Here is a 114946-nt window from a genome sequence, read left to right as displayed (position 1 = left end):
CATGGGAGGCCCGTTCTGGGTGCGGCGGGACGCGGGGGCGTGGACCATCCCGAAGGGCGAGTACGGCGACGACGAGGAACCCGAGGCCGCGGCGTACCGGGAGTTCGCCGAAGAGCTCGGCATCGCGGTGCCGGACGGCGTGCCGATGCCGCTCGGCGACGTGCGCCAGTCCGCAGGCAAGGTCGTCACCGTATGGGCGGTGGAGGGTGATCTGGATCCGGCACGTGTCACGGCCGGTACGTTCGAGCTGGAGTGGCCGCGCGGATCCGGGCGCACACAGGAGTTTCCGGAACTCGACCGCGTCGAGTGGTGCACGGTCGACGCCGCGCGCGGGCGGCTCGTCGCGGCGCAGCGAGTGTTCCTGGACCGGCTCGTCGGCGAACTCGCAGGCTGACATCGGCGTGGTGTTCGGTGGTCCGGTCCAGTCCGGTTCGGACATCCTGGACGCCACGGCGTGATGGTTTCGCCGTCGCCTGTTCGGGTAAGCCGAGAGCATGACGATGGCGCCGGAAGCGAGTGAGGCGGCCGACGGTGTGTTCGGGCCGGTGCGGCTGGTGAGTGAGGCCGCGGCGCGCGCGCTCTACGGGCGGGGACGGCGAGTTCGGGTGCTTTCGTCCTATTCGGTGCCGGTGGGGCAGGGGAGCGCCGAGCTGCACAGTCTGGCCGACGTCGTGGAGTTCGTCTGCGCGCAGTGTCTGGAATGGTGTCAGGCGACGCTCGTGGCGATTCGGCGGCGGCATCTGGTGTGCCCGGGCTGTTTCGGGGCGCAGCCGCGTGCCGTCGTCCCGGAGCCCGTGTCGGAGTCTGCCGTGCCGTCACCGGCCGCCTCGGAATCCGTACCGTCGGAGCACGTCACGTCGGAGTCTGTCGCAGCGGAGTCCGTTGCCTCGGAGCCTGTCGTGCCGGAGCCTGTCGTGCCGGAACCGGTCGCGTCGGGCTCGTCCGGTCCCGAGCCGGTCGCCTCCCAGCGCGCTGCGGCGCCGACGGCGCTGAGCGGTCCGCGCCGTGCGCCGTGGAGCGTGCATGCCGCTCGTTCCTGCCGGCGCGAACGCGCGGGGTGAACGCCGGGTGTAGCGGACCCGGTCAGCCGGTCAGGTTGAGGCCGACGACCCCGGCGACGATCGCGGCGATGCTGAGCAGTCGCGCGCGGGACGCGGGTTCGTCCAATCGGAGCATTCCGGTCACGGCGACGCCGATGGCTCCGATGCCCACCCATGCGGCGTAGGCCGTGCCGACCGGCAGCTCCCGGAGCGCATAGGAGAGCATGCCCAGGCTGATCGCGGCGAGCGCGACCCCGAGAACCAGCCAGCCGGGACGGTCGAGTCCGCCCGCGTTCCTGAGTGCCAGTGACCACGCGATCTCCAGCAGACCGGCCGCCACGAGTACGGCCCATGCGGCGGTCACGGCGGTCCTTCCGGGCCCGGTGCCGCGGCCACGGGCCCGGAAGAACCGGAGGCGCCGGGGCCTGGCGCGGGTTCGGCTCGGTTGAGGCCGATCACGCCCGCGACGATCAGGCCGAGGCACATCAACCGCTGCCAGGAGGCGGGGTCGCCGAGCCAGAGCATTCCGGTCACGGCGACGCCGACGGCGCCGATGCCCACCCATGCGGCGTAGGCCGTGCCGACCGGCAGCTCTCGAAGTGCACAGGAGAGCATGCCCAGGCTGATCATCGCGAGTGCGATGCCGGCGACGGCCCACCATGGGCGGGTCAGCCCGTCGGCCGCCGCCAAGGCCAGCGACCACGCGATCTCCAGCAGACCGGCCACGGTGAGCGTCGTCCACGCGATCGTGAGCGTGCGGCCCGTCCCGCGTGCCGGGCGGGAGCGGGAGCGTCGACGGCCGTTCACGCGTTCACGCCGCCGTCGACCGTGATCTCCGCCCCGGTGACGTAGGCGCCGCCCGGGCCCGCGAGATACGCCACCGCAGCCGCGACGTCGGCGGGTGTGCCGTAGCGGTTCAGTGCGGTGAGCGCGCGCTCCTCGTCGGCGCCCTCGCCGTCGGCAGGGTTCATCTCGGTGTCGGTCGAACCGGGGTGCACGACGTTGGCTGTGATTCCCCGAGGGCCAAGATCGCGCGAGATGCCTTTGGTGAGGCCGACGAGGGCGGATTCGCTCATCGAGTAGAGGCTCAGACCCGGCGCGGGAACGCGGCCGACGAGACTGCTGCCGATGCTGATGATCCGTCCACCCGTGCGCAGATGCGCCGCGGCGGTCTGCACGGCGACGAACGCCGCGCGGACGTGGACAGCCATGGTGTCGTCGTAGTCGGCGAGGGTGACGTCGCCGATCGTCCCGTAGGGGAAGACGCCGGCGTTGTTGACCAGGATGTCGAGCGCGCCGAGGTCAGTGGCCGTCCGGTCGACGGCCGTCGCGATGGCGGAGCTGTCGGCCGCATCTGCGGCGAGCGCGAGGGCTTTCCCGCCCGCTTCTTCGATGTGCCGGACCACGTCGGCGGCGCGGTCGCGTGCGGTCCGGTACGTGAGGGCGACCGCCGCCCCGTCGGCGGCCAGGCGGGTGGCGGTGGCTGCGCCGATCCCTCTGCTGCCTCCGGTGACCAACGCGACCTTGCCCTGGAGTGGCCCCATCACACTCTCCCTCGGTTCGTGTCCCACGACTATTTATGTAATGCGTATTGCATAATTGCTAGCATCGGGATCGTACGGCAGTCAACCGAGTCGAACGGCCGAGGGGTGATGGCGTGGCGGGACGTGGCCGCCCGAGGCGCTTCGACAGGGAAGTCGCCCTGCGGACGGCGATGGTGCTGTTCTGGGAGCACGGCTACGAGGGCACGTCGATGAGCATGCTCACCTCGGCCATGGGCATCACGGCCACCAGTCTCTACGCGGCTTTCGGGTCCAAGGACGATCTCTTCCGTGAGGCCGTGGAGCTGTACAACTCCGCCGATCATTCGCCCACCGCCGCCGCGCTCGAGGAATCAACCGCTCGCGAGGTGGTGGAGGCGATGCTGCGGCGGAACGCCGACGCCTACGTCGACCCCGCCACGCCGCAGGGCTGCATGGTGGTGCTCGCCGGGTTGAACGTGACCGCCGGGAACGAGCACATCGGCCGATATCTCACGGAATGCCGGCGCAGGGATCACGAGAAGGTGCTCGAACGTCTCACCCGCGCGGTGGCCGAGGGTGACCTACCCGCGAGTGCGGACCCCGCGACGTTGGCGTCGTACGGCGCCACGGTGCTGCACGGCTTGTCCATCCAGGCGCGCGACGGGTGCACCCGGGAGCAGGCGCATGCGGTGATCGACGGCGCGATGCTCGGGTGGGACGAGCTCGTGCGGCGTGGCGAGCGGGCCTCCACGAACGAGAGTGGCGTATAACGACCTATACGCGGTGGCTTTCGGGTTCGACGGCCGCCGGCCTCACCCCACCGGCGAGCGCTCACCCGCCACGCACGGAGGCGCCGAAAATCGCTGGGCACCGCGCACTGCCGGCTGTCAGGGTCGGCACATGCCTGCACCCACTCTCGTCGTCGTTCCCGGTTCGAACAGCAACTCCTTCTCGGTGGCGCCGTTGCTGCGGGAGCTGGCGCTGCTGGGTGTGCGTGCCCTCGCCGTCGACCTTCCCGGCCACGGTTTCGGTGGCACCTGGCCCGCCGCGTACCAGGCTCCGCAGGACAGCGCGGCGCTCGGCACCGTCCCGTCGCGAACGGCAGGGGTGACGGTGGCCGATGCGGCCGACCACCTCGGGGCCGTCGTCCGCAGGGCGCGGGAGCACGGGCCCGTCGTCGTGGCGGCACACAGCCGCGGTGGACTGCCGCTCACCGCCTTGGTGAGCGCCGAGCCGGAGCTGGTCGACCGGGCCGTGTACCTCTCGGCGTGGTGTCCGGTTGCGGCCACGGTCGCCGAGTACCTGGCCACGCCCGAGTACGCGGCCAGTGCCCTGAACAGCCTGCCGAACCTGTTCGCCGCCGACCCCTCGCAACTCGGCGCGCTCCGGATGAACTGGCGCACGGCCGATCCCGACGTGCTCACGGCCCTCAAGCACGCGATGCTCGCCGACGCCACCGACGACGAGTTCTTCGCCTACCTCGCCCTGCTCGACCCCGACGAGATCCTCGATCCGGGTGAGCGTGCCGACCTCGCCCGGTGGGGCAGCGTGCCGCACACCTACGTCCGACTGGCCGGGGACACGTCGATGCCGCCCGCGATGCAGGACCGGCTGATCGGCGACGCGGACGCACTCACGCCACACAATCGGTTCGACGTGCACACATTGGAGAGCAGTCACGCCGGGTTCCTCGTGCGCCCCGCCGCGACGGTCGAGGCGGCACGCCTGTTGGCGCGGCTCATGGAATCGGGCTCGTGAGCAGGCCTGCCGCCGGCCGCCCGGCGATCCACAGTGGACTCCGCCGGGATGCTGGGTGTCGGCGTCAGCCCGGGGGCCACTCCATGCCGCGTCCGCCGAGTACGTGGCAGTGGGCGTGGAGGACGGTCTGCTGGCCGTCCTTGCCGGTGTTGAACACGAGCCGGTATCCGGCGGCGTCGATCCCGTCGGCCGCGGCGACCGTTCCCGCGATGTCGAGCACCTCGCCCGCCAGTGCCGGGTCGCTGGCCGCCATCGACGCGGCGTCAGCGTGGTGTGCCTTCGGGATGACCAGTACGTGGGTGGGCGCCTGCGGGTTGATGTCGCGGAACGCCAGTACGGAACCGGTCTCGTGGACGATCGTGGCGGGCACGGACCGCTCCACGATGTTGCAGAACAAGCAGTCGGAACTCACGCGACCGCACTGTAGGTCGAGTGCGGTGGGGTGCGCCAGCGCCGGCGGGTGCGCCCGGTCAGCCGGTGACCGGGTGGTCGAGCGGGTCACCGGGGTGGATCGTGCCGCCGGTGACGACCTCGGCGTACACGCCCATCTCGTTGTGTCCGAACTCCTGGTGCAGGCGCCGCGGCAGGTCGATGTCGCGTTCGGCGGTGTCCGGGTTGACCTGCGTCGCGGCGCAGCGCTTCGTGGCGAGCACTCCCCGCAGCCGGAGGCCGCCGACGGTGATCTCCTCGCCGACGAGGTCGCGTTCGCTGAAGGCCGGCAGCCCGTCGTAGTAGATGTTCGCGCGGAACCTCCGGGGATCGAGCCGCGTGCCGAGGCGGTCGCCGAGCGCCCGCACGGAGGCGAGGTTCACCAGCGAGACGGCGTTCATCATGGAGTCCGAGATCACCGAGACGTCGGTGAACCGTCTGCCGTCGCCGCGGGCGAGCACGGGCGGAGTGGACAGGCCGAGCGCCTCGGCGAAGAATGTGGTCACGGCCGCGGCGCCGTCGTCGGTGGCGAGGGTCGCCTCCAGTTCGGTGCGACCGTCGCGGTCGGCCCGCAGGACGCCGGTCTCCGGGTCGAAGTGGGTGCGGTAGCCGGCGAGCGACGCGTCGCGGGCGAGCATGAAGAACTGCGTCTTCGGCAGCGGCTCGGTCGAGCCGGGGGTGAAGTCGCCGTCGGGCCGGGCGAGTGCGAACGCCCGGTCGTACGGCACGCCGCGACCGGGTTCGAGGGTGACGGACGACAGTGTCTGCGGGCTCAGTCCCTTCACGGGGTAGACGTACAGTCCGCGGATCTCGCCGGTCATGTCACGTGCCCTTCTCGCGGCGGGTTCGGAATGTGCAGGGGCAATCTAACCGTTCCTCGGAGTGCGGTTCGCGCGCGGGAAGCGCACACCCCGTCCGGGTGCGGCGAAAGGGGAAGCAGTGGCAGTGTCGTCGGCTCCGGCCATCGAGACATCCGGCTTGGTCAAGGTCTTCGGCGCGACCCGAGCGGTCGACGGGATCGACCTGACGGTGCCGGAGGCGGCCGTGTACGGCATTCTCGGGCCGAACGGTGCAGGCAAGACGACGTTCGTGCGCATGCTCGCGACCCTGCTGCGTCCGGACGGCGGCCACGGCACCGTGTTCGGACGGGACATCGTCGGTGACGCGGCGCTCGTGCGCAGGCAGGTCAGTCTCACCGGGCAGTACGCGTCGATCGACGAGGATCTGACGGGCACGGAGAACCTGGTACTGCTGGGCAGGCTGCTGGGGCACGGCAAGACGGCGGCGCGGCGGCGGGCGGGTGAACTGCTCGACGCGTTCGGGCTGACCGCCGCCGCGGACCGGCAGGTCAAGCATTATTCCGGCGGCATGCGGCGGCGGATCGACATCGCCGCGAGCATCATCTCCACGCCGCGGCTGTTGTTCCTCGACGAACCCACGACCGGCCTGGATCCGCGCAGCCGCAACCAGGTGTGGGACATCGTGCGTGTCATCGTCGCGCAGGGTACGACCGTGCTGCTGACCACGCAGTACCTCGACGAGGCGGATCATCTCGCGGGCCGGATCGCCGTGATCGACCACGGCACGGTGATCGCGGAGGGCACGCCCGGCGAGCTGAAATCGTCCGTCGGCGCGGGATCGGTGCGGGTGCGGCTGCGCAGGGCGGAGCAACGGGCCCAGGCGGAACGCGTACTGGCCGCCGAGCTGGGCACGGAGGTGCATTTCGACGCCGACCCCGTGGCGCTGACGGCGCGCATCGCGGGCGGCGAGTCCGGAAGGGGAGCCGCCGAGCACGCCTCGCGCGCCCTTGCACGGCTGGCACAGGACGGCATCACCGTCGACGACTTCTCACTCGGCCAGCCGAGCCTCGACGAGGTGTTCCTGGCCCTGACGGACCGGAAGGAGAACCGGGCATGACGAGCACGTCGAACGCGTCGAGCGCCGAGCGCGCGGACGCCGACGGTGACACGCCCGTCGCGGACAACCTGGGCGCAGTACTGGCCACCGGCGAACCACCGAACGCCCCCAGCGCGTGGTCGGCGTCGGTGACGTTCGCATGGCGCGCCATGCTCAAGATCAAACACGTGCCCGAGCAGTTGTTCGACGTCACCGCGTTCCCGGTGATCATGACACTCATGTTCACCTACCTGTTCGGTGGCGCACTGGCGGGCTCGCCCGAGGAGTACCTGCAGTACCTGTTGCCCGGCGTGCTGGTGATGAGCGTCGCGATGATCACGATGTACACCGGGGTCGGGCTCAACGCCGACATCCAGAAGGGCGTGTTCGACCGGTTTCGCACCCTGCCGATCTGGCGGCCGTCCGCGCTGGTGGGCGCCGTCATCGGCGACGTCTGCCGGTATTCGCTGGCCTCCGTGGTGATCATCGTGCTCGGGCTGGCCCTCGGCTACCGGCCGGGTGGTGGCGTGCTCGGCGTGCTGGCGGGCGTCGGGCTACTGCTGGTGTTCTCCTTCGCGTTCTCGTGGATCTGGACCCTGCTCGGCCTGCTGCTGCGGTCGGAACGCTCGGTGATGGGTGTCAGCGCCATGGTGCTGTTCCCGTTGTCGTTCCTGAGCAACGTGTTCGTCGATCCGCGGACGATGCCGTCGTGGCTGCAGGGCTTCGTCGACGTCAACCCGATCGCACACCTGGTCGCGGCGGTGCGCGGTGCGTTGAGCGGGCAGTGGGATGGCTCGGCGACGCTGTGGATGTTCGTCTCGGCCGGGATCATCCTGGCGATCTTCGGCCCGCTGACGATGCGCAGGTACAACCGCAAGTGACGCCGGAACCGGCAGTGGGAACGGGCCGCGTGGTGCGCGCGAGGGCGTGACGGGTGGGCACCGGCAGGCAGTGCGGGTGTGCCGTGGCCGGTCAAGAAGCGGAATCATGCGGATGCTCTTGTCTGGACCACCCGCGATGATTATGGTCACACCATTGGCGCGGAGCGAGCGATACAGAGGTGTATTCATGACGTTCCCCGGTGGCGGCAGCGCGAGACGAACCCTCCCGAGACTTCCGCGGCCGCGCTCGCGCACCCGGCCGTTACCGCGCACCCGGTCGGCACGACGACCCCGATCCGCGCAACAACGAAGCGCACCACCCACCTGATATCCCCGGCGATCGAAAGCCTGCCCTGACCTGCCCGCAGGCGGGAGTTCGCGGGCCATCCGGGGCGCCGAACGCTCGTACCCGACCCACGGCTCCGACACGGGGTCCTGGGACACAACGGTGTGTCGAAGGGTGTGTTCCCCATGGATAACTTGGCCGTGCTGAGTCTTGTCGCGTTGGCACCGCTGGCCGTCGTCGGGATTCTCCTGGTCGGGTTCCGATGGCCCGCGAAGTACGCGATGCCCGTCGGCTTCGTGACCGTCGTGGTGGCCGCGGCACTGGTGTGGGAGGTGGAGGCCACCGTCATCGCCGCGGCCAGTGTCGAAGGCCTGATCATCGCGGTCGGGATCCTGGCCATCGTGTTCGGTGCGCTGCTCCTGCTGGGCACGCTGAGCAAGAGCGGCGGACTGGCCACGATCAGATCGACGTTCACCGACATCAGCCCGGACCGTCGCGTCCAGGCGATCATCATCGGCTGGCTGTTCGGGTCGTTCATCGAGGGCGCGTCCGGGTTCGGCACGCCCGCCGCCGTCGTCGCGCCGTTGCTGTTGGCACTCGGGTTCCCCGCGATGGCCGCGGTGATGGTCGGACTGGTCATCCAGTCGACGCCCGTGACGTTCGGTGCCGCCGGTACTCCGGTGATCACCGGTATCGGCGACGGCCTCGGCGGCAGCGCTGCGGTCGACGAACGACTGCGGTTCCTCGGGGTCGAGATGCCGGAGTACGCCGCGCGCATCGGCGTCGACGCGGCCCTCATGCACGCCATCATCGGCACGCTGATCCCGCTGTTCCTGGCATGCATGGTGACGGGATTCTTCGGGGAACGCCGCCGGTTCGGCGACGGTCTCGGCGTCTGGAAGTTCGCGTTGTTCTCGGCGTTCGCCATGACCGTGCCGTACGTCGTGTTCGCCATCGTGCTGGGCCCGGAGTTCCCGGCTCTGCTGGGCGGGCTCACCGGCCTGGCGATCGTGGTGACCGCGGCCCGGCGCGGGGTGTTCATGCCGGAGCAGGCGTGGGAGTTCCCCGACCGCGAGCGGTGGAACCCGCGCTGGATGGGCACGTTGGAGCCGGAGACCGACGTGGCGGCCCGGCGGATCCACCCGTTGTTGGCGTGGACGCCCTATGTGCTGCTGGCCGGACTGCTGGTGGTGACCCGCACGGTGACTCCCGTCCAGGAGCTGCTGACGGGGGTGTCGATGGACTTCGAGAACATCTTCGGCACGGAGATCAGCGAGAGTATCGAGCCGCTGTACCTGCCCGGTTTCCTGCTCATCGTCGTGTGTGTGGCGACCTACGGGCTGCACCGGATGCGTGCCGGCGAGATCGCCGGTTCGTGGCGCATCGCGGGCAAGCAGATCTTCGGCGTGGCCGTCGCGTTGCTGTTCGCGGTTCCGCTGGTGCGGGTGTTCATCAACTCCGAGATCAATCTGTCCGGCTACGACAGCATGCCGTTGACCATCGCCGAGGGCGTCGCCTCGATCACCGGAGGGAACTGGCCGCTGTTGGCACCGGCGATCGGCGCGCTGGGCGCGTTCGTCGCCGGCTCGAACACCATCAGCAACATGATGTTCTCGCTGTTCCAGTTCTCGACCGCCGAGCAGGTCGGCATCCCGCCGGAGAGCGTGGTCGCCTCGCAGGCGGTCGGCGGTGCAGCGGGCAACATGGTCACGGTGCACAACGTCGTCGCGGCGTCCGCCACGGTCGGCCTGTTGGGCAGGGAAGGCGACGTGATCAGGAAGAACCTGCTTCCGCTCGGCTACTACGTCGTCTTCGCGGGCGGACTGGGGTACGTGTTCGCCTACGGTCTCGGGTTCAACCCGGGCACGGTACTGATCGCGCTCCTGGTCGCCGGGCTTGCGGTGACCGCGTGGCTGCTGCGCAGGCAGCGCCAAGCGCAGAACACGCGGGTCTGAGCGCAGGACACGCGGCGGGTCAGGCGTTGCGGAAGAACCGGTCGAGCACGCGAGTGCCGAATTTGAGCGCGTCGACCGGAACCCGCTCGTCGACGCCGTGGAACAGCGCGGAGAAGTCCAGGTCGGCGGGCAGCTGCAGGGGAGCGAACCCGAAGTTGCGGATGCCGAGCCGCTGGAACGCCTTGGCGTCCGTGCCCGCGGAGAGCATGTACGGCAGGGTGCGCGCGCCCGGGTCCTCCGCGGTGACGGCGGCGCCCATGGCGTCGACGATCGCGCCGTCGAACGTCGTCTCCACCGGTGGCAGCTCCATCCACTCGCGTTCGACGTCGGGGCCGAGCAGGTCGTCGAGTTCGCGGTCGAAGGCGTCGACCCTGCCCGGCAGGATGCGGCAGTCGACCGAGGCCTCGGCCACCGAGGGGATGACGTTGGCCTTGTATCCGGCGGTCAGCATCGTCGGGTTGGCGGTGTCGCGCAGCGTCGCGCCGATCATGCGGGAGATGTTGCCGAGTTTGGCGACGCTGCCTTCGAGGTCGTCGTCGGGGAAGTCCCATCCGGTGATCTCGGTGACGCCGTCCAGGAACTCCCGCACCGAGTCGGACACGACGAGCGGGAAGCGGTGGTTGCCGAGTTTCGCGACGGCCTCGGACAGCTTCGTGACGGCGTTGTCGCGGTGGATCATCGACCCGTGGCCTGCCGTGCCGCGCACCCGCAGCGTCATCCAGCGGATGCCCCGCTGGGCCGTCTCGACCAGGTAGGCGCGCACGTCGTCCTTCAGCGTGATGGAGAACCCGCCGACCTCGCTGATCGCCTCGGTGGCGCCGTCGAAGAGTTCGGGCCGGTTCGACACGAGCCACTGCGCGCCGTACTTGCCGCCTGCTTCCTCGTCGGCGAGGAAGGCGAAGATCATGTCGCGGGGCGGGACGATGCCCTCGCGCTTGTAGTGCCGTGCCAGGGCGAGCGTCATGCCCACCATGTCCTTCATGTCGACCGCGCCGCGGCCCCAGACGTAGCCGTCCTGCACCGCGCCGGAGAACGGGTGCACGGACCACTCGGCGGGATCGGCGGGCACGACATCGAGGTGGCCGTGCACGAGCAGCGCGCCGCGCGTCGGGTCGGCGCCGGGGAGCCGCGCGACCACGTTGTGCCGGTTCGTCCCACCGGATTCGACGTAGCTGATCTCGTAGCCGACCTCGGTGAGCTTCTCGGCGACGTACTCGGCCGCCGCGCGTTCGCCGACGACCGTGTCGGGGTCGCCGGTGTTGGTCGTGTCGATGCGGATGAGCTCGCTGGTGAGAGTCACGGCCTCGTCGGCGGCCGCCTCGATGAGGTTCTCGGTCACGGGACCTTCCTATCACTGAGACCGTTGGTGCAGGTGAGACACGTGGGTTCACAACGGTGGACCCCCCTGTGCGCGGGGTCCGACGCGTCCGCTAATCTATTCGCCAGCAAGTCCGAGTGGCGGAATGGCAGACGCGCTAGCTTGAGGTGCTAGTGCCCGTAAAGGGCGTGGGGGTTCAAGTCCCCCCTCGGACACACAACGACTACCCATCCGATTTCGTCGGGTGGGTAGTTTTTTTGTGTCGCCGACGTGTACGTGGGAGTCGATCACGGGCGCGGGGCCTCGGTGTCGCCCGTCGTTCCCGACCGTCGGCCTCGGTGTCGCCGGCCTTGGTGCCGCCGGTGTCGCTACCGGACGCGCGCGCCGCGGACCGCCCGTCGCCCGTCGTTCCCGACCGTCACGCCCCGGCGCACCGGACGCGGCGACCCTGAGATCATCGGCGCGCAACGGGCCGGGTACTGTACCGGCCTCGTCGACACGGCGAGGATTTCCTGCGTGCCCCGGCGGGTAGTCGACGTTTTGTTCCCGGGAGTCACGCGGAATAGAATTTGCCCGATATGCGTGGACCACGCGCCACGGCTGATACCGAGGAGGACGGATGACCGACAGTGCCGGCTCGGGGCCGGGAACACAGGTCGACGAGACGCGGCGAGGCAGGTTCACCAGCCGCCGCGTGTTCATCCTCGCCGCCATCGGGTCAGCGGTCGGGCTCGGCAACATCTGGCGGTTCCCCTACGTCGCCTACGAGAACGGCGGGGGCGCGTTCATCCTGCCGTACCTCGTCGCGCTGCTGACGGCGGGAATCCCGTTCCTGCTGCTCGACTACGGGCTGGGGCACCGGTTCCGAGGGTCTGCACCGCTGTCGTTCGCCCGTGCTCGCAGGCGTATCGAGACCATCGGCTGGTGGCAGGTTCTGCTCTGCTTCTGCATCGGCGTCTACTACGCGGCCGTGCTCGCCTGGGCCGTGCGGTACACGTTCTTCTCGGTGAACAAGGCCTGGGGTGACGATCCGGAGACGTTCTTCTTCGACGATTTCCTGCACCTCGGTGACCCGGGCGTGGCCATGGAGTTCACGCCCGGTGTGCTGGTGCCGTTGCTCGTGGTGTGGGTGGCGTTGCTCGTGATCATGGCGCTGGGCGTGCAGCGCGGCATCGGCGCGGTCGCGATGATCTTCATCCCGATCCTGGTGATCGCGTTCATCGCGCTGGTCGTGCAGGCGCTCCTGCTGCCGGGGTCCGGCGGCGGGCTGAACGCGCTGTTCACCCCGGAATGGGCGGCTCTGGCCGAGCCCGGTGTCTGGGGAGCCGCCTTCGGGCAGATCTTCTTCTCGCTGTCGATCGGTTTCGGCGTCATGATCACCTACGCGTCCTATGTGAAGCGCAAGACCGACATGACCGGGTCGGCGATGGCGGTCGGCTTCGCCAACTCCGGCTTCGAGCTGCTCGCCGGTATCGGTGTGTTCGCCGCACTCGGGTTCATGGCCCAGGCCTCCGGGGTGGCGGTCGCCGACGTCGCCTCCGACGGCATCGGCCTCGCCTTCGTCGCGTTCCCGGCGATCATCAACGAGGCGCCGGCAGGGGCGCTGCTCGGCGTGCTGTTCTTCGGCTCGCTCGTGATCGCCGGGCTGACATCGTTGATCAGCGTGATCGAAGTCGTGATCTCCGGCGTGCGGGACAAGTTCGAGCTGTCACGCCTGACCGCGACGCTGTCCGTGGTGATCCCGACCGCGGTGATCAGCCTGGTGCTCTTCGCTACGACCAGCGGGTTGTACGTGCTCGATATCGTGGACCACTTCGTCAACCAGTTCGGCATCCTGCTGGTCGCGGTGGTGAGCATGCTCGTGCTCGCGTGGGGCGTCCGGCTGCTGCCGGAGCTGATCCGCCAGCTCAACCACCACGGTTCGATCCCGGTGGGCCGGGCCTGGCAGCTGCTCATCGGTGTGGTTGCTCCGCTGGCGCTGCTGTACGTGCTCGTCCGGCAGTTCATCACCGATATCGGCACGCCGTACGAGGACTATCCGGCGTGGATGCTGGCCACCTTCGGCTGGGGCGTCGTCGTCGGCGTGATCGTCCTGGCCGCGCTGGCGTCGCTGGCGCCGTGGAAGTCGCAGACGCGGCTGGATCTGACCGAGGAGGAGGTGCGCTGATGGGTGTCTCGGCCGTGGTGATGATGCTCGTTGCGATCCTGGTGATCTGGGGCGGTCTCGCGTTGGCGATCGCCAACCTGGTCCGGCGGAGCCCGGAGGGCCGCGAGGACTAGGCCGCGGTGAACCGGGGGTCACGGATTCGTGGCCCCCGGCCGCGATTCTTCGGCCCCGTCGTGTCCGGGCGATGCGGCGAACCAGGAGTCGGCGCGGGCCCGGAATCGTTCGGGATCGAGCGCGCCGGCACCCTCCGGAAGCGCGGCGACGATCGGTATCCCGGTGATCCGGGGCAGATCGGCCAGGTTGCACCGCTCGGCGAGCCCGGGGCGTTCCGGAACGGCGCCGAGCACGAGGCCCGCCGGTTCGATGCCCCGCCTGCGGAGCGCCTCGACCGTGAGTCCGGTGTGGTTCAGCGTGCCCAGGGCGATGCGCGTCACCACCAGCACCCGCACGTCGTGATCCCGCGCCAGATCCGTCGCGAGGTCCGCCAGCGTGCCCCCGCGGGTGTCGAGGTGGACGAGAAGCCCGCCGCTGCCCTCGACGATCACCGAAGTGTGCCGCGTTGCCAGGTCACGAATGCGCGCGGCGTGCGTGTGGACCGCCGGGATGTCGGCACCACGCAGCCGCGCCGCGGTGCCGGGCGCGAGCGGGTCGTCGAGCCGCACGAACTCCGTGGTGGGACAGGCCGAGAGGCGCCCCACCACGGAACAGTCCGGTTCGTCGGTGCCGGCTCCCGTCTGCGCGGGCTTGACGACGATCGTTCCGGGGCCGGAACAGACCGCGAGTGCCGAGGTGGCGACCGTCTTGCCGACGCCCGTGTCGGTCCCGGTGACGACGGTGATCACGTTCGGCACCGTTGGACCGCGGTGGTCAGGACGTCGAGGGCATGGGCCCAGCGCTCGTCGTCGAGTCCGATGTGGGTGGTGATCCGCAGTCGGGAGACGCCGTCCGGCACCGACGGCGGGCGGAAACAGCCCACGCGCACTCCGGCGTCGAGGGCGTGGGCCTGCGCCGCGAGGGCGGCCTGCGGGGACGGCATCGGAACCGACAGCACGGCACCGGCAGAGCACGGCACGCCGAGCCGTTCGGCCAGTTCGGCGCCGCGCCGGTGAATCCGCGCCGGTCCGATCCGCCGTTCGCGCAACAGCCGCAGAGCGGCCAGCGCCGCGGCCGTCGGCGCCGGGGCGAGACCGGTGTCGAAGATGAACGGGCGGGCGCGGTTGACGAGGTGGTCGACGAGCTCCGCGGAGCCGAGCACGGCGCCGCCCATGGCACCGAGCGATTTGGACAGCGTCGCGGTCACGACCACGTTCGGGTGGGCGGCCAGGCCGCCGGCACGGACCGCCCCGCATCCGTCCTCACCGACCACACCGAGCCCGTGCGCCTCGTCGACGACGAGGAGTGCACCTGCCGCCGTGCACACGTCGACCAGATCGGGCAGTGGTGCGGCATCGCCCAGTACCGAGAAGACCGACTCGGTCAGCACCACGGCTCGCCGTCCGCCCGCGTCCGCCAGCGCGTCGCGGACCGCGGCGATATCGTTGTGTGCAGTGACCGTGACCGCCGCCTTCGACAGACGTGCCGCGTCGATCAGTGACGCGTGGACGTGTTCGTCCGAGACGATCAGCGAGTTCCGGTCCGTCAACGCCGTCACCGCGGACAGGTTGGCGTGGTATCCCGTCGAACAGGCCAGTCCCGCTTCCTGTCCGATGAACGCGCTCAGCTCCCGTTCCAGGTCGGTGTGCAGGGTGGTCGTGCCGGTGACGAGGCGGGAGGCACCCGCGCCGGTCCCCCAGGTGAGGACGGCGTCGGTGGCGGCCCGGCACACGTCGGGGTGGTTGCTCAGCCCCAGGTAGTCGTTGCTGGCGAGGTCGATGGTCTCGTCGCCGGCCTGCCGGGGCCGCAAACCGCGTTGCAATCCCGCGGCCTCGCGCGCCGCCCGCTGCTCGGCCAGCCAGCCTGCCCACGCGGTCATGCCACCTCCGCCGCGGCCGCGATCCCGGCACAGATGGTCGCGATGTCGTCGTCGGTGCACACGTAGGGCGGCATCGTGTAGATCAGGTCGCGGAACGGACGCAGCCACACGCCCTGGGCGAGTGCCGCCTCGGTTGCGGCGGGTACGTCGACGTCGTGGTCGAGCTGGACCACACCGACCGCGCCGAGAACACGCACGTCGACGCAGTCGATCCCGTGCAGGGCCTGCAACCCGGCGTTGATCCGCCCCACATCGACGGTCCAGTCGCGTTCGGACAACAGGTCCAGGCTCGCGGAGGCGATCGCGCACGCCAGCGGATTGCCCATGAACGTGGGGCCGTGCATGAGCACCCCGGAATCGCTCGCGGAGAGGCCACGCGCGATGTCCGCCGTGCACAGCGTCGCCGCAAGGGACAGGTACCCGCCGGTGAGTGCTTTCCCGACGCACATCACGTCGGGGGCCACGCCGGCCGCGTCGGCCGCGAAGAACGTACCGGTGCGGCCGAAGCCGGTGGCGATCTCGTCGAAGACGAGCACCAGGCCGTGTTCGTCGGCCACGTCGCGAAAGACCGCCAGGCACTCGGCAGGATAGGGGTGCATGCCTCCGGCGCCCTGCAGGAGCGGTTCCACGATCAGGCCCGCGAGCTGGTCCCGATGCTGTGCCGCGAGTGCGCGGAACCCCTCGGCCCAGGCATCGACGTCGCCACCGAGCGGGGGAGGCCGCTCGCCGAACACCTGCTGCGGCAGCAGCCCCGACCACATCGAGTGCATGCCGCCGGTCGGGTCGCACACGCTCATACAGTCGAAGGTGTCGCCGTGGTAACCACCGCGGACGGTCAGGAAGCGGGAGCGCTGCGGCCTCCCTCGGCCGCGTTGGTACTGCAGCGCCATCTTCATGGCCACCTCGATGCTCACCGACCCGGAGTCGGCGAGGAACACCCGGTCGAGATCGCCGGGTGCACGGTCGACGAGGCGACGGGCGAGTTCGACCGCGGGCTCGTGGGTCAGTCCGCCGAACATCACGTGCGACACGTTGTCGAGCTGGCGGCGTGCGGCCTCGTCGAGCACGGGGTTCCGGTATCCGTGGATGGCCGACCACCAGGACGCCATCCCGTCGACCACGTCGCCGACGTCGTCGAGGGTGATCCGGCTGCCCTCCGCACCCGTCACCAGTCGCACGGGCGCCGGGTCGGTCATCGACGTGTACGGGTGCCACAGGTGCTCACGGTCGAAGGCGAGCACCTGCTCGGCCGGACCCGTCATGCGTTGGGGAGGACGTCGGTGCCCGCACCGCGGCGGCGGATCGCGGGGTCGGCCGGTTCCTGCTCCGCGTCCCGGCCGCGAAGGTCCTGTTCGGAGCCCAGGACGACGAACCCGTTGTCGCGGATCATGTCCAGGTCGGCCCGGGCGTCCTGGCCCTCGGAGGTCAGATAGTCGCCCAGGAACAGGGAGTTGGCGACGTGCAGTGCGATCGGCTGCAGCGACCGCAGATGCATCTCCCGCCCGCCGGCGATGCGCACCTCCTTGTCGGGGCAGACGAGGCGCGCGGCCGCGAGGATCTTCACGCAACGGGTGGGGGAGAGGTCCCAGGTGTTCTCGTGGGGTGTGCCCTCGAAGGGCATCAGGAAGTTCACCGGGATCGAGTCGGAGCCGAGGTCGCGGAGCGCGAACAGCGCCTCGACCAGCTGCTCGTCGGACTCTCCGAGTCCTGCGATCAGCCCGGAGCAGGGGGAGATCCCCGCGTTCTTCGCCTTCTGCACGGTGTCGACGCGGTCGTCGTAGGTGTGGGTCTGGACGATGTTGGCGTGGTTGCTCTCGGCGGTGTTGATGTTGTGGTTGTAGGCGTCGACTCCGGCGGCCTTGAGTTTCTCGGCCTGCCCGTCGCCGAGCAGCCCCAGGCACGCACAGACCTCGACGTCCGGATACTCCGTCTTCAGGGACTCGACCATGTCGGTGACCTTGTCCACGTCCCGTGTGGACGGTCCGCGGCCGGACGCGACCAGGCAGACCCGGCTCGCACCGCCGCGCAGTCCCGCATCCGCCTGGGCCAAGGTGTCTTCCTTGGACAACCACGAGTACGTCAGGATCGGAGCGCCGGACCCCAGCGCCTGCGAGCAGTAGTTGCAGTTCTCGGGGCACAGGCCGGACTTCAGGTTGACGAGGTAGTTCACCTTCACCGTGTTGCCGAAGTGGGCGCGGCGGAGCCGTCCCGCGGCGGCGACCAGGTGCATCAGCTCGGGGTCGTCGGCGCGCAATGCCCCCAGCGCGTCGTCTGGTGTGGCCGGCGTGCCGGCCAGGATCGCGTCGGCAAGCTGCTGGAACGTGTCGCTCATCGCGTCTCCGGTATCGACTGGCGGGTCACTGACCTGAACAGTGTTCAGCTGAACGCTGTTCAGGTTAAACCGGCCGCCGCCGGGTGGTCAACGGAGCGGTTCGCGCTGTCACTGGGGCGCGAACCGACGAGGCGGCCGGCGGCGAGGACGTCGATCACGCCTCGCCGCCGGCCGCCTCGAATCCCTCGGCCTGCGCCCTGGGCTACGTTGCCGGGGTGGGGGTGCTCTCCTGCTCTTCCTCGGCGGCCAGCGCCCGCACGGCCGGCTTCGTGATGACGACAGCCAGCCCGATGGCGAGCAGGCCGCCGACCAGCTTGCCGACGAGCAGCGGCAGGATGAGGTTCGGCTGGAAGTTCGCCGTGAACGCCAGGTGGTCGCCCACGAGGAACGCGGCGCAGACGGCGAACGCGATGCACAGCACCTTGTCCTTGGGCGGCATGTCCCGGATCAGGCGGAACAGGGCCAGCACGTTGGCCACGGCGGCGAGCAGTCCTGCCGTGCCCTCCGAACTCATTCCCACGCGACGGCCGAGCGCCCCCAGCGGCCGGGCGAGCCCCTTGCGCAGCACGTAGACCATCGGGAAGGCGCCCGCCAGCATGATGCCGATGTTGCCGGCCACTTCGAGGGCCCGGTACTGGTCCTCGGAGTCGGCGATGATCGGGTCGAAACCGAAGCTGCCGAACACGGCGGAGAACACGCCGGTGAAGTGTTCGACGATGCTCACCGCCAGTACGAGTTTCAGCGCAGCGTCGAGGATGCGCCCGAACCAGATGAACAGGCGGATCATGAACGTGGGTGCGAACCACAGCGCCGCGGCGAGTGCCACGACGAACACCGCGAGCGGCAGCAGGTTCAGCAGGATGGCCCCGGCGTCCAATCCGGTCAGTGCGGCGTCGGAGGCGCTGTCTGCCGACACCTCGCCGCGTACCGTGGTCGAGCTCGCGGCGAGAATCGCCGTGGTGACCAGTACGCCGATCGGAATCGCGAGGACGCCCGACATCACGCCGAGCGCCATGTACCGGTGATCCCGCTTGTGCAACATGGCCAGGCCGACGGGGATGGTGAAGATGATGGTGGCTCCGGCCATGTAGCCGACGACGGTCGCCATGATCCAGCCGCCGGTGCTGGTGGCGGTTTCCTGCGCCAGTTGGTAGCCGCCCATGTCCACGGCGATGAGGCTCGTCGCGGCGATCGCCGGGTCGGCGCCGATCGCGTCGAACAACGGCCCGGCGACGGACTCGACCAGGGCGGACAGGTACGGGATGGCGGCCATGATCCCGGCGACCGGGATGAAGATGGCGCCGATCGAGTGCAGGCCTTCCTTGAACTCCCTGCCGAGGCCGTGTTCGTCGTCGCGGATCGACGCCACGGCGCCGATGACGACGAACACCATCATGATGTAGATGATCAGGTTCCCGAAGGACTCCACGCGTCCTCCTCCTTCCGGTGGGGGACGGGTCAGCGCAGGAGCGGGCGCAGGTGGTCGTTCAGGAACACGCCGTCCGGGTCGAACTCCCTGCGCACGGCGACGAACGTGTCGAACTCGGGGAACAGTTGCTCCAGCCGGTCCCGCGTCATGAAGTGGATCTTGCCCCAGTGCGGACGGGCCTGGTACTGCTGCAATCGCCGGTCGACGGCGCGCAGGAACGGCCAGTAGTCCGTGCCGGGGGCGCCGGACACCGAGATCACCATGGTGTCGCGCCGGTAGTTCGGCGACAGGTACGCGTCGTCAGCAGCCGTCCAGCGGACCTCGATCGGATAGAGCTGGTCGGGGAACTCGTCGAGCATCAACCGCCGGATCTTGTTGAGCGCCTCCAAGCCGTGTTCGGCGGGCACCATGTACTCCATCTCGTGGAAGGGCTCGTCGTAGCCGCCCGGGTAGACCCGGTATGCACGGTCGGTGCGGTTGCCCACGTCGTCGGAGACGAGCCCGTCCGGTTCGGTGACCTCGACCTCGTCGTAGATCTTGACGTAGCAGTGGTTGTGCATCGGCTGGTCGGGAGGTGCCGGGAGTTGGTAGAGGTCCACCGAGTGGTCCGCGGGGCACCAGAAGAACGAGAAGTGCCGGTGGTTCGCGATCAACTCGTCCCAGGACTCCTCGATCTCCTGCCAGGGCCGGTAGCTGATCTCCTCGGCGATGTAGTACTTCGGGGAGACCGCGAGTTCCACCTCGAGCATCACGCCGAGCGTGCCGAGCGCGACCTGTGCCGCCCGCAGCTCCCGCATCCGGTCCTCACCGATCTCGACGACCTCGCCGTGCCCGTCGACCAGGCGCACGCGACGCAGGGCGGCCGACATGTTCGGCAGTTCGATGCCGGAGCCGTGCGTGGCCGTCGCCAGTGCACCGGCGATGACCTGTTTGTCGATGTCGCCCTGGTTGGACAGCGACAGCCCGGCGTCCCACAGCGGCTCGCCGAGCCTGCCCACCGTGGTGCCCGCCAGTGCCGAGGCTCGCAATCGCTGCGGGTCCGTCGACGTCACGCCGCTGAGCTGGGTCAGATCGAGCATGAGACCGCCGGTCGGCACGATCGGCGTGAACGAGTGACCGGTTCCCGCGACCCGCACGTTCATGCCCTGCCGGATCGCGTACCGGACGGCGTCGACGACCTCGGATTCGTCCCGGGGCCGGGCGTACATCGACGCTGTGACGGTGTGGTTGCCCGCCCAGTTGGTCCAGACCCGGTCGTAGCTGACAGGTGCGGACAGCGATGGCTCGGTCATGTGGATGCTCCGATCTTGTGCAGCGGATCTCGGTCAGCGCCCCGGCCCGCGTCTCCGCGTCGCCCGCGCGGACGGCGCAATACGGGTGGAGCGGTGCGGGCCGGCATCGGCCCCGGAGATCCAGGACCGATCAGGACGCGTTGACCACGGCATGCCGCGTCCGGGGACGGGGTGCCGGACGGTCGCCGTGGAGCCCTGTGGAGGCTCCGGGACCGGATGCCGGCCCGCGTGCGCCGGTGGCCCGACTGCGTCGTCATGGGACCTGCTCCCCGAAGGCTCGTCGACGGCACCGGCGGGCCGGGTTCGGCGGTGAACGCTGCCCGCGGTGCCCCGAGTGGACGGCGGCGCAGGAAACATAAAACACTTAAATTTAAATGACAAGTCGGTGTGAAGCCGGGTGACAGGGGGTCGCCGGATCGGTGCCGTACCGTGACAGGCGAGCGATTCGTTCCCATCCGCACGTCGAACCCGCCTGGACTAGCTTCGTGAGCAGAGGAAACACAACGGTGTCGAGTTTTGCTGCGTATCTGCGGTTGGACGCCACCGAAGGTCCGGGCCTCCCGCAGAACGTGGCCCGGCAACTGGAGACGGCCGTCGCCGTCGGGCTGCTCAGTCACGGAGACCGGTTGCCGCCGGAGTCCGAACTCGCGGCCGAGCTGGGAATCTCCACCGGAACACTCCGTCAGGCTTTGGAGACCCTGCGTCAGCGCGGCGTGATCGAAACCCGCCGTGGCCGGGGCGGCGGCAGCTTCGTGCGGAGTGCCACGCAACCGCCACCCGAGGCCGTGATGAACCGGTTGCGCGAGCGCAGCGCCGATTCGTTGCGTGATCTCGGTGACGCGTGCGCGGCCGTGGTCGGCGGTGCGGCACACCTGGCGGCGCAGCGTGCGGTCGGGGACGACGTGGACCACCTGCGGTCGCTGGCCGACCAGTTCCGCACCGCCGAGACCGCGGACGAGCGGCGCCGCGCGGACAGTCGTTTCCACATCGAGATCGGCGTGATCGCCCACTCGGCGCGGCTGACGCAGGCCATCGTCCATCTGCACGACGAGTTGGCGTCGCTGTTCTGGATGGTGGGCGGGGAGGCCGACCATCATCCGGTGACGGAGAGCGCGCACACCGCACTCATCTCCGCGGTCGACGGTGCCGACGCGGACACGGCGCGCGACGTGGTGATGCGCAACGTCGAAGGCCGGGTCCAGCACCTGCTCGATCTGCACCTGGACCTGGCGGTGCGCGGTGAACCAGGATGACGCCAACGCGCAGGCGAGAAGGTGAAGGATCGTGAACGAGGCAGACCTGGCGTCGCTGCGCCGTCCCGCGGACCGCATCAGGGAACGAATCGACCGCGTACTGGCCGACCTCGGCGCCACGGCCGGTGACCTGGTGCGGACGCTCGCGCCGGCGGAACGGCCGCTGCGCCGCGCCGACCTGGCGCCCGTACAGCCGGCGCTGCTGGCGGTGATCGACCGGCACCGGGACTTCGTGCAGGGCGTGGGGCTCGCCCTCGACGACGGGCATCTCGCCGACTCGCCACGTTGGATGGAGTGGTGGCGCAGTGAGGGCGGCGAACCGGCCGAGTTCGTCCGCCACAACCTCGACCCGGAGCACAACCACTTCTACGACTACGTGGGCAAGGAGTGGTTCGCGTTGCCGCGCGCGAACCGAAGGGCGACCGTCACGGGCCCGTTCGTGGACTTCGGCGGGACCAACGAACACACCATCACGCTGGCCGTGCCGGTGGCGCACGCCGACGGGTACGTCGACGTGCTGGGTGCCGACGTGGCGGTCGAGGGTGTCGAACGACTGCTGATCGAATCGTTGCGCTCGGCCCCGCAGGACACGGTCCTCGTCAACGAGCACGATCGGGTCGTGGCCTCGACCAGCGCCCGCTGGTGGAGCGGAACCCTGCTGCAGCGGGCCCCGGGGGACGGATGGTCGGACGCGGTCGACGTCGGCGGGCACGTGAGCTGGCGGCTTGTCGGAACTCCGCGGTGACGGCGTGATCCGAACCGGCGCCGCGTCGGGCAATAGTCGGCCCCGGGCAGTACGCGGCCCCGGGCGGTACGCGGCCCCGGGCAATGCGCCGCCCCGAGCAGTGCGCGGCCGGTCGGCGGCGCAACGTGCGCACTGCTCGGGGCGCCCGGGCGGGACGCCGGGGACGGCGGACCGTCTCGGACCGTCTCGGACCGTCGCCGTGTCAGGTGAACGGCGCACCAGCGGCGCCGCGGGAATCCCGCCGCCGTGGCCGGCTACTCGAGCAGGCCGCGCATCTCGGTGATCTCGGCTCGCTGGGTGTCGATGATCTCCCTGGCCAGTTCCGTCGCTTCCGGGCTGGTCCCGTTCGCGAGCTGGTCCCGGGCCATCCGGAGCGCTCCCTCGTGGTGGTCGATCATCATGTCCAGGAACAGGCGATCGAACGTGGTCCCGTCGGACCGTTCGAGCCGCCGGAGCTGCTCGTCGGTCATCATGCCGGACATGCCGCTGTGCTCGCCGGCACCGTGGTCCGTGGCGGATTCCGGCGCATCCCACGACGAGAGGAATCCGCGCAGGGTGGCGATCTCAGGGGCCTGTGCGCGTTCGATCCTCGCCGCGAGCCGGCGCAGCTCCGGGCTGCCCGCACGGTCGTCGGCCAGTTCCGACATCTCGATCGCCTGCCGGTGGTGCGGGATCATGCCCTGGGCGAAAGCGATGTCGGCGTCGTTGTGCTCGGCCGATGCCCGCATGCCCGGCTCCGACGTGGCCGGCTTCGGCGTGCCTGACTCCGATGTGGCCGGCTCCGATGTGGTCGAGACTGCCGGTGTGGAGGTCGGCGTGCCGCCGGAGGTGTCCTGACCGGCGCAGCCGGTCAGGACGAGGGCAGCGGTCAGTGCCGCGGCGGTGGCCGCCGCGTTGGTGCTCTTCATGGTGGTGTGGACTCCTGTGTGATGAGGTGCGATCGATCGGGCTCCGGCGCGTTGTGCGCCGTGGTGCCGATCAGGTCCGCATCACACAGAGCTGCGCGAGCCGCCGGGACGTCGGCGGCGGTCGCTGCACCGGCAGCCGGCCGCCCGGCTGCGGCGGTCGCCTCGCTGCCGTGGCCGGGCGTAGCCGGGTGAGCAACGGGGCGGCCAGTACGACGAGTCCGGCTGCGGCCAGTATCGCGAGGCACAGATGGAGCAGCTGGTGCAGGCCGTCGTGATCGGCGTGCGGCCCGGTGTCGCCCTGTGACGCGGCGCCGGCGTGCGGCTCCGTGCCTGGCTGGAGGCGAGCATCATGGGAAGACTCCGCCCGTGGCCCGTGCCCGGCGTGCAGCCTGACGCTGTGCAACGCGACGCTGTCGTCCGAAACGCTGCGGCCTGAAACGCTGTGGTCCGAACCGCGGTCGTCCGAGACGTCGTGGCCTGCGGTGGTGTTCGCGATCGCGGGGGTTGCTGCAGCCGGTGGAGCGGGCGTGGTCACGAGGGCGTGCATACCGACCACGCCGAACAGGACAGGCAGGGCGAGCAGCGTCAGTAGCCACCATCGTGCTCGCCCGCACTCCATGACGCCCACCTTACCCGGGAGGGGTATCGACGTGTGCACGGCGCTGGGTAGTGGCTCGGCAAGGAACCGTGGGACGGACTGCTCGGTGACTCGGGGCCCGACCGCGGTGTGGGTTCACGGTCGTGCCCGGGAAAGCTCGCGGATGCGGCCGTCGACGACCTCGTACACCGCGTCGACGCCGTCCAGATGTGAGCGGTCGTGGGTGACGAGCACGGTCGCGGTTTCCCTGCTGTGGGTGATCGCCGTGAGCAGGTCGATGACGGCGCCGCCGCGCTGCCGGTCGAGGGCGCTGGTGGGCTCGTCGACGAGCAGCACGCTCGGCTCGTTCATCAGCGCGCGTGCAATGTTCACCCGTTGCTGCTGCCCGCCGGACAACTGTCCGGGCAGGTTCCCCGCCTTGTCGACGAGGTCGACGGCGTCGAGCAGCTCGGCCGCGCGCGCAGTCGCGGCCCGAGGTGACGTGCCGTCGAGGTGCGCCATGACCTGCAGCTGTTCGGCAGCCGTGAGCGACGCCAGGAGATTGGGCTGTTGGAACACGATGCCGATGCTGCTCCGGCGCAGCGCAGTACGCGCGTGGCGGTCCAGACCGGACGTCTCGATACCGTCAATGACGAGTCGTCCGCTGTCCGGTGTGATCAGCATCGCGGCCACGGCCAGTAGGCTTGATTTGCCCGACCCCGACGGGCCGACGACAGCTGTGACGTGGCCGCTGGGTGCCTCCAGGCTGACGTCGTCCAGTGCGGTCAGGGAACCGTCCCCATCGGGGTAGGTCAGAGTGATGCCGGCGAGTTGCAGGCCCATGGTCGGCTCCTTCGAATCAGTGGTGGGACAGGGCGTTCAGCGGGTCGACCGCGGTAACGCGGCGGACGGCGAGCGCCGCGCCGGCGACACCGAGGAGGATCATCGCCAGCGGCGGCAACAGCACGGTCTTCGGGTCGAGCACGAACGGCACCGTGTCGGCGACGGCGGAGCCGACTCCGGCGGCAAGGCCTGCGCCGATCCCGGTGCCGGCGACAAGCAGCACCACCACCTGGCCGAGTGCGTCCCGCAACAGGTACGTCGTGGTGGCGCCGAGAGCCTTCAGTACGGCGATGTCGCGACTGCGCTGGATGGTCCACACGGTGAAGAACGCGCCGATGACGAGTGCCGCGATCGCGAAGAGGAAGCCGCGCATCAGCTGGAGTGAGCCGTTCTCGGCGGTGTAGGAACCGATGGCCGACAGTGCATCGCCGGTGGTGACGGTGGTGGTGCTCAGCTGCGCATCGGCCGGGCCGAGCTCGGAGGTAGCGGTCGTGCGCAGCGCCACGACCGTGGCGCGTGGGCCGGATCCCGGCGCGAGGCGCTGCCAGTCGGACAGGCTCAACCACACCACCGGAGTGTGGTTGAACGATGCGTCGCCGGCGACGGGACCGACGGTCAACCGGTGGCCCGCGAGCGTGAGGGAGTCGCCGGGCCGCGCGGACAGCTCCTCGGCGGCCGCGGTGGAGAGTATGGCGGTACCGGTGGAGACCGGGCCGGGGGCGAGAGCGGACCCAGGCTCGACGCCGAATGCGGACAGGGCCGCGGTGCCTCCGCGGGTGCCGGTGTCGCCCTCTACGGTGGCGACCCCGAGCGGGTGTGCGCCCGTGACACCCGGAGTGTCCGCGAGCCGCTGCCATTGCTTCGGGTGAACGACAGACCGCGTGAACGACGGATCTTCACCGTCCGCCGGCGCTGCGAAGGTGATGTGGTCCGCGTCCAGGCCGGTGACCGCCGAGGCGCTCTGCGCGCCGAGCCCCGCAGTCAAGCCGGTCAGCAGACTGACCAGTAACGTCATCAGGATGACGACGGACCCCATCAGGGTGAACCGCCCTTTCGCGAATCGCAGATCCCGCCACGCGACGAACACGTTCCTGCCGTCCTTTTCCTGTCGACGTCCGATACGTCATCCACTCTGATCCGCGGCGGGCCGTGCCTCATCGCACCGCGGTTCGGTTCTGTAGTGCCGAAGAAATGACGGCCGGGTCCAACTTTCGATTGATGCGGTACCTCGCGGCGGTGCCCACACTGGGCTGCGGAGGAGGTCAGCGCTCGTGAACCCGCACACTCTCGACCGCCCGCTTCGCGTGCTGCGGATTTGCCTGCATCTGCTGATGGCAGGCCTGCTCGTGCTCGCGGCCGTGCGTGCATTCCTCGGCGGTCTGGTGCACGCACCATCCGTGCTCGCCGTGACTGTCGCGTTGGGTGTGGTCTACGGGGCAGGACCGTTGCTGCCCGGGGTAGGGCGCTCGCCGCGCGGGGCGACGGTGTGGCTCGGCGTGCTCGCGGTCGTCTGGTTGGCGCTGCTGTGGCTGACAGCGGACGGGGTGTGGCTGGCGTTCCCGTTGTTCTTCCTCCAGTTGCACCTGTTGCCGACACGGTGGGGGCTGGCGAGTGTTGCCGGAACCACAGTTGTGGCGATTGCGGGATTCCTGTGGCACCAAGGCGAGTTCGCGGTGGGCACGGTCATCGGGCCTGCGCTCGGTGCGGCGGTGGCGGTCGCGACGGTGCTCGGCTACCAGGCGCTGTACCAGGAGAGCGAGCAACGGCGCCGGCTCATCGAGGAATTGCGGGACACGCGTAGCGACCTGGCGGCGGCGGAACACTCGGCAGGCGTGTTCGCCGAGCGTGAGCGGCTGGCCAGGGAGATACACGACACGGTCGCACAGGGCCTGTCCAGCATCCAGCTGCTGTTGCGGGCGGCGGAACGAGCGTTGCCCGAGCGGCCCGACGAAGCCTCCCCACACGTCGTCCGGGCACGCCGGGCGGCGCAGGACAACCTGGCTGAGGCGCGACGGGTGGTCCACGCGTTGGCGCCGGTGGAACTGGAAGGCCGCTCGTTACCGGCCGCGCTCCGACGACTGTGCACGAACACGCAGCAGCAAGGCGGCCTTTCAGTGCACTTCCACCTCAGCGGGGACCCGTACGAGGTTCCGACGCCGTACGAGGTCGCGTTGTTGCGTGTCGCCCAGTCGGCGTTGGACAACACGATTCAGCATTCCGGAGCCGGGCGCGCGGAGGTGACACTGAGCTACATGGACACCAGTCTCAGCTTGGACGTCGTCGACGACGGGGTGGGGTTCGATCCCGAGGCGGTCGCGTCTCGCGCCGGCATGCGGGACGGAGGTTTCGGCCTCGCCGCCATGCGTGCGCGCGCCCGTGCCCTCGGCGGCCACTGGACCGTGGAATCGACCCCCGGCCAGGGCACGGCCTTGGCGGTCCACTTTCCGCGGCAATCCGGTGACGGTGAAACCGGTGTCTCTGTGGCGGGCGACGGTGCGGCACCCGGGGCGGCGCAGGGAGAGGCGGGTCCCGATGAGTGACCGGATACGACTGATAGTCGCCGACGACCATCCCGTGGTGCGTACGGGTCTTCGTGCGGTACTCGACACCGAACCCGACTTCCGGGTCGTGGCGGAAGCGGCCTCGGCGGAGGAAGCGGTGCGGCTCGCCGCTGCGACTCCGGCCGATGTGGTGCTCATGGACCTGCAGTTCGGTGCCGGGATGCACGGATCGGAGGCGACGGCCGCGATCGTCGACCGGCCGGGGGCGCCGCGAGTGCTGGTGCTCACGACATACGACACCGACGCTGACATCCTCGCCGCCATAGAGTCGGGTGCGACCGGCTATCTGCTCAAGGACGCACCGCCCGAGGAACTGGCTCACGGGGTGCGGACGGCCGCCGAGGGACGGTCGGCGTTGGCACCCGCGATCGCTGACCGTCTCATGGCTCGGATGCGCGCTCCGGCGACGGCACTGTCCGGCCGGGAGATCGAAGTGCTCACACTGGTCGCCGACGGATTGTCCAACCACGAGATAAGCAAGCGGCTTTTCCTCAGCCAAGCCACCGTCAAATCGCATCTGGTCCACATCTACGACAAGCTCGGCGTCGAGTCTCGAACCTCCGCCGTCGCGGCAGCACAGCGCCGCGGCCTCTTTCGCCGTTGATGCGGTGTATGGGTTGTGGTGCGATCGGGTTTCCCTCTCGGGCGGCCGCTCACGGGCCGGGCACGGCTTACGCGGCGGTGTCGTCCGGGGCGAGGACGATGTCGAACCGCGCTCGCGTCCACGTGCGCCCGCCCAGGTCGCGGCCGTCGGGTGTGGGCGTGTCCGCGGTCTGCTCGTCGAAGCGTTTCACCAACGAGTCCTTCACCCCGAACACCGAATCGCCGAGGGCCAGCTGGGGGTCGCCGTCGACGAAGATGTGCGTGACGAGCGTGCGCAGGCCCTCGGCGGTCACCATGAAGTGCAGGTGGGCGGCGCGGACCGGGGACCGGCCGGCTGCCTCCAGCAGTCGTCCGACCGGGCCGTCGTGCGGAATCGGGTACGGCGTCGGCGTCAGGCACCAAAACCGGAAGCTCCCGTCCGACTCGGCGAACAGGTGCCCGCGGCCCGCGACGCGGTCGTCGCTGTACTGCACGTCGTAGAAGCCGTCCTCGTCGGCCTCCCACACCTCGATGCGCGCGCCGGGCACGGGCGATCCGTCGGTGTCGCGCACGGTTCCTTCGACCCAGCACGGCTGACCGGGTGCCCCGCCTGCGATGTCGCCGCCGTTGCTCACGTGCGGCGCGTCAGCCACGAAGAACGGGCCGAACACGGTGGCCTCGGTCGCGTCGCGGTAGGCCTCGTTGTTCACGGCGATCGTCTGCATCGACGCACCGAGCACATCGGACAGCAGGATGAACTCCTGGCGGTTGTCGTCGGTGATGTGGCCCGTGGCGGTGAGGAACTCGATCGCCCGGTTCCACTCGTCCTCGGTCAACCGGACGTCGCGGATGAACGCGTGCAGGTGCCGGGTCAACGACTCCAGCACCGCACGCAGCCGGGCGTCGCTCGCACCCGCGAAGGAGGCGACGACCTCCTCGGTCAGCCGCTCCTCGATGCTGCGCTGCGCCTCGGACACCGCGGGTTCGCCGGCTGCCGTGGACGAGTCGTCGGTGGTGGTCATGCGTCGGCTCCTTCTCGGGTTACGCGGAAGCGGATCGGGAGAGCGCGCGGCCCTGTCGGGTGGGTCACACCGTCGTCGAGTCGCCGGTGCGGTCGAGGATCCTGCGCAACACGCCGACCAGTTCGCGTTCAGGGTCCTCGACGAGACCGTGGCTGCGCCAGCCGACGTGTTTGTCCGGCCGCACGAGGACGGCCCCGTCCTCGGCGACGCCGCACAGCTCGGCCCAGTCGAAGTACAGGTCGGTCACCTCGCGGCCGGGACCGATCACGACCGGCCTGACCGGAACGCCGAGTTCCGCCGCGGCCTTCTGCGCCGCCGCGACCCACGGCTCACCCGTGATGCCGGTGAGCAACGTGAACGCGTCGTAGCCTGCCAGGTCGTGGGTCGATCGGCGGTGGTTGCTGTCGCCCACCCAGGCGTGCGGCAGTCGGGCTCCGGGACGGGTCGAGGGTTCGTAGTACAGCTCCGGGTCTCGTGCCGGTTCGGCGCGGGGAGTGCCGTCGCCGACGACGGCCGCCGACTCGGTCGCGTCGTAGTGCTGTCCCAGCTCCACGCCGTGTGCGTTGAACTCGTAGTTCTTCAGCTTCATGGCCTCGCGCACCGCGGCACGTTTCGCGGCGCCCGCGGCGGTGTCGTCCTTGCGTTCCTCCAGCTGCGCCCGTAACTGCTGCGCGTCGGCGGCGGTGTCGAGGCCCAGGGCGGAGAACAGCGCACCGAACTCGCGGGCGGACGTGTTGGCACGCACCACGATCTGCCGGGCCACGGGTGCGCGTTCCGCGGTGTAGCTCTCCAGCAGGCCCGCACCGGCGTGGCCCTGCAGCACCGCGGCGATCTTCCACGCGAGGTTGTAGGAGTCCTGGATGGACGTGTTGGAGCCGAGTCCGTTGCTGGGCGGGTGCTTGTGGACGGCGTCCCCGGCACAGAACACGCGGCCGTGCTGGAGGCCGGTCGCGTACTGCTCGTTGTTGCCCCACAGCGAGACGCCCGTGATCTCGACGTCCAGTTCCGGGTCGCCGACGAGATTGCGCACGATGGCCGCCGCGTCCTCGTCGGTCACCTCCGGCGGCCCCTGGTCGATGTCGAAGCCCCACACGACGAGCCACTCGTTCCACGGCCGCACCATCCGCACGAGCCCCGCGCCGATGCCGCCGATGTCGGCTCCGGGTTGGATCACCCAGTACAGCACCGACGGGCGGTGACCGCAGAGCGCGGACAGGTCGGCCTTGAACGTGATGTTCATCGACCCCGCGATGTCCATCCGCCCCTCGTACGGCAGTCCGACGTCCGCGGCGACCTGCGATCGGGCACCGTCGGCACCGATCAGGTATCGCGCGCGGATCGTGTACTCGGTGCCGGCGAACCGGTCGAGCACCCGGACGTTCACGCCGTCGCCGTCCTGGGTGTGCCCGAGGTACTCGGTGCTGAACCGGGTCTGGGTCCCGCGCACCGTGGCGGCGCGCACCAGGATCGGTTCGAGATACGTCTGCGGGATGTCGCACGGCAGCGACGGCGACGCCAGCTCGTAGTCGGCCCGGCGCGCCGGATGGTTGCCCCAGGTGAGGATGCGGCCGATCTCCTCACCGGCGATCGCCGTGCAGAACACGGTGTCGCCCATCAGCCGGTGGGGCGTGGCGTCGGCGAGCACGCGGTCCTCGACTCCCATGTCACGGAAGATCTCCATGGTCCGCTGGTTGGTGATGTGGGCCCGCGGCGTGTTCGCCGTCCAGCGGTACTTGGTGATCATCGTGTTGCGGACCCCGAGGGTGGAGAGGAAGAGCGCTGCGGAGGCGCCCGCGGGTCCCGAGCCGACGATCAGCACGTCCGTCTCGATCACGGCCGCGGTCGGCCGAGTGGTCTCGGCGAGCCCGTCGTCGAACGTCACCATGGCTGCTGGCCTCCGTCGTCGGTGCCCGGCCTCGTCGCCGGACCGTTTCGGACACCGTGCCAACGGCAGCGGCGGGATGGGCGGGCGGTCGCGTCGATGGCGGAAACGAGCAAGACCACCGGCGGCGGCTCAGTCGCGGATGGCCTCGCGACGGTCACGCAGCGGAGTGGTGCCGAAGCGCGCGCGGTAGCTACGGGAGAAGTGGGCCGGTGAGGCGAACCCGAGGCCCGCGGCGAGTTCGGCAAGGGAGCTGCCACGCGTGGCCGGGTCGGTGACAGCGGCGCGTGCCGCGTCGAGCCGGGCGGCCAGCACCGCTCGGGGCACGCTCTCTCCCGCCGCGGCGAACAGCCGGGACAGCTGCCGCGCCGACACGCCCACGGCGCGGGCGATCCGGCTCGCGGACAGGTCCGGGTCCGCCAGGTGCGTGGTGATGTACGCCCGTGCCGCGGCGAGGTGGCCGCCGTCGGCCGGCTCGGATCCCACGACCGCAGGCAGCAGGTCCACGACCCCCGCCTCGAGCGTGTCCCAGTCGCCGTCACCGCGCAGTCCGCTCGCCACGAGCGAGGCGAGCGCGCGGCAGTGCGGCGAGTCGGCGCCGATCGTGCGGGGCCGCGTGAGCCCCGAACGGCCGGTCGCGTCGCGCAGCACATCGCGCGGCACCGCGAGTACGAGCTCGGTCAGTCCGCGGGAGAAGCCGCGGCGGAACGGCTGGTCGGCGTCACACACCAGTGCCTGCCCCGGCGACAGCACGGCGCGGCCCTCCCGGTGGTGGAACGATCCCTCCCCGGCCAGCGCGAAGTACACGACGACGCCGTCGCCGGGGCACGTCGCGATCTGCCCGGGACCGCGCTCGACGACGTGCGGCGAGCCCGTGACCTTCGCGAACCGCAGGCTGGGGAGGGTGAGGTTGAGTTCGGTCCCGGTGAACGGCCGGTCGCCCAACGGCCGGGCGCGGAGCCCGACGAGGGAGCGCACGTTGTGCGCCTCCCACGCCGACAGCCTGCTGCCCTCGGGGACGTCGGCGGTGCGGAAGCGGGTCAGGCCGTGCACGGTCACGGGTGTCCTCCGATCACGGGTGCGGGTACGGACCGGGCGTTTCACCGGCCGGGGCGCGGTGGCGGTGAACGGGGCCGCTCATACCGCGCCGGACGGTTCGGCCAGCGCCTGTCTGCGGAACTGGGCCGGCGTGAGGCCGGTCTCGCGTTTGAAGACCTGCCCGAAGTGTGACGGGCCGGCGAAACCCCAGCGGGCACCGACGGACGACGCGGGCAGCCGTGCGAGTGCGGGGTCGGCCAGGTCGAGCCGGCAGCGTTCCACGCGCCGCCTGCGGATGTACCGCGCCACGGTGGTGCCGCTCTGTTCGAACAACGCGTGCAGCGAGCGCGGCGACAGGAAGTGGGCGGCCGCGATCCGGCCCGGATCGAGGTCGGCGTCGGACAGGTGGGCGTCGATGTAACCGAGGACACGTTCGAGCTGCTGCTCGTCGGGCCTGCTCGGGCGGGCGTTCCGGCCGAGTTCGCTGAGCAGCATCGTGCCGACGAGGGTCATCAGCGAGTGCACGGTCGTGTGCCCGTGGACCCCGAGCGATTCGAGGTTGCGGTTGACGCCCAGGATCGTGCTCCACACGGCGTCGTTGAGGCCGGGGGCGCAGGCCATCGGCCGCGCGGTGAGCTCGGCGAGACGATCGGCGTCGTGCGGTGCGATCGCCGTCTTGGGGAAGCGGATACACGTGGAGCGGTAGCCCTCACCGACGGTGAGCGCGGCGGGCCTGCTGGAGTCGTACAGCGCGAACAGGCCTGGTTCGAGGGCGGCGACCCGCTCGTCCTGCTCGATGCGGATGCGCCCGTCGAGCTGCAGGGTGAGCACGTAGAAACCGGTGTCGGCCTCGCTGATCATGGTGCGGTCGCGGTAGGCCGCGTGCGGACCCGAGGTCATGTCGATGAAGCTGACCCCGTGCAGGTACCGCTCCCGGACCGTGCCGGAGAACCGGTCGGGCCGGGCGCAGTCGAATTCGAAGCTCAGCACGCTGCGCCGGACGGCGTCCTTCCACGACGGGAACGTGACCGGGTGTGGCGACGGCCCGGTCACGGCAAACTGTTCCGTGAGCGACGTAAGTGACATCGTTGTCATCTCCACAGCTGGCGACTGCACGTCGTTCGGGACACAGTACCCAGCAGGCCGCGTCGCACACCAACACCGCGCTCCGGGCGGGATGCGGTGCGCGGGTTCGACAACGTCGTGCGCTCTGACGTCACACACCGGCAGGCGGCGTTCCTACAGTTCGCCTCAGCGGATTTCTCAGTGTGGAGGAGCCATCGATGACATACGTGACAGGGTCGCACCATGTGACGCTCTCCGTGGCCGACGCGCAGGAGGACGTCGATTTCCACGTCAAGGTCCTCGGGATGCGCTTCATCAAGCGCACCGTGCTGTTCGACGGCTCGCTTCCCGTCTACCACCTGTACTACTCGAACGCCGCGGGTGATCCGTCGAGCGTGGTGACGACGTTCCCGTGGGCACAGGCCGGCTTGTACGGCACCCGAGGCACCAACCAGGCGCGGGAGGTGCTGCTGTCGGTCCCTGCCCACTCGCTCGACTTCTGGCACGACCGGCTCACCGGTCACGACATCGAGGTCGAGAACGTCGAACGGTTCGGCAGGCGCAGGCTCGCGTTCCGGCATCCGTCCGGAATCGAGTACGTGTTCGTGGGAAACAGCGGCGACGAGCGGGTCGGCCACGCAGGGTACGGGGTGCCGCAGGAGCACGCGATCCACGGCATCCACGGGGTGGGCGTGCACATGGCCACACCGGACCGCATGGTCGAGTTCGCGGGGGAGTCGTTCTTCGCCCGCGACGGACTCGCCGAGGAGGGCTCGGTGATCGGGATGCAGATCGGTGACGCCAAACACGGCAACCATCTCGAGATCACCGTCAACCGCAGCGACGACCAGGGAACCTGGGGCTACGGCGCCGGTACCTACCACCATTTCGCGTGGAACCTCGACACGCTCGACAACCAGGACGCGGTGAAGTTCGGCATCGAAGGACGCGGCTACACCGACATCTCCGAACTCAAGGACCGCAAGTACTTCAAGAGCGTCTACGTCCGTACGCCCTGCGGAGCCCTGTTCGAACTCGCGGTCACGCACGCCGACGGCGGGTGGACGTGTGACGAGTCGCCGCACGAGCTGGGCAGCAGGTTCCAGTTGCCCGAGCAGTTCGAGCACCGGCGTGAGGAACTGCTCGGCAGGCTCGAACCGATCGACGTCTGAGCGCGGTGAGGTGGCTGACATGACGGCACCGCATGTGGCGGGCGGTCACGAACTGACCGTCCGCCGTGGACAGTTCTGGATTCCCGGCGAGCGGGTCGGGACCGCGTACGGCACGGTGCAGCGGGCCCCGCTGTTCGTCTCGTGGGAGGCGCCCCCTGCCGGCGCCCATCGGATTCCGCTCGTGCTGGTGCACGGCGGCGGCGGGCAGGGAACGGATTGGACGGGCACTCCGGACGGCAGGCCGGGCTGGGCGACGCGCTTCGTCGAGGCGGGTTTCGCGGTCTACGTCGTCGACCGGTGCGGACACGGGCGGTCGCCGTATCACCCCGACGTGGTCGGGCCGATGGGTGCGCAGTTTCCGTACGAGGCTGCCACGGCCCTGTTCCTGCCCGACGAGATGCGTGAGCACCAGACACAGTGGACGTTCGCACGCGACGTCGGCTCCGGCGAGGTCGACCAGCTCCTCAGCCCGATGGGGCCGCTGCCCGCGGACCTGGCCGAGTCGCAACGCCTCGACGCGGACCGGCTCGGCAGGCTCCTCGACATCGTCGGCGAGGCGGTGCTCGTGACGCACTCGGCGGGTGGGCCGGTCGGCTGGCTCACCGCGGCGGCCCGTCCCGAACGGACCCTCGGTATCGCCGCGATCGAACCGGTCGGCCCGCCGTTCGCGGAGATCCCCGGCATGGGCACGCTCACGTGGGGCCTCACGAGCGCAGCGATCCCCTGCGACCCGCCGGCGGGCTCACCGGACGAGGTCGCCGGACGGCGCATCCCGGCACTGGCCGGCAAGCCCGTGGCGGTCGTGACCGGCGGCGCCTCGGCGTTCGCCGACTTCGCGCCGCAGGTCGTGGACTTCCTCAACGTCGCGGGAGCCGACGCGCGAAGCCTGTACCTGCCCGACTTCGGCATCACCGGCAACGGTCACGGTCTGATCTTCGAGGCCAACTCGGACGAGACCGTCAAGCCGGTGATCGACTGGATTCTGACCACCGTCGCGCCGCACGAACCGGCCGCGGAACGGACCCAAGGACGGACATCATGAACGACGTGCACGTCAGCGAGGACTTCGGCGCGCTCATGGAGCGTCTCGACACCATCACCCCGATCCTCGAGGAGAACGCCGACCAGGGTGAGGAACTGGGCAGGCTGACCGACGAGGCCGCGAAGGCGCTGTGGGAGAGCGGGGTCTTCAAGGTCGGCATCCCCCGTGAACTCGGCGGTTACGAGTTCTCCCCGCGCCAGGTGATCGACACGATCGCGAAGGTGTCGTATGCCGACGCCTCGGCCGGGTGGGCGTTCATGGCGCTGCAGATGATCACGGGGACGACCGCGGCGTACCTGGGCCGTGAAGCGGTCGCCGAACTGTTCCCCGACCCGACCGACGACAGGTATGCGCTGATCGCCGGTCAGGGCACCAAACTGGGGACCGCCGTGAAGACCGACGGTGGCTACCGCATCAGCGGGCACTGGCATTTCGCGTCGGGGATATCGATGGCGACCCACATCCACACCGCCGCGCTGTGCGAGGAGACCGGTGAGGCACTCATCTTCACGCTGCCCAAGGAACAGGTGACGGTGATCGACAACTGGGACGTCATGGGCCTGCGGGGGACCAGCAGCCACGACTACGTGTGCGAGGACCTGTTCGTCCCGGCGAGCCACGTCTACGACATCGCGACCACCGACACCCGGCACGGCGGTGCGATCTACCGCATGGGCCTGGCCAACATGTCCGGTATCTGTCACACCGGGTGGGCGCTCGGTGTCGGCAGGCGGATGCTCGACGAGCTGCGGGTGCTGGCAGCCAAGAAGAGCGGTGCTCCCAACGCGTCGGTGGACACCCGGCAGTTCTACGCGGAGTACGCGCAGGCCGAGGCGAAACTGCGCTCGGCGTGGGCGTGGGCGATGGACGTCTGGGCCGGCAACGAGGCCACATTGGACGCCGGTGAGGTGCTGAGCACCGAGCAGGAGACGCTGACGCGGCTGATGCTCAACAACACCACGTGGTCGGTGCACGCGGTGGGCCAGGCCGTCTACAAATGGGCGGCCACCGCGGCGCTGCGGCGGGGCGTACTGCAGCGGTTCTTCCGCGATCTGCACGCGGGCACCCAGCACGTCACGTCGGGGCCGGTCGTGTTGCAGAACTGCGGGAAACTCCTGAGTGGACTGGCGCCGAACGCGCAATGGGTGTTCCTGGAATTGCAGGAGGCCGAGTGATGACCGGGTGCGACGAGGACCTGGCCGGGCGGTTCGCGGCCGCCTTCCGCGCTCATCCGGCCGGGGTCGCGATCATCACCGCCGACGACGGTGCGGGGCCCGCCGGGCTCACGGCGACGTCGGTCATCTCGCTGAGCGCCAGGCCGGCGGTGCTGGCGTTCTCGTTGTCGGCGCAGTCGTCGGCCTCCCCGCGCATCGAGGCGGCCGGCACGGTGGTGGTGCATCTGCTGGGGGCCGAGCAGGTCGAGCTGGCGAAGCGGTTCGCGACGGGCGGTATCGACCGGTTCGCGCCGCCGTGCCGGTGGCACCGGCTGCCGACCGGTGAACCGGTGCTCTCGACCGTGCGCACGTGGCTGCGCGGGCGCATCGCGGACCGGCTGCCTGCCGGCGGATCGACACTCGTCGTGGTCGACGTCGAAGAGGCGGCTCCGGGCCCTGCGGACGGCGCGCCCCTCGTGTACCGGGACCGCGCCTGGTACCTGCTGGACGAACGGGCGGTGACGACGTGAGCCCGCGGCCGGCGGAATGGGGCGTTCCGGCCGACCGGGCGGAACTGGCCGTGCTCGCAGTGCACGGCCGGGGACAGGATCCCGGATTCATGCGGGACACGTCGATGCGGTTCGGCACGGCACCGGTGCGGTTCTTCGCCCCGGAGGCCGACGGCAACACGTGGTATCCGGAGTCGTTCCTCGAACCCGTGGAACGCAACGAACCGGCACTCGGACGGTCGTTGCAGGTGCTGGAGGACGGTCTCGCCCGGATCGCACAGTCCGGGTTCGCCGCGCGGCGCGTGGTGCTCTGGGGTTTCTCACAGGGTGCGTGCCTGGTGTCGCAGCTGATCCTCACCACCCCGCGGCCGGTGGCCGGTCTCGTGTTGCTTACCGGTGGCTACCTCGGCACGGAACCGCCGACGGTGTCGGTGGAGCGGCCGCTGCGTGGCGTGCCTGCCGTCGTGCGGAGTATCGAGCACGATCCGTGGGTGCCGCGGGACCGGGTCGTTGCGACGGCGGACCTACTGCGCCGGGCGGGTGCGGATGTCGACGTCCGCATCGATCCGGGCGAGGAGCACATCATCACCGACGAGGCGTGCCGGTCGGCGACCGACCTGCTGACGGGGTCGCCGCGCGCACAGCGGTGAGGTGACGTGGCGGTCGCCCGCACCGCTGCGACCCGGTGGCGGCGGCGCGGGCGACCTCGTCCGAGTGGGGGAGTGGCGTCCCCCGATGGGGCACGATCGGGTGAGAAACGCCGCGGGAGCAGCGAGCGAGACGGTGTGCCGCGGCCGCCGTTCCCGGTGCGGCTGAGCCGGGCGGTGGCCCCGCAGGCGGTTCGTCGCCCCTGGTGTGCACGCCGGTCCGCGTGAGGCGGGTGCTGCCGTGGCGGTCACCTCATGCGGCAGGCCGCCCCGCACCGTCCCGGCTTCCGGCGGCGGTTACCGTGACGCGACAACTTCGAGATCAACTCGCGACAACAACGTCGTCGGCGGTCGTATCGGGCGATTCGGTGGCATGGCGCAGAGGCGTTCATAGCGCGGAAAACGGTCATGGCACGGAAAGCGGTCACGCGTGGCCGGTGTCGTCGGGTGCGAGGCAGCCGCGCGGCAGGGCCGGACACGCGTCGCCGGTGGCCGCTGGTGCTGCTGGGTGTCGGCGCCGCCGGGTGCTGCTGCCCAGTGCTGCTGTCCAGTGGTTCGGCCCAGTGCTGCTGCCCGGGTTCGGCCTCGGTGCAGTGGCCGGTCGCACCGGTCGTGACGTGTGCGCGCAGCAGGCCGATTCGTCGATCCCGTCCGGCAGGAGGTACCCACACCGTGCTCGAAACCAAGCGTCACAAGGCAGGCAAGCTCGCCAGGGAGGTCTACCGCGCCGTGCGGGAACGCGCGCGCACCCAGGACATCGAACGCCTCGAAGGCGAGGTGGCGGCCCTCCGCAAGGATGTGAAACGCGTGCTGGACCGGGTCGTGGAGTTCGAGATCCGGTCGCGCCGCGACACCGTCTACGCGGGGGATCAGGAGGCCGCCCTCGAAAGTCACCACTTCGCGAGGGCGAACATGATCGGGGCGGAGCATTTCCGCACCCCGGCCGAAACGCTGCGCCACGCGGTGTCGCTGGCGCCGACCGGTGGTATGGCGCTCGAGTTCGGCGTGGCCACGGGCAACACGCTCCGGTTGATCACCACGATCCGGGACGACAAGCAGGTCTTCGGTTTCGACTCGTTCCAGGGGCTTCCGGAACCGTGGCTGGTCGGGATCCAGGCGGGCACGTTCGCGCGGGAAGATCTGCCGGAGGTGCCCGGTGCGGAACTGGTGGTCGGCTGGTTCGAGGACACGCTGCCCGACTTCCTCGATCAGCATCCCGGCCCGGTGGACTTCCTGCACGTCGACAGCGATCTGTACAGCTCGGCGAAGACGGTGCTCGACCTCGTCGGCCCCCGGCTGCGCCCCGGCAGCATCGTGGCCTTCGACGAGTACTTCAACTATCCGGGCTGGCAGGAGCACGAGCACAAGGCCTGGCAGGAGTACGTCGAGCGGACCGGGACGGAGTTCGCGTACGAGGCCTACACGTACGCGAACCGTCAGGTGGTCGTGCGGATCACCGGCTGAGCTCCGGCCGAGCTCCGGCTCGCCCGTTCGCGTCGGCACGGGCTGAGTGGGTCACCGCGCCGTTTCGGGTGATGCGGCCGGTGTGTCGAGTGTGCGGACCTCGGCGAGACTGTCGGCGAGGGTGCGGCTGCCGAGTACGTCGAGGACGGCGCGCTCGGTGTCGGCGCTGAGACGGCCGAAGAACTCCGCCGTGTGCGCGGTGACGTCGCAGGACGCGGCGGAGTCGGGCCGGCACGCCCACAGCGGTTTGTCGCCGACCGTGCAGCGGTAGATCTCGGCGAGGGTGATGTCCTCGGCCGGTTTGGCGAGGCGGGCCCCGCCCGCGCGGCCCTTGGTCGATTCGATCAGACCGCCGTGGACGAGCGGCACGAGGAGTTTGCGGACGAGGCTCGCGTTCGTCGCGAGGACCTCGGCGAGTTGTGCCGAGCTCGACGTCGGCGGATCCGCGGGATCCTGCTCGGCGGTGGCGGCGAGGTAGAGCAGTGCCTTGAGCGCGCTCGAAAATCTGATGTCCAGCATGTGCTCGTTCACCACCCCTCCTGTGTCGCGGCTCCATCGTACCGGTGGCGGTCCATTCCCGGGGGTCTAATGGTATTCGACACAGTTACATTTCCTCCGTGGATATGTACGTTTGACGGGAGCAGTTTTCGACCGGGTTGCGGCGTCGCGTCCCGGCACCCGACCGAACCCGACAGTGCACCGTCGAACGCAGTAGGAGCAGCATGTCCACACGCGCGGCACAGGCCCTCGCCCGCCCGTTCACCCTGGGCTCGGCGGAGCTGCCGAACCGGATCGTCATGGCGCCGATGACCCGGGCGTTCTCGCCGTACGGCGTCCCGGACCAGGACGTCGCGGCGTACTACAGCAGGCGTGCCGCGGCCGGCACCGGGCTGATCATCACCGAGGGCACGTACATCGACCACCCGTCGGCGGGCGACATCGGCAAGGCGCCGCGGTTCCACGGCGAGGACTCGCTCGCCGGGTGGCAGCGCGTGGTGGACGCCGTCCACGCCGAGGGCGGCACGATCATGCCGCAGCTCTGGCACGTGGGCATCCAGCGGGTCGCCGGGAAGCCGCCGTACCCGGAGGCGCCGTCGGTGGGTCCGTCCGGGGTGGCGCTCGACGGCACCGAGCATGCGGGCGAGGTGCTCACGTCGGCGGACGTCGAGCGCGTCATCGAGGCGTTCGCCGAGGCGGCCGCGCAGGCCGAACGGATCGGCTTCGACGGTGTCGAACTGCACGGCGCCCACGGCTACCTGATCGACCAGTTCCTGTGGGAACGCACCAACCGCCGCACCGACGCCTACGGCGGTGACGCGGCTTCGCGGACACGGTTCGCCGCCGACATCGTGGCGGCCGTGCGGGAGCGCGTATCGCCGGATTTCCCGGTGCTGTTCCGGTTCTCGCAGTGGAAGGCCGACAACTACGACGCCCGACTCGCGACGACGCCGGACGAACTGCAGGCCGTGCTCGGTCCGATCTCCTCGGCGGGCGTGACGGCATTCCACGCCTCCGGCCGTCGCTACTGGGAGCCGGAGTTCCCGGAATACGACTCGGCGCTCAACATCGGTGGCTGGGCGCGCAAGGTCACGGGCAAGCCGGTCATCACCGTCGGTTCCGTCGGTCTCGACTCCGTGTTCAGCCCGGAGACGTTCCAGGGCGCGGGTGCCGGTGTCCAGAGCATCGAAGGACTGCTCGAACGCTTCGAACGGGACGAGTTCGACCTGGTGGCCGTCGGCCGGGCGCTGCTCGCGGATCCGGAATGGGCGCGCAAGGTGCTCACCGGCCGTGAATCCGAGCTCATCCCGTTCACGAAGGACGCCGTCCAGACGCTGTACTGACGCCGCAGGCCGGCCGTGACGGCGGATCGTGGTCACGGCACCGGCGTCGCGGATGTCGCGGGCGCCGGTGCCGCTGCTTGCGTGGTGGGCTCAGGATGACGAGGTCGCTGCGACCTGCTCTTCGGACGACGTGGCGTAGAGGTCCCGGCGGAAACGCTCCTTGATGGACGCGACCGCGACGAACGTGATCATCGCCGTGGCGATGATGTACAACGCCACCGACCAGGAACTCCCGGTCGCGGCGAGCAGTGCGGTTGTGATGAACGGGGCGAGACCGCCCGCGAACACGGACGCGAACTGGTAGCCGAGCGAGGCGCCCGAGTAACGGACGTCGGCGGGGAACATTTCGGCGTACAACGTCGCCTGCGGTCCGTACATGGTTGCGTGGATCGTGAACGCGATGAGCAGGGCGATCAGTACCAGCGGCACCGATCCCGTGTCGACGAGCCAGAACATCGGGAAGGCGAACACGGCCATCAGTACTGTGCCGGTCAGGTACAGCTTCTTACGGCTGCCCATGCGGTCGGTGAGCGCCCCGAAGAACGGCATGCTGACCACCTGAGTGAGGCCCGCGAGCATCACGCACCAAAGGATCGTCGTGCGGGACATGCCGATGTTGGTGGTGGCGTAGTTGAGCATGCCGCTGATGAGGAAGTAGAACGTCGCGTTGACGACGAAGAACGCGCCGGCCGCCTGCAGGATCTGCCGCCAGTGTGAACGGACGGCGTCCACGAGGGGTGCCTTCCGGAGTCCCGCCTCGCGCTTCGCCGCGGCCGTCTGTTGTTGTAGTTCACGGAAGACGGGGGTGTCTTCGATCTTCAGCTGCACGTAGCAGCCGATCAGTACGAGCAGGAGGCCGGACAGGAACGGAATGCGCCAACCCCAGGCGGCGAACTGATCGGCGGTCAGCGTGGTCGTTAACAGGACGAAGAACAGGTTGCCGGCGACGGCGCCGAAGATTGCACCGGTCTGCACCAGACTGCCGTAGAACCCGCGGCGCTCGGCCGGTGCGTGCTCGGTGAGCAACAGTGCGGCGCCGCCCCACTGTGCGCCGACGCCCAGGCCCTGAACGAGGCGGGCGAGGACGAGCAGGATCGGGGCCCAGACGCCGATCGTGGCGTATCCGGGCAGGAGCCCGATGGTGAACGTCGCCGCGCCCATCAGGAGCATCGCGGCGACGAGAGGGGGCTTGCGGCCGAACCGGTCGCCGACGTGGCCCGCGATGATGCCGCCGAGCGGACGCGCGACGAAGCCGACGGCGAAGGTGGCGAACGAGGCGAGGGTGCCGGCCACCGGACTGGCGGCGGGGAAGAACAACGGTCCGAGTACGAGAGCCGCCGCGGTGGCGTAGATCAGGAAGTCGAACCACTCGAGTGCCGTGGCGAACACCGCCGCGGCGGCGAGTCGCCCCATCTTCGCAGTGGGAGCCGACGAGTTCATGCGCGTCCACCTCCGGGTCGCGTCATTGCGTCCGTGGTGCTGGGACGGGAGAGACGTTCGGAACAGATAAGAACGATCGTTCGTGCACGCTAGCGAAGCTGTTCCATCCGAGGCAAGGGTGCGGGGAGAGGTGGTGCAGGGCGAGGCGGTGCGGTCGGTGGGACGTTTCGGTCAGCGGGGAAGTGGGCCTTCGAGGAGGGCGAGCGCGTAGCGGGCGTATTGCTCAGCCAGTTGGCCGCGGCTCAGTGGCCCGTCCTGGCGGTACCAGGAGGCGATCGCCGCGACGGCGCCGAGGATCGCGCGGGCGGCGTCGCCGGGGTACGGGGTGCAGAACACGCCGTCGGCCGCGCCCTGATCGACGATGTGCTCGAACGTCGCCTGGGTGGCGTCGCGGTGCGAGACCAGTTCCGTCCGGTCGGCGGGGTCGAGGTAGCGGACCTCGTTGGTGGCCACGAGAGTGGCGACCTGGTGGTCGACGACGAATCCGACGTGCGCGCGGACTGCTTCCCGGAGTCGTGACGGTGCGTCGTTGCCCGCGTCGTCGACGGCGTGGGCAACGCGGCGCTGCAATTCGCCGTTGGCGTGTCGCAGCACGGCGGCGAGCAGCTTCGACTTCGACGGGAAATAGTTGTAGAGGTTCGACAGGCTCGTTCCCGCGCCTTTCGCGACGTCACGCATCGAGGCGCCGTTGAAGCCGCTGGTGCCGAACGCCTGCAGCGCGGCGTTGAGGATGGTGGCCTCGTTGCGACGACCGGTGTTGCGGACGAGAGGCTCAGGAGAACGGCCATTCATGTACACACCGTATCTGACCGGAACGGCTCGGATTTGGTGCGTTGACAGCGAGTGTACGAGCCTGGTTACCTTCTAGGTAAGAACAGTTGTTCATGTCGGCGGAAGGGGCGGTCGATGAACGCCACCGACGACGGTCCTCATTTCGAGGACTTCGAGGTGGGTCGCGTGTTCACCGGTACCGCGCGCACCTTCTCGGCGGACGTCGTGGCCGCGTTCGCCGAGATCAGTGGTGACAGGGCTGCGCTGCACACCGAGTACGGCCGCACGCGGGACGGGCGGCCGATGGTGCACGGGCCGCTCGCGCTCGCCGCCTTCTTCGGCTGGCACCACGACCTCGGGTTGTCCGCCCACGTCGAGGCGGCGTTCGGCACCCACTGGGATTTTGTGGCGCCGATCCACGTCGGGGACGCGGTCACCTATGAGATGACGGTGACGCGTGCGCGCCGCACCACCGGGTTGCGTTCCGGCGTGGTCGGGCGCCACGTGACCGTCCGGAACCAGCACGGAACCGTGGTGCAGGAAGGGCGGACCGCCGCGCTCGTGACCGCACGACATGCAGTGGATGACACGGAGACACGGGCCGGCCGGGCATTTCCGACGGCAGCATGGGCACGTGCGCTCGCCGAACGGCTCGAGCGTTCGGCCACGTTCACGTCCGCGACCGCCGAATGGGACGGCACGATCGGACTCGGCTTCGGGAACGACACCGTGCTGTTCCGGGTGTATCGCGGGCGAGTACTGGAATGCGGAACGCGCACGCCACACCCGCCGACCTTTGTGGTCGGGGCCTCGGATCTGACGTGGACGCGCCTGATCACGGGGCCCGGCAACGACTTCACCCGGCGCGTGATGTGCGACGAGTTCTCGGTGTCGGGCAGCGCGTACGAGTATCTGCGCTCGACGGCGGCCCTCGTGGCGCTCGTGGACGAGGCCCGGGCGTTGGCACACGCCGGAGCGGTCGGGGCGCCGGCCGAAACGGTGGGGGAGGCGCGGTGAGAGCGGAGTATCTCGACGTCGGCGGCACCCGGTCGTTCGTACTCGACGATGGGGAAGGGCCCGCGGTGCTGTGCCTGCACACGGCCGGTCAGAACGGCGTGCAGTGGCGGGACACGCAGTCGGAGCTGGCCGCGCTCGGTTACCGAGTGGTGGTCCCGGACCTGCCAGGACACGGCCGGTCGGAACCGGCACCCGGCGGCGCGGTGAGCGACCTCGGTGCCTACGCGGTGTGGTGCGAGGAGCTGGTCGACGTACTCCACCTCGAACGCCCCTTCGTCGTCGGCTGCTCGATCGGTGGCGCGATCGCACTGCAGCTGGCCGCGCGGCGTGGCGAGTGCCTCGCGGGTGTCGTCGCCATGGCGGCGCACGGCGGCACGGACACGCCGGGGCTCAGCGTGCGCGGCCTCCGCAGGGAACTGGTCGACGCCGCCGCGCCGAGCAGGTCGGACCGGACGTACTACGGGACGCGGGCCGTCGTGGGACGTCGCGTTCCCGCCGAGCGGGCGGAGCTCATCGCGCGCATGCACCGCCGTGAGGATCCACAGGTCTCGACCAGCGATCTCATCGGCTGGGTCAACCACGACGTGCGGGACGTACTGCCGACGATCGCGTGCCGCGTTCACCTGGTCGCCGGCGAGGACGACCTCTGGCTCGACGTCGCCGACGTCCGCCGCACCGCCGAGGCGATCCCGGACGCGCGATGCACCGTGCTGGACGGCGTCGGGCACTACCCGATGGAGGAACTCGAGCAGTTCGCGGCGGCGCTGCACGAGTGGCTCGACGACCTCGGCAGCCGATGCACCGGGAGGAAACCGTGAATGCCGCCGAACCCACGACGTTGACCGAGTTGCTGACGGCCGGGGTCGTCGCGGATCCGGCGTCCACGGCGATCGTCGACGGCGGGCCGGAGCCTCGCCGCGTCACCCGTGAGGAGTTGTGGCGCCGGACGCTCGCGCTTCGCGACGAGCTGCGCGACCGCGGCGTGGCCGAGGGGGACTGTGTCGGCGTGTGGTTGCCGAACTGGTCGGATGCGCTGGTGTGGCAGTTCGCGGCCGCGGGACTGGGCGCGCACGTCATCGGTATCAACACCCGCTACGGGATCGACGAGGTCGCCCACGTTCTCGAGTGCGCGCGACCGAAGGTCCTGGCGATCGCCCACGACTTCCTCGGCCTCGACCTCGTCGGCACACTGCACAGCGCGGCGGAACGGGCCGGGTCGGCGCGGCGCGGCGCGATGGTTCCGTCGGTGGCGGTGATCCCCGGTCCGGGGCGGGACGCGGCAGCGGTCTCCGACCTATCCGACCACGACGTCGGTGCGGGGGCGTGGCTCCCGGCCGAAGCGGCGCCGGTGGCTGGGCGGTCCGAGGGCCTGCGGCATCTGCCCGACGCCCTCGCCGTCGCCTTCACGACGTCCGGTTCGACGGGCATGCCGAAACTGGCGGCCCACCGCGGTGGGGCCGTGGCAGAGCACGCGCGCCGCGTCGCGGGCGCGGGCGGCTGGGACGCCACCTCGGTGAGCCTGGTGGTGCTCCCGCTGTCCGGTGTGTTCGGCTACATCCCGGCGGTCACCGCGATCGGCGCCGGCGGAGCAGCGCTGCTCGAACCACGATTCGACCCCGCGCTAGTTCTTCGGCACATGGCCGATTTCGGGGTAACCCACCTCGCCTGCGCCGACGATGTCGTCGGCCGGCTCGCGGCGGCCTGGCACGAACGTCCGACGGAGCTGCCGCGCTGGCGTCGCATGTTAATGGCCGATTTCTACGGCGACTCGCAGCGGTTGTCGACGTGGTCCGAGGAGGAGACCGCGACGCCGACCATGGGTGTGTACGGGTCGAGTGAGGTGTTCGCCCTGACCGCGTGCTGGCGGGAGCTCGATCCGGCTCCGGCGCGATGGCGCGGCGGTGGCAGGCCTGTGTCCGACGGCATTGCGGTCCGTGCGGTCGACCCGGTGACCGGTGAGCCGCCCGCCGACGGTGAACCGGGCGAGCTGCAGTTCCGCGGCTATCCCGTGGTGGACGCCTACCTCGGGGATGACGACGGCACGATCCGTGCCCGGTCGTTCACCGCCGACGGCTGGTTCCGCACTGGGGATCTGGGACTCGTCCACGTCGACGGGAGTTTCGATTACCTGTGCCGCATGGGTGACTCGCTGCGTCTCAAGGGGTTCCTCGTCGAGCCTGCGGAGATCGAGCTACGGCTCGCTGACCATCCGGCGGTCGGGCGGGCCAAAGTGGTCGGGGTCGCCGTGGCCGGTGAGACGCACACGGTCGGTTTCGTCGAACAGGATCCCGACGGTGGCCAGAACGCCGATCCGGAGGAGCTGCGCGCGTGGTGCGGCCGGACGCTCGCCCCGTTCAAGGTTCCGCACGAGGTGCGGGTGATCGACGAGATGCCGATGACGGCGGGCACGAACGGCTCCAAGATCCGCACGGCCGCACTCCGGGAGCTGGCCGAGCGGCTGGTGGCAGGGGACGAGTAGGCCGGCCGGTGGCGGATCGCGGCCACCGGCCTGGCGCCGTCGCCCGATTGCGGTGGTCAGGACCGTTCCGCCTTCTCCTGCTCGTAGCGCTCGGTCATGGTCGCCACCGCCTGGAGCTGTGCGGCCGCGTAGTCCTCGCGGGTGCTGCGGGCGCGCTGCTTCGCGGCGAGGGTCTGGTCCGCGTGCGAGACGGCCCCGCCCTGGAAGTGGGGCATGACGTGCTGGGCGATGAGCTCGTAGGAGCGTTTCGTCGCGGCCGGATTGGCCCATTCGTGGGCGAGCAGCAGCATGCAGCCGAAGCCGCCCGACTGGTCCCACAGGCGCTGCACCTGGGCGCGAGCGTCCTCGACGGTGCCGATCGCACCGACACCGGCCTCGTTGATGAAATCGATCATCTCCCGTAGCCGGTTTCCTTCGACGGCCATCTGCGGGAACGCGGCCGTCTTCTGGAAGTAGTCGAACCACGTCTCGATGCCGTACTCGACGTCGCGGTAGGCCTGCTCGCGGGTCTCGGCCACGTGCATCAGGCCGACGAGCCGCCAGTCCCGCCGCGAGACCGGCTGCCCGTAATGGGCCGCCCGCTCCTCGACGACGCCCCAGTGGTGGGCGAGCGCGTCGAAGCCGTCCTGCGTCATGGTCGCGCCGATCGACAGCAGTCCGGCTCCGTACCGGCCGGCCAACCGCGGGCCCGTCGGGGATGCGACCGCGGCGACGGCGATGTCGAAACACGGCTCGGTGTAGGGCCGCAGGTGCAGGCGCGCATCGACGAGGTTGTGCGTCCTGGTCTGCTCGGTGACGGCCTCGCCGCGGAACAGCCGCATGATGATGTCGAGGTCGACCTCCATGAGCTCCCGCGTGTCCGTCGGGGTGAGCCCGAGCATCATCGAGTCGCTCGGCAGCGACCCGGGGCCGCAGCCGAGCATCGTGCGGCCGCGCGTCAGGTGGTCGAGCAGCACCATGCGCTCGGCCACCCACAGCGGGTTGTGGTACGCGATCGACGTCACGCCCGTGCCCAGTTTGATCCGCCGGGTCCGTTCGGCGGCCGCGGCCATGAAGATCTCCGGTGACGCGATCAGCTCGGTGCCGGCCGAGTGGTGCTCACCGATCCACGCCTCGTCGTACCCGCAGGCGTCCAGATGTTCGACGAGTTCGAGGTCGCGCTGCAGTGCCAGCGTCGGGTTCTCGCCCGCGGGGTGGAACGGGGCGAGGAACGTGCCGAAGCGCAATCGGTCCATGGGGCTCTCCTCGAACTCGTGGTGCCTACGGTGGCCCCTCCGAACGTAAGCCGGATCACATCCGGTGGTTGTCCAGATATTCGACACCTCGACCTCCCGCGTGCCGCCCGTACGGGTGATGTACGTGCCTCCTCCTGTTGTCCACGTGTCTTTACAGAAGCTAGTCTCATGTAAAGCCGGATCGAGGAGGTCTGTGATGAGCGCGAAGGCAACGGTGCCCGTCGGCTCGACCGAGCGGTGGACCGATCGGAAGCGGTACCTGTGGCTGATCGGCCTGGTCGTGCCGTCGCTGGTGTTCCTGGCCATCGGCCTGCACGCGGCGACCGGCTGGGGCGTGTGGCTGTGGCTCGGGCCGATCGTGATCCTGATCGTCGTGCCGGTGCTCGACCTCGTGGCAGGACTCGACCGGAGCAACCCGCCGGACGAGGTGATCGAACAGCTCGAGAACGACCGGTACTACCGCTGGATCACGTACGCGTTCCTGCCCATCCAATACGCGGGATTCGCCGCCGCGCTGTGGCTGATCATGCGCGGCGACCTGTCCGCCGTGGACAGTGTGGGCCTGGCGATCACCGTGGGCTGCGTCGGCGGCATCGGGATCAACACCGCGCACGAACTCGGTCACAAGAAGGAGAGCCACGAGCGGTGGCTGTCCAAGATCGCGCTGGCCCAGAGCTTCTACGGGCACTTCTACATCGAGCACAACCGCGGGCATCACGTACGGGTCGCGACACCCGAGGACCCGGCCAGCAGCCGGGTGGGGGAGAGCTTCTACCGGTTCTGGCCCCGGACCGTCGCGGGCTCGCTGCGGTCGGCCTGGCGGCTCGAACGCAAGCGCTACGCCAGGCGCGACCGGCACCCGTACCGCATCGGCAACGACGTGCTCAACGCCTGGCTGATGTCGGCCGTGCTGTGGGCGGCGATGATCGCCTGGCTGGGGATCGGCGTCCTGCCGTACCTGCTGATCCAGGCCGTGATCGGGTTCTCGCTGCTGGAAGTCGTGAACTACATGGAGCACTACGGCATGCTGCGGCAGCAGCGCGGCGTTCCCGGCAGGCGCCGGTACGAGCGGGTCGACCCCAGCCACAGCTGGAACTCCAACAACATCGCGACCAACGTGTTGCTCTACCACCTGCAACGGCACAGTGACCACCACGCCAACCCGACCCGCCGCTACCAGACCCTGCGGGACTTCGCCGAGTCGCCGGTGCTGCCCACCGGCTACGCGGGAATGATCGTGCTCGCGCTGGTGCCGCCGCTGTGGCGGCGCGTGATGGACCCCCGCGTCGTCGAACACTTCGACGGTGACATCTCCCGCGCCAACATTCGGCCCAGCAAGCGGGCGAAGATCCTCGCCCGGTACGCGCACGCCGCCCGGCCGGAAGCCCCCGACGAGGACCCCGAGGACGACCCCGTGCCGGAGGCCGCAACGGAGGAGGTAGCAACGGAGGCCCGCGCCACCGGTCGTCCCGGCGAGGTGGCCGGGGGAGGGATGTGCCCCGGCTGCGGGTACGTCTACGACGAGCGGACTGGGGATCCCCGGGAGGGCTTCCCGGCGGGTACGCCCTGGTCGGCGATCCCGGACTCGTGGTGCTGCCCGGACTGCGGCGTCCGGGAGAAGATCGACTTCGTCGCTCCCGGTACGGCGCGGGTGTGATGCGGTTCGCGGTGCGCCGGGCCGGGGCTCGGCCGCCTAGAATGGTGATCATGGGTGAGACTCTCGCGGCCGCGTCGGCGGCCGGTGGTCAGTACCGGCAGCCGATCGTCGTCGCGGCCATCGAGATCACGGCGCATGAAGGCTGGTCGGCCGTCACGATGGCCCGGTTGGCCGAGAGTGTCGGGGTGAGCCGGCAGACCGTCTACAACGAGGTCGGTTCGAAGGCGGCGCTGGCGGAAGCCATGGTCGGCCACGAGCTGGACCGGTTCCTCGCCCTGGTTCGCGGCGCGTTCGATCGTCACCCGCACGACCTTCCCGGCGCGGTCTTCGACGCCGTTCGGGGCGTGCTCGACCTCGCAGGCGACAACGTCCTGCTGCGCGCCGTCGCCTCGGCAACCCACGGCGCCGACACCGAGCTGCTGCCCCTGCTCACGACCCGCGCCGAAGCCTTGATCACCGAAGCCACGGCGATATTGACCGAGCGCGTGCGGTCGTATCCGTCGGGAGCGTCCTCGGAACAGCTCGACGTGGTCGTCGACGTGGTCGTGCGCGCGGTCCTGAGTCACGTCATGCAGCCCTCGGACACACCGGAGCGGACCGCCGACGGCCTGGCGTGGCTGGTCCGGCGAGCCCTCGGCGACGGCGCTGCGGGTCCGCCCCTGCGGTACGCCGGGAACTGACCCGCAGCGGCCCGGCGCTAGCTGACCCAGCGGTAGCGGTGTTCGGGACGGCCCGCGGAGCCGTAACGCATGCGCAGTTCGGCCCGGCCGTCGGCGCACAGGTACTCCAGATAGCGGCGTGCGGTGACCCGCGCGATCCCCGCCCGTTCGGCGACCTCGACGGCCGAGAGGTCCGATCCGGCCGCGCGGAGCGTGTCGGCCACCAGCCGGGCCGTTTCGGCCGTCAGGCCCTTCGGCAGCTCCTGCCGGGTGGCGGGCCGCTGGACGCCGAAGACGCTGTCCACGTCACGCTGTGTGACCTGGTCGACGCCGCTGAGCTTGTCTCTCGTGGCCGCGAACCGTTCCAGCTGGTCCCGCAGCGTATCGAGGTCGAACGGCTTGATCAGGTAGTACACGGCTCCGCCGTGCATGGCTCTGCGAACACTGTCGACGTCGCGCAGCGCGCTGATGACCAGTACGTCTGCGGGCGTGCCGGCGGCCCCGGCCGTCGTGCGCAGCTGCCGCAACACGTCGATTCCCGACATGTCGGGCAGGTAGAGGTCGAGCAGCACCAGATCCGGCCGGTGCGATTCCACCGCCTGGAGCGCCGCTGCGCCGGTGTGCACGACGCCCGCCACGGTGAACCCGCGCATCGACGCGACACAGTCCGCGTGATTGCGAGCCACGCGCGCGTCGTCGTCGACAACGAGCACCGACAGCACCAGGTCTCCTCTCGTGGATCTCGGCGGATCCGGTCGCCGCGCCCGGCCGGGGCGGACGCGCTACCGCGCATTTTCCCGCACCGGCAGGAACGCGCTGAACACGGTCTCCTCGGTGGAGTCGACGTCGACCCATCCGCCCCATCGGGTGCAGGCCTGGCGCACGAGCGCCAGCCCGAGCCCCCGCGGGCCGTATCCGCCGGGCGCGTGGTCCTTCGTGCTCACGCCCGCGGTGAACAGGTCGTCACCGAGCGCGGGGTCGATACCGGGTCCGGAGTCGGTCACCCGCACTTCGAGCAGCCGGTGATCGTCGAGGTGGGGTCGGTCGCTGTGCAGGCGGACGAGTAGTTCGACCCAGCCGGCGCCGCCAACGGCGTCGAGCGCGTTGTCGACGAGGTTGCCGACGACGAGCAGCGCGTCGTCGCGCAGGTGCGGCGGCAGTTCCGCGGGCACGTCGCTGAGCGCCGCGAGTTCGAAGTCGACGCCTTGTTCGGCGGCCTGCGCCGATTTCGCCAGCACCAGCGCAGCCAGCGCGGTGTCGGCTACGTGTTGCGAAACGCGGGTCGACGCCTCGGTCGTCGTGGCCGACAGCTCCGCCAGATACTGCCTGGCCTGCGGTACGGCACCCAGGTCGAGCATCCCGCTCAGCGTGTGGATCCGGTTGGCGAACTCGTGGGTCTGCGCCCGCAGCCCGCCCACCATGGTGCGCACACCGTCGAGCTCACCGCCGAGACGGACCAACTCGGTGTGATCGCGCAGGGTGACGAGCCTGCCCGTGCCCTGATCGCCGATCCGCACGGCACGGTGCTCGCACACCAGCAGGCGGTTGCCTGCGGGCAGAACCAGCTCGCCGTCGGTGTCCTCCGTGCCCGTCAGCATCGCGCGCAGGCGCGGGTGCATGCCGAGTTCGGCCGGGCTGCGGCCGACACAGTCGTCGGGAAGCTCGAGCATGGTGCGGGCCGAGTCGTTGGCCAGCATCACCGCACCGTCCGAGTCGGCAGCCAGCACGCCCTCGGAGATGGCGTACAGGAGTGCTTCCCTGCCTTCGAGAAGTTCGGTGATCTCCTGCGGTTCGAGCCCGTGCGTCTTCGCCCGGATGCGGCGCGAGACGAGCCACGCGCCGCCCGCGCCGACGACGAGCGCGAGCAGCAGTCCCGCGCCGATGGTGGGCAGTGTGCTGGTCGCCGCGAGCGACACGCGTGAGGACAGCACACCGACGGACACGTAGCCGACGACGTCCCCCGTGCGGGATTTCACGGGAACCCGGGTGCGCAGTGTCAGCCCGGCCGGCCCCCATTCGGTGCCCGTCCAGGTGTTGCCCGCGAGCACCGGTGCGGGATCGGTGTGCGGCCGCCCGCCGATCTGGTCGGGGTCCGGGTGGGAGTGGCGGATGCCGTCGGCGTCGACGATGACCACGTACCGGACCTCGGCGGCGCGGCGGATGCGTTCGGCGAGCGGCGCGATGTCACCGCGATGCCCCGGATCGGCGAGATAGTCCCGCACGGTCGGCAGTTCGGCGACGGATTGGGCGAGCGTCAACGCGCGTTGGGTGTACTCGTCGCGCACCTCGCGGTACTGGTTGACGGTCCACAGTGTACCGGCCGCGAGCAGGGCGCCGAGCAGCAGGAGCGTGATCGAGACGAACAGGTACCCGGTGAGCGACAGCCGGGACCGCCCTCGCCGGTCACGACGTGCGGTCACGGGGCCTGCTCCGCGACGGCTCCGCCGGTGAGGCGGCTGAGACCAATACGACCATTACCGATCCAATGCACACAACGCTCGTGGGCGCGACCACGCCCGGTTCATGATGTCGCAAATCGCCGTACATCCGGGTGAAACATCCCCGGAACGTCACGGCGGGCGAACTCAATGACCAACGGAGGCAGGAGAAGCGCCCATGCTCAGTATCGTCGGCTTCGGGGTGATCGCAGCGATATCGACGCTGCTGATCCTCGGCCGCATCGCCCCCGTCGTGGGCCTGACCGTCATCCCGACCGTCGGTGCCTTCCTGGCGGGGTTCAACGCCCAGGAGATCGGCGAGTTCTTCGAATCGGGGCTCGCCTCGGTGCTGAACGTGGCCGTGATGCTGGTGTTCGCCATCCTGTTCTTCGGCATCATGAACGACGTCCGCCTGTTCAATCCGATGATCAACCTCATGGTGCGGATCAGCCGCGGCAACGTCGTGGGTGTAGCCATGATCACGGTGATCATCGGCGTGGTCTGCCACCTCGACGGTTCCGGCGCCACGTCGTACCTCATCGCGATTCCGGCGCTGCTCCCGCTGTACAAACGGCTCGGGATGAGCCCGTACCTGCTCATGCTGTTGCTCAGCACCAGCATGGCGATCCTGAACATGCTGCCGTGGGGCGGCCCGGTGGGCCGGGCGGCCGCCTCCACCGGTCACGACCCGATCGAGCTGTGGCAGGGCCTGATCCCGCTGCAGATCGTGGGCGTCGTCATGCTGCTCGGCACGGCCGCGTTGCTGGGGCTGCGGGAGAACCGGCGGATCGCGCGCGCAACGCCGGTCGCCGAGCCCGAGCTCGCGCTGGCCGGTACTCCGTCGACCGGCTCCGGCGGTGACATCGGCGGCGCTGATCCCCTGTCCGGCGGCTCCCCGGCGGCCAGGACCCCCTCGGCGGACGGCGCTGACGGGGCGGACCGCCGTGGCGAGGCCAGCGACGGTGGGTCCGACGGCGGCGGCGACGGTGACGGGCGGGCGCAGGCGGTGGCTGGCAAGCCGTACCGGCCGTGGTTCAACGGACTGCTCGTCGTGGGACTGCTGGGCGTGCTCGTGGCCGACGTGCTGCCCGCGGGCCTGGTCTTCATGCTCGGCCTCAGTGCCGCGCTCGTCGTGAACTACCCGAAGGTCCCGGAGCAGATGGAACGGATCCGCGCGCACGGCGGCGGCGCACTCGGCACCGGGGCGATCATCCTCGCCGCCGGCTGTTTCCTCGGTGTGCTCGAGGAATCCGGGATGCTGGAGTCGCTGGCGACCGACCTGATCGCCCTGCTTCCCGAGTCGGTCGTGCCGCTGCTGCACCTGATCGTCGGCGTGCTCGGGATGCCGCTCGAACTGGCGCTGAGCACGGACGCGCACTACTTCGCACTGCTTCCTCTCGTGCACGACGCGGCGACCCAACTGGGCGTCGGCTCCGCGACGGTGGTGTACGCGGTGCTCATCGGCAACGTGATCGGGACGTACGTCAGCCCGTTCAACGCCTCGGTGTGGCTCGGGGTCGGGTTGGCCGGCGTCGACATGGGCAAGCACATCCGTTACTCGTTCCTGCCGATGTGGGGTTTCAGCCTCGCGATGCTCGTGGTGGCCGTGCCGCTCGGCGTCATCGCGTTGTAGTGCGTCAGGTCAGGGCTTCGACGGCGTCACGGACCGCGGCGCCGACGGCGAGGTCGACGTCGTGCTGGATTCGGGCGGTGCGTTCCGAGGTGGTGAGTGCGGCGACCGCCACGCGGGACGCACCCCAGGACACGACGCCGATCTCGTGGCGCAGCGTCAGGAACGAGCCGGTCTTGCCCGCGATGCGGATGTCGTCGGCCTGCAGGTCGGCGCCGATACGCGGACTGAGCAGCTGGCGGGACATGGCATCGCGCACGGCGGCGGTGGCCGCCGGTTCGGCGATGTCATCGGTCCAGATGCGGCACAGGAGGTCGACGAGGGCTGCGGCGGATCCCACGGTTGCGCGGTGGACGTCGAGCGAGTCGATCACATGGCCGCCCCACGGGCGGGCGCCTTCCACGGCCAGGCGGCGCCCGAGCGTGAAGTCGGGTCCGGCGATCCGCGTCGCAGCCTCGTACATCAACCGCATCGGGTGGCGGACGTGGATCGTGTCCACGTCCCACTGCCGGAGACGGGACGTGGCCTCCGCCGGTGGGACGAGTGCGAACAGTGCGTCCGCGGCGGCGTTGTCGCTGACCGTGATCATCTGGAGCAGCAGGTCGTCGACCGCGCACGTCGCGGGGTGCCGGAACGCCGACAGGCCCGTGGGGCCGTAGCTGCGGTCCGCGGGATCGAGAGTCAGCATCGTGTCGCCCGGCAGCTCACCCCGCGCGATCCGGTCGGCGACGACGAGACCCAGCGGCACCTTGGCCACGGAGGCGAGCGGCCACGGGCGGTCGGGGTCGACGCAGAGTTGCCGGCCGGTGTCGATGTTGCGTGCGACGAATCCGCCGTGGACCCGGAGCTCACGCCAGCGGTGCCAGACGTCGTCGGCCAGCGCGAGGAGCTCGGCCGAATCGCCCGACATCGGCGGCGCCGTCACGTTTGCTCTTTCGATCGACGTGTCACGCGGTCGGGCGAGCCGGCGCCGGGCGATTCGGAGGCGGGAAACTCGGCGCCGGGCGACTCGGCGGTGTCCGGCGCCGGTGAGTCCGATTCGGCGGAGACGGCGGCGCCCAGCAGCTGCAATGCCGGCGTTCGCAGTGGGCCGTCGGCGAGTGCCGCCGGCAGCGGGTCCCGCTCGGCGAGCCGGTACCCACGCCGCACCGGCGGATCGGCCAGCGGAGCCCAGGACAGGCCGTGTCGTCGCGCCTCGGCCGCGGTGCAGAGCAGCTGCGCCCTGCCCGCCAGTGCCTCGGTGAACGCGATGTGGGGCGGCTTCGCTCGTATCAGCGCCGGCGACAGACCCGCGGCATCGGCGGCGGCGTGGAGCCGCTCGCCCTGCGGAGGTTCCAGGTCGTGGTGCAGCACCAGAACAGGGCGTGCGGGGGAGCCGCGCCGCGGCCGGAGCGCACTCAGCCGGACGGGGCGGTCGCTCCCGCCGGGTGCCGGCGCGGCACCGAGCCGCACCGTCCACCGCGCCGAGGTGGGCTCGCAGCGGGTCACCGTCCACGAGTTGTCGGCACGCGGCTCACCGTCGTCGGAGCACGTGAGGTTCACGGCCAGCTGCGCGTCGTCGAGGAGCCGCAGCAGCCGGGCGAGCACGGCGGGATCCGACTCGGAGGGAGTCGCCAGGGTGACCGTCGTCGGGTCGGCGTCGCGGACGGTGCGCACGAGATGATCGGCCTGCTCGACGAGATGGCGGGCCCGCGGCAACAGTGCCGCGCCGTCGGGAGTCACGGCGATCTGCCGGCGCGTCCGGTCGACGAGCTCGACCCCCCAGTTCGCGCTCCAACGTGCGCAGCCGGCGGCTCAACAGCGGCTGGTCCAGACCGAGCCGCAGCGCCGCCTCCGACACGCTGAGTGCTTCGGCCACGGCGACGAAACCGCGCAGGTGCAGCAGGAGATCCACGGTGTTCAGTATCGCGCACCGCCGGATCCCCGTCGTATGTCGCGCCGACATGGACCCATGCGTGTGCGTCCTTGGACGGGCACGCCGTCCCGGTGCCATCGTTCGCACCGAACGGACAGGGAGGAGACGAAGGTGGACACGAGGGAAGGGCTGAGCAGGCGTGCCGCGATCGCGGGAGCGGCGGCCACGGCGGTGACGGTCGGCCTGCCGGGGATGGCGGTGGCAGGCCGGCCGTCATCGCGGAATGCGGGCGGTGAGGGACGCGTGGACGAGGAGTTCGCCGCGCTGGAACGCACGCACCGGCGGCGCCTCGGCGTGGCCGCGATCAATGTGCGCACGGGTGCGATGCTGGAACATCGTCCCGACGAGAGGTTTCCGATCTGCTCGGTGTTCAAGGTGCTGCTGGCGGCGCGGATCCTGCGCGACTTCCCGACGAGCGTGGCCGATCGCAGGCTCAGCTGGACCGCCGACGACCTGGTGATCAACTCGCCCGTCACCGAGGTCACCGTCCGAAATGGCCTGACGGTTGCGCAGCTCGCCGAGGCGGCGGTGACGGTCAGCGACAACACCGCCACGAACGTCCTCATGCGCGAGTTCGGCGGCCCCGCCGGGGTCACCCGGTTCGCGCGCTCGGTCGGCGACCGGATCACGCGGATCGACCGGTGGGAACCGGAGATGAGCACCGGCACGCCCGGCGATCCGCGGGACACCACGTCGCCGCGGGCGATCGCGCAGACGTTCGGAACACTCGTACTGGGCCGCGCCCTGTCCACGGCGGACCGGCGGCTGCTCACCACGTGGATGCTGGCGAACCGGACCGCCGGTCCGGTGTTCGGGTCCGGCGTACCGGCGGGCTGGAAACTGGCCGACAAAACCGGGGCGGGCTGGTACGGCGTGCGCAACGACGTCGGGGTCACGTGGACGCCCGACGGTGCTCCGCTCGTCGTCGCGGCGTTCACCCGGGGCGCGGACTACGAGGACGACACGCTCAGCGAACCGCTGGCCGCGGTCGCCGAGTCCGCGTGCCGGCGGCTCGGGTGACGCCCCGCGGCCGTGACACCGGGGAGCGGGCCTGCGGGATCCGTCCCGAGACCCGCTCCTCCGAGCCGCGGTGTCAGTCCTCGAGCAGATCCTCCAGCCGGATGGGGATTCGCCGCACCCGGACGCCGGTCGCGTTGTGGACGGCGTTGGCCACGGCCGCCGCCATGCCGACGAGCCCGATCTCGCCGAGCCCGCGGGCGCCGAGATCGCTGAGCAGGGTGTCGGGGTGCTCGACGAACCGGACGTCGACGTCGGGGATGTCCGCATTGACGGGAAGGAGGTAGTCGGCGAGGTCGCGGTTGGTGACTCTGCCGTCGGCGCCGAACTCGATGCCCTCGTGGAGCGCCGCGGACACGCCCCAGATCATGCCGCCCATGAGCTGGCTCCGAGCGGCCTGCGGGTTGATGATCCGACCCGCGTCGAACACGCCGAGCAGCCGCGACACCCGTATCTCCCGCGTCAACCGGTGCACGCGCACCTCGCAGAACTGCGCTCCCCACGAGCCGAACGAGTGTTTCGCCATCTCCTCGCCGGGTGCGGTGGTACCGGTGGCGCCCAGCGAGTCGCGGCCGGTCGACCGCAACACCTCGCCGAACGTCATCGGTGCCCGGTCCGTGTCGTCGAGGGCGTGCACGCTGCCGTCGGCGTAGCCGACCTCCCGGCCGTGGAACGGGCCGTCGGGCGCCGTCGCGAGCGCGAGCAGCTGCTCGATCACCGTGCCCGCGGCGACCATCGTCGCCGAACCCGCACTCGCGGTCGCGGTGGAACCGCCGGACAGGCCGCCGGGAGGCAGTCGCGAATCGCCGAGCAGCGGGGTGATGCGGTCCCGGTCGAGGTCGAGCGACTCGGCACCGACGATCCCCAGCACACCCAGCAGACCGGTGCCGGGGTCGGCCCCGGACGCCGCGACCGTGGCGGTGTCGTCGGCGTGCAGTGTCACCCCGACCGTCGCCGGGAATCGCAGGCCGGGGAACATGGCCGTCGCGGTCCCCATGCCGACGAGCCAATCGCCCTCGACCCGGCCGTCCGGTGACCGCCGTTCCCAGCCGAATCGGGCCGCGCCGACCTCGAAGCACTCGTCGAGGTGTTTGCTGGACCACTGCAGGTCCTCGCCGGGAGGTGCCGTCGAGTTGTTGCGCGTGCGCAGCGCGATCGGGTCCATCGCGAGCGCCACCGCCAGTTCGTCGATCGCGCTCTCGAGGGCGAACGATCCCGGACCCTCCCCGGGCGCACGCATGAAGGTCGCGGGCGGGATGTTCAGCGGCACGGCTTTCTGGCTGATGGCCAGGTTCTCGGTGCGATACCACTCCCGCGACGTGCCGTGCGAGGTCGGTTCGATGAAGCCGAGGTCCGGTGTGGCCGACGACCACGAGTCGTGCCGCACGGCGGCAAGGGTGCCGTCCCGGCGTGCGCCGAGGGCGATGCGCTGCACGGTCGCGGGCCGGTTGGCGGTGGCGGTGAAGACCTGCTCGCGGGTGAGCGCGGCCTTGACCGGCCTGCCGAGTTCCCGTGCCGCGGCGGCGGCGAGCACGGCGGGCATCGACGTGGCCTTGCCGCCGAACGCGCCGCCCACGACGGGGTTGCGGACCTGCACGGCATCGGCGGGCAGTCCGAGCGCACCGGCCAGGTCGGCGGCCACGAGGTGGGAGGCCTGGTTTCCCGTGTACACGGTGAGCTCGCCATCGGCCCAGACCGCTACGGCGGAGTGAGGTTCCATCGCCGCGTGGTTCTGCGGGGCCGTCTCGTAGGTCGCGTCGATCGTCACGTCACTCGCGTCGAGTGCGTCCTCGATGGACGCCACGCCGTCGGCCAGCACGGAGAGCGAGGGCGGAGCCTCGCTGGCGGCGGGCTGCGCGTCGACCGCCGAGGCGAGTCCGTCGGCGAACGACGTGGCCGCCTGCCTCTCCTCGTAGGTGACGGCGGCGAGGCCGGCGGCGTCGCGCGCCTGCTCGAACGTCTCCGCGACGACGAAGCCGATCGGCTGGCCGTGGTGCGTCACGTTTGTGTCCTGCAACGGAAGCCACATCGGGCCGAGCAACGGCGAGGTGACCGGATGCAGGGCGAGTGGCTCGAACGGCGTGTACACCCCGAGGACGCCCGGTGCCGATCGGACGGCGTCGACGTCCATCGACGCCACCTCGCCATGGGCGACGGTGCTGAGCAGCAGGAAGCCGTGGGCGGCGCGGTCGACCAGGTTGTCCAGCGCGTAGGTGGCGCTTCCGGTGACTTTGAGCGGGGCATCCGGCCTCGCGGTCATCGCTCGTCTCCTCCGGTCAGTTCGAGCAGGGCACGGACGAGCGTCCGCTTCAGCAGCGGCACCTTGAATCCGTTGTGTGCCAGCGGTGTGGTGCCGTGGGTGGCGATCTCGGCTGCTGCTGTGAAGGCCGCTTCGGTGGCAGGCTCGCCGCGCAGCGCGGCCTCGACGCCGGGGAGGCGCCAGGGGATCGTGCCGACGCCGCCCGCGGCGATCCGGGCCTCCGCGACGACGCCGTCCCGGACGTCGAGTGCGGCCGCGACGGAACACAGGGCGAACTCGTAGGACTGCCGGTCGCGGATCTTGACGTAGGTCGAGTTGGCCGCGAGCTCCGGATACGGGATCACGATCTCCGTGACCAGGTCGCCGGACCCCAGGTCGTTCTCGATGTCCGGTCGCTCGCCCGGGGTGCGGTAGAAGTCGGTCAGCGGGACGGTTCGCCCGCCGTCCGGTCCGGTGATCCGGAGCTCGGCGTCCAGCGCGACGAGGGCGACGGCGAGATCGCTGGCGTGCGTGGCGACGCAGTGCCGGCTCGTGCCGAGGACGGCGTGCATGCGGTTGTTGCCCTCGAGAGCGGCGCAACCACTGCCGGGACGGCGCTTGTTGCACGGCATCGTGATGTCGCGGAAGTAGCCGCATCGGGTGCGCTGCATGAGGTTTCCGCCGATGGTGGCCATGTTGCGCAGCTGCTGCGACGCACTGAGCAGCAGTGCGCGGGTGACGGCTGCCGGTACGCCGGGGTGCGCCGCGACGTCACTCATCCGCTCGAGGGCGCCGATGCGGAGGCCGTCCTCGGTGCTGATCCCGTGGAACGGGAGTGCCGTGATGTCGGCCACGCGCTGTGGTGCGACGACGTCGAGTTTCATGAGGTCGACGAGCGTTGTGCCGCCCGCCAGGAACGTGTGTCCGCCGGCGACGGCCTCGTCGACCGTCGCGGGCACGGTGAGCTCAAACGGTCGCATCGGTTCGCCTTTCCTCGCTGCCCGCGCTGCGGACGGCGGCAACGATGTTGGGGTAGGCCGAGCAGCGGCAGAGGTTGCCCGACATGAACTCGCGAACCTCGTCGGGGTCGTCGATTCCCTGGGCGGTCGCGGCGACGGCCGACATGATCTGGCCGGGTGTGCAGAAGCCGCACTGCAGGGCGTCCTGGTCCGCGAACGCCCGCTGCACCGGATGAAGTTGGTCGTGAGTCGACAGTCCTTCGACGGTGGTGATGGGCTGTCTCACCGTGGCTGCCAGGGTGAGGCAGGACAGGGCGGTTCGACCTCCGATATGGACGGTGCAGGCGCCGCACTGGCCGCGGTCGCAGCCCTTCTTCGGGCCCGTGATGCCGAGGCGTTCCCGCAAGGCGTCCAGGAGCGTGACGCCGGGGCTGACGTCGAGGTGTTCGGTGGTGCCGTTGATCTGGAGTGCGATGTCCATGGGATCCGTTCCGCGCAGTTCGGGTGCGCTTCGAGGGCGGAATGGAGAGACCGGAAGCGGATAAGTATCCGTGAGTGACGTCGACGACGCTATCGGATACCTATCCGCTTCGCAACGGGTACGCTACGCGGGTCGATGAATCGGGCGAGTGAGTGCGGGAGGGGCGATGTCCACCGGGTCGGTGAGTGGCCGGCGGGCCGACACCCGCCGCAACCACGAGGTGATCCTGGCCGCGGCGGCCGCATCGTTGACCAGAACCGGCGAGGTGTCGTTCAACGCGATCGCGAAGCAGGCGGGCGTGGGTGTCGGCACCGTCTACCGGCACTTCCCGACGCCCGCGTCGCTGATTCTCGCGGTGTACGAACGCGAGGTGGACCACATCGTCGAGGCCGTGCCGGCATTGCTCGCCGAGCAGCCGCCCGAGGTCGCGTTCCGGATGTGGATCACGGACCACCTCGCGCACTACATGATGACCAAACGCGGTCTGGCCGAAGCGTTGCGGCGGATCAGTGCGACGGCCGAGGAATCCGGTTCGCTACCCGCCAGCGCGTTCGACCGGATGCGCTGCGCGCTGTCGGACCTGCTGCGTGCGAACGTCGACGCGGGGAACGTACGGGCCGACACCGAGGTCGAAACCGTCATCCGTTGCCTCTTCGGTCTGTTCCACCTCGATCCGCAGGGCGACTGGAAGGCGGAGGTCGCGAAGCTCACCGACGTGGTCTGGCGCGGCATCCGCGAGAACTGAGGGAACGGCAGTCGCCGTACCGGCGGGCGTTGGACCACCGAGGGCGCGGCCGTGCTGCTAGCGTGCATCGGTATGTCCCACGCTGACCCGTCGTCACCTCGTCGGATCTATCTGATCGGTCCCACCGGGCTGCCCAACTACGGTGACGAGCTGGTCGCCGCGACATGGCTCAGGTATCTGGCACGCACCGAGCCGGACGCGGAGGTGTGGCTCGACTGTCACACGCCCGGCACGGCCCAGGTGATGCTCGCCGGGTTGCACCCCAACCTGCGATGCACGAACACGCTGTGGCGGCTGGCGGTCGAGGCGCCGGACCCCGAGCCGTGGGCGGTCGCGACCTGGATCCGCAAGGTCGTCCACGATCCCGGCCTGGCGCCGCGCTGCCGGCCCGGGGTGGAGCTGCTCGCGACCGCCGATGTGATCCATCTGATCGGCGGCGGTTACGTCAACGCACTCTGGCCGCAGCACGCGGGGCTGCTCGCCGGCGCGATCGCGGGCCGCGTGCGTTCGGGCGCGCGCTTGGCCATGACCGGGCAGGGATTCGTGCCCGCTGCGGCGGACATCGCGGAACTGCTGTACTCGCTCGCCGCGCGGTTCGACGTCGTGGACGTACGCGATCGTGACTCGGCCGAACTGCTCGCCGACGGCGCGCCGGCAGGGTTCACGTGTGACGACGTGTTCCTCGACGTGCCGGAACCCGTGTTCCAGGATTACAGCCGCGCCGTCATGGTGTGCGTGCAGTCGGACATCGGCGAGCTCGGCCCGCCCGCGCTCGCGGGCAGGGTGAAGGGGATTCTGCGGCGCTGGGAGGTCGAGCCCGGTGACGTCACGTTCGTCGAAGCCATCCCGCGGATCGACCGTGCCGTGTACGACCTGCTCGCGGCGGACCTGCCCGGCGCGGCGTTCATGCCGTTCTCGGAACTGTGGCGTGACGGTGTGCCCGCACTGGAAGGGCAGCTGTGGATCTCGACGCGCTTCCACCTGCATCTGATCGCCGCGGCCGCCGGTGCCCGCGGTGTCGCGGTGAGCGTGTCCCCCGACTACTACGACACGAAACACCGCAGTCTGATCGATCTCGGCAGTGGCTGGACCATGCTCGATGCCGCGGGAACCGGCGTACCCGACGTCCCGGAGAAGGGTGGCTACCCGGCGGACACGGTCGCGGAGCTGCGGGCCCGCAAGACCGAGGTCGCCGAGCGGATCTACGCGAGGGTGTGACGACCTCGCGTTCCGTCGCCGGGCCGATCCGTGCCGCGTGTGGCCGGTTCACGGCGCGGGTACCCGCTTCACGACGCGGCGCGATCCGGGGCGCGGCGGCGCCATAACCGCGGGTGACGAGAGGGATGCGGACGGCGACGCCGACCTCCGCGGATCACGTCGCGCCGTTGCGGCCGAGACGTTCGAGTTTTCGCAGGTAGGAGCGCAGTTTTCGCTCCCGTGAACCCCTTGACGCGCCGTGAGGTGCGGCGCATGCTGACAGCACGCAGTTTAGTAATGCAGAACTCGTTGCGTATGACACAACCGGCATCGGTGGCCGGAAGGCAACTGCGTGAAGGCAACGAGGCGGCGGGCATTCGCCCACTTCTCCACATCGAACGGGCCGGACAACCGAGGGGGCCCTCATGACGGATGTGCTCAACACCGCCGCCCGGCCGGACATCGCGGGGGAGCCCCACGCGATCGTCGACCGGCCCGCGGTGATGCTCTACACGCGGCTGCGAAAGTCGCCGTATTTCTGGAAATCCCGGGCCTGTGGCGCCGCGAGCTACAGCGTGTACAACCACACCTACCACCCGCGCCACTACGGTGACCCGGTCGGTGAGTACTGGGCGCTGCTCGACGGCGTGACGATCTGGGACGTCGGTGTCGAACGGCAGCTCGAGATCTCGGGCCCGGACGCGTTCGACTTCACGAACATGCTCGTGCCACGGGATCTGACCAAGTGTGAGGTCGGGCAGTGCAAGTACGTGTTCATCACCGCACCCGACGGCGGGATCATCAACGACCCGGTCCTGTTGCGGCTCGAGGAGAACCGTTTCTGGTTGTCACTGGCCGATTCGGACGTCGGACTGTGGGCGATGGGCCTGGCACACGCGGGTGGATGGAACGTCCACATCGCAGAGGCCGACGTGGCGCCGCTCCAGGTGCAGGGGCCGCGTTCCAAGGAAGTGCTGCGTGACCTGTTCGGTGACGCGGTGCTCGACGTGCCCTACTACCGCATGCACGAGTTCACCGTGGACGGCATGCGCGTGGTCGTCAGCCGCACGGGCTACTCGGGCGAGGTCGGCTACGAGCTGTACCTGCGCGACGCCTCCCGCGACGCGGAACGGCTGTGGGACGCCGTGTGGCAGGCAGGCCAGCCCTACGGGATGCGGCCGATCGGGCCGTGCCACATGCGCCGCATCGAAGCGGGCATGCTCGCCTACGGCTGCGACATCACCCTCGACACCAACCCGCTCGAGGTCGGCTACGACTACCGGTGGATGGTCGACCTCGACCAGGACGCCGACTTCATCGGCAAGGCCGCTCTCGCCAGGGCGCGGTCGGAGGGCATCTCCCGGCTCATGGTGGGGATGGAGATCTCCGGCGAACCGCTCGGCACGTACAACGACGGCTCGATGATCGAGCCGTTCGACGTCCACGACGGGGCGGACACCCCGGTCGGCCGGGTGACCAGTGCCTGCCGGTCGCCGCGGCTCGACCGCAACATCGGGCTCGCGATGGTGCCGATCGGCCTCAGCGAGCTCGGCACGACCCTGCAGGTGCACACGCCGTCCGGCGTGCGTGAAGGGACGGTCGTCGAGAAGCCGTTCATCGATCCGCGGAAGGAGACCCCGAAGCTATGAGGCGCAGGCGGGAGTCCGGGAACGCGCCGGTGCCGGCAGCGGCACCGCGCGGACTCCTGGCGCGCCCGCGCTTCGAGGTGCTGCCGTTGAGCGGGGTGCTCGAGGAGACGGGCACGTTGCCCGAGGACACGGTCGTCACCGTGACGGCTTCGCCGCGGCGCGGCACCGGTGCGACGGTCGAACTGTGCGAGAAGCTGGCCGCACAACGACTGCGCCCGGTGCCGCACCTGGCGGCACGGCAGCTCACCGGACGTGGCGAGCTGATCGACGTGCTCGACCGGCTCGCCGGTGCCGGCGTGGACGACGTGTTCGTCGTCGGTGGCGACGCATCCGAACCCGCAGGGCCGTACCCGGACGGCGGCTCCCTGCTCCGGGATATGGCCGACCTCGGCAGGCTGCCCGCCGAGGTCGGGGTGCCGTCGTACCCGGAGGGGCATCCCTCGATCGACGAGGCGACGCTGTGGGCGTCGTTGCAGTCCAAACAGGAGCTGGCGACGTACACGGTGACGCAGTTGTGCTTCGACCTGGGCGCGATCCGGGACTTCCTGCGGCAGGCCGGTGAGCACGGCATCACCCTGCCGGTCGTCGTCGGCGTGGCGGGTGCCGTGGACGTCGCCACGCTGGCGCGGGTCGGCACGAGGATCGGGGTCGGCGACTCGTTGCGGTTCGTCACGTCGCACCGGTCGATCGTCGGGCGGTTGCTCCGGCCCCGTCGCGGGCGGGACGCCGTGCTGCGCGGCGTGGCCGAACTGGCGGCCCGGCCCGGCGAACCCACTCCTGCGGGAGTGCACTGCTACACGTTCAACAAGGTGCGGGCGACCGCCCGCATGATCGCCGACCTGTCCACCGCGACCCGCGGCACGGGTGGGCCGGCATCCGGTCCAGGAGGGGAGGGGTGAGCCATGCCGTCGATGCCGTCGGATCTGGAGATCTCCCGTGCGACGTTGCGGAAGCCGCTTTCGGACGTGGCCGGGGACATGGGGATCGAACCGCGGCTGTTCGAGCCCTACGGGCACTCCGCGGGCAAGATCTCGTTGGAGGCGATCGAGGAGTTGGCCACGAGGCCGCGGGCCAAGTACGTCGTGGTCACGTCGATCACCCCGACCCCGCTCGGTGAGGGAAAGACCACCACGACGGTCGGCCTCGGCCAGGCGTTCGGCCACATCGGCAAACGCGGTGTGATCGCCGTGCGGCAGGCGTCGATGGGGCCGACGTTCGGCATCAAGGGTGGTGCCGCCGGCGGCGGCTACTCCCAGGTGGTGCCGATGGAGGCCGTGAACCTGCATCTGACGGGCGACATCCACGCCGTCACGTCGGCACACAACCTGCTGGCCGCGATGGTCGACAACCACCTGCACAAGGGCAACGCGCTCGACATCGACCCGCTGGCGGTCTCGTGGCGCCGGGTGCTGGACGTCAACGACCGCGACCTGCGGCAGATCGTGACCGGCCTCGGAGGCCGGCAGGACGGGCTGCCGCGGCAGACGGGATTCGACATCACGGCGGCCAGCGAGGTCATGGCCGCACTCGCGCTGGCTCCGTCGTTGTCGGATCTGCGCGCGCGGCTCGGCCGTATCGTCGTCGCGTACGACCGGCGAGGTGAGCCGGTGACCGCCGAGGACCTGCGCGGGGCGGGCGCCATGTGCGTTCAGCTCCGTGACGCGCTGAAGCCGAACCTCCTGCAGACGACCGAACAGACGCCCGCGCTCGTCCACTGTGGGCCGTTCGGCAACATCGCCCACGGCAACTCGTCGGTCGTGGCCGACCTGATCGGCATCCACGGCGGCGACTACCTCGTCACGGAGGCGGGTTTCGGTGCCGACATGGGCGCGGAACGGTTCTTCAACATCAAGTGCCGCGCCTCGGGGCTCACGCCCGACGCGGCCGTGGTGGTCGCGACGGTCCGGGGGCTGAAGGCCCACACGGGGCGCTATCGCGTGGTCGCGGGCAGGTCGCTGCCGGAGGAGATGCTCGCCGAGAATCCCGAGGACGTGCGCGACGGTGCGACGAACCTGCGCAAGCAGATCGCGAACGTGCGCGCGCACGGCGTGACGCCCGTCGTGGCCGTCAACGCGTTCCCCGGGGACTACGACAGCGAGAAGCAGGCCATTGTGGACGTCGCCGCCGAGGAAGGAGCGCGGGCTGCGATCACCACGCACGCCACCGAGGGCGGCAAGGGGGCCGCGGAACTCGCCGAGGCCGTCGCGGAGGCGTGTGCGGAGCCCGCCGGCTTTTCCTTCCTGTATCCGGACGACGCGTCGCTGACCGAGAAGATCGAGACGATCGCCCGCCGCATGTACGGGGCGGACGGGATCGAGCTGAGTGCCACCGCCCGCAGGCAGCTGGACGACTGCGAACGGCACGGCTTCGGCCACCTGCCGGTGTGCGTGGCCAAGACGCACCTGTCGCTCTCGGCCGATCCGTCACGCAAGGGCGCACCCGTCGGCTGGACGCTGCCGGTGCGCGAGGTGCGCCTGTCCGCGGGCGCGGGTTTCGTCTACCCGATCTGCGGCGACATGCGCACCATGCCCGGTCTGTCGTCGCAGCCGGCGGCGGAGAACATCGACATCGACGAGGCGGGCCAGGTCGTGGGGCTGTCCTGAGGAGTGATCGAGATGACCGAGATTCCCGAACGCGCCGACGTGGTGGTCGTCGGAGCCGGCATCGTGGGCAATTCGGTGTGCCACCACCTCGCCGAACTGGGCTGGCGGAACATCGTACTGATCGACAAGGGGCCGTTGCCCGACCCGGGCGGGTCGACGGGGCACGCGTCGAACTTCATCTTCCCCGTCGACCACTCCCGTGAGATCACCGCGCTGACGACGGATTCCATGCGCCAGTACGACAAACTCGGCACGCTCATCACCTGCGGCGGTGTCGAGGTGGCTCGAGAGCCGGAGCGGGTCGAGGAGCTGAAGCGGCGGATGGCCTCGGCGCAGGCCTGGGGCGTGGACTCCGAGTTGATCGAACCGCGGCGGGTCGCTGAGCTCGTCCCCTTCGTGGATCCGGACATCCTGCTGGCCGGGTTCTGGACCCCGTCGGTGGCCGTCGTCGACCCGTTGCGGGCCGGCGCGCTGATGCGGGAACAGGCGATCGCCGACGGGGCACTGACCGTGTCGGCCGGTACGACGGTGACCGGTATCCGGACCGACCGCGGCCGGGTGCAGGCCGTGTGCACCGACGCCGGCGACGTCGAGACCCCGATCGTGGTCGTCGCGTGCGGAGTCTGGAGCCCGCGGATCGCGCGCTTGGCGGGTGCGCAGATCCCGCTGACGCCGGCGGTGCACCAGATGATGGACGTCGGGCCGATCCCCGAGTTCGAGTCGACGGGAACGGCCATCGCCTATCCGATCGTGCGGGACATGGACGCGCTCATGTACGAGCGGCAGAGCGGCGCCGACCTGGAGATCGGGTCGTACGCGCACCGGCCGATCCTGCACGAGCCCGACGACATCCCGTCGCTGGACGCGGCGGCGCTCTCGCCCACGCAGCTGCCGTTCACCTCCGACGACTTCGACCCGCAGCTGGAGCAGGCACTCGAACTGTTCGGCAGCATCCTCGACCGGCCGGACGCCGGTGTGCGGCACGCGATCAACGGCCTGTTGTCGCTCACCCCGGACGGTGCGCCGGTGCTGGGGCCGAGCCCCGAGGTGGACGGGCTGTGGTCCGCGGCCGCCGTGTGGATCAAGGAGGGGCCCGGGGTCGGCCGGATGATGGCCGAGTGGCTGACCCACGGCGACTGCGAATTCGACATGCACGGCGCCGACATCGCGCGGTTCTACCCGCACCAGCGCACGCGCGAGCACGTGCGCGCCCGTGCGAACGAGGGCTTCAACAAGACCTACGGCATCGTGCATCCGCGCGAGCAGTGGGAATCGGCCCGCGGCAGGAAACTCTCGCCGTTCCACGCCCGCGAGCGCGAGGCCGGAGCGGTGTTCTTCGAGGTCGGCGGCTGGGAGCGGCCGCACTGGTACGAGTCGAACCGGGACCTGCTCGACGAGTTCGGCGACCGGGTCCACGAACGTCCCCACGAGTGGGACGCGCGGTGGTGGTCCCCGATCGTCGAGGCCGAGCACCTGGCGTTGCGGGAGCGGGCGGCGATGATCGACCTGACGGCGTTCGCCCAGTTCGACGTCCGCGGTCCCGGCGCGCTCGACTATCTGCAGGGCATGACGATGGCGCAACTCGACCGGCCCGTCGGCAGGCTGTGTTACACGCCGGTGCTGACGCCGGGCGGTGGTTTCCGTAGCGACCTCACCGTCGTGCGGCTCGGCGAGGACCACTTCCGCGTCATCACCGGCGGTGCGGACGGAGCGCGCGACCGGTACTGGTTCGAGAGTCACCTGCCCGCCGACGGTTCGGCGTCACTGGTGGACGTGACCTCGGCGGTGTGCACGCTCGGCCTGTGGGGGCCGAGGGCCAGGGACGTCCTCGCCGCGGCGACCGAGGACGACGTGTCCGGCGAGGCGTTGCCGTTCGGTACGGCACGCTGGATCGCCGTCGACGGGATCCCGGTGCTGGCCCTGCGGGTGTCCTATGTGGGCGACCTCGGGTGGGAGCTGCACGCACCCTTCGAGCACGGCCAGGCGCTGTGGGACGCGATCGCCGAGGCCGGCAGGCCGCACGGGACGGTGCCGGCGGGCATCGGCGTCTACGGCACGACGGGACGGCTCGAGAAGGGCTACCGGCTCATGGGGGCCGAGCTCGACGGCGAGTACGACCCGGTGGAGGCCGGCCTCGCACTGCCGAAGGTCAAGGCGGCCGACTTCATCGGCAAGGACGCCTACCTCGCCGCGAGGGAGGGCACCCCAGCGGCGACGCTGTGCACCCTCACGGTCGACGACCACACCAGCGCGGACGGCATCGCCCGGTACCCGCAGGGCGGTGAACCGATCCTGACGCCGGCCGGGGAACGGATCGTGGACCGCAAGGGCCGTGGCTCGTTCGTCACCAGCGCCGGGCCGGCTCCGTCGCTGAGCGGATATCTGCTCATGGCGTACCTGCCGCCCGAATTCGCCGTCGAGGGAACGCGGCTGCAGGTCGAGTACATGGCCGAGCGGTATCCGGTCACGGTGGCGCGGGTGGGCCGGACACCGCTGTTCGATCCGGAGGACCTGCGCATGAAGGCGTGATCGGACCGGAGTGACAACGCAGCCGAACCGCCGGAAGGGGGCGGACGTCGTGGACATCGTGGTCTGCATCAAACGGGTGCCCGCGTTCGGAGCGCAGGTGCCGCTGACCGACGACGGCAGCTCCGTCGACACGCGGCACCTCGGTTTCACCATCGGCCCTCACGAGGAGTGCGCCGTCGAGGAGGCCGTGCGCCTCACCACGGCTCACGGTGGCCGCGTCACGGTCCTGACCGTGGGGCCGCAGGAAGCGGACGAACAACTCCGGTACGCGCTCGCGATGGGAGCTCATCGTGGCGTGCTCGTCGACACGGGCACCACCGAGCTCGACCCGGAGGCCACGGCCACGGCCGTCCTCGCGGGACTGACCGACGAGCCGGAACCGGACCTGTTGCTGTTCGGTGATGCCTCCGCCGACGCGGGTCACGGACAGGTCGGGGTGCGGGTGGCACTCGCACGCGGGCTTCCCGTCGTCGGCGGGATCACCGGGCTCGAAGCCGATGGCGGGGACCCGGCGGAGGGCGGCGGAGCAGCGTGGCTGCGGGCGAGCCGCGACACGCCGGACGGTACCGAGGTGTTCCGGCTGCCGCTGCCCACGGCCGTGGCGGTCAAGGAGGGCCTGAACCTGCCGCGGTACCCGACGCTGCCGGGCCGGCTCAAGGCGAAGAAGGCGGCGTTGCGGACGGTGGCGTGTGCTCCCGAGCGAGGAGGCCTGCGCACCCACGGTCTCCGCAGGCCCGCCGACGACCGGGCCGGCGCGATCGCCCTCGGCCGAGGGGCCGATGCGGCACCGGCCGTCGTCGACGTGCTGGCCGAGCTGGGGAAGGTGTGACGACGATGCAACTGATCGTGGTGGCCGACGCGGCGACGGCTCCGGAACTTGCGGCCGTGGCGCGGTCGGTGGCAGGCAGGGACGACGCGGTGGAGGCGGTGACCTTCGCCGGCGCCGGTTTCCCTGCAGCCGACCTGGCTCGCGAACTGGGCGGTCACGGTGTGAGCAGGCTCCACGTCGTACGGCACGAGCTGCTCGGCGACTACGCGCCCGAGGCGTGGGGGAGTGCGCTGGCGACCGTGATCGACCGGCTGGGCCCGTCCGGTGTGCTGGCACCGGCGACGCACCGCGGCACCGAGGTCCTGACACACGCGGCCGCCAGGGCGGGGCTGCCGCTGGCGACCAACTGCGTGCGGCTGGCCGGTGACGGCGGCTCCGTCGACGACGGCTCTGGTGACGGTGGCTCCGGTGACGGTGTGTGGCGCGTGACGCGGACCCGCAGCGGGGGCGTGCTGCTGGAGGATGCCGAGCTGGCGGCACCGGTCAAGTTGGTGACCGTGGCCGCGGCCGTCGAAATCCCGGGGGTCCCGGTCCAGGCGGCCGACTGCGAGGTCGTCGAGTCCGCTGTGGACGTTCCGCCGGAGCTCGGGCGTACGCGCGTGGCCGAACGCGTCGCGAGCGAGACCGGGCTGTCGCTGTCGACCGCGCCGGTCGTCGTGTCGGGTGGCCGGGGTGTCGGCGGCGCGGACGGGTTCGCCGTCCTGGAGCAGCTGGCTGAGCGGCTCGGCGGTGTCGTCGGCTGTTCGCGGGTGGCGACCAACAACGGCTGGCGGCCGCATCGCGACCAAGTCGGGCTGACGGGTACGAAGATCGCGGCCGACCTCTACATCGCCTGCGGGATCAGCGGTGCCACGCAGCATTGGGTGGGGTGCATGGATTCGGCGGTGATCCTGGCGATCAACACCGACCCGGAGGCGCCGATGATGCAGCGTGCCACCTACGCCGTGGAAGGCGACGTCCACGAGGTGTTGCCCGCCGTGCTCGAGGAGATCCGGCGCCGCGGCGAGTCCGCTGTCGCGGCCCGGGCCGACCGGCATGCGACCGAAGAGGCCGCGCCGGCCGGATCGTCGTCCGCGGCCTCGTCTGCGGCCCCTTCTGCGGGCTGACGTCCTGTGATCTGCCGCACCCGGGCCGTCCGGTTCCGGGTGCGGCACTCGTGTGTGCGACACCGGATTCGGCCCGGTCGGGTGGTGTTTCGGCACACGCCGTGACGTCACGGGTCGAGTTCACGCCTTCGGGGCTCGCACCATCGGGTCATGTACGATAGGCCGCACGCCATAAGATACGAGCCGTATCTTATGGCGGGTGCTGACCGAGGCGCCTGCCGAGGTCGACGGCCGGGGGATCACCGTGGCGGATGCGTGGCCCGAACCACGCACGAGGATGTGGCTCGCTGCTGCGGCGGGTCCTGCCACCACGCGTCCGTGCTCCGGGCGGGCGGCCTCGCCGACGCGGGCTTGGCGTCAGCGCCCGAACCGACCGCATGCGGCAAGCAGCGGGCGGATTTCGTGCCGACCAGTCCGGCAACGGAGCCGGTGATCGTGTGACACGAGCCCCAGTCCGTCACGTATTCAGGAGCCGAAACCGCGCATGGCAAAGCTACTTTTCCGCCTCGGCAGGACCGCGTACCGCCGGTGGCCGTTCTTCCTGATCGCCTGGCTCGTCGTGCTCGCCGGTGTGGGCACCTTCTCCGTCACGCAGTCGCAGCCGATGTCGGATCAGTTCACGATCCCCGGCATCGAGTCTGTCGAAGCCGCCGAGAAGCTGCCGGAGATCATGGACGGCCAGTCCTCGCCGATGGACGAGGCGAACGTCCAGGTCGTCGTGCAGGCCCCCGAAGGTGAACAGCTCGCCGCGCCCCGGCACATGCGCGCGATCGACGAGCTGATCACCGACCTGCGCGGCATCGACACCGTGCCGCAGGGCGAGCAGGCCGTCGTCGGCCCCGTCCAGGCGGACGCGGGTCTCCAAGAGCAGGCGCTCCAGCAGGCCCGGCAGCAGGCGCAGGCCAATGGTCAGCCGTTCGACCGGGAGGCGGCGCTGGAGCAGGTGGAACCCCAGCTCGCCGCATCGTCGCCGCTGTCGGAGGACGGCCGTACCGGCCTCGTCGACTTCGCCCTGGACGTCGAGAAGGTCACCGACGTCGAACCGGAGACGCAGCAGGAGATCCTCGACGTCGTCGAACAGCACGCCGACTCCTCGGATCTGGCCATGGAGGTCCGCGGTTCGGGCATGCAGGTGATGGAGATCGGCGGTGCGACGGCCGAGCTGATCGGCATCGTCATGGCGCTGATCATCCTCGCGCTGACGTTCGGCTCGTTGGTGTCCGCGGGGATGCCGGTCGTGACCGCCGGGATCGGCGTCGCGATGGGCTCGATGGGCATCACGGCGATGACCGTGTTCACCGACATCTCGTCCACCACGCCGATCCTCGCCACGATGATCGGCCTGGCCGTGGGCATCGACTACGCCCTGTTCATCCTCGCGCGTTACCGCAGTGAACTCGAGCACACCGACGACCGGCCGACGGCGCTCGGCATCGCCGTGGGCACGGCCGGATCCGCGGTCGTGTTCGCCGGTCTCACGGTCATCATCGCGCTCGCCGCGCTGAGCGTCGTCGGCATTCCGTTCCTGACCACGATGGGCCTGGCCGCCGCGGCCACCGTCGCGATCGCCGTGCTGGTCGCCCTGACCCTGCTGCCGGCCGTGGTCGGCATGCTGAAGGGCAAGACGTTCGGGCTGAAGTTCCGCAAGTACAGCCCGAAGCGTGAGGACTCGGGTCTGGTGCTGAACAACGGTGTGCGCTGGTCACGGTTCATCGGCAAGAAGCCACTCACCTGGACGCTGCTCGTGGTCGTCGCGCTCGGCGCCCTGGCGATCCCGTTCAAGGACCTGCGCCTCGGCATGCCGAGCGACTCGACGGCGCCTGCCGATTCCTCGCGCAGGCAGGCCGCCGAGATGATCGGCGACGCGTTCGGCCCCGGCAAGCTCGACCCGCTGATGCTGGTCGTCGACGCCAGGGGGATCTCCGACGACCCGCAGGCACAGCAGGCCGCCTACCAGGAGGCCCAGCAGTGGGCGGCCGAGCAGGACGGCGTCCGCCACATCGTCCCGGCGCCCGGGAACGACAAGGGCACGATGGTGCTGCTGCAGCCCGAGTTCGGCCCCGACGACCCGCGCACCGCGCAACTGCTCGACAGTCTCCGCGCGGGTGAGGCCGGCTTCGAGGACCGCACCGGCGTCGACCTCGGCATCACCGGCACCGTCGCGATCATGGAGGACATCTCCCAGCAGCTCAACGACGCGCTCGTGCCGTACCTGGCCACGGTCGTCGGCCTGGCGTTCGTCCTGCTGGTGCTGGTGTTCCGCTCGTTGCTCGTGCCGTTGACCGCGACACTCGGCTTCCTGCTCTCGGTGCTGGCCACGCTCGGCGTGACCGTGGCGCTGTTCCAGGAGGGCTGGTTCGGCATCTTCGAAGGCGGGCCGATCATCAGCTTCATGCCGATCATCCTGGTCGGCGTGGTGTTCGGGCTCGCGATGGACTACCAGGTGTTCCTGGTGACCCGGATTCGTGAGGCGCATGTGCACGGCGCGTCGTACCGGGACGCCATCGTCGACGGCTTCCGCAACTCGGCCCGCGTCGTGACCGCCGCCGCACTGATCATGACCTCGGTGTTCGCCGGCTTCATGCTGATGGACGACGTGATCATCAAGTCGATGGGCTTCGCGCTCGCCGTCGCGGTCGTGTTCGACGCCTTCGTGATCCGGATGCTGCTCATCCCGTCGCTGATGTACCTGATGAAGGAGAAGGCGTGGGCCATGCCGAAATGGCTGGACAGGGTCATCCCGAACGTCGACGTCGAAGGCGAGAGCCTGGAACGGCCCGGCACCGCCCGGGATCACGCCGACTCGGACCGCGAACCCGCGAACGTCTAGCGCCTCGGTAGCCGGGACGGACGGGAGCCCCTCGGGCACTTCGGTGCCCGAGGGGCTCTTTCGTGTCCGGGAGCGCTCGCGCCGAGGGGTCAGACCCGGCGGGTCAGGAGGGGCAGGCAGATGCGGTCGACGATGTCGGCGACCGCGGCCTCGTCGACGTGCCCGATGAACAACATCTCGTGGTGCCAGAGCGCCAGCGGAAGCTTCGCAATGCGGTCCGGCAGCGGTTCCGGGCCCAGTTCGCCACGGGCCCGCGCGGCGTCCAGTACGCGTTGCAGTGCGGCCTCCGCCGGGGCGGCGGCGAGTTCGGCGAGCTGCGGCAACAGGTCGTCGTCCACGTCGGCGATGAGCCGCCGCACGGTGGTGATGCCGATCTGCTCGAACCGGCTGCCGAGCGCGAGGCCCAGCTCCATCAGGTCCGTGCGCAGATCGCCCGCGCTCGCCGACGGCAGATCCGCGGGCGCGCGGCGGACGAGCGCATCGAGGACCAGCTGGGCACGCGTCGCGTAGCGGCGGTAGATCACCGGTTTGCTGGTGTGCGCGCGCTGGGCGATGCCGTCGAACGTCAGGCCCGCGTAACCGCGTTCGAACAGTTCACACAGCACGGCGTCGAGGATCGCCTCCCGCAGCTCCTCACCACTGCGGCGGGTCGCGCGCGCCGGATCGCTGTGCTCACTCATGCCGACCCAGCACTGTACCGGGCCGGGTGCGATGCGCATCCCGGAAGGCCGGCCGACCGTGGCACGGGCGGCGGCGGAGAATGTGATCATTCTGCGCGGCGGGTTGCGCGGCCCGTGAGGACGTGACGAGGTGATGCCCAGACGTCGTCGTGACCCGACGTCGTGGGGAGGACCGCCGGCCACGGTCCCGTCGCCGTGGCCGGCCGTGCGGTGTTCGTACCTGGCCCCGACGTTCGGTCGGCGGCACGATGACACTGCGGTGACAGTGAAGACGGCGGCGAAGACTGCTGCGGCGAAGACTGCTGCGGCGAAGACGACGAGAGGATGGCCCATGTCCGGCACACGAACTCCGCTCGGCCTGTTCGGCACCGAGGACCTGATCGGCGAGGACGACAAGGCCATCCGCGACACGGTGCGGGCCTTCACGGCCGACCGCATCCGGCCGCACCTGGCCGACTGGTTCGACGACGCGTCGATACCCGCCCGGGAACTGGCGCGTGAACTCGGCAAACTCGGCGTGCTCGGGATGCATCTCGACGGGTACGGCTGCGCGGGAACGACGGCGACGGCCTACGGCCTGGCGTGCCTGGAGCTGGAAGCGGCCGATTCCGGGCTGCGGAGTCTCGTGTCGGTGCAGGGGTCGCTGGCGATGTTCGCGATCTGGCGCTGGGGCTCGGAGGAGCAGAAGCAGGAATGGCTGCCGCGGATGGCCGCGGGGGAGGCGATCGGGTGCTTCGGCCTGACCGAACCCGACTTCGGGTCGAATCCGGGCGACATGCGGACGCACGCCCGCCGGGACGGGGAGGACTGGGTACTCAACGGTACGAAGATGTGGATCACGAATGGTTCGGTGGCCGACGTCGCCGTGGTCTGGGCGCAGACCGACGACAAGATCCGCGGCTTCGTCGTGCCCACGGACACGCCGGGGTTCTCGGCTCCGGAGATCACCAAGAAGCTGTCCCTGCGGGCTTCGGTGACCAGCGAGCTCGTGCTGGAGGACGTCCGGCTGCCCGCGTCCGCGGTGCTGCCGGAGGCGCGCGGGCTGTCCGGGCCGCTGTCGTGCCTGAACGAGGCTCGCTACGGCATCGTGTTCGGCGCGCTCGGAGCGGCGCGCGACTGCCTCGACACCGCGATCGCCTACTCGCAGGAACGCGACATCTTCGGCAAGCCGTTGGCCTCTTACCAGGCCACCCAGCTCAAGCTCGCCGACATGAGTCTCGAACTCGGCAAGGGAATGCTGCTGGCGCTGCATCTCGGCAGGCTCAAGGATGCGGGCACGCTCACGTCCGAGCAGGTCAGCGCCGGCAAACTGAACAACGTGCGGGAGGCGATCGCGATCGCGCGGGAATGCCGGACGGTGCTCGGTGCGAACGGCATCAGTCTTGAATACCCCGTGCTGCGGCACGCCAACAACCTCGAATCGGTGCTGACCTACGAGGGCACCTCCGAGGTGCACCAGCTGATCATCGGGCAGACCGTGACGGGCCACTCGGCGTTCCGGTGACGGAGCGGCCCGGCGCGGTGCCCGCGGTGGGCTCAGCCCGCGCGGGCGCCGGGCCGGTCGCCGCGCACGGCCGTGAACGCCGCGACGAGGACGAGCGCGACCGCGATGCCCTGCACCGCGGGAATCCCCACGTCGAGCAGTGATCCGACCAGTGCCGCGGCCGTGCCGCCGAGATAGGCCAGCAGCCCCGGCCACACCACGAGTGCCGCCTCGCCGACCTCGGTACCGGGATCGCGGCGCCGCCACGTGAACAGGAACGTGCCGATCAGAACGCCGCCGAGCGGGGGAACGAACACGCCGAGCAGGGTGAGGAACGACGTGATCGCCTCCGCGATCCCGGTGAGCGCCATGCCGATGCCGATGGCCACCCCGCCCACGATGAACGGCCGCTTGTCGGGTTTGCCGAACAGTTCGGCTCCCGCGACGCCGAACGCGTACGCCGTGTTGTCGTTGGTGGTCCACAGATTCGTGACGATGAGCAGCACAGCCAGCCCCGTCGAGCCGAGCCCGAGGAGCACGTTCGCGAAATCGGGTTCGCCGTAGCCGATCGCTCCCAGACCACCGAAAGCGAGGAGCCCGAACTGGACGAGCAGCATCGTTCCCGCCGTCATCACGAACGCGAGCCCGCTGCCCGGGGCGAACCGAGTCCAGTTGCCGATCTGCGAACCACCGCTGACGAACGTGCCGATCATCATCGTCAGCGCCGTGCCCGCGCTCATCGCTCCGGTGCCCTCGTAGGCGGTCACCGCGTCCCAGCCGCCTGCCTCGTCGACCGCGGAGACCGCTATCCAGAGGCACAGGGCCGTCATGAGCGGCACCGAGATCCACGACAGCAGCTCGATGCCGTGGAAGCCGGTGTAGGCGGTCACGGCCATGGCGATCCCGCCGACGAGGACGAGTGGCCAGGTCACCGACAGGCCGAACGCGCCACCCAGCAGGGTGGCGAGCACCCCGACCGTGATGCCGTACCAGCCGATCTGCGTGCCGCCGAGCAGGAGCGAGGCCCATTTGCCACCTGCCTTGCCCATCGCGAGCCGCGCGAGCAGCACGGTGGTGAGACCGGTGCGGGCCGCGGCGATCCCGAGGGTCGCGATGTACCCCGCGAGCACGAGCGCCGAGACCAGCGCGAGCACGAGGAATGTCGGAAACGGGAACGCGCCCGCGACCCGTCCGCCGGTCGCCATGGTCGGGGTGAAGAACCCGAAGCCCGCGATGACCACGGCCAGCGAGGCGACGCCTTTGCGGGCGTGGTGGGGAACCCTGTTCAGCGGGTGATCGCGGTCGGCCGGTGCGGACGCGGCGGCCTGGGCTGCGGCGCCGGGGTCGGGTGGGGTGTGGGACGTCGTCACGGAGCATCTCTCGGGAGGGGACGGGAGAGGGGAGCGCCACTCCACAACGACGGGGAGCGTACGTGCGCACAGCGGCGAAACTTAGTGCAGCGGCGAACGTTAATCAGGCAGCGTAACCGCCGTGTTGCCCGCGTTCGGCAGGGAGGTTGCGGGTTCGCGGGGGCGGTGGTGACGTCGGGTGCGGGTGCGGTACGGACGCCCGAACGAGACGGCGGTGCCCGGCCCGCGCGTCGAGCGCGAGCCGGGCACCGCCGGGAACGGGTCAGCGGCGGGCGCGTGCGGGCGCGCGAGTGAGCGTCAGGACGATCAGGCCGAGCACGATCATCGCCGCGGCGAACACGATCAGGCGTGGCACATCCTGCGCGGACCCCGTCTCGGCGAGTTCGTCCGGACCACTTTCCTGGGTGGACACGTCCGATCCGGTCTTGTCCTGCGACTGCGGAGCCTGTTCGGCCGCCTGCTTCGGTGCTTCCTGCAACACGAGCTGGTCGTCACCGGTGCCGTCGGCGACGGCGTTCCGGTTGGACGCTTCGCCCGCATCGTCGGCCCCTGCATCCTCAGACGCTGCCTCGTCGGACCCTGCGCCGGTGCTGTCACCGTCCTGTCCCTGGTCACCGCCGGTGTCGCCGGCCTGAGGATCGGCCGGCTCGTCGCGGTCGTCGGCGGCGTCGTCGTCGGCCGGCGCATCCGGCACATCGGACTCCGGCGATTCCGGTGTGGACGGCTCCGGACTCGGTTCCGGGCTGGGCTCAGGTTCGGGCTTCGGTTCCGGGTCGGGTTCGGGCTTCGGGTCGGGTTCGGGCTTCGGGTCGGGTTCGGGCTTCGGCTCGGGTTTCGGTTCCGGCTTCGGCTCCGGTTCCGACTTGCCCTCGTCACCGAGGGCCAGCTGCTTCAGCTGTGCCATCGAGCCGTTGAAGGTGTTCTGGTCGCCGGGCATCGGGCCGTGATCGTTGTACTGCCACAGCGTGTAGTGGGTCCAGCCGTTGGGCAGCTCACCGACGCGGTCGTTGTAGCGCGCGATGAACAGCGGGTGGTCGCTGCCGAACCGGGGGGTGTTGCCGGTGCAGCTCTTCCACCAGTCCGTGGTCGTGTAGATCATCGGCCAGCGGCCGGTCTTGGAGTGGATCCGCTCGGAGAAGTTCTTGATCCACCGGACCATGCTGCCGTGCGATCGGCCGTAACACGGGTCGGCCCCGTACGGGTTGTACTCCATGTCGAGCAGCGGGGGCAGCGTCTTGCCGTCCGCCGACCAGCCACCGCCGTTCGCGACGAAGTAGTCGGCCTGCGGTGCCGCCGGGCCGACGTCCGGGCGCGCGAAGTGATAGGCGCCGCGGATCATGCCGACGTCGTGGGCGCCGTTGTACTGCTGGGGGAAGTACGAGTTGGTGAAGCCGGTGCCCTCGGTGGCCTTGATGTAGGCGAACCGTGCGCCGGTGTTCCACGCGTGCTGCCAGTCGACGTTCTCCTGATGTCCCGAGACGTCGATGCCGGGAACGCTTTCGGGCGCGGCCGCGGCGCGCGACCCGCCCAACAGGGTCAGCGACCCGAGCAGCATTGCCGCCAGTGCGGCCAGGGTCAACGAAATCCGCGAGGCGGTGCGCAGGCCGTTCGCCGGCATGGTGTTCCTCCCAAGCCGCACCTGCAGGGGACGGGCGCGGCGTTCGGTTCGGACCGCACTCGGCATGCGCGCGGCCCTGGTCTGCACAAGCGCTTTCAGGATCGGTTCACTTGGTGCTGGTGTAAACATGTGGGTCGGGTGTGACGGGTGTGACTTCTGTGGTTTACGCAGGTCAGGTGACGGGCTGGAATGTTGCAGTGCAGGCGAAGTCACCTTGGTGGGTGACTCCTACGAGGGGACGGTGATTCCCCTCGTCGGGCGCAGCGCGCGGCCGGTGGCGCCGCGGCCGCACAGTTCTGACGGTTCGGTGACATCCGTGTCGACGTCGGCGCGGGGGCGCGCGGTCGCTCCTACGGTGTCGGCATGCGTGTTCTCATCACCGGTGGCGCCGGATTCGTCGGATCGCACATCGCCGATGTCCTGACCGAGCGCGGCCACGAGGTGCGGCTGCTCGACCTGCTGATCGACACGGCTCACGGCGGTGACCGGCCGCCGGCCTGGGTGCAGGGTTACGACACGGTGCTCGGCGACGTGCGCTCCGACGAGGTCCTCGACTCGGTGCTGTCCGATGTGGATGTCGTCTGTCACCAGGCGGCGGTCGTCGGGCACGGGCTCGACCCGTCGGACGCGCCGCGGTACACCGGCCACAACGACCACGGCACGGCCGTCCTGCTCGCTGCGATGTACCGGGCCGGGGTGCAGCGGCTCGTGCTGGCGTCGTCGATGGTCGTGTACGGCGAGGGCCGTTACTCCTGTCCCGAACACGGCGTGACGCCGCCCGCGCCGCGGCCGCCCGACGCGATCGCCGCAGGGCGGTTCGAACCACCGTGCCCACGTTGCGGTGCCGACCTGGAATCGCTGCTCGTCCCGGAGGACGCTCCGCTCGACCCGCGCAGCGTGTATGCGGCGTCGAAGGTCGCCCAGGAACATCTCGCGAGTGCGTGGGCGCGGCAGACCGGCGGCGACGTGTGGGCGCTCCGATACCACAACGTGTACGGCCCCAGGATGCCGCGCGACACCCCGTACGCGGGCGTGGCCTCACTGTTCCGCTCCCGGCTGGAACGCGGCGAGGAACCGGTCGTGCTCGAGGACGGCGGGCAGCGGCGCGACTTCGTCCACGTGCGCGACGTGGCGCTGGCGAACGCGCTCGCGGTGGAACGCCCGACGGCCGGCCTGACGCCGGTCAACGTGTGTTCCGGCGAACCGCACACCGTGGGCGAACTCGCGGCGGAGCTGTCCCGCGCGATGGCGGGTCCGCAACCGCGGATCTCGGGTGGGGCCCGGCCGGGGGACGTGCGGCACGTCGTGGCGGACCCGGCGCGGGCGCGCGAGCTGCTGGGCTTCGACGCCGCGGTGTCATTCGCCGACGGTGTGACGGCGTTCGCCACGGATCCGCTGCGATCCTCGGCCGGCCTCGGCTGAGGCGCTGCGGTATCGGGCCCCGTCGCCTCAGCCGGCCAGGGGCAGGCGGACCTCGAACCGGCAGCCCGGCCCGTGGTTGCGGACGTCGATGCGGCCGGAATGCGCCTCGACTAGACCCTTCGCGATCGCCAGGCCGAGGCCCGCACCGGCCGGCTGGTCTCCGGACTCCGGAGTGCGCGCGGCGGTGCCGCGGTAGGCCACGTCGAACACTTTCGGCAGGTCGGTTTCGGCGATGCCGCCGCACGCGTCGTCGATCGCGAGTACTCCCTGGCCCTCGTCGACACCGGCGTGTACCTCGACGGTGCCGTCCTGCGGGGTGTGGCGGATGGCGTTGGACAGCAGGTTGCGCACCACACGGCCCAGCTCGGTGTCGCTGCCCAGCACGACCGGCCAGGTCGCGGCGTCGGTGTGCACGCGGACCCGCTTCCGGTGGGCGACCGGGCTCTGCGCGGCCAGTGCGTCCCCGACCACCTCCCGCAACGGCACGGCCGCCAACGTGAGGTGGAGTGCACCCGCGGTGATGCGGGAGAGTTCGAACAGGTCGTCGACCATGCCGGACAACCGCGCACTCTCGGTGCCGATCCGGCCCGCGTAGTCCGCAACCTCTTCGGGCCTGCTGACCACTCCGTCGGCCAGCGCCTCGGCCATCGCGCGAATCCCGGAGAGCGGGCTGCGCAGATCGTGGCTGATCCAGGCGACGAGTTCGCGACGGGACTCCTCGGCGGCCCGTTCCCTGCGGCGCGCCTCGCGTTCCCACACACTGCGGCGGGCGATGACACGGCCGAACAGCACGGCCAGTGGCACGGTCACGAGCGCCACCAACAGGCAGACGAGCCACATCGTGGCGAGGGTCGCGTCGAACATGAACCCGCTGATGCCGAGCACGCCCGCGAACATGGCCGACACCGGGACCAGGACCAGCACGGTCATCGTGGTCGCCAGGGTGCGGCGGCGCACCGCGCGGAGCACCAGCGCACCGGCCAGCACGACGGGGATCACCAACGCGAGAGCCACCGGCAGGATGTGGAGTGCGTGCTCCAGCATCGCCGCGAAGGACTCGTCGGGCGTGATCATGAGCCGAGGCCCGCGTCGTAGCGGTAGCCGACGCCCCACACCGTGGTGATCCGGGCGGGTTCGGCGGGGATTCGTTCGATCTTCTCCCGCAGCCGTCGCACGTGGACGGTCACGGTGGACTGGTCACCGAAGTTCCAGCCCCACACGTGTTCGAGTAGTTGTTCCCGCGTGAACGCCGTGCCGGGGTGGGTGAGGAAGAACCACAGCAGGTCGAACTCGCGCGTGGTCAGTGCGAGCTCGCGGCCGTGCAGGGTCGCGGTGCGCGCCCCGGGGTTGAGCGTCAGCGGCCCGTCGGTGACCACGTCGGCCGGGCTCGCGGCGTCGGCGCCGGGCCTGGCGCGCCGCAGCACCGACGTCACTCGCAGCGCGAGCTCGCGCGGACTGAACGGTTTCGTCACGTAGTCGTCCGCGCCGAGCTGCAGCCCCGCGATCCGGTTCTCCTCCTCGCCCAGGGCGGTGAGCATCACCACCGGGACGTCCGAGGCCTCACGTGCGCCGCGGATCCGCCGGCAGACCTCGAGCCCGTCGAGATCCGGGAGCATCAGATCGAGCACGACGAGGTCGGCGGGCCGGTGCTCGTGGGCGCGCAGCGCCTCCTGTCCCGTGCCGGCGAGTGTCACCGTGTAGCCGGCCAGTTCGAGATACCGGCGGACGACGTCGCGGACCGTCACGTCGTCGTCGACGACCAGGACGGTGCCCGCGGCGCCCGCAGGGCGGTCGCCGTTCGTGGTCATGACACTCCTCTTCGTCTCGTGCGGCCGGTGCCGGCCTCACCAGTTCGTCAGGAACAGATGGTTGACCGCGAGCGCGGTCGCCGCTTGCAGTGCCAGCCACCAGCGTGCACTGCGGGCTGGCAGGAACGCCGCGGCTGCGAGGAGCCACACGGCGAACGGCAGCCAGATGCGCTCGACCTCGGCTTTCGACAGGCCCGACAGGTCGGCTGCGGCCACGGTCACGGCGGCACCGGCTACCAGCGCCACGATCCGGGGCGCGGCGCGCAGGCCGCATGCGGCCCTGCGGAGCGCGGGCCCGATCGCCGGTCCGGTGGCCAGCGCGAGACAGCCGAGATTGGCCCACACCCAGAAGGCGTACGGCCGGTCCGCGGCGATGCCCTCGTAGTAGCGGTCGACCACGGCGTGGTATCCGTCCAGCCACCAGAAGCCGCCGAGCGCGAACAGCCCGACCACGGCGAGCGCGCCGGCCACGGCGAGGCCGAACGCGCGCCAGGCGCGAGTGGCCACGACGACGGCCAACGCGACGGCCCCCAGTGTGATCAGCCCGTACGAGAGGAAGATGCCGAACCCGAGGATCGCGCCCGCGGGCAGAGCCCACGCCGCTCGGCGTGCGGCGGCGAGGGCGAGCAGCGCGATCCCGGTGGCCGTCACACCCGCGAACAGGGCGTCGGCGGAGACACCGAGCCACACCGCGCCGGGGAACAACACCAGCAGCGGTAGCACGGTGCGGGCGCGGTCGCGGTGACCGAGCAGTGCCACGGTCGCCGGAACGGCCACCGCCGTGAGCGCGCCGGCCAGCACGCACACGGTCGACGCGGCGACCCCGCCACCGAGCCCGATCCGGTCGAGCCAGACGAACACCAGCGTCGCACCGGGCGGGTGTCCTGCCACGTGGACGGTCCACGAGTCCGGTTGGCCGTGGGCGATGCGGTCGGTGAAACCGGCGAGCATCGCGGGGATGTCGGTGATGCCGGGTACCTCGGCGAGATATTCGGTGCCGGGCGTGAGCCGGTTGGCGAAACCCCGTTGCCAGCCGTCCACGAGCGCGAGCGAGGTGATCCAGCCCAGTGCCGTGACATAGCCGAGCAACAGTGCCCTGCGCCAGGGAAGGCGCGCCGCGAGCGACGGGCCGTAGCAGACCGTGAGGACGGCCAGCAGCACCGCGGGCACCGTGCCCGGCCCGGTGTGCGCGAACGGCGTGCCCAGCAGCGGCCACTCCCCGAAATCCTCAGGGGCGCCCTTGAAGGAACTCGGGCCGAGCTGGCGAGCGGGATTCCACCAGAGGGTCCCCGCCACGGAGGCGCCGACCAGGGCCACGACCACGGCGGCGGCGAGGAGGTCGGCGGGAGGCACGGGCCGGCTGCGGGTGGCGGGGCCGGGGCGCTCGCCACCGGGGTCGTCACGCGGGTCGGCGGTCATCGCCGTCGAACCTAGCGGTGCGGCCGTCGCCGGCCCAGTCGACGCGGCGGGACGTCAGGACTTCGTAAGACGTCCGGCCCTTGTCAGGCATCCAGTTGCGCTCGCCCCTGACCGCGGGCGGCCGTGATGTCAGGGTTTCGTAAGCCGCCGCTCGGTTTCCGTGCCGCGCTCCGGGGTCCTAGCGTCGGAGGGGTGGACGACGACACGGAGGACATCGAACGCTACGCGGGCGGCGGCGCAGCGAGCGGCAGCGAGCCGCACACCACGGTGGACGTGGTGCTGCCCTGCCTCGACGAGGCCGCAGCCCTGCCGGATGTGCTGGCGCGCCTGCCCGCCGGGTACCGCGCGCTCGTGGTGGACAACGGTTCGACGGACGGCTCGGCGGACGTGGCGCGGGCACACGGCGCGACGGTCGTCTCGGAGTCCCGGCCCGGTTACGGCGCCGCCGTCCACACGGGACTGGTGTCGGCCACCGCCGACGTCGTCTGCGTGATGGACGCCGACGGTTCCCTCGACGCGTCCCGGCTGCCTGCGCTGGTGGCGGACGTGCGGCCCGCGCGGCTCGTCGTGGGTGCGCGGCGACCGGTCACGCCGGCGGCCTGGCCGTGGCACGCCCGGGCCGGTAACCGGGTGGTTGCCGCGCTGCTCCGGCGGCGCGGCGTTGCGGTGACCGATCTCGGCCCGGTGCGGGTGGCGTACCGGGCGTCGCTGCTGGAGCTCGACGTGCGTGACCGTGCGTTCGGCTACCCGCTCGAGGTGCTGCTGCGGGCGTCGGAAGCGGGCTGGTCGGTGGTGGAACGACCGGTCGACTACTACGAACGTGCCGCCGGCACGCGCAGCAAGGTGACGGGTTCGGTCCGGGGCACGTGGCGGGCGGTCCGTGACATGGCGAGGGTGCTGTGAGCGGCGGGGTCGTCCTCGTCGTCGCGAAGGCACCGGTGGCGGGCGAGGCGAAGACACGGCTGGCGGCGTCGGTGGGTGCCGCGGCGGCTGCTCGGCTGGCGGCGGCGTCGCTGCTGGACACGCTGGAAGCGGCGGTGCGCACCTCGGCTGCGACGACCGCGGTCGCGTTCACGGGTGACGTCACAATCGCCGAGGAGCGGGCGGAGCTGGTGGAGCTGCTGGGCAGGTGTGCGGTCTTCGATCAGCGGGGTTCGGGGTTCGCGGAGCGGCTCGCGGCTGCGCACGCGGATGTGGCCGAGCGGTACGCGGGTGCGCCCGTGGTGCAGATCGGCATGGACAGCCCGCAGGTGACGCCGGGACTGCTCGCGTCGGCGCTGTCCCGATTGCACACCGCGGACGCGGCACTGGGTCCGGCCACGGACGGCGGATGGTGGGCCCTCGCGCTGCGGGATCCGCGTCACGCCGAGGTGCTCGCGGGAGTGCCGATGTCCACGTCGGACACCGCGGCAGCCACCCGCGCGGCGCTGGCGGGCCGCGGTCTGGACGTGGCGTCCCTGCCGCTGATGTCCGACGTGGACACCGAGGAGGACGCACGTGCGGTGGCGGGCACGGTGCCGGGCAGCCGCTTCGCACGCGCCGTCGAGGCCGAGCTCGGTGCCGGTAGCACCGTGCGGTGGGACGGCGCGCAGTGAGACGGGATGCGGTGGGGCAGGGAGCAGTGGGAACAGTCGCGGTGGGAAGGGGAGCGGTGAACGGGTTCGAGACCGGCCTGCTGGGGGACCGGGCGTGGCTCGAAGTGGCGGGCGGGGCCCGTATCGCGTTGCCCGCCGAACGGTGGCATGCGGCACCGGCCGACGGCGACGAACTGCTGCTCGGTGCCTGCACCGGGCCGACCGTCGACATCGGGTGCGGCCCGGGGCGGCTCGGCGCGGCTCTCGGCGAGCTGGGTGTGCCGGTGCTGGGGGTGGATTCGTCGCCGGTCGCGGTGGAGCTGGCGCGGCGGCGCGGAGTGCCCGTCGTCCAGCGCAACGTCTTCGAGCGGTTGCCGGCCGAAGGCCGATGGCGGCATGCGCTGCTGGCGGACGGCAACATCGGGATCGGTGGCGATCCGGTGGGCCTGCTGCACCGGGTGGCGCGGCTGCTGGCCCCGGGTGGGAGCGCGCTCGTGGAGCTCGACCCGCCCGGCGGTGGGCTGCGGCGGAGCCGGGCGCGGATCTCGACAGGCGGCGAGAGTGCACCCGGCGCGTGGTTCGACTGGGCGTGGGTCGCGGCCGACGCCGCGCCGGAGGTCGCCTCCGACGCGGGGCTGCGGCTGGACTGGGTGGTCGGCCGGGGCGGCCGGTGGTTCGCTGAGCTGCGCAAACCCGGCGATGCTCCAAGCACGACGGAGGACGCCACGGAGTGCACGGCGGGGCAGGCCACGGAGGACCCGGCCTGCGGCCCGGTCGGCGGTGGCCAGGAGCGGTGGTGAGCGAGCGGCCCGTGGCCGGGGCGGCCGACCTCTGCCGCCCCGGCCACGGCTTGTCGCGTCGGACGTGACGGAGCTACCGTCGCTGCGGATCGAGTGTGCCCGCCCGGGCACCGGCACGACCTGGAGGGCAGCGTGGCCCAGAAGGCATTCGCCTCGTCGGCGGACCTCGACGAGAAGGAACGGACGCTCGAGGTGCTCGCCGACGGCGTGTACGCCCTGACCGCCGAGGGCGACCCGAACGTGGGTGCGGTCGAGGGCGAGGACTTCGTCGTCTGCTTCGAAGCGCTGGCCACGCCCGTCGTCGCCCGTGAATGGCTGGCCATGCTGCGCCAGCACACGGACAAACCGGTGCGCTACCTCGTGCTGTCGCACTACCACGCGGTGCGGGTGCTGGGTGCGTCTGCGTTCGACGCCGACGTCATCGTGGCCCACGAGAACACCCGCGCACTGGTCGCCGAGCGCGGTGCCGAGGACTGGGAGAGCGAGTTCGGGCGCATGCCGCGGCTCGCGAAAGGCGCCGACTCGGTGCCGGGACTGACCTGGCCGACGCTGACCTTCTCCGACCGGCTCACGATCGACCTCGGCGGTGACCGCGGGGATCTGGTGCTCGACTACTGCGGCCGCGGGCACACCGAGGGGGACCTCGTGGCTTGGCTGCCGCAGCACAAGATCCTCTTCGCGGGTGATCTCGTGGAGGCCGAAGCGGCCCTGTACACCGGTGACGCGTTCCACCGCGAATGGGCGTCGTCCACCTTGGACCGCGTGGCGGCCTACGGGGCCGAGCAGCTGGTCGGCGGCCGCGGTGGCGTCACCAAGGGCCGTTCCGCCGTCGGCGCCGCCATCGACCAGACGCGGGAGTTCCTCACCGTGATGATCCGTGAGGTCGGCGCGGTGCACGAGGCCGGGGGAACCCTCAAGGACGCATTCGACCGTGCCCACGCGGCGCTGGAACCCGGCTACGGGCACTGGCCGATCTTCGAGCACTGCCTGCCGTTCGACGTCTCCCGGCTGTGGGACGAACTGTCCGGAGTGGATCGTCCGGTCATCTGGACGGCCGAGCGTGACCGCGAGGTGTGGGACCGGCTCCAGGACTGAAACGGGCGGAGGAGGAAGCGTGGCCGACCTCGACGACGCGGTCGCCACCCGCGGTGTCGCGGTGATCGGCGCGGGCCCGGTCGGGCAGACGACCGGCTTGCTGCTGGCCCGCCGCGGTGTGCCCGTGGTGCTGCTCGACGACAGGCCGGAACGTGATCCGGTCGGCTCGAAGGCGATCTGCCAGCAGCGTGACGTCCTCGACGTGTGGGAGTTCGCCGGTGGGGGACGGCGCATCGCGGCCGAGGGGCTGACCTGGCGGACCGCACGGACGTTCCACCGAGACCGTGAACTGTTCGCCGACCACCTGCCCGACGCGGGGATGTCGGAGTTCCCGCCGTTCGTGAACATCTCGCAGGCGCGGGTGGAGGAGGTCCTCGACGAGCAGATCGCACGACAGCCGCTGATCGACCTGCGGTGGGGCCTTGAGGTGGTGGGGCTCGAGCAGGACCCCGCCGGGGTGACGATCCGGTGTTCCGGCGGCGGGCAGGTGCGTGCGGCCTATGCGGTGGCGTGCGCCGGTGCGCGTGCGGACACCGTCCGGCGGTCGCTAGGCGTGACGTTCGGCGGCCGATCGTTCGACGACCGGTTCCTCATCTGCGACATCCGGGCGGACCTGCCGGACTGGGCCGACGAGCGCCGGTTCTACTTCGACCCGGCGTGGAATCCGGGCAGGCAGGTGCTGATCCACCCCTGCCCGGGCGGGGTGTTCCGGATCGACTGGCAGGTGCCGGAGGATTACGACCTGGAGGCGGAGAAGCGCTCCGGAGCGCTGGACGAGCGGATCCGCGCGATCGTCGGCGACGTCGACTACGAAGTCGTGTGGTCCTCGGTGTACCGATTCCATTCCCGCGTGGTGGACCGGATGCGTGTCGGCCGGGTGCTGCTGGCGGGCGACTGTGCGCATCTGTACGCCCCGTTCGGCGCCCGCGGGCTGAACTCGGGCGTCGGGGACGCCGACAACGCCGCGTGGAAGCTCGCGTGGGTGGTGCGGGGCTGGGCGGGCGAGGACCTGCTGGAGAGCTACCACGCCGAACGTCACGCCGCCGCGGAGGAGAACCTCGCGGTGACGACGGCGACCATGGACTTCCTCGTACCGCACGACGACGAGGGGCGGCGCAGGCGAGAGGCGGTCCTGACCGGCGCGGCGTCCGACCCGGGGTTGCGCGGGCAGGTCGACTCGGGGCGGCTCGCTGAGCCGTTCTGGTACGTGGCCTCGCCGCTGACCACGGCCGACGAGACCCGCCCGTTCGCGGGGAGGCCTGCGCGGGCGACGGTGCCGTCGCCCGGCCCCGGCATTCTGGTTCCCGACGTGCCCGTGTCGGTGGCCGGCTGCACCCGGCTGCGCGAACTCGCCCGCAGCGGTTTTCTCGTGCTGGCGGCACCGGAGGCGGATGTGGCGGGCGCGGAGAGGGTCCTGACGGCCGAGGGGGAGGGCGGCGGCATGGTTGGCGGGGAGCCCGGGATGGCCGAGGCGGAGTCTGCCGCGGGGGAGTCTGCGGGGGCTGATTCTGCCGGGGCGGAGTGGGCCGGGGCGGAGTGGGCAGGGGCGCTGCGGGTGCTGGCGGCCGATGCCGTCGACCCCACCGGATCCGTGGTGGCCGAGCTCGGCATGCGACGCGGGGAGTTGTGGGTGCTGCGACCGGACGCCTACGTGGCCGCGGTGGTCACCGATCCGGGGGACCTCGGCCCGGTGCTTCGGCGAGCCTGCGGCCGCACCGGTACCGCCGTGCGTTGACGGGAGCACGTCGCGGTCGACGGCTTCGCGCGAACGACGTGAACGGCGGTTGCAGTACGGAAATGGCAGTACTCATTCATCGACACTACTGCGGCTCAGTGGTGGACAAGTGGCCACGTGGTCCGGAGGCCGGCGGGGTCAGTCGCGTGGCACGTTCGATTCGGTGGAATTGCTGGCTGCGTGCGCTTTGAGCCGGGGTGAAGCTGTTTCGCGTGGTTGAGGGAATGTCGGGTTTCTGCCCGTTTCGCTGTAGTTGTTCACCCTATTGTGCAGTCGTCTATTCGACCAAGTGTTCGGTATAGTTGATGGCGTGGATGACGTGGGGGACATGATCGAACGGGCACGGGAGATTCGCGCTCGGCGGGCGCAGCTCGATGCCGAGGAGTTGGCGCTACTCGCCCGCATCTCTGCTGCCGTGGGTGACGACCGTGGCGTGGCGGAGGAGTTGACGCCGGTGCTGCGGGTTTCGACGCGCGAGGTGGAACGTCGGATCGATGACGGTGTGTCGGTGGTGCGGCGGATGCCGCAGCTGCTCGACTCGATGCGTACCGGTGAACTCGAGTCGTACGGGGTGCGGCGGGTACTGGCCGCGGTCGACCCGCTCGACGACGGGGCCGCCCGGCAAGTGGATGGTCTGCTGGCGGAACGGTTGGTGGATGCGCCGGCGACGGCGTGGCAGCCGGTGAATCTGGCCCAGCGGGTGCGCCGGTTGGTGGAGAAGGTGGACCCCGATGGGCAGACCGAACGTGCGCGGCGGGCGCGTTCGGAACGCCGGGTCGAACTCACACCGGGCGAGCACGTGATGTCGTCACTCGACGTGAGCCTGCCTGCGGAGGTCGCGGCGGCGTGCTATACGCGCGTGGATGGGATGGCCCGGTCACTGCGCCGCGGCGGTGACGTGCGCACGTTGGATCAGCTGCGGGCGGACGTGACCGCGGACCTGCTGCTGGGCCGTGACCCTGGCGTGACGGTGCCAGAAGCGGCGGCCATGGTGCACCTGCACGTTCCCGTCGATGCGGCCCTGACGATCTCCGACGAGGGATGCGAGCTGGACGGTTACGGACCCATTCCCGCCCCGGTCGCGCGGGAGATCATGACCAACTCCCGCAGCATTTGGCGTGCAGTGCTGTGCGATCCCGGCACGGGTGAACCGGTCGACCTGGGGCGGACGCGTCGGCGGCCGAGCGCGGTGATCCGGGACTTGGTGCGGGTGCGGGACCGGGAATGTGTCATGCCGTGGTGCCACCGTCCGGCACGGCATTGCGACCACGACCACGAACGCCCGTGGGCCGCAGCGGGCGGAGCCACGTCGGTGGCCAACGGCGGTCCGCGGTGCCGGCGGCACCACCGGCTCAAAGACCAACCCGGGTGGATCACCGGCTACGACCCCGGCCACGGCGTCACCCGGGTGACGACCCCACACGGCGCGACCTACACCGGCCACCGCGAACCCGTCCTCGACCCGCGACGACGGCGGGACAACGCGCAACCTGGCCACGCTGCGCAACCCGGCCCAGAGCCGTCCCCCGCGACCGTGGTTATTGCGCCGACCTCGACCACCCCGACTACCGCGTCGATCCCCGACACCGTGGCGATCCCGACTACCGCAGCGACCCGACACCGTCCCGCATCGAACCGGAGCGGGAACCGGTCCCGCCGCAACGGAAGCACGACGACAACCCACCGTTCTAGACGACAACCCACCGTTCTAGGAGTGCTGACCGGGGACATTGCTCGATGGCGCGCTTGCGTTCGAGTGCGCTCACATCTCTAGCGTCCTCGTCATGGAACCGGACGAGACGTTGCGCTAGGCGCTTCGGCTGGCGGTGGATCCGCCGGGCGGGGTCTCGATCGAGGCGTTGCGTGAGCTCGCTCGCCGCCGCCACGGACGGTCAGTACTGTCGCGAATCGACGGACAGGCCGGCGAGGAAGTGATCGACTCACTCGCCGACCTCAACCCAGCGCTCGGGCACCACGTCGCGGCGTTCGGCTTCGGCGACATCCATGACCGTCCGGGCTTGGATCCCCGGAGCCGCCAACTCGTCACTCTGGGCTCCTTGATCGCGCTCGGCGGCTGCGAACCACAGCTCAAGGTGCACATCGGCGCGGCACTGAACGTGGGCATCAGCCGGGAAGAAATCACCGAGGTCATCCTGCACGCCGCCTGCTACTGCGGATTCCCCCGCGCCGTGCATGCCACCTTCGCAGCGCGGGAGGTCTTCACCGAGCGCGACACCGCTCCCGCCAACTGAGCCCTGTCCCTCGACCGGGCCAGCAGCCTCGCCGGCTGCCGGCCCTTCCCGTGCCCGGAGGGCAACGTTCATGACGGCCCACCCCGACAGGGTCGTCGCGAAGGGGGCTGGCGTCACGGCGTTCGATGTCGCATTCTCGATCACCGCCGCGCTCCGCCTGCCGGGCGAGGTGCGGTGCGCCGGCAGGCGACCGCCTCACCGGCACGGTTCGAACAACGGAGTTCACATGGAACCGCAGTCCCCACTGCACGGGTCCTCACCGCAGGACGACGACCGCCGCCGAGTGGACCGACGGAAGCTGACGGCCGGTGAACGGAAGGTGCTGGCCAGCACTCTCGCCGGAACGTCCATCGAGTGGTTCGACTTCTTCATCTACGCGCAGGCCGCGGGCCTGGTGCTCGCGCCGCTGTTCTTCGGCCCGCTCAGCGAGGAATCTCCCGGGCTCGCCGCGGTCGTGTCGCTGGCGACGATCGGCATCAGCTTCCTCTTCCGGCCACTCGGCGCCATCATCGCCGGCCGGTACGGCGACCGACTCGGCCGCAAGAAGATGCTGGTGCTCACACTCGTCACCATGGGCGGGGCGACGTCGCTCATCGGCCTGCTCCCGACTTACAGCGAGATCGGCATCGCGGCCCCGATCCTGCTGATGCTGCTGCGGATCCTGCAGGGATTCTCCGCCGGCGGCGAATGGGGCGGCGCCGCGCTGATGGCGGTGGAGCACGCGCCGGTGAACCGGCGAGGCGTGTTCGGTGCGTACCCGCAGATCGGCGTTCCCATCGGTCTGATCCTCGCTACCGGCATGCTGTGGGCGGTCACGTCGCTCACCACGGCGGCGCAGTTCGAGGCGTGGGGCTGGCGGATTCCGTTCCTGTTCTCGGTGGTGCTGGTCGTCGTGGGCTACGCGATCCGGCGGGCCGTCGAGGAGAGCCCGGTGTTCCAGGAGATGCTGGAACGCCGGAAGGAATCGTCGGCACCGTTGCGGGACCTGATGCGCCGCAACAAACGGGAAGTCCTGCTGACCGCGCTGATCTTCGTGGGCAACAACGCGGCCGGCTACCTGGTCATCGCGTACTTCCTGACCTACGGCACGAACGTGCTCGGGCTGGAGCGGTCGGCGATCCTCACGGTCATCGTCATCGCCTCGGTGGCCTGGCTGGCGTCCACGCTGTGGGGCGGCATGCTGTCGGACCGCATCGGCCGGGTGCGCACGTTCCAGTTCGGCTACGCCTTCATGTTCCTGTGGATGTTGCCCATGTTCCTGCTGGTCGACACCGGTGACCTGACGCTGTTCGCCGTGGGCATCGTGATCCTGGCCCTGGGACTCGGCTTCTCGTACGGCCCGATGTCGGCCCTGTACGCCGAGATGTTCCCGGTGAGCGTGCGCTACTCGGGCGTGTCGATCGGGTACGCGCTCGGTGCGATCCTCGGCGGTGCGTTCGCACCGACGATCGCGGAACTGCTGGTGCAGGGCACCGGATGGGGCGGTTCGGTCGGCCTGTACATCATGCTGCTCGCCGTGATCTCCGGCGGCGCGGTGTCACTGGTGAAGGAACCGAAGGGGACCGACCTCGGGGTCGAAGCGACCGGCCGGACCTCGGCCGACCACGCAGGCACCTGAGCGCACGACCCGCGTGACCGCACCCGAGCGGGCGTCGTGGCCCTGCCGCGCCGGCGGCGGCCCACGACGCCCGCTCGCCTGCTGCGAGGAGCCCGCGGCACGGGAGGCCGCCCGACCGACGAAGGGAGGTGCGGTCGGGCGAACGTGCGACCGGAGCCGGCTCAGCACACGCCGTCGCTCCGCCGGGGGATGCCGAGGCCGAACAGCGGACGGAGTTTGATGCCGACCCAGGTGCCGAACAGCGCGAACGCGCCCCACAACCAGCCGTGCAGGCTGCCGGTGGAGATGCCGCCGAGGTAGGCACCGATGTTGCAGCCGCCGGCGAGGCGTGCACCGATTCCCATCAGGATGCCGCCGAGGACCGCGGCGACGGCCGTGCGCCACGGGATCTCCGCCCGGATCTTCCACGCACCGGCCGCGGCGGAGGCGACGGCCGCGCCGAGGATGATGCCCACGTTCGTGAGCGTCGTCTTCTCCGTCCACACCGAATCGCCGAGCATCTCGGCGAACCGCGGCTGCTGCCAGAAGTCCCACGTCTCGGGGTGCAGGCCGATCAGCTGGAGCAGCTTCGCACCCCACAACGCGAACGCGGTCGTCACGCCCCAGATGCCACCGGAGACGAGCACCACCGCGGCGGCCAGCACGCCCAGTACGACAGCACCCACCAGCATCGGCCAGGAACCGCGCAGCACCCGGGCGAAGCCGCGCGCGGTGGGTGGAGCGCCGACCGGCGGCGGGTTGCGCCGGGCCTGCACGACACGGGTCGCCACGACGATGAGCAGCAGCACGGCGATCGTGATCGCCCAGGAACCGAACCATCCGACGTGGTCGGACAGCAGCAGACCGGGCACCGCAGGCCAGCCGTCGAGCACGGGGAACGCGAACGTGTAGAGCACGGAGCCGACGACGAACCCACCGAGCGTCAACACGATCGTCGACTGGCCCGATCCGACGGCGAACAGCGTGCCCGACGCGCACGCACCGCCCAGTTGCATGCCGATCGCGAACAGCGTGGCGCCGACGAACAGCGCGAGGCCGATGGGACCGGCGCTCGCCTCGGGTGTGGTGCCGAAGAGGCCGGTGCCGGTGCCGACGACCAGCGCGATGAGCGTGGCCGCCGTGCCGAGCAGCAGTGTGTGAGCCCGCAGCCCCTCACCGTTGCCGACACCGATCAGCTGCCGCCATGCGGAGGTGAAGCCGAACCGCGAATGAAACAGCGCCACACCGAGCAGCAGGCCGATGACCAGCAGCGCGCCGAAGCGGGCTCCGTGCACGGACCAGACGTACCAGGCGAGCGCGAGCGCTGCGATTCCCGCGACGACGAGCGGCACCGGCCGCACGGGCCCCTCCGGCTGCCGGTGCGGCGCCGGCCGCGAGGTCGGCGACGTGGTCAGGAAGCTGCGCACGGGTGTCGGGTCGGTGTCGGTGGACACGGTCGCTCCTGCGTCGGTGCTGCGGCGGGCGCGCGGCGATCCTCAGTGGAATCGCCGCGACCCGCGGGGTCGATTGGGTGGCGGGCCCGTGGCCGCTCTCACGCTCGGCAGCGGTGGCCGGTCACACTGCGCTCGGCAGTGGCGGCCGGTTCACTGTGGCGGTTCACATCGAGGCCGGTGACGCCGTGGCCGGTGACGCCGTGGCCGAGATGCGGCGGTCGCGAGCCGGGTGCGGCGCCGGTGCCTGCTTCGCACTTTACGTCGGGGCGCGGCACGCACGACCGACGTCCACTATCCGGGACGCCCGGACCCCGTCGCCGTGACGGCTTCGTCGGTGTCGACGATCTCGGGCGGGTCGAACGCGCGGACGGCGGGAACGTCGGGGCCGGCGGGTTCGATCTCGACGAGCGTGGTGCCGGACGTCGGCCCCTGGGCGAGCCGGGACGTTCCGACGTCGCGGGTCAGGACGTTCGGGTTGCCGTGACGGCAGACCCCGTCGGCGTCCGGGTCGAACCACGCGCCCGTGGCCAGCACCGCCACACCGGGCCGCACCGCGTCCGTGAGCCGCGCACCCGCGAGGCAGGCCCCGCGATCGTTGTGGATCCGCACGGCATCGCCGTCGGCGATGCCGCGGTCACGGGCGTCGTCGGGGTGCAGGTCGACGGGTTCGCGGCCGCCGACCTTCGAATCCCGGCTGATGCGGCCGCCGTCGTACTGCGAGTGCAGCCGCGTCTTCGGCTGGTTCGACACCAGGTGCAGGCCGTGGCGCTCGGCGGCCTCGGTGCCGAGTCGCTCGTACGGTTCGAGCCAGACGGGCATGCCGGGACAGTCGGGATAGCCGAACGCGGCGACCGTGTCGCTGACCAGTTCGATCCTGCCGGACGGGGTCGCGAGGGGAGCCCCCGCGGGATCGGCGCGCAGTGCGGCGAACGAACCGCCGTCGGGCGTCATGTCCTTCTCGGGCAGGGCCGCCGACCCCGTACGCCAGAACTCGTCGAAGCCGGGAAGGTCGATTCCCTCGGCACCGAGCCGCTCGCGCGTGCGGTCGTACAGTTCGCGCACCCACTGCCCTTCGGTGCGGCCTTCGGTGAACCGTTCACCGAAGCCGAGCCGCTCGGCGAGTGCCGCGAAGACCGCGTGGTCGGTGCGTACGTCCGCGGGTGGCGGCACCGCGCGGTGCATGGCGGTCATGGTCGAGTCGGCGGCGCCCAGCGCGAAATCGTCCCGCTCGAGCGTGGTGGCCACCGGGAAGACGATGTCGGCACGCCTGGCCGTCGCGTTCCACCACGATTCGTGGACGATCACCGTGTCCGGGCGCTGCCACGCCCGCTCCAACCTGCCGAGGTCCTGGTGGTGGTGGAACGGGTTGCCACCCGCCCAGTACACGAGGCGGGTGTCCGGGAAGGTGATGCGCTCGCCGTCGTAGTCGATCGTCCCGCCCGGGTCGAGGAGCATGTCGGCGATCCGCGCCACCGGGATGCGGGCCACGGCGCCGCCGGCGGGCTGGGGCAGCGCGGCGATCCGCCGATGGCCGCGGGTGCCGTGCTCGGCGATGCCCAGACCGCCCGCCGGCCCGCCGCCCGGCAGGCCGCACGATCCGGACAGTGCCGCCAGCGCGATGCCCGCCCAGTACGGCTGTTCGCCGTGGTCGTGCCGCTGGATCGACCATGCGAGGTTGATCACGGTGCGATGTGCGGCGATCGTGCGAGCGAGCTCGCGGATGGCGTCCGCCGGCACTCCGGTGATGCCGGAGGCCCATGCCGGATCCTTCGCCGTGCCGTCGCTCCGGCCGAGCACGTAGTCACCGAACCGGTCGAAACCGACGCAGCAGCGGGTCGCGAAGTCGGTGTCGGCGAGTCCCTCGGCGAGCAGGACGTGGGTCAGCGCCAGCATCAGCGCCGTGTCGGTCCCCGGCCGCAGCGGCAGCCACTGCGCGCCGAGCTCGTCCGCGGCGTCGTCGCGGACGGGGGAGACGTTGACGAACCGCACCCCGGCCCCGGCCGCGGCGCGTTGCCACGACGTCTGCGTGTGCCTGCTCGGACCGCCCGGCACCATCTGCGTGTTCTTCGCGGCCAGCCCGCCGAACGAGACGACGAGGCCTGCGTGCTCGGTGATCTCCCGCCATGTCGGCCCGCGCTCGTGCAGGCTCGTCGGCGTGCCGCCGATCACGTGCGGCAGCACGACCTCCATGGCGGCGAAGCTGTAGGTGTTGACCGACGCGGTGTACCCGCCTGCCATGGCGAGGAACCGGTGGATCTGGCTCTGTGGATGGTGGAACCGCCCGGCGCTTCCCCAGCCGTAGGAGCCGCCGTAGATCGCCGCAGGCCCGTGCTCGGCGCGGACCCGGGCGAGCTCACCCGCCGCGAGTTCGACCGCGCGTTCCCAGGTCACGGTGACGAACCGGTCCCGTCCGCGGACCGAGTCGCCCTCGCCCAGGAGCCAGCCTTCGCGCACCATCGGGCGGGTGATCCGGTACGGCGCGTGGTTCACCTCGCCTGCGCCCGCCCCGATCGGCGACGGATCCGGATCCCCCGGATGCGGTTCCACCGCGACGACCCGGTCACCGGAGGACACCACGTCGTAGCGGCCCCAGTGGAAGGTCGTCGGGGTGCGGGCCGTCCCACCTGCCGCACTGTCACCACTCACACCGGCGACGGTACTCGCGCGCGGTGCGGACGGCGGCCACGGCCGCGCCCGCGGCACGGGCATCGGCGCGCACCCGGCTCGGCGACTGCACTGCCGAGCCGGGTGCGCGCGAGTAATCTCCGATTCTGTGACCTGACGTGACCGTGGTCACGCCGGCGGGGCCGGCGGTAGGTATCCGAGGGGAGCGCAGTCCATGGCAACGATCGTGGCAGGGATCGACGGGTCCGCATCGGCGATGCACGCGGCGGTGTGGGCGGGCCGTGAGGCCGAACGGCGGGGTGACACGGTGCGGCTGGTTTTCGCCTACTTCGTGCCGAGCGGTGCCTATCCGGCGTTCGTGTACTCGGTGGAGAAGGTACGGGCGGGTGTCGAACAGCAGGCCCAGACTGCATTGGACGCCGCGCGGACCGAGATCGCGCAGGCAGTTCCGGGTGTTGAGGTGGAGGCGCAACGGACCGAGGGCCAGCCGGCCCACGTGCTGGCGAAGGAGTCGCGCGGTGCGAGATGTGTGGTGATCGGCTCGCGTGGGCTCGGCGGCTTCACCGGCATGCTCGTCGGATCCGTGGCGGTGTCACTGGCCGGACATGCCCACAGCGACGTCATCGTGGTCCGCGGTAAACGCTACGACGACCCTCCTCCGACGACAGGGCACGTGGTCGTTGGTGTGGACGGGTCGGAGCATGCGCGGCGGGCGTTGGCGTATGCCTTCGACGCCGCGCAGCTACGCGGCGTGCCACTCGTTGCGGCGCATACCTGGAACGATGTGATCGCGACCGAAGGACCTTACGCATATCCGTTCCCGACGGACCTGACGGAGGTGGAGGCCGCAGGGCGCACGCTCCTCGACGAAGCGCTGGCGCCGTGGCGGGAACGCTACCCGGAGGTCGAAGTGCGCGAGGTGCTCGAGGCAGGGCGGCCGGTCCGCGCGTTGTTGCGGCACGCCGAGGGCGCGCAGCTCGTGGTGGTCGGCACGCGGGGCCGCGGCGGTTTCTCAGGCATGCTGCTCGGGTCGACGAGCCAGGCGCTGGTGATCCACGCGCCGTGCCCGGTCGTCGTGGCTCGGCCGGAGGAATCGGGAGCCTGACCTGATGAACGTCCGCCAGGTGCTGTCCGGTCCGGCGGGCGTCGCCGTGCGCGCAGGCATCCGCGCCCCGTCGCAGCACAACACCCAGCCGTGGCGGTTCCGGGTACTCGCCGACGGTGTCGAGGTGCTGCGGGACACCGACCGCGTGCTCGAACACGGGGACGACGACGGCCGCGGTGCCGACCTGGCGTGCGGCGCTGTGCTGTGCAACATGCGGGCCGCGCTGGCCGCCGCGGGGCACGCGTGCGCCGTCGAGGTGCTGCCCGACGGGCAGCGCACCGAACTGGCGGGCATCGTGTGGTTCACGGGTCCGCGGCGCCCGGGTCCGGAGGAGCTCGCACTGGGGACGGCCGTCGCGCGCCGCGTCACGAACCGCAGGCCGTTCGCCGACCGGGCGGTCCCGACGTCGCTGCGGCGCCGGCTCACGGGTGCGGCCGAGGCCGACGGGGCCCGGCTCGTGCTGTTGTCACCGGCCGAACTCGACACCTTCGCCGCGTTGCTGCGCCGTGCGGATCATCTGCTGGAGCGAGACGCGGCGTACCGCGCCGAGCTGGCCGCATGGACCCACGACGGCGAACGGCCGGACGGGGTGCCCGCATCGGCCGGCGGGCCCTGCCCGGCACCGGGCACGTTGCTGGCCATGCGCGACTTTGGCGCGGCCCGCCGGGGTGCGGACGAGCGGCCGGCGGCCCAGCGGGCCTTCGAACGTGACCCGTGCGTGGCGGTGTTGACCACCACCGGCGACACGCGGCGGCACCGGATCGGGGCGGGCATCGCGCTGGAACACGTGTTGCTGGCCGCCACATCGCGCGGGCTGAGCGCGTCGTTCCTCCCGCAGCCGGTGGAGGTCGAATCCACTCGGTTCGAGCTCACGACTGCGCTGGGCGGGCGTGGGTACCCGCAGACGGCGTTGCGGCTCGGCTACGGATATCCCGGTGCGACGACCCCGCGGCGGCCGGTCGAGGACGTGACGAGTTACGCCGGGTGAGGGCTTACGTTCGGCCATGTCGAAAGGAGCGCGAGGTATGGAGACCGAACCGCCAGTGTTGCGTGACGGCCCGGTGGTGGTCGGGACCGACGGGTCCGACGGCGCGGCCCGCGCACTGGACTGGGCCGCCGACATGGCCGCCCGGAGTAACCGGTCGCTGCGCATCGTGCACGCCTTCACCTACGTACAGGGCTTCTACGGCGGCGATCTGCCCGCGAGTCCCGAGGTATATCAGGCGATGGAGGACGAGGGACGCAAGTTCCTCGACGATGCGCGCGCCAGGGTCATGGCCCGTGCGCCGGAACTTGCCGTCGACACCGACATGCCGCTGCAAGGTGCGGTCCCACTGCTGGTGGACGAATCGGAGCAGGCGAGCGTGGTGGTGGTCGGGACCTCGGGTCGCGGCGGGTTCACGGGCATGATGGTCGGCTCGACGTCGGTGTCGCTGACCGCGCACGCGCGGTGCCCCGTGGTCGTCGTGCGAGGTGGTGGCAGCGGGCTCGCCACGGAGGGGCCGGTGGTCGTCGGCGTCGACGGCAGCGGAGTGAGCACGGACGCCGTGACGACCGCGTTCCAGGCCGCGTCACTGCTCGGTGCCCCACTGGTCGCGGTGCACGCGTGGGCGGATGTCGAGTACGACTGGGGCCTGCCCGAGATGGTCGAAGGCTCGTCACGGGAGCAGTCCGAGCAGGTGGTGCTGTCGGAAGCACTGGCCGGCATGCCGAAGTGGTATCCGGACGTGCCCGTCGAGCGGATCGTCGTGCCGGGTAAACCGCGCAGGCACCTGTTGGAGCGGTCCCAGGGTGCACGACTGCTGGTGGCCGGCAGCCGCGGGCGCGGCGGCTTCCGCGGCATGCTGCTGGGCTCGACCAGTCAGGCGCTCATCCATCACGCTTCGTGCCCGGTCATGATCGTCCGCCCGCAGCGAGGCTGACCGGCGGGCCGCGGGCGACAGGTCAGGCCGGGCGGGGCCGGGGGCCGAGCGGCGGGTGCGTGAAGTCGACGACGCGGTCGCGGCGCACCCACGTCGGTTCGGCGTCGTCGGCGGCGCCGTCGGGACGGGTCGGCAGCCAGACCACGGCCGCATAGGGATCGGATACGGGCGGTGCGACGACGTGTCCGTGGACGACGCTCTCATCGAGGTGTTCGTGGACGCGGTGCCGCGTGGCCGCCGCGCCGCCCGGCAGATAGGTGACGCGGTCTCCGAGGCCGATGTCGTCCGGACGTTCGATCATGGCGACTCCCTTCGCGTGCTTGCCGGTGCCCGAGCGCGCCGGTGCCTGCCGGCGGCGCGTCCGGACGTGCCGCCGTCCGGTTCTTCCGGGACGCCCCTGCTGCGTCCGGTCCGGTCCCGCCGTGGCCGTCCTCGCCTCAGGCGTGCGCGGCGCTCGGTGTGTGCACGTTTCCCCGAACGGCAAGCTACACCCGCGGGTGTGGTGCGGACACGGGTCGACGGCGGTGGGAGGGCGGGTGGTATGGGCCGGAGTTGCGGGTCGCGTTGCGCATCGTCGCCGGTACAACTAAGTCCACAGTGGACCCGGTGACGCTTACCCGGCGGTTAGTGACATAAGTCACAGATCTAGGGTTTGTCGTGTGACAGCCGCATGAACGGGGTGCTCGAAGGTTTTCTGGTCATCGGATTCGTGGTCGCGGTCGGATACGTCCTCGGCCGGTCCGGTGCACTCGGCGGATCGGCCATGCAGGTGCTGTCGCGCACCGCGTTCTTCGTCGGCAGCCCGGCACTGCTGTTCGGGACGCTCGCGCGCACCGACGTCGGCTCGGTCTTCTCCACCGCGCTGCTCGTCACCGGCGTCACCAGCACCCTCGCGTGCGCGCTGTACCTGCCGTTCGGGCTGATACGGCGCAGGGCGGCGGGCGAGCTCACCGTCGGCTCGATGGCCAGCGGCTACGTCAACGCGGGCAACCTCGGCATCCCGATCGCGACCTACGTGCTGAACGGCGTCGCGGACGTGGCGCCGGTGCTGCTGTTCCAGCTGGCGGTGTTGACCCCGGTGTTCACGTCGGTGCTCGACGTCCTGTCCGAACGTGCCGGCGGTGGCAGCCCGAACTGGCTACGGGCGTTCAGCGCACCGCTGCGCAATCCGCTCGCGCTGGCGAGCGCCGCCGGGATCGCCAGTTCCGCGACGGGCGTGATCCCGCCGGAGGCTGTGATGGACCCGATCGAGCTGCTGGGCAACCTCGCCGTGCCCGCGATGCTGCTCGCGTTCGGGATCTCGCTGCACGCCTCGACCCTGCCGGGCCGTGACCGTGACCTGCGCTCCTCGCTGATCACGGTCGTGGCGCTGAAGAACCTGGTGCATCCGGTGCTGGCGTGGGTACTCGCCACGGCGGTCGGCGCAGGGCAGCACGCACTGCTCGCGGCCGTGGTGTGTGCGGCGCTGCCCACCGCACAGAACGTCTTCGGCTACGCGGTCCGGTTCGACCAGGGTGTGCAGCTCGCACGCGACGCGGCGCTCACGACGACGATCGTCTCGCTGCCGACGCTGTTCGCCGTGGTCGCGGTCGTGGGCTGACGTCGACGGCATGCCGGGCACGTCCGGACACCACGACGACGCCGGCACGACTCGGCCGAACGGTGCGCGGGCGGTCACCCGCAGCCCGTCGCACGAAGCGCCGGAACGGCTCAGCCGTGGTACAAGAGAAGACCCGAGGTGCACACGGCTTGGTGACGGAGAGCATATGGAACTGGTGATCACGGCCGACCGAAGTGACGATGCCTTCTTCGTCCACGCGAAGGGCGAAGTGGATCTGGGCACGGTGGCTCAGCTCAACTCGGCTCTCGACGCGGCGTGCGACGACGTCTCGCCCCCCATGGCCGTGGTCGCCGACCTCAGCGGGGTCACCTTCCTGGCCTCGTCCGGACTCAGCGCCCTCGTCAGGGCACACGAACGCTGTGACCAGGCCGGCACGCCGCTGCGCGTCATCGTCGGGAACCGTGCGGTGCTGCGCGGCTTCGAGGTGACCGGTCTGGACAAGTTCCTCGACCTGCGTGAGAGCGAATAGCGACCGCGGGGCATAGGGTGTCGCCCATGGCGGTCTACTACGACGTACATCAGGACAATCCTCAGCCGCGGTCGATCGGTAAGGTCGTCGACCTGCTCCGCTCCGGCGGGCTGATCGCCTACCCCACGGATTCGTGTTTCGCGCTCGGTACCTCGCTCGACAATCGTGAGGGTCTCGACCGGATCCGGAGCATCCGCAAGCTGGACGACAAGCACCACTTCACCCTCGTGTGCCAGGACTTCTCGCAGTTGGGGCAGTTCGTCCACGTCGACAACAGCGTCTTCCGGGCGATCAAGTCCGCGACACCCGGCCAGTACACGTTCATCCTGCCCGCGACGAAGGAAGTGCCGCGGCGGCTGCTGCACCCGAAGAAGAAGACCGTCGGTGTGCGCATTCCGGACCACGTGACGACCCAGGCGCTGCTGGAGGGGCTCGGTGAGCCGCTCGTGTCGAGCACCCTGCTGCTGCCGGGGGAGGATGAGCCGCTCACGCAGGGCTGGGAGATCAAGGAGGCGCTCGACCACGTGCTGGATGCGGTGATCGACTCGGGCGACTGCGGGATCGAGCCGACGACCGTCGTCGACTTCAGCGGCGACGAGCCGGAGATCGTGCGGGTCGGTGCCGGAGACCCCTCGCGGTTCGAGTAGCGGCCGGGCCGACCTCACTCGGGCGCGGTGAGCACGCACCGGGTGCGGCGGTAGATGGTCGGCATGCACTTGTTGCAATGCACGCACAGCGAACGGTGCTGCGGTTCGGACCGCAGCCGGTTCGGCAGATCGGGTTCGCGCAGCAGTGCCCTGGCCATGGCGACGAACGCGAAGCCGTGGCCCATCGCCAGGTCCATCGTGTCGCGACCGGTGATGCCGCCCAGCAGCACGAGCGGCAGGTCGAGGGCGTCACGGAACTGGAGCGCACGGTCGAGCAGGTAGGCGTCCCGGTAGGGGTAGCTGCGCAGGAACGCCGAACCCGCGAGGCGCAGCCCGGTCCGCAGCGGTGTGCCGAACGCTCCCGCGAACTCCTTCACGGGGGCGTCCCCGGTGAACAGGTACATCGGGTTGAGCAGCGAGCTGCCGGCCGTGAGGGCCAGCGCATCGAGGGTGCCGTCGGCCTCGAGCCGGCGCGCGACCTGCAGGCTCTCGTCCAGCCAGAGCCCGCCCGGTACGCCGTCGTCCATGTTGAGCTTGGCGGTGACGGCGACCCGGCTGCCCACGGCGTCGCGCACCGCGGCGGCGGTGTCCCTGGCGAGTCGCGCCCGGCGCGCGAGCGAGCCGCCGTAGCCGTCGGACCTGCGGTTCAGGGCGGGGCTGAGGAACGAGCTGATCAGGTAGTTGTGGCCGAAATGAAGCTCGACGGCGTCGAACCCGGCAGCCACCGCGACCCGCGCGGCGTCGGCGTGTGCTGCGACGACCCCGGCGAGGTCGGACTCGCTCGCGCGCCGCATCACGCGCATGCTGAGCGGGCTGGGCAGTGCGTGGGGAGCGAGGGCGGGAAGGCCATTCGACGCGCCGTTGGCGACCGGTCCCGCGTGGCCGAGCTGAGCGCTGACGGCGGCCCCTTCCGCATGCACCGCATCGGTGAGCCTGCGCAGGTCCGGCACGGCCTCGGGCCGCATCAGGATCTGGTGACGATCGGTCCGGCCCTCCGGGGCGACCGCGCAGTAGGCGACGGTCGTCATGCCCGCGCCGCCGCGGGCGACCTCGACGTGGAAGTCGACGAGGGCGTCGGTGACGGCGCCCGCCGGAGTGCGGCCTTCGAACGTCGCCGCCTTGATGATGCGGTTGCGCAACGTGACCGGTCCGAGTGTGGCGGAGTCGAAGACGTCCGGAACTGCTGTGGTCACGGGGCCTCCACGTACGGGCCGGGTGCGTGCCGGTTCGGGGCGCGTCATCGCGGCGGGGCGGAGAGCCCGGCGACGGTGAACGCGCGCAGTGAGCGGAAGCTGCCGCGCGTCGGCGGTTCCGCCGGTCCGGCTGCGGACAGGGTGTGCAGGATGAGGTCGAAGGCCAGCAGCAGTCTGCGCGCGGCTTCCGTGCCGCCGAGCCCGGGTACCGCAGTGCGCAGGAGCGCGATCCACGGCCGCAACCCGAACCAGCCGGAGGCGAACCCGACGTCACGTCGCGCCAGCACGACCCGGGCCAGCAGCCGCAGCTGCAGGCGGCCGTGCTCGGTGCGGGTCAGCTCGCCGAGCGGGGTCAGCACGACGTCGACGAGCTCCCCGACCGCCGGTGGGTCACCCGCGCGGTGGCGGGCGGTGAGCCGGGTGAGGCCGTCGTGCCAATGGGGTGCCAGGCGTCGTTCGAGGAGCGCGCCGATGAGTGCTTCCTTCGAACCGAAGTGGTAGTGCACGGCCGCCGGGTTCATGCCCGCGGCGGCATTGATGGCGCGGATGGAGACCTCGTCGATGTCCCGCGCGAGCAACAGGGATTCGGCCGCATCGAGCAGCCGGTCGCGGGTACTCGGCCGGCCGGCGTCGACTGCGGGCGCGGGCAGGGCCGAGGATGCGGCCGTCGTTGGCATGCGGCCAGTAGACACGCAGCGGTGGCGCGCCTTCAAGTGGCGTTTCAATCAGTGATGGAATTCGAGCATTCCCGGCGCAGCCGACATGGGGAAGCGCGGCTCGGCGCCCGAACCGGGCGCCGGGTCGAACTGTCGCCGGCGACCCCGGCAGCGACTACCGTCACCATCATGTGCCGGAACATCACGACCCTGCGGGGACTCGAACCGTCGGCCACACCCGAGGAGATCGAGGCGGCCGCGCGGCAGTACGTGCGGAAGGTCAGCGGCGTCCAGAGCGTGTCCGATGCGACCCGCGAGCCGTTCGAACAGGCCGTCGCCGAGGTGACCGCCACGACGACGCGGCTGCTGGCGCAGCTGCCCGAACGGCGGCAGCCACCGCGGACCGTGCCACCTCTTCGTCGTCCCGAAGTGCAGGCCAGGGAGGCAGCGAAACGGACCTGACGGGTGCCGGCGCGCCGCCGGCACCCGGCGGCCGTCACTCCACCCGGTCGAGGTCGCTTCCCCGGGTCTCCTTGCTCGTCGCGACGGCGATCACGGTGATCAGCATCGTGACGACCAGATAGCCGACGACCATGCCGACGCCGAACGAGTCGATGAGCCACACGGCGATGAACGGGGCCGGGGCCCCGGCGATGATCGACGAGCCCTGGAACACCAGTGAGGATCCGGCGTACCGGCGCCGCGTCGGGAACAGCTCGGTGATCCACGCGGCCTCGGGCCCGGCGAGCATGCCGTGCAGGAAGGCGCCGACACACGTGCCCAGCCACAGCAGTGGCAGGCTCTCCTGCTGCACGAGCACGAAGAACAGCGGCGCCCAGACGACGAGCAGCACCGACGGGACGAGCATCGCCTTCTTCCTGCCCACTCTGTCCGACCACGCGCCGCCGCCGATCATGCCCGCGAACTGCGCCGCCGATGCGAAGGTGACCGCCAGGACGACGTCGCCCCGTTCGTAGCCGAAGTACGTCGTGGCGTAGGCGATGACGAACACGGTGTAGATGTAGAAGGCGATGTTCTCGCCGAGGCGCATGCCGAGGCCGTGCACCACCGGGCGCGGATTCCGGAGTGCCTCCAGCACGCTGGACCGGCGCGGCGTGGTCGCCGCCGGGGCGTTCTCCGGCTGCACGGCGGCACGTTCCTGCGCGGCCTGGAACACCGGCGACTCCTCGACGCTGCGGCGCACCCAGAAGCCGATGACCAGCAGCGGCAGTGCGACGAGGAACGCGAGTCGCCAACCCCACTGGTCGAACGCGTCACCCGGAAACACCAGCGCGATGGTGGTGACCACGACGGTGGCGAGCACCGTGCCGAGCGGCGCGCCCGCCTGCGGCCACGACGCCCAGAACCCGCGGCGTTTCGGCTCGCCGTACTCGCTGACCATCAGCACGGCTGCGCCGAACTCGCCGCCGAGCGCGAAGCCCTGGGTCAGCCGGAGCAGCACGAGCAGCAGCGTCGCCCACACCCCGACCTGCTCGTAGGTCGGCAGCAGGCCGATCGCCGCAGTGGACGTGCCCAGCAGCAGGAACGTCGTGACGAGCATCGGCTTGCGGCCGAACTTGTCACCGAGGTGGCCGAACACGATCCCGCCGAGCGGCCGGGCGATGAACCCGATTCCCTGCGTGGCGAGTGCGAGCAGCAGTTTGATGATGTCGCTCTCGCCAGGGAAGAAGAGCGGGCCGAGCACGGTCGCGGCGAGCACGCCGTAGATGGCGAAGTCGTACCACTCGAGGACGGCGCCTGCCATCGATCCGGTCAGGACGCGGCGGAAACTCGTGCCGCGCCTGCGGGGCAGGTCGTCGACGCGCGGGGAGGCCGATGACGTCATTGTCGGACGGTCCTTTCGCAAGGGGTGGGGAACCCGAGGGTGGGGAGAACCGGAGGAGGGGAGCGGGGGATCAGAGGCCGAGCGTGAGCGAGGCGCCGCAGGCGCGGGAGCAGCAGGTCATCATCCTGGTGCCCGCCGACCGTTCGGAGCGGGTGAGCACGACGTCGCGGTGGTCGACCTCGCCGCCGAGCACCGGTGCCTCACACGTGCCGCAGAGGCCTTCCTCGCAGTCGCTGGGCACGTCGATGTTGGCGGCGCGCAACGCCGCGAGAACGGTCTGATCGGGGGCGACCCGCACGGTGAGGCCGGAATCGGCGAGGGTGAGGTCGAAGGCGTGCTCGACGGCCGGGTCGAGCTCGTGGCCCGCGGTGGTGAAGTGTTCGACGCGGAGGGCGTCCCCGGGCCAGTGCGCACTGGCGCCGTCGAGTGCCGACAGGAGCCGCTGCGGACCGCACGCGTAGATCCGCGTGCCGTCGGTGGGCTCGGCGAGCAGCGCGGTGACGTCGAGCCGGTCGCCGGCCTCGGAGACGTGTTCGTGCAGGCGCGGCCCGTGGTCGCGGCGCACCCGGTCGAGCAGCGCCATGGTGCCGGTCGAGCGGCCGCAGTAGTGCAGCTCGTAGCTGCCGCCCGCGGCGCATACGGCATCGGCCATCGCGAGGATCGGGGTGATGCCGATGCCACCCGCGACGAACACGTGGTGGCGGGTGTCGGCGTCGAGGCGGAAGTGGTTCCGCGGGCCACGGACGGCGACGGACGTCCCCGGCCGCAGCTCGTCGTGCACGTACCGGGAGCCGCCACGGCTGCCGGGATCACGCAGCACGGCGATGCGGTAGCGGCTCCGGTCCTCGGGATCGCCGCACAGCGAGTACTGCCGGGACACCTCCCCGAGTTCCAGCTCGATGTGGGCGCCGGGGGACCACGACGGCAGGGCCGCGCCGGTCGGTTCGGCCAGCGTGATCTCGACGACGTCGCGGGCGGTGGGGTCGACCCGCTCCACGGTGAGGGTGCGGCTGAGCCCGCGGGTGGTGGGCTCGCCGATGCGCACCGGCTGCCGGGTGTCCAACAGGCCCGGCTCGCTGCGTTCCGGGTTGGCCGCGGGATCCCACTGCACCCACAGGTGCTCCGGGCCGCGGAACGACGTGTTCGGGACGTAGCTGAACCGCTGGCCGGGCACCAGGTCGAGATGCGGCAGTCTGCGTGTGAGCTCTTCGAGGAACACCTGCAGCTCCATCCGCGCGAGGTTCTTGCCCATGCACTGGTGGCTGCCGTAGCCGAACGTCAGGTGCTCGGTCGCATTGTCCCTGCGGACGTCGACGGTGTCCGGGTCCTCGAAGTGCCGTTCGTCGCGGTTGGCCGAGGAGTTGACGATCAGCAGCTTCGCCCCCGCGGGGACGGGCACGCCGCCGACGGTGGTGTCGGCGGTGACGAGTCGCCGCCATGCGGCCACCGACCCGGAGTGCCGCAGGCATTCCTCGACGGCGTTGGGGATCAGTCCTGGATCGGCGCAGAGCTCGTCCCACACCGTGCGGTTCTCCAGCAGGAGTTTCAGTGCGTTGGCCGCGGCGTTGGCGGTCGTCTCGTGCGCCGCGACGATGCCGGCCATCATCATCGAGTGGAGGTAGGAGTCGGTGATGATGTCCGGGTACTCCCGCTGCTTGCGGATGCTGTAGGGCATCCAGCCGTCGCCGGACGGGTCGCGCCGGAGCTTTTCGACGACCGTGCCCGCGAACTGCCAGAACTTGCCGACGTTCTCGGCGACCGTGAGCTGCTCCTCCGGTGAAGGCCTGCCCCACGTGTTGACGGTGTGGGCGATCGAGTACTTGCGCAGCGTCGCCATGTCCTCCTCGGGCACGCCGAGGAAGTGCAGCGCGACGGTGAGCGGGACCTCCCACAGCATCTCGTCGACGAGGTCGGCCTTGCCCACGTCGACGAACCGGTCGACGTACTCGCGGGTGAGCCTGCGGACGATGGGCTCGTGGTGGGCGAGCCGGTCGGGGGTGAACGGGCCCATCAGCACGCGGCGGCGCGGCATGTGCTCGGGCTCGTCCTCGTTCACGAGGGTGCGGTTCATCGCGTAGTCGTAGCGTTCGAGCGTCGCGATCGCCTCGTCGGAGACGGGAGTGATCTTCTCCAGCGCGATCGAGGGGGAGAACGTCGTGTTGTCGCGGAAGACCGCTTTCACGTCGTCGTAGCGCGTCACGACCCAGTAGCCGAGTGACGGGCTGTAGAACACCGGCTCGTCGTCGCGGGACCAGCGCACGGCTTCCGGCGGGTCGGCCTGGTACGCGTCGCCGAACGGATCGAACGCCGCCGCGCCGGCACTGACCGGACAGCCAGAGACCGGATCGGTCGGACGATCGACGTGGTCGGCGGGACACGACTCTGTGCTCATCGGCGCCCTCCTCGGCGTCTCTGCCGCGATCTACGCGCTACTGCGACCTACGGCGCTCCTGCGACGCGCTGTGCCACGGCGACCCGTGGTGTGACCGCGATCGGTGGTGTGACCGCGACGTGTGGGTGACGTGACCTTCGGCCGTGGTGCCGCAACCTGCAGTGTTACCAATATCGCACACCACAGATCGAATAGTGAACACGTGGAAGATAAGCGGGACCACCGTGGGCGTCAAGTGGCGACAGTGCCGGTCGGTCGGCGCGGCCCGGGGAAACTGCCGCGTCCGGGACGGCGGGGGAGAGACGGAGCGGAGGGCGCGAGAGGCGCAGTCGGGAGGGGTGCTGCGGGGAGGGGCGCAGTGGAGAGGGGTTCGCTGCGCCGCGCCGAGCGTCGGAATGTGTCAGGTGGCGAGGAGTTCTTCCAGTCGTCGTGCCGTGCGGAGCACGGCCTGTGCGGCCCGGTCGGTGTCGAGGCCTTCGATCGCCACGACGCCGACCGACCGCTCGGCGTGCCCGACCGCCTGTCTGCCCTCGGGAATCCCGATGCCGGCCGCCACGCCGACGGCGCCGTGTTCGAGTTCGCCCCGCGTGAGGCTGTAACCGTCCTGGCGGGCGCGGACCACCGCGGCGGCGTCGTCGGGCTGTGCCGGGCGCCTGGCCAGGATCGCGATGCCTGCGGCGCCCTTGGACAGCGGGTGCCTGCTGCCCACCCGGTAGCCGACCGTGAGCAGCTGGGCGTCCGGTTCCGCGACCTGCAGCGCGACACAGTCGCCGCCCTCGGCGGCGGACAGGAAGGCGGTCGCTCGGGTGTCGTTGGCCAGTTCCTGCAACAGGGGCCGCACGTCGTGGTGGAGCTGGGGTTCGAAGCGGGCGGCGAGCACCGACACTCCGACGGCGAGGCGCAGTTTTCCGTCCTCGGTCCTGGCGATGAGCTGGTGTTCCTCGAGCGTGGACACGATGCGATAGCAGATGGCGCGGTGCACGTCGAGCCTGCGCGCGAGCTCGGCCACCGACATGCCGCTCGGTGCCTGCGAGATCACGTCGAGCGCGCGCAGGCCCCGGTCGAGCGTCTGCAGCGTGCTCATCGGCGCATGTCCTTTCGTCGGCGCGGCGGTGTCCGGTACGGGTGCCGTGCTGTTCGAGCGTAGCGGCGCAGCACCTAGGGTGGACGTCGCCGTCGGGCGCTTCGGGTGCGGGGTTCTCGGCGGTCGGTGTCGGTGATGCGGGGTGCCATTGAATCGCGGTGTCACTGGTTCGCAGTGTCACTGCATCGGGGTGTCACTGGTTCGGAGGAGAGTATGACCGAGGTGTCCACACCGGACCGCGGATTCCGGGAACGGTTGCGCGCGGACTGCGGGCAGTGTTACGGAATCTGTTGCGTGGCGCCGGGTTTCGTGGCGTCGGCCGATTTCGCGATCACCAAGCCCGCGGAGACACCGTGCCCGCATCTGCGCGAGGATTCGTGGTGCGGTGTCCACGACACGCTGCGCGACCGCGGGTTCCCCGGCTGCACCGTCTACGACTGCTTCGGTGCGGGCCAGAACGTGGCTGCACGGGCGGGCGGTGACTGGCGCGGCGACGCCGAACGCGCGCGGCGCATGTTCACCGCCTATCCGGTGCTCCGGGACCTGCACGAGCTGCTGTACTACCTCCACGAGGCGCGAGGCTTCGCGGCGGCGGCCGAGGTACACGGCGAGCTGGACGAGACGATCGACGCGACGGAACGGCTGGCCGCTCGCGGGCTCGACGAGCTCGCGCAGATGTCTCTCGCCGACCACTGGGCGGAGGCGAACGCCGTGCTCACGCGGGCGAGCGAGCTGCTGAGGGCACCGGCTGCGGGGCGTGAGCTGCGGGGCGTGAGCTGCGGGGCGCCGACCTCGTCGCGGCCGGTCTCCGGAGAGCGGATCTGCGGGGCGCGAATCTGCGGGGTGCGGTGCTGCTCGGGGCCGATCTGCGGGCGGCGGACCTCACGCTCGCCGACGTTACCGGCGCCGATCTGCGAGGGGCGGATCTGTCGGGTGCCGCGCTGGCCGAGACGGTGTTTCTGACCCAGGCGCAGCTCGACGCCGCTCGAGGGGACGCGGCCACCCGGCTGCCCGGCTGGGCACGCGCCCCCTCGCACTGGGCGGGTTGACCTCGCGGATTCGGTACCGGAGCGCATCGATCGCAGCGCGGCCGGTGGCAGGGCGCTGGGGGCAGGCGCTGGTACCGGAGCCGGTGTCAGAGCACGCGCGCTGCTGAGGCGGTTTCCTGGCCGGGAGCATCGGCGGTGGCGGCGGCCGTGGTCAGCCGCCGGGGCAGATCCGGCAGCGTGGCGAACTCCGGTGGGTCGAGGTGACGTGGTGGCGCACCGTCGAGAACCCTCGCCGCGAACCGTGCGACGCGGTCCGGCTCGGGAACGGGGTCGTTCCCGCCGAGATAGGACACCATCAGCAGATCCTCGCCCGAGTGGGTCTCGATCGCCGCACCCCAGCCGTGCCGCTCGTCCCAGACGAGGGCTACGTCGCGGTCCGGGAAGCCGGGAAGACGCCCCGCCACGGCGATGTACGCGCTCGCGGGTGTGGTGGAGGCGTCGCAGGTGTACTGCGCGGGGCCGTCGTCGTGGGGTGTGAGTGCGGCGGCGACGGCGGAGGAGTAGGCGTGCAGTGCCGGTTCCGTCGAGTGCCAATCGTGGACGTCCACTGGTGATCACCTCGATTCGTCGTGGCCGACGCGCGGCTGCGCCGGCGGTTCGCGCTCCGGGGCGGTCGCACGCGGCTCGCCCGGCGCGATGTCTCGCAATCCGATGTCTCGCAGTCCCGTGCGGGATGTGGGGTGCGCTGCCTGCGCGGGCACGTGCTCGCTCGCAGCGTCGTGCTCAGGGGTCGGGGGTGGTGCTGTCGGGCGGATCCCCGAGTTGTCTGCGCAGCGCCGTGATCTCCCGGCGGGCTTCGTCCAGTTCGTATTCGAGTGCGAGGATGCGTTGCGCCGCGTTGAGGTTCATGCCCTCGTCGAACAGCGCCCGCATCCGGCTCGCCCGGCCGAGCTGGTGACGGGAGTAGCGCCGGTGACCGCCGCCGGAACGTTCGGGGGAGACGACGCCCGCCGTGTCGAGGCTCCGCAGGAACGGCTGCTCGACGCCGAGGATGTCGGCTGCCTGGCCCGTGGTGAACGTCGGCCGGTGTTCGTCGTCCAGATCGTTCAGGGTCATACGCTCTCGCTCCGGAAACCTGATCTCACTGTCTGCGCTTCACACAGTCAGCCACTGTAACGATTTTTTAGTCGGGAATGGAGATTCAGTCAAGGGTGGATGGTGATCCCTGTGCCACCGCGACCGCAGCGGGGCCGTGGCGCCGTCATCACATGATCGGTAGCGTCGAGCACAGCCGGGTGACGGCGGTGTCGCCCCCGGTGCGGAGGAGGGACATGCCCGCCGAACACGTCGACGTCCTCATCGTGGGCGCAGGCCTGGCCGGGGTCGGCGCGGCCTGCCGGCTGCGGCAGCGGCATCCGCATCGCACCGTGGCCGTGCTCGAGGCACGCGGCGCGATCGGGGGTACGTGGGACCAGTTCCGCTATCCCGGCGTGCGGTCCGATTCGGACATGTTCACGCTCGGCTACGGGTTCCGGCCGTGGCGACGGGCGGAGGCGATCGCCGACGGGCCGTCGATCCGCGAGTACATCCGCGACACCGCGCGTGAGTTCGGGATCGACGAGCGGATCCGGTTCCACCACCGGGTCGTCTCAGCGTCCTGGTCCAGCGATCGGGCACTGTGGACGGTCACTGCGGTTCGGGCAGACACCGGTGAGCAGGTCACGTTGACGTGTTCACTGCTGCACGTGTGCTCGGGTTACTACCGCTACGACGAGGGATACACACCGCAGTTGCCCGGCGTCGACCGGTACCGGGGCACGCTCGTCCACCCGCAGCACTGGCCGGAGGATCTGGAGCACCGCGGTCGCCGCGTCGTGGTGATCGGCAGCGGCGCCACCGCCGTGACCCTGGTGCCCGCCATGTCGGCGGACGCCGCGCACGTGACGATGCTGCAGCGCTCGCCGAGTTACGTCATGGCGCTGCCCTCGGTCGATCCGCTCGCCCGGTTGCTGAAGCGGCTGTTGCCCGACCGGGTGACCTTCCCCGTGGTGCGCTGGAAGAACGCACTGAGCATGGGCCTGTTCTTCCGGCTCAGCCGTCGCGCACCCGGACTCGTGCGCAGGCTGATCGAACGTGGCGTGCGATCGGCGCTGCCCGACGGGTTCGACGTCGACCGGCACTTCTCACCCGAGTACCGGCCGTGGGACCAGCGGCTGTGTTTCGTTCCGGACGGCGACCTGTTCCGCGCGCTGCGACGCGGAGCCGCCTCGGTCGTCACCGACACCATCGACACGTTCACGCCCGACGGCATCCGGCTCGGCTCGGGCGCCGAGCTGGCCGCGGACATCGTCGTGACGGCCACGGGACTGAACCTGCTCGCGATCGGCGGCATCGCGCTCGACGTCGACGGCGAACCGGTCGACGTCGGCCGTGCCGTGACCTACAAGGGCATGATGCTCGACGGCGTGCCGAACTTCGCGATGACGATCGGCTACACGAACGCGTCGTGGACCCTCAAGGCAGACCTCGTCGCCGAGTACGTGTGCCGGCTGCTCACCCACCTCGACGAGCACCGGCTCGATCGCGCGACCCCGGTGCTGCCACCGGGCGACCGCCCCGAGCAGCCACTGATCGACCTGCAGGCCGGATACGTGCTGCGCAGCATCGACCGGATGCCGAAACAGGGACACGCGGCCCCGTGGCGGCTCCACCAGAACTACGTCCGCGACGCGCTGGAGCTGCGCCACGGCAGCGTGACCCGGGACATGGACTTCGGCGTCGCGGCCGGCGGGCGTCAGTCGCTGACCGGCGGCGGTTCCGAGAGCGGCGGGGGAGCTGACCGGTAGGACGGCGGGGTCCTGGACAGGCCGATCGGGTTGCGGGGTAGCCGCACCTCGCTGCCGTCCCCGCGGGCGATCCCGACGACCGGGTCGAGGCCGAGGTCCGCGGCGAGGCGGAACGCGCCCGCCACGTCGTTGACGACCCCCGCGGGAACGCGCGCCTCGGTGAGCAGGTCGGCCCACGTGCGCGCATCGCGGGCCTTCAGCAGCCGGATCAGGTGTTCACGCAGCTCCTGCCGGTGGTCGACCCTGGCCGTGTTGGTGGCGAACCGGACGTCGGTGCCGAGCTCCGGTTCACCCAGCCGCTCGCACAGGGCCCGGAACTGCCGGTCGTTGCCGACGGCCAGGACGAGCTCGCCGTCACCGCAGGGCAGCACTTCGTACGGCGCGACGCTGGGATGCGCGTTGCCCATCCGCTGCGGCACGACGTCGCCCGAGGTGTAGGCCGAACTCTGGTTGACCAGTGCCGCCAGCAACGACGACAGCAGATTCACCTCGACGAGCTGGCCCTCGCCGGTCGCATCGCGGTGCCGGAGTGCGGCGAGTACGCCGACCGTGGCGAACTGCCCTGACAGGACGTCGACGAGGGCGACACCCACCTTCTGCGGCTCACCGTCGGGCTGTCCCGTCACGCTCATCAGCCCGCCGAGCGCCTGGATCAGCAGATCGTATCCGGGCAGTTGTGCCCCTGCCCCGGCGCCGAACCCGGTGATGGAGCAGTAGATCAGCCCCGGGTTGTCCGCCCGCAGCTCCTCGTGGCCGAGACCGAGCTCGTCCATCAGACCCGGGCGGAAGTTCTCGACGACGACGTCAGCACCCGCAGCGAGTTCCCGGGCGCGCGCCACGCCGTCGTCGGTGCGCAGGTCCAGCGTCACCGACTCCTTGTTGCGGTTGACGGCCTGGTAATAGGTCGCCTCACCGCGGTCGTCGTACGGCGGGCCCCACGACCGCGTGTCATCACCCGCGCCCGGGCGTTCCACCTTGACGACGGTGGCGCCGAGGTCGGCCAGCAGCATCGTGGCGAAGGGCCCGGCGAGAACCCGGGAGAAGTCGACGATGCGGAGGTCGCCGAGAGAGGCGGACATCGGGGGAGTGCTCCTTCGTTGGAACGGGCCGCCGCGACGGCTCGTGGAACCGGCGGATGCCCCGCAGCTGGGCCGGGTGCTGCTGGGCAGGCGCTGCGTGGTTTGCGCCGGTCGGTACGTGCGGGGTCAGGCGCCGGAGTGTTCCTCGGGTGCCGTG

Annotated in this window: 103 protein-coding genes, 1 tRNA gene and 2 pseudogenes (2 of these 106 running past the window's edge); 56 read left to right on the top strand and 50 right to left on the bottom strand. The window is 70.6% G+C overall.

The genetic code is table 11. The annotated features are described in order from the left end of the window. A protein-coding gene (locus LY12_RS08455) for an NUDIX hydrolase (protein WP_253854580.1) crosses the window boundary here: on the top strand, positions 1–394 show its 3' portion. Its footprint begins 80 nt before the window's first position; the window shows 394 of its 474 coding nt (coding positions 81–474); the start codon falls outside the window, past its left edge; the stop codon is at positions 392–394. Between the two features lie 689 nt (positions 395–1083). Here the strand turns inward: LY12_RS08455 and LY12_RS08450 are convergent. The 3 genes from LY12_RS08450 to LY12_RS08440 are packed head-to-tail and all read right to left on the bottom strand — an operon-like array spanning position 1084 to position 2584. After that, complete coding sequence (locus tag LY12_RS08450) at positions 1084–1404, bottom strand: DMT family transporter (protein ID WP_253854579.1); 321 nt, start codon at positions 1402–1404, stop codon at positions 1084–1086. Beyond that, positions 1401–1847: a DMT family transporter gene (locus tag LY12_RS08445; protein ID WP_308292084.1), complete on the bottom strand. Its 447-nt coding sequence runs from the start codon at positions 1845–1847 to the stop codon at positions 1401–1403. The genes LY12_RS08450 and LY12_RS08445 overlap by 4 nt, the downstream gene beginning before the upstream one ends. Then, positions 1844–2584: an SDR family NAD(P)-dependent oxidoreductase gene (locus LY12_RS08440; RefSeq protein WP_253854578.1), complete on the bottom strand. Its 741-nt coding sequence runs from the start codon at positions 2582–2584 to the stop codon at positions 1844–1846. The genes LY12_RS08445 and LY12_RS08440 overlap by 4 nt, the downstream gene beginning before the upstream one ends. Before the next feature lie 113 nt (positions 2585–2697). On the opposite strand from LY12_RS08440, the gene LY12_RS08435 reads away from it, so the two are divergent. Together LY12_RS08435 and LY12_RS08430 are read left to right on the top strand one after the other, a co-directional pair. Beyond that, entirely contained in the window at positions 2698–3333 is a 636-nt protein-coding gene (locus tag LY12_RS08435) for a TetR/AcrR family transcriptional regulator (RefSeq protein ID WP_253854577.1), read from the top strand. A gap of 130 nt (positions 3334–3463) precedes the next feature. Further along, entirely contained in the window at positions 3464–4321 is an 858-nt protein-coding gene (locus LY12_RS08430) for an alpha/beta hydrolase (RefSeq protein WP_253854576.1), read from the top strand. 64 nt (positions 4322–4385) lie between these two features. Here LY12_RS08430 and LY12_RS08425 read toward each other — a convergent pair whose 3' ends face one another. Both LY12_RS08425 and LY12_RS08420 read right to left on the bottom strand, forming a co-directional pair. Next, complete coding sequence (locus LY12_RS08425; RefSeq protein ID WP_253854575.1) at positions 4386–4733, bottom strand: HIT domain-containing protein; 348 nt, start codon at positions 4731–4733, stop codon at positions 4386–4388. Positions 4734–4791: 58 nt separating this feature from the next. After that, positions 4792–5571, bottom strand: a complete 780-nt coding sequence (locus LY12_RS08420) for an MOSC domain-containing protein (protein ID WP_253854574.1) — start codon at positions 5569–5571, stop codon at positions 4792–4794. Positions 5572–5689: 118 nt separating this feature from the next. Here LY12_RS08420 and LY12_RS08415 point away from each other — a divergent pair, with 118 nt between their 5' ends. From LY12_RS08415 to LY12_RS08405, 3 genes are all read left to right on the top strand, one after another. Then, a complete protein-coding gene (locus LY12_RS08415) occupies positions 5690–6667 on the top strand; it encodes an ATP-binding cassette domain-containing protein (RefSeq protein ID WP_253854573.1) in 978 nt (325 codons plus the stop codon). After that, positions 6664–7527, top strand: coding sequence for an ABC transporter permease (locus tag LY12_RS08410; protein ID WP_253854572.1), 864 nt, complete (start codon positions 6664–6666; stop codon positions 7525–7527). Before LY12_RS08415 ends, LY12_RS08410 begins: the two co-directional genes overlap by 4 nt. A 471-nt stretch (positions 7528–7998) precedes the next feature. Beyond that, entirely contained in the window at positions 7999–9768 is a 1770-nt protein-coding gene (locus tag LY12_RS08405; protein WP_253854571.1) for an L-lactate permease, read from the top strand. A gap of 19 nt (positions 9769–9787) precedes the next feature. On the opposite strand, the gene LY12_RS08400 is transcribed toward LY12_RS08405, so the two are convergent. Next, positions 9788–11107 (bottom strand): M20/M25/M40 family metallo-hydrolase, encoded by a 1320-nt coding sequence (locus tag LY12_RS08400; RefSeq protein WP_253854570.1) that lies wholly within the window; start codon positions 11105–11107, stop codon positions 9788–9790. Between the two features lie 110 nt (positions 11108–11217). On the opposite strand from LY12_RS08400, the gene LY12_RS08395 reads away from it, so the two are divergent. From LY12_RS08395 to LY12_RS08385, 3 genes are all read left to right on the top strand, one after another. Next, positions 11218–11301: transfer RNA gene (locus LY12_RS08395), tRNA-Leu, on the top strand. A gap of 404 nt (positions 11302–11705) precedes the next feature. Continuing rightward, positions 11706–13253 (top strand): sodium-dependent transporter, encoded by a 1548-nt coding sequence (locus tag LY12_RS08390; protein ID WP_253854569.1) that lies wholly within the window; start codon positions 11706–11708, stop codon positions 13251–13253. Beyond that, positions 13253–13366, top strand: a complete 114-nt coding sequence (locus LY12_RS08385; protein WP_253854567.1) for a methionine/alanine import family NSS transporter small subunit — start codon at positions 13253–13255, stop codon at positions 13364–13366. The genes LY12_RS08390 and LY12_RS08385 overlap by 1 nt, the downstream gene beginning before the upstream one ends. An 18-nt stretch (positions 13367–13384) precedes the next feature. On the opposite strand, the gene bioD is transcribed toward LY12_RS08385, so the two are convergent. The 6 genes from bioD to LY12_RS08355 form a co-directional block, all read right to left on the bottom strand. Further along, on the bottom strand, positions 13385–14095 hold the full coding sequence (gene bioD / locus LY12_RS08380; protein WP_253854566.1) for a dethiobiotin synthase: 711 nt from the start codon (positions 14093–14095) through the stop codon (positions 13385–13387). Next, positions 14092–15225 carry an 8-amino-7-oxononanoate synthase gene (locus LY12_RS08375; RefSeq protein WP_253854565.1) on the bottom strand — a complete coding sequence of 378 codons (1134 nt, stop codon included), beginning with the start codon at positions 15223–15225 and terminating at the stop codon, positions 14092–14094. Before LY12_RS08375 ends, bioD begins: the two co-directional genes overlap by 4 nt. After that, positions 15222–16487 carry an adenosylmethionine--8-amino-7-oxononanoate transaminase gene (locus tag LY12_RS08370; protein WP_253854564.1) on the bottom strand — a complete coding sequence of 422 codons (1266 nt, stop codon included), beginning with the start codon at positions 16485–16487 and terminating at the stop codon, positions 15222–15224. The genes LY12_RS08375 and LY12_RS08370 overlap by 4 nt, the downstream gene beginning before the upstream one ends. Further along, positions 16484–17557 (bottom strand): biotin synthase BioB, encoded by a 1074-nt coding sequence (gene bioB, locus LY12_RS08365; RefSeq protein WP_253854563.1) that lies wholly within the window; start codon positions 17555–17557, stop codon positions 16484–16486. Before bioB ends, LY12_RS08370 begins: the two co-directional genes overlap by 4 nt. A gap of 202 nt (positions 17558–17759) precedes the next feature. Further along, complete coding sequence (eutH, locus tag LY12_RS08360) at positions 17760–18986, bottom strand: ethanolamine utilization protein EutH (protein WP_253854562.1); 1227 nt, start codon at positions 18984–18986, stop codon at positions 17760–17762. Between the two features lie 29 nt (positions 18987–19015). After that, entirely contained in the window at positions 19016–20278 is a 1263-nt protein-coding gene (locus tag LY12_RS08355) for a D-arabinono-1,4-lactone oxidase (RefSeq protein WP_253854561.1), read from the bottom strand. Positions 20279–20784: 506 nt separating this feature from the next. Between LY12_RS08355 and LY12_RS08350 the strand changes: the two genes are divergently transcribed. Both LY12_RS08350 and LY12_RS08345 read left to right on the top strand, forming a co-directional pair. Beyond that, positions 20785–21531 carry a FadR/GntR family transcriptional regulator gene (locus LY12_RS08350; protein WP_253854560.1) on the top strand — a complete coding sequence of 249 codons (747 nt, stop codon included), beginning with the start codon at positions 20785–20787 and terminating at the stop codon, positions 21529–21531. A gap of 31 nt (positions 21532–21562) precedes the next feature. Continuing rightward, on the top strand, positions 21563–22276 hold the full coding sequence (locus LY12_RS08345; protein ID WP_253854558.1) for a cache domain-containing protein: 714 nt from the start codon (positions 21563–21565) through the stop codon (positions 22274–22276). A gap of 254 nt (positions 22277–22530) precedes the next feature. Here the strand turns inward: LY12_RS08345 and LY12_RS08340 are convergent, their stop codons facing one another. The 4 genes from LY12_RS08340 to LY12_RS08325 form a co-directional block, all read right to left on the bottom strand. Next, on the bottom strand, positions 22531–23184 hold the full coding sequence (locus tag LY12_RS08340) for a DUF305 domain-containing protein (RefSeq protein WP_253854556.1): 654 nt from the start codon (positions 23182–23184) through the stop codon (positions 22531–22533). 70 nt (positions 23185–23254) lie between these two features. Beyond that, on the bottom strand, positions 23255–23803 hold the full coding sequence (locus LY12_RS08335) for a DUF6153 family protein (protein ID WP_253854553.1): 549 nt from the start codon (positions 23801–23803) through the stop codon (positions 23255–23257). 114 nt (positions 23804–23917) lie between these two features. Then, positions 23918–24604 carry an ABC transporter ATP-binding protein gene (locus LY12_RS08330; RefSeq protein ID WP_253854552.1) on the bottom strand — a complete coding sequence of 229 codons (687 nt, stop codon included), beginning with the start codon at positions 24602–24604 and terminating at the stop codon, positions 23918–23920. Between the two features lie 16 nt (positions 24605–24620). Then, on the bottom strand, positions 24621–25691 hold the full coding sequence (locus tag LY12_RS08325; protein WP_253854550.1) for an ABC transporter permease: 1071 nt from the start codon (positions 25689–25691) through the stop codon (positions 24621–24623). A 184-nt stretch (positions 25692–25875) separates the two neighbouring features. Here LY12_RS08325 and LY12_RS08320 point away from each other — a divergent pair, with 184 nt between their 5' ends. Both LY12_RS08320 and LY12_RS08315 read left to right on the top strand, forming a co-directional pair. Beyond that, the gene (locus tag LY12_RS08320) at positions 25876–27144 is read left to right on the top strand and encodes a sensor histidine kinase (protein WP_253854548.1); all 1269 of its coding nucleotides are present in this window, start codon (positions 25876–25878) and stop codon (positions 27142–27144) included. Beyond that, complete coding sequence (locus tag LY12_RS08315; RefSeq protein WP_253854546.1) at positions 27137–27769, top strand: response regulator; 633 nt, start codon at positions 27137–27139, stop codon at positions 27767–27769. Before LY12_RS08320 ends, LY12_RS08315 begins: the two co-directional genes overlap by 8 nt. A gap of 67 nt (positions 27770–27836) precedes the next feature. Here LY12_RS08315 and LY12_RS08310 read toward each other — a convergent pair whose 3' ends face one another. From LY12_RS08310 to LY12_RS08295, 4 genes are all read right to left on the bottom strand, one after another. Further along, positions 27837–28769 carry a hydroxyquinol 1,2-dioxygenase gene (locus tag LY12_RS08310; RefSeq protein WP_253854544.1) on the bottom strand — a complete coding sequence of 311 codons (933 nt, stop codon included), beginning with the start codon at positions 28767–28769 and terminating at the stop codon, positions 27837–27839. A gap of 64 nt (positions 28770–28833) precedes the next feature. Next, the gene (locus LY12_RS08305; protein WP_253854542.1) at positions 28834–30654 is read right to left on the bottom strand and encodes an FAD-dependent oxidoreductase; all 1821 of its coding nucleotides are present in this window, start codon (positions 30652–30654) and stop codon (positions 28834–28836) included. Between the two features lie 129 nt (positions 30655–30783). Next, on the bottom strand, positions 30784–31710 hold the full coding sequence (locus LY12_RS08300; protein ID WP_253854540.1) for a helix-turn-helix domain-containing protein: 927 nt from the start codon (positions 31708–31710) through the stop codon (positions 30784–30786). Between the two features lie 78 nt (positions 31711–31788). Beyond that, complete coding sequence (locus LY12_RS08295) at positions 31789–32742, bottom strand: AraC-like ligand-binding domain-containing protein (protein ID WP_253854539.1); 954 nt, start codon at positions 32740–32742, stop codon at positions 31789–31791. A gap of 230 nt (positions 32743–32972) precedes the next feature. Between LY12_RS08295 and LY12_RS08290 the strand changes: the two genes are divergently transcribed. From LY12_RS08290 to LY12_RS08265, 6 genes are all read left to right on the top strand, one after another. Then, positions 32973–33926 (top strand): VOC family protein, encoded by a 954-nt coding sequence (locus LY12_RS08290; RefSeq protein ID WP_253854537.1) that lies wholly within the window; start codon positions 32973–32975, stop codon positions 33924–33926. A 19-nt stretch (positions 33927–33945) separates the two neighbouring features. Then, a complete protein-coding gene (locus LY12_RS08285) occupies positions 33946–34968 on the top strand; it encodes an alpha/beta fold hydrolase (protein ID WP_253854535.1) in 1023 nt (340 codons plus the stop codon). After that, positions 34965–36143 carry an acyl-CoA dehydrogenase family protein gene (locus LY12_RS08280; RefSeq protein WP_253854533.1) on the top strand — a complete coding sequence of 393 codons (1179 nt, stop codon included), beginning with the start codon at positions 34965–34967 and terminating at the stop codon, positions 36141–36143. The genes LY12_RS08285 and LY12_RS08280 overlap by 4 nt, the downstream gene beginning before the upstream one ends. Next, a complete protein-coding gene (locus LY12_RS08275; protein ID WP_253854531.1) occupies positions 36143–36652 on the top strand; it encodes a flavin reductase family protein in 510 nt (169 codons plus the stop codon). The genes LY12_RS08280 and LY12_RS08275 overlap by 1 nt, the downstream gene beginning before the upstream one ends. Then, complete coding sequence (locus LY12_RS08270; protein WP_253854529.1) at positions 36649–37281, top strand: alpha/beta hydrolase; 633 nt, start codon at positions 36649–36651, stop codon at positions 37279–37281. Before LY12_RS08275 ends, LY12_RS08270 begins: the two co-directional genes overlap by 4 nt. A gap of 669 nt (positions 37282–37950) precedes the next feature. Continuing rightward, positions 37951–38742 carry a class I SAM-dependent methyltransferase gene (locus tag LY12_RS08265; RefSeq protein ID WP_308292083.1) on the top strand — a complete coding sequence of 264 codons (792 nt, stop codon included), beginning with the start codon at positions 37951–37953 and terminating at the stop codon, positions 38740–38742. A 51-nt stretch (positions 38743–38793) separates the two neighbouring features. Here LY12_RS08265 and LY12_RS08260 read toward each other — a convergent pair whose 3' ends face one another. Beyond that, positions 38794–39273 (bottom strand): RrF2 family transcriptional regulator, encoded by a 480-nt coding sequence (locus tag LY12_RS08260; RefSeq protein ID WP_253854527.1) that lies wholly within the window; start codon positions 39271–39273, stop codon positions 38794–38796. 191 nt (positions 39274–39464) lie between these two features. Here LY12_RS08260 and LY12_RS08255 point away from each other — a divergent pair, with 191 nt between their 5' ends. Beyond that, on the top strand, positions 39465–40583 hold the full coding sequence (locus LY12_RS08255; protein WP_253854525.1) for an NADH:flavin oxidoreductase: 1119 nt from the start codon (positions 39465–39467) through the stop codon (positions 40581–40583). A gap of 90 nt (positions 40584–40673) precedes the next feature. Here the strand turns inward: LY12_RS08255 and LY12_RS08250 are convergent, their stop codons facing one another. Both LY12_RS08250 and LY12_RS08245 read right to left on the bottom strand, forming a co-directional pair. Beyond that, entirely contained in the window at positions 40674–42023 is a 1350-nt protein-coding gene (locus LY12_RS08250; RefSeq protein WP_253854523.1) for an MFS transporter, read from the bottom strand. 171 nt (positions 42024–42194) lie between these two features. Continuing rightward, positions 42195–42815 carry a TetR/AcrR family transcriptional regulator gene (locus LY12_RS08245; protein ID WP_253854521.1) on the bottom strand — a complete coding sequence of 207 codons (621 nt, stop codon included), beginning with the start codon at positions 42813–42815 and terminating at the stop codon, positions 42195–42197. A 114-nt stretch (positions 42816–42929) separates the two neighbouring features. Between LY12_RS08245 and LY12_RS08240 the strand changes: the two genes are divergently transcribed. Genes LY12_RS08240 through LY12_RS08230 form a run of 3 tightly spaced genes read left to right on the top strand, consistent with a single transcriptional unit; the run spans position 42930 to position 46290 of the window. After that, positions 42930–43811, top strand: a complete 882-nt coding sequence (locus tag LY12_RS08240) for a hotdog family protein (protein ID WP_253854519.1) — start codon at positions 42930–42932, stop codon at positions 43809–43811. Further along, positions 43808–44629: an alpha/beta fold hydrolase gene (locus LY12_RS08235; protein WP_253854517.1), complete on the top strand. Its 822-nt coding sequence runs from the start codon at positions 43808–43810 to the stop codon at positions 44627–44629. The genes LY12_RS08240 and LY12_RS08235 overlap by 4 nt, the downstream gene beginning before the upstream one ends. Then, positions 44626–46290 (top strand): AMP-binding protein, encoded by a 1665-nt coding sequence (locus LY12_RS08230; protein ID WP_253854516.1) that lies wholly within the window; start codon positions 44626–44628, stop codon positions 46288–46290. Before LY12_RS08235 ends, LY12_RS08230 begins: the two co-directional genes overlap by 4 nt. A 56-nt stretch (positions 46291–46346) precedes the next feature. Here LY12_RS08230 and LY12_RS08225 read toward each other — a convergent pair whose 3' ends face one another. Continuing rightward, positions 46347–47525, bottom strand: a complete 1179-nt coding sequence (locus tag LY12_RS08225; RefSeq protein ID WP_253854515.1) for an LLM class flavin-dependent oxidoreductase — start codon at positions 47523–47525, stop codon at positions 46347–46349. Positions 47526–47721: 196 nt separating this feature from the next. On the opposite strand from LY12_RS08225, the gene LY12_RS25885 reads away from it, so the two are divergent. Beyond that, on the top strand, positions 47722–49182 hold the full coding sequence (locus LY12_RS25885; protein ID WP_301301808.1) for a fatty acid desaturase: 1461 nt from the start codon (positions 47722–47724) through the stop codon (positions 49180–49182). 41 nt (positions 49183–49223) lie between these two features. Next, positions 49224–49862, top strand: coding sequence for a TetR/AcrR family transcriptional regulator (locus tag LY12_RS08210; RefSeq protein WP_253854514.1), 639 nt, complete (start codon positions 49224–49226; stop codon positions 49860–49862). Positions 49863–49879: 17 nt separating this feature from the next. On the opposite strand, the gene LY12_RS08205 is transcribed toward LY12_RS08210, so the two are convergent. Together LY12_RS08205 and LY12_RS08200 are read right to left on the bottom strand one after the other, a co-directional pair. After that, positions 49880–50563, bottom strand: a complete 684-nt coding sequence (locus tag LY12_RS08205; RefSeq protein WP_253854513.1) for a response regulator — start codon at positions 50561–50563, stop codon at positions 49880–49882. Positions 50564–50623: 60 nt separating this feature from the next. After that, entirely contained in the window at positions 50624–52261 is a 1638-nt protein-coding gene (locus LY12_RS08200; protein ID WP_253854512.1) for an ATP-binding protein, read from the bottom strand. A 196-nt stretch (positions 52262–52457) separates the two neighbouring features. Between LY12_RS08200 and LY12_RS08195 the strand changes: the two genes are divergently transcribed. Continuing rightward, on the top strand, positions 52458–53912 hold the full coding sequence (locus tag LY12_RS08195) for a CitMHS family transporter (RefSeq protein WP_253854511.1): 1455 nt from the start codon (positions 52458–52460) through the stop codon (positions 53910–53912). A gap of 4 nt (positions 53913–53916) precedes the next feature. Here LY12_RS08195 and LY12_RS08190 read toward each other — a convergent pair whose 3' ends face one another. From LY12_RS08190 to LY12_RS26245, 3 genes and pseudogenes are all read right to left on the bottom strand, one after another. Further along, a complete protein-coding gene (locus LY12_RS08190) occupies positions 53917–54834 on the bottom strand; it encodes a serine hydrolase (RefSeq protein WP_253854510.1) in 918 nt (305 codons plus the stop codon). Continuing rightward, entirely contained in the window at positions 54831–55631 is an 801-nt protein-coding gene (locus LY12_RS08185; protein ID WP_253854509.1) for a LysR family transcriptional regulator, read from the bottom strand. Before LY12_RS08185 ends, LY12_RS08190 begins: the two co-directional genes overlap by 4 nt. A 49-nt stretch (positions 55632–55680) precedes the next feature. Continuing rightward, a pseudogene (locus tag LY12_RS26245) lies at positions 55681–55854 on the bottom strand (LysR family transcriptional regulator); the annotation flags it as partial. Between the two features lie 81 nt (positions 55855–55935). On the opposite strand from LY12_RS26245, the gene bla reads away from it, so the two are divergent. After that, positions 55936–56844: a class A beta-lactamase gene (bla, locus tag LY12_RS08180; RefSeq protein ID WP_253854507.1), complete on the top strand. Its 909-nt coding sequence runs from the start codon at positions 55936–55938 to the stop codon at positions 56842–56844. A gap of 73 nt (positions 56845–56917) precedes the next feature. Here bla and LY12_RS08175 read toward each other — a convergent pair whose 3' ends face one another. Genes LY12_RS08175 through LY12_RS08165 form a run of 3 tightly spaced genes read right to left on the bottom strand, consistent with a single transcriptional unit; the run spans position 56918 to position 60520 of the window. Beyond that, positions 56918–59101 (bottom strand): xanthine dehydrogenase family protein molybdopterin-binding subunit, encoded by a 2184-nt coding sequence (locus tag LY12_RS08175; protein ID WP_253854505.1) that lies wholly within the window; start codon positions 59099–59101, stop codon positions 56918–56920. Next, the gene (locus LY12_RS08170; protein ID WP_253854503.1) at positions 59098–60060 is read right to left on the bottom strand and encodes an FAD binding domain-containing protein; all 963 of its coding nucleotides are present in this window, start codon (positions 60058–60060) and stop codon (positions 59098–59100) included. Before LY12_RS08170 ends, LY12_RS08175 begins: the two co-directional genes overlap by 4 nt. Continuing rightward, a complete protein-coding gene (locus LY12_RS08165; protein ID WP_253854501.1) occupies positions 60047–60520 on the bottom strand; it encodes a (2Fe-2S)-binding protein in 474 nt (157 codons plus the stop codon). The genes LY12_RS08170 and LY12_RS08165 overlap by 14 nt, the downstream gene beginning before the upstream one ends. Positions 60521–60686: 166 nt before the next feature. On the opposite strand from LY12_RS08165, the gene LY12_RS08160 reads away from it, so the two are divergent. The 9 genes from LY12_RS08160 (at position 60687) to LY12_RS08120 (ending at position 74008) form a co-directional block, all read left to right on the top strand. Next, positions 60687–61265, top strand: a complete 579-nt coding sequence (locus tag LY12_RS08160) for a TetR/AcrR family transcriptional regulator (RefSeq protein WP_253854499.1) — start codon at positions 60687–60689, stop codon at positions 61263–61265. A 72-nt stretch (positions 61266–61337) separates the two neighbouring features. After that, complete coding sequence (locus LY12_RS08155; protein ID WP_253854498.1) at positions 61338–62483, top strand: polysaccharide pyruvyl transferase family protein; 1146 nt, start codon at positions 61338–61340, stop codon at positions 62481–62483. 404 nt (positions 62484–62887) lie between these two features. Next, positions 62888–64111: a glycine cleavage T C-terminal barrel domain-containing protein gene (locus LY12_RS08150; protein ID WP_372493463.1), complete on the top strand. Its 1224-nt coding sequence runs from the start codon at positions 62888–62890 to the stop codon at positions 64109–64111. After that, positions 64108–65010, top strand: coding sequence for a methylenetetrahydrofolate reductase (locus tag LY12_RS08145; protein ID WP_253854496.1), 903 nt, complete (start codon positions 64108–64110; stop codon positions 65008–65010). Before LY12_RS08150 ends, LY12_RS08145 begins: the two co-directional genes overlap by 4 nt. Positions 65011–65022: 12 nt before the next feature. Next, positions 65023–66714, top strand: a complete 1692-nt coding sequence (locus LY12_RS08140) for a formate--tetrahydrofolate ligase (protein WP_253855001.1) — start codon at positions 65023–65025, stop codon at positions 66712–66714. 12 nt (positions 66715–66726) lie between these two features. After that, positions 66727–69243 (top strand): GcvT family protein, encoded by a 2517-nt coding sequence (locus tag LY12_RS08135; protein WP_253854493.1) that lies wholly within the window; start codon positions 66727–66729, stop codon positions 69241–69243. Positions 69244–69292: 49 nt separating this feature from the next. After that, positions 69293–70072, top strand: coding sequence for an electron transfer flavoprotein subunit beta/FixA family protein (locus LY12_RS08130; protein ID WP_253854492.1), 780 nt, complete (start codon positions 69293–69295; stop codon positions 70070–70072). Positions 70073–70077: 5 nt separating this feature from the next. Next, positions 70078–71178 (top strand): electron transfer flavoprotein subunit alpha/FixB family protein, encoded by a 1101-nt coding sequence (locus tag LY12_RS08125; RefSeq protein ID WP_253854490.1) that lies wholly within the window; start codon positions 70078–70080, stop codon positions 71176–71178. Between the two features lie 484 nt (positions 71179–71662). Continuing rightward, positions 71663–74008, top strand: a complete 2346-nt coding sequence (locus tag LY12_RS08120) for an MMPL family transporter (protein ID WP_253854488.1) — start codon at positions 71663–71665, stop codon at positions 74006–74008. A gap of 89 nt (positions 74009–74097) precedes the next feature. On the opposite strand, the gene LY12_RS08115 is transcribed toward LY12_RS08120, so the two are convergent. Next, the gene (locus tag LY12_RS08115) at positions 74098–74688 is read right to left on the bottom strand and encodes a TetR/AcrR family transcriptional regulator (protein WP_253854486.1); all 591 of its coding nucleotides are present in this window, start codon (positions 74686–74688) and stop codon (positions 74098–74100) included. A 331-nt stretch (positions 74689–75019) separates the two neighbouring features. Here LY12_RS08115 and LY12_RS08110 point away from each other — a divergent pair, with 331 nt between their 5' ends. Continuing rightward, positions 75020–76192, top strand: coding sequence for an acyl-CoA dehydrogenase family protein (locus LY12_RS08110; protein ID WP_253854483.1), 1173 nt, complete (start codon positions 75020–75022; stop codon positions 76190–76192). Positions 76193–76224: 32 nt separating this feature from the next. Here LY12_RS08110 and LY12_RS08105 read toward each other — a convergent pair whose 3' ends face one another. Together LY12_RS08105 and LY12_RS08100 are read right to left on the bottom strand one after the other, a co-directional pair. Next, a complete protein-coding gene (locus LY12_RS08105) occupies positions 76225–77541 on the bottom strand; it encodes a cytosine permease (protein ID WP_253854481.1) in 1317 nt (438 codons plus the stop codon). 262 nt (positions 77542–77803) lie between these two features. Continuing rightward, on the bottom strand, positions 77804–79159 hold the full coding sequence (locus LY12_RS08100; RefSeq protein ID WP_253854479.1) for a lysozyme: 1356 nt from the start codon (positions 79157–79159) through the stop codon (positions 77804–77806). Between the two features lie 363 nt (positions 79160–79522). On the opposite strand from LY12_RS08100, the gene LY12_RS08095 reads away from it, so the two are divergent. Then, positions 79523–80581 carry an NAD-dependent epimerase/dehydratase family protein gene (locus LY12_RS08095; protein ID WP_253854477.1) on the top strand — a complete coding sequence of 353 codons (1059 nt, stop codon included), beginning with the start codon at positions 79523–79525 and terminating at the stop codon, positions 80579–80581. 27 nt (positions 80582–80608) lie between these two features. Here the strand turns inward: LY12_RS08095 and LY12_RS08090 are convergent, their stop codons facing one another. Genes LY12_RS08090 through LY12_RS08080 form a run of 3 tightly spaced genes read right to left on the bottom strand, consistent with a single transcriptional unit; the run spans position 80609 to position 83808 of the window. Beyond that, complete coding sequence (locus LY12_RS08090) at positions 80609–81655, bottom strand: sensor histidine kinase (protein WP_253854476.1); 1047 nt, start codon at positions 81653–81655, stop codon at positions 80609–80611. Then, positions 81652–82389: a response regulator transcription factor gene (locus LY12_RS08085; protein ID WP_253854475.1), complete on the bottom strand. Its 738-nt coding sequence runs from the start codon at positions 82387–82389 to the stop codon at positions 81652–81654. The genes LY12_RS08090 and LY12_RS08085 overlap by 4 nt, the downstream gene beginning before the upstream one ends. Positions 82390–82425: 36 nt before the next feature. Next, entirely contained in the window at positions 82426–83808 is a 1383-nt protein-coding gene (locus tag LY12_RS08080; RefSeq protein WP_253854474.1) for a hypothetical protein, read from the bottom strand. A 267-nt stretch (positions 83809–84075) separates the two neighbouring features. On the opposite strand from LY12_RS08080, the gene LY12_RS08075 reads away from it, so the two are divergent. From LY12_RS08075 to LY12_RS08040, 8 genes are all read left to right on the top strand, one after another. Continuing rightward, a complete protein-coding gene (locus LY12_RS08075) occupies positions 84076–84711 on the top strand; it encodes a glycosyltransferase family 2 protein (RefSeq protein ID WP_253855000.1) in 636 nt (211 codons plus the stop codon). Further along, complete coding sequence (locus tag LY12_RS08070; protein WP_253854473.1) at positions 84708–85403, top strand: TIGR04282 family arsenosugar biosynthesis glycosyltransferase; 696 nt, start codon at positions 84708–84710, stop codon at positions 85401–85403. Before LY12_RS08075 ends, LY12_RS08070 begins: the two co-directional genes overlap by 4 nt. Before the next feature lie 26 nt (positions 85404–85429). Next, on the top strand, positions 85430–86182 hold the full coding sequence (locus LY12_RS08065; RefSeq protein ID WP_308292082.1) for a class I SAM-dependent DNA methyltransferase: 753 nt from the start codon (positions 85430–85432) through the stop codon (positions 86180–86182). Positions 86183–86314: 132 nt separating this feature from the next. Beyond that, on the top strand, positions 86315–87277 hold the full coding sequence (locus LY12_RS08060; RefSeq protein ID WP_253854472.1) for an MBL fold metallo-hydrolase: 963 nt from the start codon (positions 86315–86317) through the stop codon (positions 87275–87277). Between the two features lie 19 nt (positions 87278–87296). Continuing rightward, positions 87297–89012: an FAD-dependent monooxygenase gene (locus LY12_RS08055; protein WP_253854471.1), complete on the top strand. Its 1716-nt coding sequence runs from the start codon at positions 87297–87299 to the stop codon at positions 89010–89012. Positions 89013–89322: 310 nt separating this feature from the next. Continuing rightward, on the top strand, positions 89323–90786 hold the full coding sequence (locus LY12_RS08050; protein WP_253854469.1) for an HNH endonuclease signature motif containing protein: 1464 nt from the start codon (positions 89323–89325) through the stop codon (positions 90784–90786). Positions 90787–90838: 52 nt separating this feature from the next. Continuing rightward, positions 90839–91264: a carboxymuconolactone decarboxylase family protein gene (locus LY12_RS08045; protein WP_253854467.1), complete on the top strand. Its 426-nt coding sequence runs from the start codon at positions 90839–90841 to the stop codon at positions 91262–91264. A 226-nt stretch (positions 91265–91490) separates the two neighbouring features. Then, entirely contained in the window at positions 91491–92882 is a 1392-nt protein-coding gene (locus LY12_RS08040) for an MFS transporter (RefSeq protein WP_253854465.1), read from the top strand. A 161-nt stretch (positions 92883–93043) separates the two neighbouring features. Here the strand turns inward: LY12_RS08040 and LY12_RS08035 are convergent, their stop codons facing one another. Then, complete coding sequence (locus LY12_RS08035) at positions 93044–94315, bottom strand: YeeE/YedE family protein (protein WP_253854463.1); 1272 nt, start codon at positions 94313–94315, stop codon at positions 93044–93046. A 291-nt stretch (positions 94316–94606) separates the two neighbouring features. Continuing rightward, positions 94607–96961 carry a molybdopterin-dependent oxidoreductase gene (locus tag LY12_RS08030; RefSeq protein WP_253854461.1) on the bottom strand — a complete coding sequence of 785 codons (2355 nt, stop codon included), beginning with the start codon at positions 96959–96961 and terminating at the stop codon, positions 94607–94609. A 193-nt stretch (positions 96962–97154) separates the two neighbouring features. Between LY12_RS08030 and LY12_RS08025 the strand changes: the two genes are divergently transcribed. Genes LY12_RS08025 through LY12_RS08015 form a run of 3 tightly spaced genes read left to right on the top strand, consistent with a single transcriptional unit; the run spans position 97155 to position 99967 of the window. Continuing rightward, the gene (locus tag LY12_RS08025; RefSeq protein ID WP_253854459.1) at positions 97155–98045 is read left to right on the top strand and encodes a universal stress protein; all 891 of its coding nucleotides are present in this window, start codon (positions 97155–97157) and stop codon (positions 98043–98045) included. Between the two features lie 4 nt (positions 98046–98049). Further along, a complete protein-coding gene (locus tag LY12_RS08020; protein ID WP_253854457.1) occupies positions 98050–99033 on the top strand; it encodes an Acg family FMN-binding oxidoreductase in 984 nt (327 codons plus the stop codon). Between the two features lie 37 nt (positions 99034–99070). Then, positions 99071–99967 carry a universal stress protein gene (locus LY12_RS08015; RefSeq protein ID WP_253854455.1) on the top strand — a complete coding sequence of 299 codons (897 nt, stop codon included), beginning with the start codon at positions 99071–99073 and terminating at the stop codon, positions 99965–99967. A gap of 22 nt (positions 99968–99989) precedes the next feature. Here the strand turns inward: LY12_RS08015 and LY12_RS08010 are convergent, their stop codons facing one another. Next, complete coding sequence (locus tag LY12_RS08010; protein ID WP_253854453.1) at positions 99990–100268, bottom strand: hypothetical protein; 279 nt, start codon at positions 100266–100268, stop codon at positions 99990–99992. A 369-nt stretch (positions 100269–100637) separates the two neighbouring features. On the opposite strand from LY12_RS08010, the gene LY12_RS08005 reads away from it, so the two are divergent. The 3 genes from LY12_RS08005 to LY12_RS07995 all read left to right on the top strand — a co-directional run bounded on the left by LY12_RS08005 (position 100638) and on the right by LY12_RS07995 (position 102704). Then, positions 100638–101567, top strand: a complete 930-nt coding sequence (locus LY12_RS08005) for an AEC family transporter (protein ID WP_253854451.1) — start codon at positions 100638–100640, stop codon at positions 101565–101567. A 166-nt stretch (positions 101568–101733) separates the two neighbouring features. Further along, a complete protein-coding gene (locus LY12_RS08000) occupies positions 101734–102057 on the top strand; it encodes an STAS domain-containing protein (protein ID WP_253854450.1) in 324 nt (107 codons plus the stop codon). 26 nt (positions 102058–102083) lie between these two features. Beyond that, positions 102084–102704 (top strand): L-threonylcarbamoyladenylate synthase, encoded by a 621-nt coding sequence (locus LY12_RS07995; protein WP_253854448.1) that lies wholly within the window; start codon positions 102084–102086, stop codon positions 102702–102704. A gap of 14 nt (positions 102705–102718) precedes the next feature. Here LY12_RS07995 and LY12_RS07990 read toward each other — a convergent pair whose 3' ends face one another. Together LY12_RS07990 and LY12_RS07985 are read right to left on the bottom strand one after the other, a co-directional pair. Beyond that, positions 102719–103897, bottom strand: coding sequence for an NADH:flavin oxidoreductase (locus LY12_RS07990; protein WP_253854446.1), 1179 nt, complete (start codon positions 103895–103897; stop codon positions 102719–102721). 44 nt (positions 103898–103941) lie between these two features. Continuing rightward, positions 103942–104574: a TetR/AcrR family transcriptional regulator gene (locus tag LY12_RS07985; protein ID WP_253854444.1), complete on the bottom strand. Its 633-nt coding sequence runs from the start codon at positions 104572–104574 to the stop codon at positions 103942–103944. 168 nt (positions 104575–104742) lie between these two features. Here LY12_RS07985 and LY12_RS07980 point away from each other — a divergent pair, with 168 nt between their 5' ends. Further along, positions 104743–105015: a DUF2277 domain-containing protein gene (locus tag LY12_RS07980; RefSeq protein ID WP_253854442.1), complete on the top strand. Its 273-nt coding sequence runs from the start codon at positions 104743–104745 to the stop codon at positions 105013–105015. 34 nt (positions 105016–105049) lie between these two features. Here the strand turns inward: LY12_RS07980 and LY12_RS07975 are convergent, their stop codons facing one another. The 3 genes from LY12_RS07975 to LY12_RS07965 form a co-directional block, all read right to left on the bottom strand. Beyond that, complete coding sequence (locus LY12_RS07975) at positions 105050–106399, bottom strand: MFS transporter (protein WP_253854440.1); 1350 nt, start codon at positions 106397–106399, stop codon at positions 105050–105052. 70 nt (positions 106400–106469) lie between these two features. Beyond that, on the bottom strand, positions 106470–108791 hold the full coding sequence (locus tag LY12_RS07970; RefSeq protein WP_253854438.1) for a cytochrome P450/oxidoreductase: 2322 nt from the start codon (positions 108789–108791) through the stop codon (positions 106470–106472). 400 nt (positions 108792–109191) lie between these two features. After that, the gene (locus tag LY12_RS07965) at positions 109192–109875 is read right to left on the bottom strand and encodes an IclR family transcriptional regulator (RefSeq protein ID WP_253854436.1); all 684 of its coding nucleotides are present in this window, start codon (positions 109873–109875) and stop codon (positions 109192–109194) included. Between the two features lie 776 nt (positions 109876–110651). Here LY12_RS07965 and LY12_RS26360 point away from each other — a divergent pair. Then, positions 110652–110783, top strand: a pseudogene (locus LY12_RS26360) (pentapeptide repeat-containing protein); the annotation flags it as partial. 3 nt (positions 110784–110786) lie between these two features. Beyond that, the gene (locus LY12_RS26355; protein WP_253854999.1) at positions 110787–110924 is read left to right on the top strand and encodes a hypothetical protein; all 138 of its coding nucleotides are present in this window, start codon (positions 110787–110789) and stop codon (positions 110922–110924) included. 86 nt (positions 110925–111010) lie between these two features. Here LY12_RS26355 and LY12_RS07950 read toward each other — a convergent pair whose 3' ends face one another. Then, entirely contained in the window at positions 111011–111472 is a 462-nt protein-coding gene (locus LY12_RS07950) for a DUF6292 family protein (RefSeq protein ID WP_253854432.1), read from the bottom strand. 175 nt (positions 111473–111647) lie between these two features. Continuing rightward, positions 111648–111980 (bottom strand): MerR family transcriptional regulator, encoded by a 333-nt coding sequence (locus LY12_RS07945; protein WP_253854430.1) that lies wholly within the window; start codon positions 111978–111980, stop codon positions 111648–111650. A gap of 215 nt (positions 111981–112195) precedes the next feature. On the opposite strand from LY12_RS07945, the gene LY12_RS07940 reads away from it, so the two are divergent. Next, positions 112196–113710, top strand: a complete 1515-nt coding sequence (locus LY12_RS07940; RefSeq protein WP_253854428.1) for a flavin-containing monooxygenase — start codon at positions 112196–112198, stop codon at positions 113708–113710. On the opposite strand, the gene LY12_RS07935 is transcribed toward LY12_RS07940, so the two are convergent. Beyond that, positions 113659–114789 (bottom strand): CaiB/BaiF CoA transferase family protein, encoded by a 1131-nt coding sequence (locus LY12_RS07935; RefSeq protein ID WP_253854426.1) that lies wholly within the window; start codon positions 114787–114789, stop codon positions 113659–113661. The genes LY12_RS07940 and LY12_RS07935 overlap by 52 nt on opposite strands. A 126-nt stretch (positions 114790–114915) precedes the next feature. After that, positions 114916–114946: the final stretch of a bile acid:sodium symporter family protein gene (locus LY12_RS07930; protein ID WP_253854424.1), read on the bottom strand. It continues 947 nt past the right edge of the window; only the last 31 of its 978 coding nucleotides appear in the window; its start codon lies beyond the right edge, outside the window; the stop codon is at positions 114916–114918.

The sequence above is a fragment of the Prauserella alba genome (genome assembly GCF_024171735.1).
Lineage (GTDB): Bacteria > Actinomycetota > Actinomycetes > Mycobacteriales > Pseudonocardiaceae > Prauserella > Prauserella alba.
This window is presented reverse-complemented; position numbering and strand designations above follow the sequence as displayed.

Coding starts and splice junctions, on each gene's coding strand:
- LY12_RS08275 (WP_253854531.1), top strand. CDS start 36,143: ATGACCGGGTGCGACGAGGACCTGGCCGGGCGGTTCGCGGCCGCCTTC.
- LY12_RS08370 (WP_253854564.1), bottom strand. CDS start 16,487: ATGACGGGTCCGGCCGAGCAGGTGCTCGCCTTCGACCGTGAGCACCTG.
- LY12_RS08210 (WP_253854514.1), top strand. CDS start 49,224: ATGGTGATCATGGGTGAGACTCTCGCGGCCGCGTCGGCGGCCGGTGGT.
- LY12_RS08440 (WP_253854578.1), bottom strand. CDS start 2,584: ATGGGGCCACTCCAGGGCAAGGTCGCGTTGGTCACCGGAGGCAGCAGA.
- LY12_RS08420 (WP_253854574.1), bottom strand. CDS start 5,571: ATGACCGGCGAGATCCGCGGACTGTACGTCTACCCCGTGAAGGGACTG.
- LY12_RS08165 (WP_253854501.1), bottom strand. CDS start 60,520: ATGGACATCGCACTCCAGATCAACGGCACCACCGAACACCTCGACGTC.
- LY12_RS08040 (WP_253854465.1), top strand. CDS start 91,491: ATGGAACCGCAGTCCCCACTGCACGGGTCCTCACCGCAGGACGACGAC.
- LY12_RS08250 (WP_253854523.1), bottom strand. CDS start 42,023: ATGAACTCGTCGGCTCCCACTGCGAAGATGGGGCGACTCGCCGCCGCG.
- LY12_RS08245 (WP_253854521.1), bottom strand. CDS start 42,815: ATGAATGGCCGTTCTCCTGAGCCTCTCGTCCGCAACACCGGTCGTCGC.
- LY12_RS08285 (WP_253854535.1), top strand. CDS start 33,946: ATGACGGCACCGCATGTGGCGGGCGGTCACGAACTGACCGTCCGCCGT.
- LY12_RS08025 (WP_253854459.1), top strand. CDS start 97,155: ATGGCAACGATCGTGGCAGGGATCGACGGGTCCGCATCGGCGATGCAC.
- bioB (WP_253854563.1), bottom strand. CDS start 17,557: ATGAGCGACACGTTCCAGCAGCTTGCCGACGCGATCCTGGCCGGCACG.
- LY12_RS08315 (WP_253854546.1), top strand. CDS start 27,137: ATGAGTGACCGGATACGACTGATAGTCGCCGACGACCATCCCGTGGTG.
- LY12_RS08100 (WP_253854479.1), bottom strand. CDS start 79,159: ATGCCGGCGAACGGCCTGCGCACCGCCTCGCGGATTTCGTTGACCCTG.
- LY12_RS08135 (WP_253854493.1), top strand. CDS start 66,727: ATGACCGAGATTCCCGAACGCGCCGACGTGGTGGTCGTCGGAGCCGGC.
- LY12_RS07945 (WP_253854430.1), bottom strand. CDS start 111,980: ATGACCCTGAACGATCTGGACGACGAACACCGGCCGACGTTCACCACG.
- LY12_RS08015 (WP_253854455.1), top strand. CDS start 99,071: ATGGAGACCGAACCGCCAGTGTTGCGTGACGGCCCGGTGGTGGTCGGG.
- LY12_RS08330 (WP_253854552.1), bottom strand. CDS start 24,604: ATGGGCCTGCAACTCGCCGGCATCACTCTGACCTACCCCGATGGGGAC.
- LY12_RS08155 (WP_253854498.1), top strand. CDS start 61,338: ATGTCCCACGCTGACCCGTCGTCACCTCGTCGGATCTATCTGATCGGT.
- LY12_RS25885 (WP_301301808.1), top strand. CDS start 47,722: ATGAGCGCGAAGGCAACGGTGCCCGTCGGCTCGACCGAGCGGTGGACC.
- LY12_RS08150 (WP_372493463.1), top strand. CDS start 62,888: ATGACGGATGTGCTCAACACCGCCGCCCGGCCGGACATCGCGGGGGAG.
- LY12_RS08170 (WP_253854503.1), bottom strand. CDS start 60,060: ATGCGACCGTTTGAGCTCACCGTGCCCGCGACGGTCGACGAGGCCGTC.
- LY12_RS08090 (WP_253854476.1), bottom strand. CDS start 81,655: ATGATCACGCCCGACGAGTCCTTCGCGGCGATGCTGGAGCACGCACTC.
- LY12_RS08305 (WP_253854542.1), bottom strand. CDS start 30,654: ATGGTGACGTTCGACGACGGGCTCGCCGAGACCACTCGGCCGACCGCG.
- LY12_RS08280 (WP_253854533.1), top strand. CDS start 34,965: ATGAACGACGTGCACGTCAGCGAGGACTTCGGCGCGCTCATGGAGCGT.
- LY12_RS07975 (WP_253854440.1), bottom strand. CDS start 106,399: ATGACGTCATCGGCCTCCCCGCGCGTCGACGACCTGCCCCGCAGGCGC.
- LY12_RS08430 (WP_253854576.1), top strand. CDS start 3,464: ATGCCTGCACCCACTCTCGTCGTCGTTCCCGGTTCGAACAGCAACTCC.
- LY12_RS08335 (WP_253854553.1), bottom strand. CDS start 23,803: ATGGAGTGCGGGCGAGCACGATGGTGGCTACTGACGCTGCTCGCCCTG.
- LY12_RS08115 (WP_253854486.1), bottom strand. CDS start 74,688: ATGAGTGAGCACAGCGATCCGGCGCGCGCGACCCGCCGCAGTGGTGAG.
- LY12_RS08140 (WP_253855001.1), top strand. CDS start 65,023: ATGCCGTCGGATCTGGAGATCTCCCGTGCGACGTTGCGGAAGCCGCTT.
- LY12_RS08085 (WP_253854475.1), bottom strand. CDS start 82,389: ATGACCACGAACGGCGACCGCCCTGCGGGCGCCGCGGGCACCGTCCTG.
- LY12_RS08340 (WP_253854556.1), bottom strand. CDS start 23,184: ATGAAGAGCACCAACGCGGCGGCCACCGCCGCGGCACTGACCGCTGCC.
- LY12_RS08240 (WP_253854519.1), top strand. CDS start 42,930: ATGAACGCCACCGACGACGGTCCTCATTTCGAGGACTTCGAGGTGGGT.
- LY12_RS07995 (WP_253854448.1), top strand. CDS start 102,084: ATGGCGGTCTACTACGACGTACATCAGGACAATCCTCAGCCGCGGTCG.
- LY12_RS08225 (WP_253854515.1), bottom strand. CDS start 47,525: ATGGACCGATTGCGCTTCGGCACGTTCCTCGCCCCGTTCCACCCCGCG.
- LY12_RS08005 (WP_253854451.1), top strand. CDS start 100,638: ATGAACGGGGTGCTCGAAGGTTTTCTGGTCATCGGATTCGTGGTCGCG.
- LY12_RS08310 (WP_253854544.1), bottom strand. CDS start 28,769: ATGACCACCACCGACGACTCGTCCACGGCAGCCGGCGAACCCGCGGTG.
- LY12_RS07965 (WP_253854436.1), bottom strand. CDS start 109,875: ATGAGCACGCTGCAGACGCTCGACCGGGGCCTGCGCGCGCTCGACGTG.
- LY12_RS08405 (WP_253854571.1), top strand. CDS start 7,999: ATGGATAACTTGGCCGTGCTGAGTCTTGTCGCGTTGGCACCGCTGGCC.
- LY12_RS08080 (WP_253854474.1), bottom strand. CDS start 83,808: ATGACCGCCGACCCGCGTGACGACCCCGGTGGCGAGCGCCCCGGCCCC.
- LY12_RS08000 (WP_253854450.1), top strand. CDS start 101,734: ATGGAACTGGTGATCACGGCCGACCGAAGTGACGATGCCTTCTTCGTC.
- LY12_RS07980 (WP_253854442.1), top strand. CDS start 104,743: ATGTGCCGGAACATCACGACCCTGCGGGGACTCGAACCGTCGGCCACA.
- LY12_RS07970 (WP_253854438.1), bottom strand. CDS start 108,791: ATGAGCACAGAGTCGTGTCCCGCCGACCACGTCGATCGTCCGACCGAT.
- LY12_RS08385 (WP_253854567.1), top strand. CDS start 13,253: ATGGGTGTCTCGGCCGTGGTGATGATGCTCGTTGCGATCCTGGTGATC.
- LY12_RS07940 (WP_253854428.1), top strand. CDS start 112,196: ATGCCCGCCGAACACGTCGACGTCCTCATCGTGGGCGCAGGCCTGGCC.
- LY12_RS08355 (WP_253854561.1), bottom strand. CDS start 20,278: ATGACCGAGCCATCGCTGTCCGCACCTGTCAGCTACGACCGGGTCTGG.
- LY12_RS08020 (WP_253854457.1), top strand. CDS start 98,050: ATGAACGTCCGCCAGGTGCTGTCCGGTCCGGCGGGCGTCGCCGTGCGC.
- LY12_RS08095 (WP_253854477.1), top strand. CDS start 79,523: ATGCGTGTTCTCATCACCGGTGGCGCCGGATTCGTCGGATCGCACATC.
- LY12_RS07935 (WP_253854426.1), bottom strand. CDS start 114,789: ATGTCCGCCTCTCTCGGCGACCTCCGCATCGTCGACTTCTCCCGGGTT.
- LY12_RS07985 (WP_253854444.1), bottom strand. CDS start 104,574: ATGCCAACGACGGCCGCATCCTCGGCCCTGCCCGCGCCCGCAGTCGAC.
- LY12_RS08160 (WP_253854499.1), top strand. CDS start 60,687: ATGTCCACCGGGTCGGTGAGTGGCCGGCGGGCCGACACCCGCCGCAAC.
- LY12_RS08110 (WP_253854483.1), top strand. CDS start 75,020: ATGTCCGGCACACGAACTCCGCTCGGCCTGTTCGGCACCGAGGACCTG.
- LY12_RS08410 (WP_253854572.1), top strand. CDS start 6,664: ATGACGAGCACGTCGAACGCGTCGAGCGCCGAGCGCGCGGACGCCGAC.
- LY12_RS08290 (WP_253854537.1), top strand. CDS start 32,973: ATGACATACGTGACAGGGTCGCACCATGTGACGCTCTCCGTGGCCGAC.
- LY12_RS08010 (WP_253854453.1), bottom strand. CDS start 100,268: ATGATCGAACGTCCGGACGACATCGGCCTCGGAGACCGCGTCACCTAT.
- LY12_RS08195 (WP_253854511.1), top strand. CDS start 52,458: ATGCTCAGTATCGTCGGCTTCGGGGTGATCGCAGCGATATCGACGCTG.
- LY12_RS08145 (WP_253854496.1), top strand. CDS start 64,108: ATGAGGCGCAGGCGGGAGTCCGGGAACGCGCCGGTGCCGGCAGCGGCA.
- LY12_RS08390 (WP_253854569.1), top strand. CDS start 11,706: ATGACCGACAGTGCCGGCTCGGGGCCGGGAACACAGGTCGACGAGACG.
- LY12_RS08175 (WP_253854505.1), bottom strand. CDS start 59,101: ATGACCGCGAGGCCGGATGCCCCGCTCAAAGTCACCGGAAGCGCCACC.
- LY12_RS08375 (WP_253854565.1), bottom strand. CDS start 15,225: ATGACCGCGTGGGCAGGCTGGCTGGCCGAGCAGCGGGCGGCGCGCGAG.
- LY12_RS08120 (WP_253854488.1), top strand. CDS start 71,663: ATGGCAAAGCTACTTTTCCGCCTCGGCAGGACCGCGTACCGCCGGTGG.
- LY12_RS08125 (WP_253854490.1), top strand. CDS start 70,078: ATGCAACTGATCGTGGTGGCCGACGCGGCGACGGCTCCGGAACTTGCG.
- LY12_RS08255 (WP_253854525.1), top strand. CDS start 39,465: ATGTCCACACGCGCGGCACAGGCCCTCGCCCGCCCGTTCACCCTGGGC.